We start from the raw sequence: 111,367 nt of genomic DNA, 5'->3' as shown, positions 1-111,367 counted from the left end.
CCGCCTACGTTTCTCTTTCTTACATTATAAAATTGTCAATGAGCACGAGAAAATCAAACAACCAATTCTCTCACTTCCAACCAACCGCCGCTGCCCCGCAAGGCCGCCGCCGTCTGGCGTGGGGCGGGTTATAGGCACACCAAACAAAACCGTCAACCCGATTTTCCAAGTTTTTGATGTTTCTTTCAAAATTTCTCAAAAACTAACAGCAACAGTGGATATCTAGCAGAAGAAAACAGCTAGGCATCAAAAGCTACGCATGAGTGGCCAGCCAAAATCCGTGGCTTACGAGCATTTGCACTACGTGCCGCAGCAAAGGCGGATCAACATGGCACAGAAGACTGGGAGAAAAAGCAGGCTGCACACAGCGAAGACGCATGTCCCCATTATCTTCTAGATAAACAGGAATAGCGCGCCGAACCGGCGGGAAGAGAACATCTCGAAAAGCATCACAGCGCCGGCCGCTTCGCCGAACAGCCCGTTAGCTCTTTATATCAATATTTATGGAGGGAGATAACTTGCCGATAAGAGGAATGGTACAGACGAGTGGATTCGAACCACCGACCTTCGGAGCCACAATCCGACGCTCTAACCAACTGAGCTACGTCTGCTTGGCAAGTGCGCGGAACATAGGTTTTAAAATTGAGGTTGGCAAGCCCCTATTTGAAACAATTTCAAAAATTCCACAGAACGGGGATAAGCGCTGATATATATAAAGAATTCGCGTTAGCGCTCGTGTGTTTGCAACACAAATTGCCAAGCAGACACGAGCGCTTTTTAATTTGCACCTAGATCGTAGTTTTAAAGCGGCTTCCAGCTTTTTCCATGGCCACGCGCCCTGGGCGAGTCATTTCTTCTGCCAGAGTTTTTGAGGCGTCTTGCAGTTCCTTTGCCTGTGAGGACAGAAGATCAAACTGACTGCGGACGAAGGAGGATTGCAGCTCTACAGCTTCTGCCATTGTTTTGGCCGCCATGAGCTCTCGCAGGTGCGCGAAAGTGGCGTCTGTATTTTTTTGTGCCGCATCCAGCGCCTTAAGACTGTAGGAGGACACACCTTCGCGTGTTGCCTCTACCGCCTCCTCAACTGCTTCGCCTGCATCTTCAAAACTGCCTTTGGCCTGCTCATAGGCATCGCGTGCTTGCTCTATGCCCTTTTGCCCCATTTCACGAATGGTCTCCGGGATATCTTTAAGGGCATCTGGCAAATCCATCGGCGCAGCAGACAGCGGATCTGCCTTTGCCTTAGATTCTGCTGCGGCGGTAGATGCCTTGGTCGCCTTAGTTGCCCGAGGTTTAGATTCGGCCTTTGGTGCCGTTGCTTGTGTTGTAGCCATAATCGAAATTCCTTCCTGATTTAAACACGTCAGGAACCCATTGGCGGCAGCTGCATCGCGGAATTTGGGAGGAACACGCGCTAGCAATACTGGGAGGAAACCTGCCGCCAATGACATTCCGTAGGGAGACTATAACGCGATCCATGTTGCGTTGCAACATAATATTGCATCGCAACAAGAACACCCCTATCTGAGGGCGAGTTACTCTGGTCGAAAAGCGAGCGCTTCCCGCCCTGACTATAAGAAAAGCCTGATGAGATCAGCAGCCCCGAAAACAGATGGTACCAACATCGCAAGTCTTCTCATTAATATAGGAGGCACTGCGCAACGCGCGTGCGGCGTTCGTCGCCTCGTGACGCCTTAACGGGCGGCTAATGCATCGACGCCGGTTTGTGCGTGGTGGTTTATGTTGTGGAAGGCAAGATATGCTTGGACGCTTAGCGCGGCCTTGCAAACTATATATAATGGAGTTGAAGAGTGGGGGCCCTTGCTGTTGTGCTGCGTGTTTGACTTGGCAGCCGCAAACAGCAAGGCATGAGTGAGGCGCAGGTGTCATGAGTGAATTTGTTTTTAAACGCCGTCAACGGCCAGTCCGGTTTACATGGCACACCGATGCCACCGGCGCGTTGCTGCGCGTTTCCGACGAATTCTATGAATTGTTAGGACCCCAATCGCATTTGATCCTTGGCAAGACATGGCCAGAATTGGGCGCTCTGCTGCAATTAAAGCTACCCAGCAATGCCTTAGATGCGTTGCAGAGAAACGAAGGATTTTCCGGCGTTACATTGAATTGGCCAGCATGCCATAGCCATATGCGTGTACCGCTTGATGTTTCTGTGCACCCGGTTGAAGATGAAGGGGAGTTTTTGGGATTTGCCGGTTTTGGCGTTATTCGTAGCGTAGATGCTTTTGTCGCTGCCGACTATGTCGACCCGCTTATCTGCGTTGCGGACGCCTTGCCCACCGCAGCAAAGGTGAAGGAAACCACAAAAGCCACTGCACAAACACCAGATTCCGAACAAGAACTGGAGGAAGAAGGCGCGGGGCTATTGTCCCCTGATATGCGCTCCGCTTCTGTTTCCGGTGCAGGTGCGGATTATGATCTTGATATCTCCGAGGAACTCTCCGAGCAGGTGTTTAAAGACGCCGGTCACGATACCAAGCCAGCCGAGCCAACTGAAAACAGAACGCGCCCCCCCTCCCCAGTGGCTGTCGATACCAGTGATAAAGAAAACTTCAGCACGCTCATTGCCCGTTTGCCAGATGCGCCGCAACGCAACGCGCCACGTGACCGACCCAAAAGCCTTGCGGAACTGACATCCTCTATTGTTCAACTGGTAGACCGAGGGGCTGTACCGCAAAAACCATCGCCATCCATAGCGCACCCTACCCCGCAGGGAGAGCCCACCCCACCGGATGTAACCGCAGTAGAGCAGAAAGACTATGATGAACACTCAGCAGGGGTTACTCAAAGCGGCGAGGTAGGTTTGCTGGAGCTGGACGATGATCGCCTAAGCAAGCCAGAGCGAGATGCGTTTGCCAAGATCGCGCGCGCCTTGAGTGAAGAAGACGGGACGTTGCTTTCAAACCTGACCGAGCCCAAGAAAAAGAAGAAAAAGGGGAAAAAGAAAGACAAGGAAGAGGCTACCGCTGCCCCCTTGCTCGTCTCTAACGAGAAAAAACGGGAAACGGAAGGAACCGATCAATCTGACACTGATAACTTGGCACCTGCAAAAGATGCTGCCGCTCCAGATAGTCCCAAAACCGTGCCAGCGGGGGAGGCAACGCCGACCCACGAAAGCGAGCTGCGGCAATTGCAGGCGACGCTCGACATGATAGCAGATGCACTTGTTTGGCTGGATGCGCAGGGCCGCGTGATGAACATTAACAGGCAGGCAGAAAAGCTGTTTGAATGTGCGAACGAGGATTTGCAAGGACAAATTTTTAGCTATCTGTTTGCCGAGCAAGACAAGCAGGCCGTGGAGGGTTTGTTTGAAGGGCAAAGCGGCATTGGTGTTCCATCCGTACAACGTGAAGCCCTTTTTGTGGATGCGCTGGCCGATAGCGGCACGGCAATTCCGGTGCGTGCGCAACTGATCAAGCTTCCTGATGGTGATCTTGAGGAACGGCCGTCGAGTTGTTTGTTGTTGCAAGATTGGCGGCAGGTTCATGCAAACACGCATTTGCTTAAAACCAGACTGGCGACAAGCACTCAAGAAAGCGCCCGAAAAAGTGCTTACTTGGCTGAAGTTTGTCATGAAATCCGAACTCCGATGAATGCAATTGTCGGATTTGCAGAGCTTCTTACCGGCCCCGAAAGCCAGCGCCTAAGCAAAGAGAAGCAAGAGGACTACTTGGCGGACATCCTCAACTCAAGTCGTTATGTCCTGAGCCTTGTCTGTGACTTGCTAGACTTAGAGCGGATCGAGAGCGGCAAGCTGGAGCTGCACTTTGAGGCAGTAAGCCTTGCAGACATCGCGCAAGACTGCATTGCCTTAATGCAGCATCAAGCCCAGCTCTCCCGTGTGGTTTTACGCAGTAGCATCCCCAGTGCGCTGCCAGATGTTGTGGCAGATCCACGCTGTATCAAACAGATTTTGCTCAATCTGCTATCGAACTCATTGAAGTTTACTCCTGCTGGCGGGCAAATCATTTGCTCTGTGGGCTACGGCGCGGATGGTAACCTCACCTATTCTCAGCGAGATACCGGCATTGGGATGAACGCAGAGGCGCTGGAATTGGCGTTGCAACCGTTTAAACAACTGGAGCCTTCCGCTAGTGGCGAGGGCAGTGGGCTGGGTTTGCCGCTCACAAAAGCGCTGATTGAGGCAAATCGAGCGGAATTCTCCATAGAATCGCAGGAGTCTGAGGGTACCTTGGTGCGGATGATCTTCCCGACACAGCGGGTTTTAGCGGATTAGCCTCTGAATGCGTCGTGTCAGATCCATAGAGAGACCATGCTGACACTTGCCGCGATTGAGGAAGCGAGAGAGTTACTCTCTCGATTTATGCAACCGACACCACAGTATGTTTGGCCCTTGCTTGATGCGCAGCTGGATTGCCGAGTTGTGGTAAAACACGAGAACCATGCACCGACCGGGTCTTTCAAGGTGCGCGGCGCAATTGCTTATATTCACGAACAAGCCCTCCATCAGCCACGTGGCGCTCGTTTTGTCACTGCCACGACAGGGAATCACGGGCTCGGACTTGCCTTTGCCTGTCAAAAATTTGGCTATACCGCCGCGGCGGTTATGCCTGTCGGGGCCGCACTTGGTAAAACCAGTAATTTGCAGGCGATGGGCTGTTTCGTTGTTGAGCATGGACATTCCTACCTTGAAGCAGAGGCGTATTCACAGGGCTTGGCACAAGAGCAAGGGTTTGTGCACGTGCCCAGCTTTCATCACGCCTTCGTCTGCGGCGCGGCAACCTATGTGATGGAGCTGATTGCAGCGCACCAAGAGCTTGATGCACTGTTCCTTCCGATCGGTATGGGCGCTGGAATATGTGGCGCATTGGCCGTACGCGATGCACTGGCACTTGATCTCAAAATCATCGGAGTTGCGCATAAATCCAGCTCTCTTTCACAGGGAGAGGGAGCGGGCGCCTGCCGTACGTTTGCTGATGGCATGGCATGCTCCCAGCCTAGTGGAGCGGCGTTGGCGCAAATTCGAGCAGGCTGTGATGCACTGGTATTCGTTGATGATGACGAAATTGCAGAAGCAATTCGCGTTTTGTACCGCTGCTGCCACAATCTGGCTGAAGGTGCGGGGGCAGCAGCGCTGGCCGGAGTGATGCAAACAAAGGCCAGCTGGAGAGGTAAGCAGGTGGGAATTCCACTTTGCGGGCAAAACATCGACAGAGTGCAAATGCGGACAGTTTTGAGCGGGGCGACACCTTCGCCACAATAATACCCAGCCTATCAGACAAGCTGCGAGTGCTAGTAATATTTATTTGCAAGTTCCCAAAGAAATATTGACAGTAAAACTCAGGTTTACTAAGAGAATGTAGGTCGACTTGTCTGAGTTGGACCAGCCTACAAGTTCTAATCGGAGATCACCTTATGCGTGCACTACGCGGAATTCGCACTAGTATTCTGGGAATGTGTGTTATTTGTGCCCCTGCACTTGCCAATGCAGCCGAGGTCAATATCTACTCCCACCGCTCGCCCGATCTGATCCAGCCATTGCTAGAGGCGTTTACCAAAGACACCGGTATCAAGGCAAATGTGGTTTTTGCCAAGAAAGGTTTGGCGGAACGCATTGACGCGGAAGGCGAAAACTCTCCGGCAGATTTGCTGCTGACTGTTGACATCGGCTTGCTGCAGGCGGCAGAAGATCTCGGCGTGACGCAGGAAGTGAACAGCGATGTGATTAACGGCAATATCCCAGCGAACCTGCGTGATCCTGATGGGCATTGGTTTGGCCTCACCACGCGCGCGCGCATTGTCTATGCCTCAAAAGACCGTGTTGCCCAAGATGCGATTACCTATGAAGAGTTGGCGGATCCGAAATGGAAGGGCCGATTGTGCACACGCTCTGGCCAGCATGTGTATACGATTGGCTTGATCGCCTCCATGCTGGTGCATCACGGAGAAGAAGAAACCAAAGAATGGCTTGAGGCAGTGCGCGACAATCTCGCCCGCAAGCCAACCGGTAATGACCGCGCGCAAGTGAAGTCTATTTATGCCGGTGAGTGTGATATTGCACTTGGCAACACCTACTACATGGGCAAAATGGAAACCAACGAGAAAGACCCAGAGCAAAAAGATTGGGCGGCCTCGGTTAAAGTATTGTTCCCGAATGCAGATGGGCGTGGTTCGCACGTGAATATCTCCGGTGTTGCCATGGCGAAGCATGCGCCAAACCGGGAAAACGCACTTAAGCTGATGGAATACTTGTCCTCTCCAAAAGCACAGGGCATTTACGCTGCCCAGAATTTTGAGTATCCGGTATTGGAGGGCGCGCCGGTCTCCGAGCGTGTTCAGTCTTGGGGTACTTTGAAACCAGACGCAGTTTCCATTGACAAGATTGGCTTCGAGCGCCGTAAGGCAAGTGAACTGGTCGATCAGGTTGGCTTTGATAACGGGCCGCAGTCCTAATAGTGAACACGGATATATCATCCAGCCAGGAATAGAATGCTTCATAGCCAGATGACGAAATCCTATCGCATGTTTGCAGCGCGCACTTCGGTTTTCACCGGGGAGCGCGTTGTTCGCGTCTTATCTCTTGCCATTTCCGCTATCGCGCTGGCACCGTTGCTGGCAGTCGTTTATCTCGCACTTGGGTCTTCAAGCGAGGTTTGGCCGCATATTTCCAAGTATGTCTTGCCAGAGGCGACGATCACCACACTGCTGTTAATGCTGGGCGTGGCCACTCTGACCGCTGTGGTTGGGGTGGTGTGCGCTTGGCTGGTTGCCATGTGCCGCTTTCCGGGACGGCGCCTCATGGATGTTGCTCTGCTGCTACCGTTTGCTGTTCCCACCTATATTATCGCGTTTTCCTATGTGGAGCTGATGGACTACACGGGGCCAGTGCAAACGCTGTTGCGAGATGTCTTTGGCTTCCATACCTCGCGAGACTACTGGTTCCCTGAGATCCGCTCACTCGGCGGCGCGGTTTTCGTGATGGGCTTTGTGCTCTACCCGTATGTTTATCTGGCGGCGCGTGCGAGTTTTCTAATTCAATCTGCCTGCACATTGGATGTCTCACGCACCTTAGGCGCGGGGCCATTGCGGCTGTTTTATTCTGTGGCGTTGCCGCTAGCGCGCCCGGCGATTGTGGTTGGTCTAACTCTTGCATTGCTTGAGTGTTTAAACGATATCGGCGCGGTTACATTTTTTGGCGTCAAAACACTGACTTTTGCTGTCTACGACACATGGCTGAACCGCTCTAGTCTGGCAGGTGCGGCACAAATTGCTGTTGTAATGCTGGCGCTGGTGCTCGGCCTTATGTGGTTGGAGAGTTTTGCAAGGCGCAAGCAGCGCTTCCACCAATCCACCGGTACCTATCGCAGTTTGCAGGCTTATCAGCTCACCGGTGTTTCTGCACTTGCGGCGCTTGCAGCCTGCGCGTTGCCGGTGTTACTTGGTTTTATCCTGCCTGCCGGAATGCTGCTTAGCCGCTCACTGCGCCGTTTAGACCAGCTGGCAGACCCTGCCCTATGGCAAGCTGCTGTCAATTCGCTATGGCTGGCAATCATTGCCTGTAGTTTTGCTGTGGCGATGGGCTTGATGCTCACCTACAACCGCCGCCTGCTGCCAAGTCGCGCCAATCAATGGATCGGGCGCATTGCCTCTATTGGCTATGCAATTCCCGGCACTATTCTTGCCGTTGGCATATTGCTGCCTGTCGCCGGGTTGGACAACATGATCGCCTCGTTCTCAACGCACTATTTTGGGTTCAGTACCGGTTTGTTGTTGTTGGGCTCGGGCACCGCCTTGATCTACGCTTATTGCGTGCGTTTTCTTGCTGTGGCCTATGGGCAGCTTGATGGCGGATTTGGCAAGATTACCCCGCACTATGACATGGCGGCGCGCACATTGGGCCATGGACCTATGCAAACACTTGGGAAAGTGCATGTGCCGTTGCTGCGTCCTGTTTTGCTCTCCGCCATTCTCGTGGCATTTGTGGAGTGCATGAAGGAGCTGCCTGCAACCTTGTTGTTACGCCCGTTCAATTTTGAAACGCTGTCTACCACCGTCTACAACCATGCCTCAATGGAAGCGTTTGAGGATGCGGCCCTGCCCTCGCTCGTGATCGTCGCCGTGGGCATTGTACCTGTGATCATGCTTGCCCGCACCAGCTCAGCCAGCTTTCGCAACAAAGTTCGGTATCACACTGCGGCAGCTTCCAAAACCACCTTGGGTTCTCACACGGAAGCTGCAAGGCAAACCTAGCGGGTTGCTGTGGCGAGCTTGAGCGCCAAACCAACAAATACCAGAGATGTGACTTTGTTCATCACGTTTTGCGCGGTTTGGGAAGCAAAAAGCCGTTGGCCAACATGGCCAGCAGCCAAGGCGATGCCTCCAAATACGAGTAGCGTTACCAGCATGAAGCAGGCGCCCAGTTGTAGAAACTGCGGAAGTAGCGCCCCGTGTTCAGGCGATACGAATTGCGGAAGTAGGGACAAAAAGAAAATCGCCACCTTGGGATTTGTAATGTTCATAATAACGCCACGCAGGTAGAGTGCGCGAGCGTTTACTGCCACGCTTTGCGCCTTACTGCCTTCGGCATCCAGCTGCATTGGTTTGGCCCGAAAGGCGCCAAGAGCAAGATAAAGCAAATAGGCTGCACCTACATATTTTACGAGGGAAAACGCCAGCTCCGAGCTTTTAAAGATTGCTGAGACCCCAAGTGCAACAGCGGCACTGTGAAAAATGATGCCAGTGCTCAGACCAAGCGTAACGAGTAAGCCCGCACGCCAACCAGATGTCGCTGACTGGGTCAATACGAAGATATTGTCTGGCCCCGGCGCAAGGGCTAGGACAACGGCAACAGCGAAAAAGGCACTCAAAGTCTCTAAGGGCAGCATTTTACATTCCAATTCCAGATAAAAAAGTGGCGGCCCTGAGGCCGCCGCCGCTTCACATCATGCTAGAGGCGCTGCTATTCAGCGTCAACCAGCGTGGCTTCGGTGTTGTTACGCACATCGTCCATGCTTACGCCGTCTGCAAGCTCTACCGGTTTTAATCCACCCTCGACAACATCAAACACGCCGAGATTGGTAATGATCCGGTCAACGCACTTCACACCGGTTAGCGGTAGAGCGCAGGCCTTCAGTAGCTTTTTGTCGCCGCGTTTGTTGGTGTGGTCCATCAGTACCACAACGCGTTTAACGCCAGCCACCAGATCCATGGCGCCGCCCATGCCCTTTACCATCTTGCCCGGTATCATCCAGTTAGCCAGATCCCCGTTTTCCGATACTTCCATGGCCCCCAAAATCGACAAATCGATATGACCACCGCGGATCATCGCAAAACTATCGGCTGAAGAGAAGTAGCTGGTGCGTGGCAGCTCTGTGATTGTCTGTTTGCCAGCGTTGATGAGATCCGCATCCACTTCGTCTTCCGTTGGAAACGGGCCCATACCGAGCATGCCGTTTTCCGATTGCAGGGCAACGTCCATTCCCTCGGGAATATAGTTGGCAACCAGTGTTGGAATGCCAATGCCAAGGTTAACGTAAAACCCATCTTGCAATTCGCGTGCTGCGCGGGCAGCCATTTGGTCGCGTGTCCAAGCCATATGCAGTGCCCTCCCTTAAGCGGTGCGAATGGTGCGCTGTTCGATGCGCTTTTCAAATGTGCCTTTGACGATGCGATCGACAAAAATACCTGGTGTGTGAATGTGGTCCGGATCCAAGGCGCCGATTTCGACAATCTCTTCAACTTCCACAACAGTGGTTTTGCCAGCCGTCGCCATCATCGGGTTAAAGTTACGTGCCGTTTTACGGAAAACAAGATTGCCTTCCTTATCGGCTTTCCATGCTTTCACCAACGAGACATCTGCTGTCAGCCCCGTTTCCATGATATAGGTTTCACCGCTGAATTCTTTGTGCTCTTTGCCCTCGGCAATCAACGTGCCCACACCTGTTTTGGTATAGAAGCCGGGAATGCCAGCACCGCCAGCGCGGATGCGCTCAGCCAAAGTGCCTTGCGGGTTAAACTCCAGCTCAAGATCGCCGTCCAGATACTGCTTTTCGAAGGTGGCGTTCTCGCCCACATAAGAGGAAACCATCTTCTTGATCTGCCGCGTTTGCAGCAGCAGGCCTAGGCCAAAATCGTCCACACCGGCATTATTTGATATGGCGGTGATGCCTTTTGCACCGCTGTCACGCAGCGCCACAATCAGATTTTCAGGAATACCACAGAGGCCAAAGCCACCTGCCATCACAGTCATGCCATCGAAGGTTAGTCCCTCCAAGGCCGCAGTAGCACTTTCGTATATTTTGTTCATCACTGTCTCCCAAGCCAAGATGGGCCGGGTTTCCCCCCTCGCCCTTAAACCGCCGGGTGTTCCCACACTCCCGGGAAACACCGCTGCGGCAGTCTTGTTCACGTATCTTGATAGCGGTGAATTGCCGCGGGGCCAAGCGGACTTTCCCCGCAATGCCTGCAAATTCTAAGGGGTACTACGCAGCATGCAGATAATGCGCGCATTGGCGCTCTGCCCCATGCGAAAAGCCGGGCGTCTGACCAAGACGCCCGTCCGCTTGCCTAGCCCCTTTTCGTCTGCGCGAGGCGTTGGCGTTTGGCGAGCAGGGAGGCAATGATGACACCAAGAGTTACCAAGCCGATGAGAATGGTCGATATTGCGTTGATTTGCGGGGTGACGCCCAGCCGCACTTGCGAATAAATTTTCATTGGCAAGGTGGTTGCACCGGGCCCGGTGGTGAAGCTGGCGATCACCAAATCATCCAAGGACAAAGTGAAAGCGAGCATCCAACCCGCTAGAATTCCGGGCAGAATTTGCGGAAGAGTGATGACAAAGAAGGTCTTAAAGGGCGGGCAGCCCAAATCTTGCGCCGCCTCTTCCAGCGAGCGGTCGGATCCTGCCAGACGAGCCTGCACCACCACGGCGACATAACACATGGAAAAAGACGTGTGGGCGATGGCGATTGTCCAAAAACCACGTTCTTGTCCAACAGCAACAAACAATAGCAATAGGGATAAACCAAGAATTACCTCAGGCATGACAAGAGGTGCGTAAATCATCCCTGAAAACAATGTCCGGCCGGTAAAACGCCCAAAACGCGCCAGTACCAATGCGGCAACAGTTCCAAGCACGGCAGCCAGAGAAGCGGATACCAATGCAATGCGGAATGTGACCCAAGCGGCATCCAGCAACTGCTGGTTTTGCCAAAGCTCCGCATACCACTTGGTGGAAAAACCGCCCCACACAGTCACCAATTTTGAAGCATTGAACGAGTAGATCACCAAGATCAGGATCGGCAAATACAAAAAGGCAAAACCAAGACCGAGTGAAGTTATGTTAAACCAGCTGGAGCGTTGGGTCATAGGCCAACCTCCGCGCTTTTTTGTTGTTGTCGCTGGAACAGCATGATGGGCATTATGAGTATAGCCAGCAAAACAATGGCAACAGCGGATGCCAGCGGCCAGTCACGGTTGGAGAAGAATTCGACCCACAAGGTTTTACCAATCATGAGGGTTTCGGAGCCCCCAAGGATGTCCGGTATTACAAACTCGCCAACGGCCGGGATCAACACCAAGAAGCAACCTGCCAGTATGCCGGGTTTGGCAAGAGGAAGGGTAATCGTCCAAAACGTTTTCAGCGGCGGGCACCCCAAATCCTGAGCAGCTTCCAACAAGCTGGTATCGAGTTTCTCCAGCGTTGCATAGAGCGGCAAAACCATAAAAGGCAGGTAAGAATAAACAATGCCAATATAGACAGCGATGTTGGTATTAAGGATCACAAGTGGTTCATTAATCACCCCGAGGCCCAAAAGAAACTGATTCAGCAGCCCTTCCGTTTTCAGTATTCCTATCCAAGCGTAAACGCGAATGAGAAAGCTGGTCCAAAACGGGAGGATCACCAGCATCACAAGCAAGGGCTGCATGCGCTTGGGCGCGCGGGCCATGGCATAGGCCATTGGGAAACCGATAAGCAAACAAAGCAGGGTAGCCATTCCAGCGATCCTGATACTGGAGAGATAGGCTTTCCAATAGAGCTCGTCTTCACTCAGCCAGATGTAGTTGTCGAGGGATAGCTCCTGCCAAAACGCTTGCAAGCCTTGCAAACCCGTTGCCCAATCCCATTGCGGTGCGTAGGGGGGAATTGCAAGCACTTGCCCGGACAGCGAGATTTTAAAAACCATTAGAAACGGAGCAAGGAAAAACACCAGCAACCAAAGGAAGGGAACTGCGATTACCAACCAGCGCCAGCGGCTATGCGATGTTGTAGCAACATGCTGTTCTGCCTCTAATTGAGGTGAGGCGGGCTCGTTTTCTGGCAATGCTTGCATAGTCCCCTCTCACTCAGGCTGTTAACAGCACACCGGCATCATAATCAAACGCGAGCCACACTTTATCTTCCCAAGTGATCGGGCGCTCAACGAGCCGGGTGGTGTTCGTGACGATTGTGCGGATGGTATGATCCTGCGAGACCTTTATATGATAGATAGACACATCGCCCATATAAGCGATGTCCCAAACTTCCCCTTGCAGGATGTTCTGGTTCTCGCCCTCTGGTTTTTCAAAGGAGATCCGAAGTTTTTCTGGCCGTACAGCCAAGGTGACTGATGACCCTAATTGCGGCTTCTCTCCAACCTCGACCTGTAGGGTTGTGCCAAGCTCTGCACTGTCGAGCGTGGCAACTGACGCATTCATGCCTTTGACTGTGCATTCAAAGAAATTGATATCGCCAATAAAGTCGGCAACATAGCGGGAACTGGGCTGCTCGTAGATTTCCCCCGGTGTGGCAACTTGCAGAATGTGGCCTGCGTCCATGACAGAAATGCGGTCCGCGAGGTTCATCGCCTCTTCCTGATCGTGCGTGACGATTAGGAAGGTCATGCGCAGCTCTTCTTGCAGATTCATGAGCTCTATCTGCGTTTCCTCGCGCAGCTTCTTGTCAAGCGCTGCCAGTGGTTCGTCAAGCAGCAACACTTTGGGGCGTTTGGCCAGAGAGCGCGCTAGCGCAACACGCTGTCGCTGTCCCCCGGAAAGCTGATGGGGTTTGCGGCGGGCAAACGGCTCCAGTTTCACAAGGCGCAGCATTTCGGCAACGCGGGCGCTTATTTCCCGTTTAGAAAAGGCCTCTTGCTTCAAGCCAAACGCGATATTGTCCCATACGCTCATGTGCGGAAACAGGGCGTATGACTGGAACATCATGTTGACTGGCCGCTTATGAGGCGGAACGCGGGTAATATCCTCGCCTTCGAGCAGGATACAACCACTTGTTGGCTGTTCGAAACCGGCCAACATGCGCATCATGGTGGTTTTACCACAGCCTGAACCACCAAGCAGCGCGTGAAACTCACGCTTGTAGATTTTTAGGGAGAGATTATCGACTGCAATATGGTCGCCGAATGTTTTGGTGACACTTTGGAACTCGATGAAAGGCTGGTTGGACGGTTCTTCCCACGGCGAGAACGTACGGCGTACGGGACCCAACGGTTTTTTTGCCATTCCCATCTCCCAGGATCGCAGGCGAAAGCGTTTTGTTGGAAAATAAGGGCAGAATGCTAGCAAACTGCCCTATCTTCTTTGCAATAAGTGTCCCGATTATTGACCAGTTTTCACTGTTGTCCAAGCACGGTTCATCACACGCTGAGTTTTCAGGGGTTTCGCGGTGATGGTATACAAACGCTGCATGACCTCTTCGGTGGGATAGATCGAAGCGTCTGAGGTAATTTCCTTGTCAACCAGCGGGGTCGCGTCGGCGTTCCCGTTTGCATACCAGACATAATCGGTCAGCTTTGCCGCAATCTCAGGCTGCATAATAAAATTCAAGAATGCGTGTGCAGCCTCAACGTTTTTCGCATCGGCAGGAATTGCAAACTGGTCGAACCACATTTGCGCGCCCTCAATCGGCAAAACGTAACTCACCTCCACGCCGTTATCGGCCTCTGCGGCGCGGTCACTTGCCTGCAAGATGTCCCCGGACCAGCCATAAGCGAGACAGATGTCGCCGTTTGCCAACGCATTTACGTATTCCGAATTGTGAAACTTGCGCACATAAGGGCGGATGCTTTCCAGCAATTCAGTGGCTTTCTTGATATCGCCTTTGGAATTTGAATCTGGCTCCAAGCCAAGATAGTGCAGCGCGGCGGGGAACATCTCGTCCGGCTCATCAAGCACATAGACACCGCAGCCAGAAATTTTCTTGAGCACCTCAGTATCAAACAGCAGTTTCCAGCTATCGAGCGGCGCATCTGGCAACAGGGCCTTTACTTTTTCCTCGTTTACGCCAAGGCCGGAGGTGCCCCACATATAGTTGATCGAGTAGCTGTTTTGCGGATCATAAACCTGTGTGCGGGCTTCGATGTCCTTGCGCATATGCTCCAGATTAGGCAGCTTGTCTTTGTCGAGCTTTTGGAAAACGCCGGCCTGAATTTGGCGCGCCAAGAACGTGGCGCTGGGAGCGACGACATCATAGCCGGTGTTGCCGGTCAGGAGTTTGGTTTCCAGTACTTCATTGGAATCGAACACGTCGTAATTAACAGTGATGCCCGTTTCTTCCTCAAACTGCTTCAAAACGTCGGTATCGACATAATCGGACCAGTTGTAGACGTTGACCTGTTTATCTGCCGCGCCTGCGCTGCTTGCAAGAAGCCCTGCCAAAAGTGCGACAGCCCCGCGGGCCACAATGGTTTTCTGCATTGGTTTACTCTCCATGAGGAAGCCGGATCGTACAGCATCATTGGCTGTTATCCGGTGGGTGTCACCATAGTCGATCCTCTAAGTGACGTTGAAACTATCTGGAAGCGCTGCACCTTCCAGTCACATTTTCTCTCTGCATTTCAGCTTTTGGGTTGCTAGCCCCGCCGCATTTCATTGTAAAGACTTGGCCAATAAATCTAGCGTATTTTACCCTGAGTAGCGTGGTTTTATACAGGAAACCCCGTGCTATGTTTAAGTATGTGTAGATTTGCTTGGCCGCTAACGCTTGAGAAGCGCCATGGAGAAGAGTACACCTTTTACATTCAAAAGATTGGCTCAAAATGTTGTCTGATAAGCAAATACAATCCGTGCGCGGCGTTGATGATATTGACGCGGCTCGCACGTGGCTCAAGCATCGAAACATCGCCGATATCGAGTGCATCGTGCCGGATATGGCCGGAGTAGCACGGGGCAAGATGATGCCCACGGAGAAGTTTTTTTCCTCCAGCGCGCTGACAATGCCCTCATCAATTTTTGCCCAGACGATTTCCGGGGACTACCCAGAGGACAATCGGAGTTTTCAGCACAACCCGACCGATGGCGACCTGATATTCAAACCCGATTATGCCACGCTAACCGCTGTGCCTTGGGAGAGCGACCCCACAGCACAGCTTATTCATGATGCCTTTAATAAGGATGGTAGTGCCTGCGAAGTGGCTCCGCGAAGCATCTTACGGCGAATTCTCGTCCTTTACGCAAAAGAGGGATGGAAACCGGTTATTGCACCGGAGATAGAATTTTATCTGGTGAAGCCGAACAGCGACCCTGACTACCCACTGGAGCCTCCTGTTGGCCGCTCTGGCAGGCCGGAGGTGGGGCGGCAGAGTTATTCCATTTCTGCCCTTAACGAGTTTGATGAGCTGATTGATGACATTTACGACCTTTCCGAGGCACAAGGGCTTGAGATTGATACCTTGATCCACGAGGAAGGTGCTGCGCAGATGGAGATAAACCTGCGCCACGGGGATCCGCTTGAACTGGCGGATCAGGTTTTTTTGTTCAAGCGTACGATCCGAGAGGCCGCGCTGCGGCATGATATGTACGCGACGTTTATGGCCAAGCCGATGACGTTGCAGCCCGGCTCTGCCATGCATATTCACCAGTCCGTTGTAGATGTTGTGTCGGGGCAAAATATTTTTTGCGACGCCGATGGTGGTATAAGCCCGCTATTTCGCTATTTCATTGGCGGGCACCAAACCTATATGCCCGCACTAACGCCTATTATGGCGCCTTTTGTTAATTCCTACCGCCGCTTTGCAAGAAACTCTACGGCGCCAACCAATCTCTATTGGGGGGATGACAATCGCACAGTGGCTTTCCGGATTCCCTCCTCCGATCCATCCGCACGCCGCTTGGAAAATCGCGTGCCCGGCTCTGATGCAAACCCGTATCTGGTGATCGCAGCTAGCTTGGCCGCGGGTTACCTTGGAATGAAAAACCATATTGAGCCCGACGAAGCACGGCAGACAGATTACAGCGGGATGGTTTCTGCATTACCACGTACGATGCTGCATGCAGTTGAGCTGTTTGAGTCTAACCTCGACTTGATTGAGCTATTTGGGGAACAGTTCGTAGCAACTTATCGCGCGATTAAGCTCGAGGAGTACGAAACCTTCATGTCTGTTATTAGTGCTTGGGAGCGCGAATATTTGCTAATGAACGTGTAAAATCAGATGCTTCAGCATTTTATGTATACATTATTTGCCAAGTACCTTAGTTTTATTGGCCAACCTACTAAAGGTTGAGACGCTTTACCACGGTTATTTAAAATAGGACAAATATTCAAATTCACACTAAATTACAATATTCTAAGGTATCATTACAGATTAAACTCAAGCAAGATATACTTGCAGTGCTAAAATAGTTAAAATTTTATCTTTTTTCTCCTGTCTTTTTTCCCTAATAAATGTGCCTTAGGTTTTTATGATTGCAGATAAACGGGTAGTGAATTGAACTTGCCGCTAAAAAAAAGCATGGACGCACATGTGCGCCCAAAAAAGCGGGTTTTGCTGGTAGAGGATGCAAACTTCTTTACCCGCGTCATTTCCAATGAGCTTGAGAAGTGTGGTCGCTATGAAGTTGCCACGGCGCGGTCTTTTGAAGAAGCGAAGCAATTGCTGGCCTCAGGTGCATTTGCACCCTTTATGGCGCTTGTCGACTTAACCCTGCCAGATGCGCGAAATGGCGAGATTGTTGATCTTACTGTGGCGGCTGGGCTGCCCACTGTTGTATTCTCCGGACGATTTGACGAGACGATCCGCCGGAGTATTTTAAGTAAGGGCGTTGTTGATTATGTTTTAAAGGACACCCCTTCAAGCCTGAACTATTTAAGTGATCTTGTACGCCGTATTGACCTAAACCGCTCGACGCACGTTCTGATTGTTGATGATGCGCCTGTCGATCTCAGTGTGCTGCGACAACGCCTAGAACGCTATTGCCTCAACGTTCTCATGGCTAGTACTGGCCAAGACGCTCTACAAATCCTCACGGAACGACCGGATATCCGCTTAATGCTGCTTGACCATGGACTTCCGGACATGAGTGGCTTTGATGTTTTGTCGCAAGTGCGGCGGATGCGCGGGGTACGCGACCTAGCGGTTCTTGGCATATCCGCGTCGCCAACACCTGAACTCACGGCAAAGTTTTTGAAATGCGGCGCGAGTGATTTTTTGGCAAAAGCCAGCTCCCCAGAGGAGCTCATCCTTAGAATATCGCAGAACTTAAACCAGCTCGACCGGATTCAAGAGCTGAAAGTACTGGCAAACCAAGACCCAATGACACGGTTTTACAATCGACGTTACCTCTACAGCGAGGTTGATCTCTTGCATGCGCGCTTACGTAATGAGGGCAAGTCCCTACGCTACGCGATGGTTGATATTGACCGCTTTAAAAGAGTGAACGATCAGTTTGGTCATGATGTTGGTGACTGGCTCATCCTTGAAATCGCCGAACGCATTGATGAGTTGCTCCCCAACACGGCGCTTGCGATACGCATGGGCGGCGATGAATTCTGTCTCGCACTTCCCGATACAGACCGCGAGGCTTGTAAGGCGTTATTATCAAGCTTGCGCTTGTCAATGCCGTTGTCTATTCCCGGGGCAAATGATGACAGCATGCGGCCAACTGTGAGCATCGGCGTCTCTGATGGTACCGAGGCGACTTTACGCGATGGGCTGCGCGCCGCAGATACATGTCTTTACGAAGCAAAGCGTTCGGGACGTAACAAAGTCATCATGGCATCAGAGCTTTAAGCGATTTGAATTGCAGGATTCGCCAAAGTCTTATGTTTTAGATAAACCTAATATTGGGTAATTAATCATCGCATATTTACGATCATAAATGTGTGTCGTTGAAAATATCATATAAGTTACAATAGCATAATGAAAACCAGCATTCGGCGCGCGGTACTTTTGTTTTTTAGCATTAACTAATATTCTTCTTTTTAGCAAAGGAGAACCAAGATGAAACTCAATGACAATATGCAAGGCAGTTATTCGCCGCTCTACTTTTTAAGCTCAGTTGGAGCTGGCGGCTTGGCCATTTCATTTTTTATGTACCTTATGTGGCTCACTCCTCATAAGGGATCGCCAATTCCAAGTTTTACCTCCCTACAAGCCCTGTTCGCAGGACATCAAACTGGCTTACAGATTATGGCTGTGCTTGCTCTTTTAGGGGTCGCCTATTTCGCTTTTACCCATCTGCGCCTCCTCCTGTGGAACTTAAGCCAGTTTAAAAAGTGGCGGCAATCGGCGGCGTATTCGACATTTGTCAAAAGCAATGCAGAAAGCCAAGTGATGGCGCTGCCCCTCACCTTCGCAATGACGATGAACGCCCTGTTTATTGCCGGGGCTCTGTTTGTCCCCGAACTGTGGGAACAACGCGAACTGCTCTTTCCGGTCTCATTGCTGGCATTCTCCGCAATCGGGATTTATGGCACGCGTATTTATCTGAATTTCATCTCCAGAGTGCTGGCCGAGGGTGGGTTTGACTGCGCCAAAAACAACAGCCTCGGGCAAATGGTTGCGGTGTTTGCCTTCTCGATGATTGGTGTGGGCTTTTCTGCGGTTGCTGCCATGAGCCATGTCAAGATTGTTAGCGTGCTTGGCTTTGTTGGCGCGACTTTGTTCATCACAGCCGCGATTGTTTTGGGGCTAATCAAGCTGGTTTTAGGCTTCCGTGCGATGATGGAGCACAGCGCTGCAGCAGAAACAACTCCAACCCTATGGATTCTTATCCCTCTCACCACTGTTGTCGCCATTGCCCTTTATCGTTTGAAAATGGCGCTGGCCCACAACTTCGACATGCCAGTCAGCGCAGCAGGTAGCTTCGCATTCTTCACAGCTATACTTGCGATCCAATTGCTGTTTGCCGCGCTTGGCTGGGCCGTGATGAAGCGTGTGGGCTATTACAGCCGCTGGATCTCTGGGCCGGAGCGCTCTGCTGGCGCTTACACGCTGGTGTGCCCGGGTGTCGCTCTGTTTGTTCTTGGTAATTTCTTCGTCAATATCGGCTTGGTCAAACTTGGTTTGGTCACCAGCCTGTCTTTGGCGCATTTGGCACTTTATGCGCCGCTGGTACTGTTACAGCTGATCACCGTTTGGCTATTCTTAAAGCTAAACCGAAAACTTCTGGCATCGCCAACACAAACCCGAGGTGGAAAGCCGCGGGCGGCTTGAACACCGAGATAACAAAGAAACAGGCGGAGCCTTTGCGCCGCCTGTTGCCGCTTAAAGCCCTAACAGAAAAGGCAATTGCTACCCGTTCATACCTGCGCTTGGCGCAGCCATGGCCGATTGGAAGGTGCCTCTTCAGCCCGAGTGGTAACGGGCTGAGTGTAGACCGTCACTTCATTCAGGTTTCCCGCCACAAGAGCGGGTTTCAGGCGGGGGTTATCCAGCGCAAAACTATCAATACCGCAACGCTGCATAAAACCAATTTGATCCAGAATAAACGGACCAACTGCGCGCAATTCGCCCTTAAAGCCTAAGGTTTCGCGCAGGATATGCGCCGATGAAAAACTCCGCCCATCCGCAAATGAAGGGAAATCCAAGGCGACGATTGGCAGGAGTGTGAGCACATCCTGCAGAGCGAGAGGGTCATCCCCGGCGCCTAGAATTACCCCAAGATGGCCTGTTTCCAGTGGTTCTGCAAGCGCTTCGCGTTCCAGCAAAAACCTTTGCAGAGGTATAAGAGAGTGCACTGCGGGATCTACAGCAGCTTCCGCTTCCGGCCTCTGCCAGCGGTCTTCGCTAATTGCACCATCTTTATAGACTTCACGCATTATCTCGCCCATTGTTTTATCCTTAGCCACCTTAGATACCACTGCCATCAGCCTGTTTGCCAAGGGTAGGGAAGTGAATTCCGCATTCAGTTTTGTTTTTACCTCGCCAACGGCCAGAGCGCGGGTCTTCCCCCTCCGCGACCTTGTCAGTACATGGCATGCAACCAATGGAAGGATACCCTTGCGCCACCAAAGGGTGCGGCGGCAACTTGTGCTCTTTGGCGTAGTCTAGGACCTGCTTTGCGCTCCAGTCAGCAAGCGGATTTACCTTAATCCGGCCTTCTTCGGCCTCAAACCATTGCAACTGCGCACGAGTGCTGGCCTGATGGCGCTTGCGACCGGAAATCCAGCTATCGAAGCCTTCAAGAGCCGTTGCGAGGGGAACAACCTTGCGAATGTGGCAGCAGGCGTCAGTATCCTTAATCCACAATGCGCCCATAGGGTCTTGCTGCTTCAGTACACTGACCTCTGGCTTGATTGATCGCACACCGGTGAGGCCAAGGCGCTCGATCAAGGTATCTCGATAAGTTTTCGTTTCACCGAACAATTTGCCGGTATCGATAAAAACCACCGTTACGTCTCTATCGATCTGGGCTGCCATGTGGAGGAGCACAGCGGAATCCGCACCAAAGGAGGAGACTAGCGCGGTGTTAGCACCAGCCTCACCAGCAAGAGCTGCCGCCAAGACGGTTTGCGCATCCCGATCGCCATAGCGTTCATTCAGCAGCTGTGCTCTTGCCTCAAGGTTTTGAACTGGCTGCGGGCTGAAGGATGCGCCCAAATATCTAGCTGGTTCCATAAAGCGCCTCTTTGAACGGTTCAGCCCCTAAACGGCGGTAGGCATCAATGAAGCTTTCCTCGTTAGAAGAGCGCTGTTCCAGATAGGTATCGACAACTGTTTCAACGGCCTCTGCAATCTCGTCTGCTGGAAAGCCACGGCCGATGATCTTACCAATTGCGGTATTTTCATCCGCCGAACCGCCAAGCGTAAGCTGGTAGAGCTCTTCACCTTTGCGATCGACGCCAAGAATGCCGATATGACCCACATGGTGGTGGCCACACGCATTGATGCAGCCTGAGATTTTCAGCTTTAGATCGCCGATCTGGCGCTGTTTTTGCTCGTCAGCCAAGCGTGTGGAGATTTCCTGTGCAATCGGGATAGAACGGGCGTTTGCCAAGGCGCAATAATCGAGGCCCGGGCAGGCAATCATATCAGAGATAAGGCCCGCATTTGCTGTTGCCAGACCGTGTTTTTGCAAGAGCGCAAAAACCTGAGCCACTTCGGCCAGCTTAACATGCGGTAGTACGAGGTTTTGTTCGTGTGACACACGCAGCTCGTCGTGGCTGAATTGCGCCGCCAAATCTGCTGCAACGCGCATTTGTTGCGATGTTGCATCGCCCGGCGCGCCGCCCTCCGGCTTTAGTGAGATGGTCAGGCTGGTGTAGCCCTCCACCTTGTGGGGGTGTGAGTTGCGGCTCACAAACGCTGCAAGCGCGGCGTCGCTGGCCATCGCATCTTGTAGCTGCTGCCAACCAGTTACATCCGCCTGCACGCCCTCGGGCATGGCAAAGTAGGCATCAATACGCGCAACTTCTTCTGCAGGCAGGGTAAGGACTTTGCCGCGAATGCGCGCGAACTCCGTTTCAATATCCGCTTTGAGCTCCTCAAGCCCGGTCTCATGGACGAGGATCTTAATACGCGCCTTATATTTGTTATCGCGCCGACCATAACGATTGTATACACGCAGGATCGCCTCGCTGTAGGACAGCAAGTCGGCCTCCGGCAAGAAGTCACGCACCTTGCGCCCGATCATTGGTGTTCGGCCAAGCCCGCCGCCAACAAACACAACAAACCCGGTTTCGCCCTTTTCGTTTCGGGTCAACTGGAGACCGATGTCATGCACTTGCACCGCCGCGCGATCACGCGCTGCGCCGGTGATAGCGATCTTGAACTTGCGCGGCAAGAACAAGAATTCCGGATGCAGTGAAGACCATTGGCGCAAGATTTCGGCATAGACGCGCGGATCGGCAATCTCATCAGCCGCTGCGCCAGCAAACTGATCGGTGGTCACATTGCGAATGCAGTTGCCCGAGGTTTGGATGGCATGCATCTCCACGCTTGCCAAATCCCGCAGGATGGCAGGTGTGTCACTCAGGGTTGGCCAGTTGAATTGCACGTTTTGTCGTGTGGTAAAGTGGCTGTAGCCACGGTCATATTTATCTGCAATATCGGCAAGCTTGTGCATCTGGCGCGCACTCAACGTGCCATAGGGAATGGCAACACGCAGCATGTAAGCATGTAGCTGCAGGTATAGACCATTCATCAGGCGCAGAGGCTTAAACTCATCCTCAGTCAACTCACCGCTTAAACGGCGGCGCACCTGATCTTCAAACTGGCTAACGCGCTCATCCACGAATTGCTGGTCGAATTGGTCGTAACGGTACATCTTAAAGTGCTCCTGCCGCAGCGGCGCCTGCTTGCGCTTGCTTGCCAAGGTCTTTGCGGGTGGTTGGGCCTGCTGCGCGGATCAGCTCTTTCAGCTTAACCGGAACCCAGCGGCCTGCATCCTCTTCCACATCGATTTCGTAGGCACCTACAACGACTTGTTCGTTCTCGGCCTGCTTGGCCAGCAGATGTGCGGCGTCGCTATGCTCTTGCGGCTCGTAGACCCATGCTTGGGGCAGGAAATCTGCCCAGCCGCCGCTTTGTGTCATCCATACGACTTCGCCATCCAACAGGCGATTTGCTGTAAAAACTTTCATTGGCTTCTCCTCAAGCGGCGGCGCTTTGGTACTGGCTGGATTTTTGGGTTGCGGCCCCAAATGGTTTGGCCGCTTCTATTTGGGCATGGGCAACGGCTGCACCGATAATGATCAGTGTGGGGCCGGTTACCTCTTCATTTTTTGCAAGGTCCTGCAGCTGGCTCAAACAGCCGCTGTAAACCTGCTCAGCCTGTTGGCTGGCATTTTCTACCGCCAAGACGGGCGTAAGGGCGCAAAGGCCCGCCTCTTGCAGTGTATTGGCGACTTTGGCCGCCACGCTTTTACCCATGTAGACAGCAACAGTGCTGCCAGAAAGAGCAAGGTGCCCCCAGTTCGGCAGGATTTGCCCGTGCTGGTCGTGACCGGTTGCATAAACAATGGAGGATGCCACGCCGCGCAGACTAAGAGGCAGTTTGGTAGAAGCCGCGCTGGCAGCTGCGGCGGTGATGCCCGGCACGATATCATAGGAGATGCCGGCCTCTTGTAGCGCGGCCATTTCCTCTCCGGCGCGGCCAAAGACCAGCGGATCACCGGCCTTAAGGCGAACAACGCGGCGCCCGGCGGCGGCGTGTTCAACCAGCTTTGCGCTGATCTGTTCTTGCGAATAGGCATGCGCACCTTTGCGCTTGCCAACATAGATGCGCTGCGCGTCGCGGCGCCCCATGGCAACCACAGCTTCTGGCACAAGCGCATCATATAGGATCACATCTGCCTCTTGCAGCACGCGTTGTGCGCGCAGTGTCAACAAATCCTCGGCACCGGGGCCTGCGCCCACAAGCCAGACAAAGCCTTCTTGTTGCTGTGCGCCATTCAGCAGGCGCTGCGCGGCGCTACGGGCCTTCTCCGGCTGTCCGGCCAACACATTATAAGCAACAGGACCTGAGAAAAACTGCGCCCAGAAACGGCGACGCGCGATACCACTAGGCAACAGCCTTGCCACAGTGTCGCGGAAGCTTTCGGCCAGCTGCGCTAAATCACCAGCTTGCAGCGGCAAAAGGCTCTCTATTTTCGCACGAATATGGCGGGCATATACCGGACCAACGCCGGTTGAGGTAATGGCGACGGCAACAGGCGCGCGATTAACAAGCGCGCCCACATAGAAATCACAGAGATGCGGGCGATCCACCGCATTGGCGGGCACGCCGTGGGCGCGTGCAAACTCGATCAGCTGCCCGTCGCGCTTTTCGTCGCCCGTGGCGGTGAACAGCAGGGCGGCCTCTTGGATATGCTCTGCCTGCGGCTCGACTTGTAGAAGCTGCGCGCCTGCACTGTCGATGGCTTGTTGCAGTGCCGCATCCGGCCCCGCTGCTATGGAAGGGGGCGTGATAACCAGCAGATTGGCATTGGTTTCAGACAGTAGGCGCACTTTTGCTGCTGCCTCGCCATCAAAACCGATAATAACGACTGACCTGGCTGCGACTTTCTGGAAAATCGGAAAAACATCAAGCTTGCGCTTGGAAGCGCTGCTGCTGCCAGCGGCGCGAGTGGCATTGCTGAACATCACATCCTCCTTCTACGCAAAGCAACCCGTTTAATTGTAGCGGTAGCCTACGCAGAAGCCCCTAAAGAGGCGCGGCATGTGGTTTCAAAGCTTGGCAGGGAATTAGAAAAGGATTTCAGTTGCGCGCACCGTGCCGATGCTCGAATTTGATTGCGCAGATTGCGCCTTTTTCACAATCAGTTTTCTTGGGATTGCTCGTCTTCAAAATGGCATTTCATGTTGCGTGACGTTTTTGGAGGAGAATACGGGGGCAGCAGAAAAAACTACTGCCCCGCATTGTCACCCACTGGTGGAATCGTTAGCGCCAGCGCTGCAACACAGATACGTAATTGGCAACTGCGGCGCCGCCCATATTAAACACGCCAGCCAGTTCTGCGCCATCAATCTGGATGCCATCTGCCTCGCCACACAGCTGCATCGCACTGAGCGCATGCATGGAAACGCCTGTGGCGCCAATGGGATGCCCCTTTGCCTTGAGCCCGCCAGAAGGATTGACTGGCAGACGTCCCTCTTTGTGCGTCCACCCCTCCAGAATAGCCTTAGCGCCCTGCCCTACCTCTGTCAGACCCATGGCTTCGTATTCGATCAGCTCTGCGATGGTGAAGCAATCGTGGGTTTCGACAAGATCCAGATCCCAGATGTTAAGGCTCGCCTCTTCCAGCGCTTTGCCCCATGCCATGCGGCAGCCATCAAAGCGCAGGATGTCCCGTTTGGACATCGGAAGGAAATCCTGTGCATGTGCGCGCGCGCGGAACGCCACCGCCTTTGGCGCTGACAACGCAACCGTGTTGTTGGTCAGCACCAAAGCGGCTGCCCCGTCGGACACCAGTGAGCAATCCGTACGTTTTAGCGGCCCTGCGACCCGCGGGTTTTTCTCGGATTCTTCTTGGCAGAACTCAACAGAGAACTCTTTTCGCATCTGCGCTAGGGGGTTGGTAAAGCCGTTTTTGTGCGCCTTAGCGGCGATATGCGCCAGCGCCTCCGTGTTGTCGCCATGACGCTGGAAGTATAGCTCCGCGATTTTACCAAAGACACCGGCGAACCCAGCAGGTGTGTCTCCATCCTCTGGCAAGTAGGAGGCTTTAAGCAGATTTGCGCCAATCTGAGGGCCGGGCGTTGTTGTCATCTGTTCGACACCGACAACAAGCACATGGCGGGCGGCACCACTATCGACAGAGCGCACCGCTTGGTGCACCGCAGCAGAGCCGGTGGCACACGCATTCTCTACACGGGTTGCCGGTTTAAAGCGCAGATCATCTGAGGCCTGCAGCACGAGAGACGCCGTAAAATCCTGAGCACTAAAGCCAGCATTGAAATGCCCAAGATAAATTTCATCAATGTCTTTGGCTTCCAAACCCGCATCCGCTATTGCCCGAGCGGTGACCTTGGTGATGAGCGTTTCAACGGTCTCGTCCGCGAGCTTGCCAAAGGGCGTGTGCGCCCAACCGATAATTGCTGCCATGTTTGCCTCCGTGTGCGGCAAGGGCCGCGAGCATTTTGATACCTTGGAGGATGTTTTCACCAGTTACGCTGCAATGCAATAAGACGGTAGGATAGGATCACCTGCCCAATCACCTAGGATGAACCGGGCGCTGCGCCAACGGACCCCCGCAAGACGAACTCCGGCTGCCAAACTATCTGCAGCTCCTCTATTGGCACGCCGTCCAACGCCTTCATGGCAATTTCTGCTATTTCATGCCCTGCAGCGCGTAAAGGTGATCTAGTCACTGTTAGCGCGGGCTCTAGCTCTTCCGCGCGGTTGACCGGCAGAACATCGTCATGCGCGATTATGGAAATGTCTTTCCCCACTTGCAGGCCTGCTCTACGGCACGCACGGTATGCCCCCTTGGCAGAAAACACATGGGAACACAATATAGCCGTTGGCGGATTTGGCAGAGCGAGCAAGCGCTTGGCCGCCTCGTATCCGACATCCTCCGACATCTCGCCGCGATGGATATACTCCTCCGGCGCGGTTAGTTCAGCCTCTTCCAACGCCTGTCTCCAACCGCGCTCGCGATCAACTGCAAACGAGCGGCCTCGCTCACCATTAATTATAGCAATTCTCTTATGCCCGAACTGAAGTAGAAGCTTGGCGGGCTCGTAAAAGACATTAAAATTATCAATATCGAGATAGGCGTAGTTATAGCGCGACGGCGCAGTGCCATGCACGACGAAGGGCATTCCCAGTTGTTTTAGTTGGCCGATGCGATCTTCACTCAGGTACACATTCGATAAAACGACCAAGTCAACGGAACCACGCATGGCAAAACGCTTATAGGCGTCCTCTACGCTGCCCTCTGTTGCAGAAATCATAATATCGCAATCACTTTGGGATGCTTTTTCGGAGAGGCCAGCGAGGAACTCCCAGAAATTGGGGTCAACCAGCAATGAATGGTCTGAGGGAAAAGCAATTCCTATGACTTTCGCCTTGCCGGTCGCCAAACGGCGAGCGCTAAAATTTGGGCGATAGCCAAGCTCCTCTGCCGCCGCGATTACACGTTCTCGCGTTTTTTCGGAAACATCTTTGTAGCCATTCAGGGCGCGACTCACTGTGGTTTGCGACAGGCTCAAATGCGCAGAAAGCTCTTTCAGATTCGCACGTTTTCCTGAGGATCCAACAGGTTTTCCGTTATTATTCATAGAGTTAATTCCAATAGATCCCAAACAATCAATGTGCCCACTCAGTACTATACACAAATGCCCTCAGGAGAAAATCAAAGCGCTTTGGAAATAGTGTACCACCTGTGATCTATCACGAGATATGTGACTAAAATCACATATATATCAATAGGATCATCAACGCATGCATAACGAAGAACACTATGACATAACGTAGAAAACACTGATTTCGTTAGGTCATTATGCACAGGAATGCGCACTGCACACGATAGGTGATATAAATCACGCTTGACTAACAATCTGTGTTGGAGGACTATACTTACCAAAGCGCTTTGGATAAATTCCATTGGCTTTTTGGAGGGGTCTTTGGGGATCTATTTCATTTTGTAACCTCTTCAAATTATTGGTGTTCTGGCCCAACAATTGTTGTGGGTTAGGATGTTTCGAGTTGGAGGAATCTCGATGAAAATGCGTAGCGTATTGCTGGGAACTGTTTTTGCTGCTGCTGGTGCTCTGGGGAGTGCATCTGCTGCTGAGGTTGCCGTAACCTGTGACACCGTTGGTCAGGCTCATGACCTGTGTGTTAAAGCTGTACAGGAATGGGAAGCAAAAACCGGCCACACCGCGAAGATTGTTAGTGTACCCCAATCCGCAACCGAGCGTCTGGCCCTGTACCAGCAAATCCTTGGTTCCGGCTCCAATGACATTGATGTTTTTCAGATTGACGTGATCTGGCCAGGTATTCTGGGTAGCCACCTGCTGGACCTGAAGCCTTATTCCAAAGGCGTTGAAAACGAACACTTCAAGCCAATCATCGAGAACAACACCTATAAAGGTAAGCTCGTTGCGATGCCGTTCTACACGGATGCTGGCCTGATGTTCTACCGCAAAGACCTCTTGGAAAAGTATGGCAAATCTGTACCGACCACTTGGGAAGAATTGACTGCAACTGCAAAAGACGTGCAGGCAAAAGAGCGCGCTGCTGGCAACGACAAGATGTGGGGCTTTGTTTATCAGGCAAAAGCCTATGAAGGCCTAACCTGTGATGCCATCGAGTGGATCGACAGCTTCGGTGGTGGCGACATCGTGAATGCGGAAGGCGACATCACAGTTAACAATCCGAAAGCTGCTGAAGCCTTGACGCTTGCTGCGAGCTGGGTTGGCGATATCGCCCCTGAAGGCGTTCTGAACTATATGGAAGAAGATGCCCGCGGCGTGTTCCAATCTGGCAACTCCGTATTCATGCGCAACTGGCCTTATGCGTGGTCGCTTGGTCAGGGTGCTGATTCTCCGATCAAAGGTAAAATCGGTGTAACGGCTGTGCCTAAGGGCGGCGCAGACGGTAAAGCCTCTGGTGCGCTGGGTGGCTGGCAGATGGCTGTCTCCAAGTACAGCAAGGACCCAGAAGCTGCGGCGAGCCTTGCTTTGTGGCTGACCTCGAAAGAACAGCAGAAGAACAACGCCATCGAAGGGTCTTACAACCCAACCATTACTGCGCTTTACGATGATAAAGACGTGCTGGCAGCGAACCCGTTTATGGGTGACCTGAAAGCGACCTTTACCAACGCGGTTGCTCGTCCTTCCCGCGCAACCGGCGCAAACTACAACAAAGTGTCCAACGCATTCTATAACGCTGTGCACAATGTTATCAGCGGCAAGTCCGAGGCCGACGCCTCTCTTGCTAAGCTGGAAAAAGACCTGAAGCGCATTAAGCGCAAGGCCTGGTAAGCCCAGGACACCTGGCCCTGCCCACGGGCGGGGCCTTTTTTACTTTCGGCGGCGAGGCTTGCTGCCGTTGCGCGCTACACCGATGTACACGCCACCTACGACGCCCTCGCCCTGTCCCCGCATTTTGGCTGTAGGGTTAGCTCCATGACACCCACTGACGCTGCTGTTCACAAAACAGCCCCACCGACAAGGGCGGCGCGTACTGAACGCTCCGACCTAACATCCAGCCGCCTGCGCGCTGCCTTCCTGTTTTTGCTACCGATGATGACCGTGCTCGGCGTGGTAGCCGGTTGGCCCTTGGTGCGCACGATATGGCTCGGATTCACTGACGCGAACCTTGTTGATCTCAGCGTTACCGAGTTTATCGGCATCGAGAACTACTACGCTGTTTATGACGGCGAGGCCTTTGGCTTGCTGGTAGATCCTGAATGGTGGAATGCTGTTTGGAATACGCTTTGGTTCTCCGTCATTTCTGTGAGTCTGGAGACTGCACTTGGAATGGCTGTGGCGCTGGTTTTGAACCTGCAATTCAAAGGCCGCGGATTGGTTCGGGCAGCAGTTTTGGTGCCATGGGCAATACCGACGATTGTTTCTGCGAAAATGTGGAGCTGGATGCTGCACGACCAGCTCGGGATCATCAACGAGTTGCTTATGGGTGTTGGGCTTATCGCAGAACCGATCGCATGGACAGCAAACCCTGACACGGCCATGTGGGCTGTTATCATGGTGGACGTTTGGAAGACCACTCCATTTATGGCCCTGCTCATCCTTGCTGGCTTGCAAATGCTGCCCGGCGATATTTACGAGGCTGCAAAAGTGGACGGTGTACACCCGGTAAAGGTTTTCTTTAAGGTGACGCTGCCGCTCATTCGCCCTGCGCTTGTGGTGGCTGTTGTGTTCCGTGCTCTTGATGCGCTGCGCATCTTTGACTTGATTTACGTACTGACTTCCAACTCAACTACCACGATGTCCATGTCCGTTTATGCAAGACAGCAGCTGGTAGACTTCCAAGAGGTGGGCTATGGCTCAGCGGCAGCAACCCTGTTGTTCCTTGTGATCGCGCTGATCACCACGCTGACGCTGATGGCAGGCAAGGTCAATCTTTCAGAGGATAGCAAATAATGAAACTCTCCCTGAAATCTCTCCTGTTTTACGGGCTGGTGCTTGCAATTGTCGTGGTTTCGGTGTTTCCGTTCTACTATGCAATCATCACGTCATTCCGCTCTGGTACCGAGTTGTTTAACCCCTCCGCGCTGCCCGGCGTGATCGACTTTGGCAACTACCTGTCGATCTTTAAGGAACAGCCCTTTGGCACCAACATTTTCAACTCGATCTTTGTTGCTACTGTTGTTGTGATCATTTCTCTGGTGCTGGCGGTGACAGCAGCTTATGCACTAGCGCGCATCCCCTTTCGCGGGCGCGGCCTGCTGCTCATGACGATCCTTTCGGTCTCCATGTTTCCGCAGGTTGCAATTCTTTCCGGTATGTTCGAACTCATTAAAGCCATGGGCATCTATAACAGCCTTCCGGGCCTCATTGTGCCCAACATGGTGTTGACACTGCCCTTTACAGTCTGGGTTTTGACCACGTTTATGAAAGAACTGCCAAAAGAGCTTGAAGAGGCTGCTATTGTCGATGGCGCAAGCTCGCTGGTGATCGTGCGCCGTGTATTCTTACCCCTGATGTGGCCTGCACTGGTGACAACCGGGCTGCTTGCTTTCATCAGTGCGTGGAACGAATTCCTGTTTGCCCTCACCTTCACTCTATCCAATGAAGTTCGCACGGTACCTGTGGCGATTGCACTGATGTCTGGCGCCAGCAAGTATGAACTGCCTTGGGGCAACATCATGGCCGCCTCAGTGGTCGTGACCGTCCCGATTGTGGTTCTTGTTCTTATATTCCAACGTAAAATCGTCGCGGGCCTTACCGCTGGCGCAGTTAAAGGTTAAGCCAATGTCTGTTATCGAACTAGAAAAACACGCTCAGACACAGCCGCTCAGCAAAGACAAAGACTGGTGGCGCGGTGCAGTGCTCTATCAAATCTACCCGCGCTCATTTGCCGATAGCAATGGCGATGGAATTGGCGATTTGAAAGGCATATTGAACAAGCTGCCCTACATTGCCAACCTTGGCGCCGACGCGATCTGGATTTCACCATTTATGAAATCACCGATGGACGATTTTGGCTACGATGTTTCTGACTACAGAGATGTTGATCCGATGTTCGGAAGCCTTGCAGACTTCAAAGCCGTCGTTGACAAAGCGCACGATCTGGGAATGCGCGTACTGATAGATCTTGTGATCTCGCACAGTTCGGACCAGCACCCGTGGTTTAAAGAGAGCCGAGCAAGCCGCGACAATGCTAAGGCAGACTGGTATGTTTGGGCTGATGCAAAACCGGATGGCACGCCGCCAAACAACTGGCTTTCGATCTTTGGCGGCTCAGCTTGGCAATGGGATACCGGGCGCCAGCAATATTACATGCATAACTTTTTGCGCAGCCAGCCAGACCTGAATTTCCATAACCCGGATGTACAGGATGAGCTGCTCGATGTCGCGCGTTTCTGGCTGGATATGGGTGTTGATGGCTTCCGCCTCGATACAGTGAACTTTTACGTGCACGACAAGTTGCTACGCAACAACCCGCCGAACGAAGATCTTGCTTCGCTGAGCACAGCACCGGCAAGCAACCCTTATTCTTGGCAGTATCACCTCTACGATAAGTCCCGCCCTGAGAATCTAGCCTTCTTGGAACGCTTGCGCAGTGTAACGGACGAGTATGAAAACCGCACTATGGTGGGCGAGATTGGCTCTGAAGAATTTGGACCAGAGCTGCTGCGCACCTACACCGAAGGCGAGCATCGGCTGCACATGTCCTATGTGTTTGATCTGCTTTCCAACGAACCAACCGCGGCTTATGTGCAGAAGCACGTGGCAGATCTGCAAGCCCAAATCGGGGGCGGATGGGCCTGCTGGGCGCTGTCAAACCATGATGTAAAGCGCATGGCGAGCCGCCTTGGCGCAAACAAGGACGCCAAGCAAGCCACGCCGACCCTGCTAGCTATGCTGAGCTGTTTGCGCGGCACGCCTTGTATCTATCAGGGTGAGGAGCTGGCATTTACCGAAGCCGATGTTCCCTTCGAGCTGCTGCAAGACCCGTACGGCATAGAGATGTGGCCGGAGTTTAAAGGCCGCGATGGTTGCCGTACGCCAATGGCATGGAAGAAAGACAACGCTCATGGCGGCTTTACAGAAGGCACGCCTTGGCTGCCAGTTGCGCCGGAGCATGTCGGGCAGGCGGCAGAAGCACAAGTGGGTGACGCGGCGTCGCCTTATAACCAAGTGCGCGCCTTCTTCCATTGGCGTCGCAAATTCCCTGCTCTACGGCTAGGTGAGCTGAATTTTATCGACATTGGCGCTGCTGATGTCTTGGCACTAGAGCGCAAGCACGAGGGACACGCTGTGCTTTGCCTGTTCAACTTGTCAGATGAGGCAAGGACAGTGTCTGTTGCAAGCAACCTTGCTTTGCAAGATGACACCGGTTTTAGCGCAGAGCTGCGCGATGGTGCTGTGACGCTTGAGGCGTGGCAAGCCGCATTCTTGACTAGCAAATGATGCAGGAGGCAGAACAATGGCCAGTGTAGAGCTGCAAAACATTATCAAAGACTTTGGCAGCACCCGCATCATTCAAGGTGTTGATCTGAAAATCGAAGAAGGCGAATTCATCGTCTTCGTCGGCCCCTCGGGCTGTGGCAAATCCACTTTGCTGCGCCTGGTGGCCGGGCTGGAGGACATTAGCGGCGGTGACTTGCTCATTGACGAGGAAGTCGTCAACAAAATGAGCCCGAAACAGCGACAAATCGCCATGGTGTTCCAGTCCTATGCGCTGTACCCGCATATGAGTGTGTTTGAAAACATGGCATTTGGTCTGGAGCTTGCCGGTGGTAGCAAAGAAGACATTCGCCGCAAGGTGATGGACGCGGCGCAGATCCTCGAGCTGGAAGAGCTGCTGGAACGCAAGCCCAAGCAGCTTTCTGGCGGGCAGCGGCAACGGGTGGCCATTGGCCGTGCGATTGTGCGCAATCCGAAGGTGTTCCTGTTTGACGAGCCGCTATCAAATCTGGATGCAGCGCTGCGTGTGCAGATGCGCATCGAGATCGCCAAGCTGCACCGGGATATGCAGGCAACGATGATTTACGTCACCCACGACCAGACCGAAGCGATGACCTTGGCAGACAGAATTGTGGTGATTAACAAGGGGCGCATTGAGCAAGTTGGGTCACCGCTTGAGCTGTACCATCGTCCAGCAAACAAGTTCGTCGCTGGGTTTATCGGTTCTCCGAAGATGAATTTCTTGCCTGCTGAAGTGGTTGAGTTGCTTGCTGATGGTGTGCGCGTCAAAGCACTTGATAGTGGCAGCGTTGTTGTTCCAGTGGAGGGGAGCCAACTGAGTGTTGGTGATCGTGTCAGTCTCGGCATCCGTCCCGAACACCTTGCTGTAAGTGCAACCGGCCCGCTGAGTGGTACCGTAGAAGTGATTGAAGAGCTCGGCGAGAGCCACTTCCTCTACGTGCGGATGGGCGATGGTGAGCTTATCACAGTACAGGGCAAAGGCGATGCGAAGGCAAGACGCAGTGAAAAATGCAATCTACAACCCGTAGATGCGCATTTACATTTATTTGACGCAGGAGGTGTGGCATTGCCTCTTTTACAACAACATGAGGACAAAGCTAAAGCACTAGCCTAATTTTTGCGGATTTTTTGGCAGTTTGGCTATGGAAGGGGTGATCATTCTCCCCTTCCCGACTACACATCGCCAAAGTATTATTAAGCCAACATTTAATAGCCGCTGGATTAATTATGTAACACGAAATCTAAATACAAGAAAAGCAAACGCCACCTCCCCACATCACAGCCATTTGCAAGTAAACCAGGATAAATAGGGAAATTCATAGAGATTTTTACTAAATTTGTACGCTCATATTACTAATATCATCAGGAACTCTCGCTTAATCGCCGCTTTACCACAAAAAAACACCTAAAACCCATAGAACAAGCTTGGCAAAAGTCCGTCGCGGCATTGTCGGCCCCATTATCATGCATTAAGCATGTTTTATGTGAGGGACTCCTTGGGGAATGGTTGCGGCTTAACTTATGGCGAATTCATCGACGATAGTTGTCATTGATGATCGGGCAGTAAACAGATCGATCCTGACGCGGCTGACAGCTGTGGCAGCGCCTGATTATGCAAGTATATCCTTTGCAGATCCCCTTGCCGCTCTTGATTATATGCGAACCAATCAGCCAGCATTGATTGTAACTGACTACAGCATGCCAGAGATGGACGGTGCAGAACTTACCCAAGCCGTTCGCGGTATCGAGGGATTGGACGCAATCCCAATTCTGGTTATCACAGCTTACTCTGACAGCTCTTTCAAAACTCGTGCTCTGGAAGCTGGCGCCTCTGGTTTCATTCAAAGCCCAATTGATCATAGGGTTTTTGAACTGCGCGTGCAGGAACTGCTGGCAACGCAGCTCACAACACCCCAATTGGCAGAACTCCCATGCGAGCACCCCCTTGCTGCATTGAGTAGTGACAAGCTCATAAACGATATCTCAGCGTTTGTTACTGTTGTTGACCGGCAAGGTATTGTCGCCTTCGTCAATCAACCCATGGCTGATTTTGTTGGCAAAGCGCGGGAGCAAATCATTGGCCAACCGATCGGCGAAGCCGTTTCGAAAGCGGCAAATATTCGCACCACCAGACTTGATGCCAAAGTGTTTGAAAGCCGCCGTAGCTTACCCCCCTATGAAGTGGAAGTCACTCATAGCGATGGCGAGACTTTGCACTTTCTCGTGCAGAAAAAACCCTTGCTGGACACGAACGGCCACGTGAGCCATGTGGTCACAACATCTTTTGAGATAACCGAGCGCAAGAGGCTTGAAGCGCACCTTTTGCACATGGCGCATCATGATGGTTTGACCGGTTTGCCCAATCGGACTTACCTGCGTGAACGTATTGATGAAGAAGTGCAGCGTTGTCGTCGAAATGGTGGCATGTTTGCTCTGCACTTTCTCGATCTAGACCGATTTAAGTCAATCAATGATGCGCTTGGGCACCGCACCGGCGACCAATTGCTTGAGGTTGTGGCACAGCGGCTGCTTGCTGATAAAGAAGAACCATGCGTGATTGCTCGCCTCGGTGGAGACGAGTTTGCTATTTTGCAGCCTGGCCTTGTCTGTGAAATGCAAGCGAGCAACTACGCCCATCGCGTGGTTGAACTGCTCACTGAACCGGTGTTTATTTCCGGCAAAGAACTGCGGGTAAGCGCAAGTGTTGGCGTCACGATCTACCCCAATGATGGAAGCAGCAGTGACGAGCTGCTACGTCATGCCGATTTGGCTATGTATCAAAGCAAAGCGGAGGGTGGGCGCGGCTTCCAACTCTTCGCACGGCAAATGGATGAGCAAGCACAACGAACCATCTCTCTAGAAAGCGCGCTGCACCGGGCTTTGGAAGAAGGGCAATTCGAGCTGTTCTTTCAACCGCAATACAATTTACGAAGCAGACAATTGATAGGTGCCGAAGCTCTGTTGCGCTGGAACAGGCCAGAACATGGACTGGTGAGCCCGGATATCTTTTTGGGAGCTGCGGAGGAAACCGGCCTGATTTTACCCATAAGCGAGTGGGTTATGCTTGAGGCTTGCAGACAGGCCAAACACTGGCATGAATGCGGCCTTACCCATTTGCATGTTGCAGTGAATTTATCTGCAACGCAATTTCGCCGTCAAAATGTCTGTGAGCTTGTAGAGCAAACCTTACAGCTAACGGGCCTTCCAGCACGGGCCCTTGAACTGGAAATCACCGAACAAGTGGTGATGCTCAACCCTGATTCCATTGCCCCGCAAATGGAGCGGTTGCGCGAGAACGGTTGCCGTATTCTTATCGATGACTTTGGCACAGGCTATTCCTCACTCGCCTATCTCAATCGCTTTTCAATTGATGGCCTGAAAATTGACCGCTGCTTCACACAGGACCTGCTTGCCGATAACTCCAGCAAAGCGATTGTAAATGCAATCATCGGGCTTGGGCGCACCCTTGACCTTACCGTTTTGGCTGAAGGCATTGAAACCGGTGAACAAGCTGTTTGGTTACGTCAGGCTGGTTGCGTCAATGCGCAGGGTTTTTACTATGGTCAGGGTGTGCCAAGTGAGGCATTTGTCGGCACCGCACTTGCGGCAACGTTTCCAGCGGCATAGTCGCAACTCCACCGGGGGCACCTGAAGTTTCGTGAATACGTCATTGATTCACCTCTTGCGCGCAAAGACTAGAGATATCGCGAATTATCTGCGCACCACCCAGCGAGCAACCGGCGGCGAATTGGAAATGGTGCTGAACCGGCTGCTGATCGCCCTTATTCTGTTTCTCTTCGTCCATATACAGTTAGACTACAGCGCCGAAGCTGACCGACCGATCTTCGCGCTTTTGTACTTTTTTTGCGCCTGCAGCGGTTTTCTCGCACTTGCGACCTTTCTCGACCCCTACGAGCATCATATAAGGCGGATTGCGGCGCTTGTCCTTGATCTCGGCGTATTGACCGTTACGCTTTGGTATGGTGGCGAAAAAATGCAAGTACTGTTTCCCATTTATTTATGGGTGACGATTGGTAATGGCTTTCGCTTCGGGCAACGTTATCTCCTTGCAGCTTGCCTGTTTTCCTTTTCCGGTTTTCTGGTCGTCTTGTTTAAAGCCCAATGGCTTGAGGACCATCTTTGGCTTTCTGTGGGCTTGTTGCTCTGCCTCGTGATTGTTCCACTTTACGCCATGCGCCTGATCCGCTCACTGGCGAAAGCAAAAGCGCAAGCAGAAGAGGCCAACCGTGCCAAAACTATGTTCCTCGCATCAGTTAGCCATGAACTTAAGACACCGTTGAACGCCATTGTCGGGATGGGAGATTTGCTGAATGCGAGCCACCTTGGCAAAGAGCAACAGGAAATGGTGCAGACAATCGCAGGATCTGCATCGACCTTGAGTGGTTTGATCGAGAGAATTTTAACGTACTCGAAGGCTGAAACCCACTCCCTTGATATCCAGCAGACCACCTATTGTATTCGCGAGGTTCTGCATTGCGTAGAACAGATTATCGAGCCGCAAGCGCGTGCAAAGGGTTTGCACTTTAACACCTGTGTGATTGGCGATGTACCGGATGTCGCCGTAGGCGATCCGCGACATATCACAGAGATTGTCCTCAATCTGGCAGGCAATGCACTAAAGTTTACGCCCACAGGCTTTTTGTTGATCAGCGTTACGACAAGACGTTCGCAGCGCACAGGAAAAATGGTACTAAAGTGGTGTGTGCACGATAGCGGCATCGGTATTTCTGCCAAGGTGCAAGAGAAGATTTTTGATCAATTCTCGCAAGCAGATGCAACGATTGTTGACCGGTTCGGCGGCACGGGGCTTGGCTTGGCTATCGCTAAACACACGGCCCGGGCAATGAAAGGAACTATCACTGTTCACTCTCGCCCGAAGGAGGGCAGCGTATTCTGTCTTCATGTGCCGTTACAACCAGCTCCGAGCGTTCTGTGCAACAACAAGCTGACCCATGAAACGATTTGGGTTTTGATGCCCGATCACTCCCTAAGCTACGCCATGGCTCAGTTAACGCAAAGCGGCTTCCACGTGCGTTCGATTGACAGCCCACGCGAGTTTGCCGCTCTTTGTGCAGAGCTGCAGCGAGCGCCGCGGGCCGGTACTCTCGTCGGCCAACTGCCATCTCTGGTCGCAGCATCGATCAGCGATGAGCAGGCACTGCTTTTTTCTGGAGGCGTTATTGGCATAAGTGCCTCTCGGAGCATTGACTTTTCTTTTGGCTCCAGTTTGCGGTTGCCTAGTCTTTGTCGTGCAATAGGCAGGTCGGAGAATTTGCTTGCTCTGCTCTTGTCCCCAACGCGCCCTTCGCAAGAAGCACAACACCAAGCTCAAGAAAGTCTTGCGGAGCTATCGGCGCCTTTGCATGTCTTAGTTGCCGATGACAACGCGACCAACCGGCTTGTACTAGAGCGTATGCTGATCCTACTTGGGCACAGCTGCACTTTGGTAGAGAACGGCGAGGCGGCACTTGATGCCATAGACACCGAGCAATTTGATTTGGTGATTATGGACATCAACATGCCGATTATGAATGGGCTCGATGCAATCAAAACGATTCGCCTGTTGGAACGTGGCTCGCAGCAGCGTTTACCTATCATCGCCTTGAGCGCTAATACCACGGCGGCAGGGCAAGAAGATGCGAAACTCGCAGGAGCGAATTTATGCGAGGCTAAGCCACTTACAATCAAGCGTCTTGCAGCAGCTCTTTCCTTTGTCGTACTACCGACGGGTTCCCAAGGTGAGCTCGATCATTACTCTGATGGGCGGAACGAAGCTACGGCGCAGGTTGACACTTCGGTACTCGCTCAGCTTATCGATTTGGGTGGTATCGCCTTCCTGCAGGAGCTTTATGAGGAGTTCCGCCGCGATGGCGCAAGCTTACTGCAGCAAATGGAAGCGGCGCTTGCTGCAAGAGACTTTACAGCGCTTCGGCAATATGCGCATGCCCTAAGGTCCTCCAGCGCATATCTGGGCCTCTTGCACTGTGCCCAGATATGCAACGAAATTGAAAACATGTCTGCACCGGCTCTGCGCCGAGATGGGTCGAAAAAAATGAGGGCTCTGGCTGCGCAGCACATGCAAAGCTGTACCGCGCTTGCTGAAGCATGCCAAAATAAAAGGCCCCCCTTATAAAACGCCTGCTCGCCGGTTTTGCGCCGAAACAAGCCTCGCCATTTTTCGCGTATCAGCTTCGCCAAGGTTCATGGCCGCATCTACCCAAATCGACACAATATCGATTAGTTCTTCATAGTGGACCGGATTCACGCGTTTTCCTGCTGCATAAATCGCCGCCTGCGCGTTATGCCGGCGGCCTTGTTTTTCGATAATTTCCGCAGTTGCAGCGCGCCCCCGCCCGGTGGCGACAACCTTATGCACAAGGCCCATGTCATGCAGCTCTGATGCAGAATAAAGTCTTCCGCTAGAGATGATTTCCTCAGCTTTCAGGTGCCCTATTTTTCGAGCAAGAAAGCTATAGGCGCCCATACCGGGGAAAAGGTTAAACAAGACTTCTGGTAAACCGAACTTTGCCTGCTCTTCAGCGACAATCATGTCGCAGGAAAGCGCTGTCTCAAAGCCGCCACCAAGCGCATCCCCTTGCACCAGAGCGATTGTTACGACAGGAAGATTAGAAGCAATATGGTTGCGATAGATAACATTGATGCAGGACTTGGCATATTGTGCGAGGCGATGTTTATCCTTTGCCTTGATCAACTCCATGAACAACGCTAGGTCACCACCTAGATTAAAGACTTCAGGGGCATCGGAACTGATAACTTTATATGCCACTGGCGGATTGATGCGCGGCTGGTAACTCTTGTAAAGGCGCGTGAGCGTGGCTTGCGAAGCGGCCAATTCCTCCAGTAACTGCGGCGAGAAACAGGGCCTACCCTCTGGTGTCATAGTAAGCCAAAGTGCTTTGCGGGTCGCATCATACTCCAGGTCAACCAACTGTGTGCTTGACTGCGCAAACTGTCGCTCTAGCGATACCTCACTAAGAGAGGCCAGTTCTTGTGCGCTAGATGAAATGGTTGCGGCCACTGCTGGAGTGCCCTGCAATCCGGATGCAGATCCAGTGAACTGCTCCATTGTTTTTTCGTGTAAGGCTGCGGCCTGATTGCGTGGGAACATCTTGATATCTCCTGAATGAAACTCATCAATTCAGTGAGACCCGCGAATATTCAACACGTGCAACATCAAAGAAACACGTTTTCAGACAAACTTATATTGAAAATGTTGCAGATCTCACCCCGACCCCCCAGAGGAAGATCCCCCTCATTATTGATTATTATTTATTGCAGGGTCCATACTTATTAAATTTTACAGACCGATTATCTGAGTAACAATGCACTCAAATGCTTCTTTAATTTTAAATATGAGATTGAACACTATTTGATCAAAGCAACTATTGGTTGCATTTTGTTGAATGCATAAAAATGCTTGCTAGGCTTGCTGTTCCTCCAGAAGAGTGGGAAAAGACAGCAACTTGTAAATAGCTATTAAGTCTGGTGTAGGCATGGCGAAAGTCGCGATAATTGGGGCGGGACCTGCAGGATTGTTTGCCGCCGAGTTTTTGGCGCAAAACGGTCATATTGTCAGTCTTTATGATGCCAAGCCAACGGCAGCGCGCAAATTTCTCATGGCCGGACATGGTGGGTTGAATCTCACTCACAGCGAACCGCTGCCAGCATTTTTGCAAAAGTATAGGCCACAAGCCCCCCTGCTACTTCAGGCAATAGAACAATTCACACCCCATGATTTACGGGCATGGGCCCTCGGGCTTGGGCAGGAAACTTTCGTGGGCTCGAGCGGGCGAGTGTTTCCAGAAAGCTTTAAAGCGTCGCCGCTGCTGCGTGCATGGCTGCATAGGTTAAGTGCTCTTGGTGTAACAATCCACTACAACGCACAGTGGATTGGCTTTGACAATGAAGGCTATCTGAAAATTGCGCAAAGCGAAGGCCGCGCGCCCAACACCCGCACGCAGCATATCAAGTTGGATGCAGAAGCCGTGTTGCTCGCACTTGGCGGCGCAAGTTGGCCGAAACTTGGCTCCACCGGGGCTTGGGTACCATGGCTGGAAGAAAAAGGGATCGACATTTCCCGTTTTCAACCAAGCAATTGCGGATTTGAAGCAGGCTTTTCAGCTTACTTTGCCGAGCGCTTCAAAGGTGTTCCCCTCAAGCGGATCGCACTGCGCTTCGAGCAGCAATGTATCGAAGGCGAACTTATGATTGACGGTAGTGGTGTCGAAGGTGGCGCTATCTATGCCCTCTCTGCAGCAATTCGCACCGCAATTTGTGCGAATGGCGCCGCATCAGTTCAACTCGACTTGAAACCTGACCTGTCTCAACAAGCATTGCAGAAGCGGCTTGAGCGCCCACGGGGGAAACAATCCACTACCAATTTTTTGAGGAAGTGTACCGGCCTTAGCCCCGTCGCCCTTGCCTTGTTGCGAGAGGCAGGCCCCTTGCCGACGGATGCCCAATCCATTGCGGCGCGGATTAAGACCCTTACGCTAGAGCTCTCTGCCCCTCGCGGGTTAAATCGAGCGATCTCGAGCGCTGGTGGGATCAAGTTCACCCAAGTGGACAAATCCTTTATGCTAAAAAAGCTGGCAGGTGTTTTCGTAGCAGGCGAGATGCTGGACTGGGAGGCCCCGACGGGGGGCTACTTGTTACAGGGTGTGTTTGCCACAGCGCAGGCTGCTGCACAGGGTATTAATTACTACTTAAAAGAGTATAAAAGGCAATACAGCCATTTCAGATAGCAATCATATTCGCCCCTTCTTTTTCGCCCTTGTTTTGGCCGCAATAAACGGGTAGCTTTCGCTCCGTGATATTCTCAGCCGAATGAGAGCGGAGTTTTGGTGTACTCGAGCCGGCCTCGAACGCAACAGAAGCAAAAAGCTGCTATATCACCGGGCTGTTGTTTAAGACCCGGATGAGACTACGATTACTGCCGTTTGGCCGAACGTTGACTTACCCGTTTAAATTGACTGCTCGTCCCTAACCTCGTTCGCAAGAGCGGAAACTATAACGGGTAAAGAGGACGTTCTTCCATGCGCCAAAATGGTACCCTTAAATTCTTTAATCATGATCGTGGCTTTGGTTTTGTTACCCCAGAAGACGGTGGCAAAGACATCTTCGTTCACATCACAGCATTCGAGCGCTCCGGCGTTGCTGTTCCAGCTGAAGGCGCTGCACTGACCTTCATCGCTGAAGAAGACCGTCGTGGCCGCGGTATGCAGGCTTCGCAGATCGAACTGGCATAATTGCTGGTTTTAAGGGCACCGCGAGACGGTGCCCTTTTCTTTTTATTACTATTAGATATTGAACCAATTGCCTTTGCCGGTCAGCGCTTTTAAATTATAGACTGGATACCACTTACTTATTCAGGGTTCAGTTTTGAAAGAAAACGGCAAGGCCGCTCGCACTCGCGAGCATATCGTTAAGACAGCTGTTGAATACATCAACGAGCATGGGGCTATCTTTTCACTAGAAGAGATCGCACGACATGCTGGTGTGTCCAAAGGTGGTTTGCTGTACAACTTTCCTAGCAAAGTCGCGCTTATTCGCGCAATTGTCGCGCATTTTGTTGCCGACCTAGAGGCAACTGTTGCCGAAGCAGAAGCACGCCTGTCACAAGACCCCTATCCCAACAAATTGATGCGCGCCTTACTGGTTGGTCTTTCCGAGAAGTGTCAGGAAAACGAAGGGCCACATAGCGGCATGCTTGCGGCGATTGTTGATGATCCTGATATGCTCGATCCGGTGCGTGATTTTCATTCGCGGGTTTACAATCGTATTATGGCAGAGTCCGAGCATCCTGAGCTTGCCAGATTTGCCTATATGGCGGTGGAAGGAATTCGCGCCCAACAGATCTTTCAAATCCTCCCGGTGGCAGAGGGAGAGACCGTGCATATGCTGCAATGGATGGATAGAGCTCTAAAATCTGGAGATTGGCCCGGGTTAAAAGAAGACACGGACCTCACTCTTTAAGATTGACTTTTTTGCCGTCCGTTTTAGACAGAGCGAATGCAGAAAACAGATGTCATTGTGCTTGGGGCCGGAGCCGCCGGGCTAATGTGTGCAATCGAAGCCGGTGCGCGCGGGCGCTCTGTCGTTGTAATTGACCACGCGAAAAAGCCAGCACAAAAGATCCGCATCTCGGGCGGGGGCCGTTGCAACTTTACCAACTTGCATTGTTCACCGGCTAATTTTATCGGCGAAAACCCTCGCTTCTGCGTTTCTGCATTGAAACGCTTCACTCAGCATGACTTTATAGATCTCGTCGATGCCCATGGTATAAGTTGGCACGAGAAAACCCTCGGTCAATTGTTTTGCGATAACAGTGCTCAAGAAATAATTGACATGTTGCTGGACCTTGCCCGCGGTTCGCAGGCACGCCTGATGCTTGATACCAAAATCGAGGCGATCTCACGCGATGATGATGGTTTCTTGCTTGTAACCAGCAAAGGACCATTGCGTAGCGAGAGCCTCGTGGTAGCAACAGGCGGGCCATCAATTCCCAAGATGGGGGCGACAGGATTGGGCTATGATATTGCCCGCCAATTTAATCTACGGGTGGTAGAGCCCTTTCCGGCGCTCGTACCACTCACATTTGACCAAAGCTTTCTGGCGGGAAGCAAAGAGCTAGCCGGTGTGAGCATTGATGCCACAGTTTCCTGCGGGAAAACGCAATTCCGCGAAGGCTTACTGTTTACGCACCGCGGGCTTTCCGGACCTTCAATCTTACAAATCTCTTCCTACTGGCGGGCTGGGGAGACAATAAAAGTAAACTTACTCCCCGATAGCGATCTATTTGAACTGTTACGCGACTTGCGGCAGAGCAATCCACGTAAGGAGGTAGCAGCAACGCTAAAAGAACTGTTTCCTAAAAGGCTTGGGCAATTTCTTGTTGCACAACTAAACGTAGGAGGGCGCCTTGCGGATCAGTCAGACAAGGTGCTCCGCGCCATATCTACGGGGATACATGCATGGCCCCTAAAGCCTGTTGGCAGTGAGGGCTATCGCACAGCTGAGGTGACGCGAGGCGGCGTTGATACCAATGAGCTCTCCTCAAAAACAATGGAAGCAAAGGCGATATCCGGTCTCTTCTTTATTGGTGAGGTAGTAGATATCACCGGCCATCTTGGGGGATTTAACTTCCAATGGGCGTGGTCTTCCGGTCACGCTGCCGGACAATTTGTATAAGGCCCTCAGTTTACACCCACTTAGTTTTCTGTGACAATTTCATTTGTAAAGCATATCGTCTAAACACCTAGATTAATGGGTGCTTGGGGTATTAACATGACAAGTCAGGTTTCTGCCTGCATTTTCGCGGCGCTGGGGTGTGTGCATCGTCTTTTGATTCTCAGGCTACTGTTCCGTGCGGGAAACACTGGCCTGACATGGGGAGAGCTGAAAGAGCGGACAGGGTGTGATGAGACTGATCTACAAGACCGTGTGTCCGTGTTACTTAGCGTTGGTCTGATCGCAAGGTCAATGTGTAAAGAAAACGAACGCATACACTTGCGCCGCAATCGTTTCGCCTCCTTGAAGTCCTACTTTTTTGAAACCAGCTAAAACAATCCTGCTAGTTTTTGCAATAGGCGTGACCCGTAGCAATGGAGGCTTTCCAACGCACCCTCTTGCGCGATATGTGTTGATCAAGACAGCATGACAGTTTGAAATACGTAGGATCTGCATATTAGTTTTATTAGAGTAGATCCGCACTATGCCTATTGACAGAATCCCGTCCCCAATCGTTCCCATGGCTCAACTTAATGCAAAAGAGTCAACAGATAGCCAAAACGCTGCTGCGAAGGGCAACATCAAGTCCCTTATTGAAAAATTTGATGGCAAGAGCTCTGTTTCTTCGGTCAGAGCGGAAACTTCCAAGTTCAACTCTAAAAGCGATCTTGTTCACCACAGCCAGCTAGAAATACAAGCGGAACGCGCAGAAACATTCGGCGGCATTGTGAAAGCGCATAGTTTGGATTTGCAAGCATTCTGCACGAAGGAAAATACCTGTTTGTGCATTCGCGGTGTGAACCCCTTTAGTACTGACCTTATCCGAGAAGGCTTTGGCACTAAGGATATGTCAATCAAAGCCAAAAGCTCCAACCTACCGCCTTTGAACGCTTTAATACCTGTAAAACAAGACTACGGAAAAAAGGGGGCAGATCCCGAAGCTGCCGCCGCTTTCACCCAGAAAAACTATGAGGCGCGTGAGAAAAAAACTGCAACTTTCGTAGACGCGGAAATATCCGCAAATCGGCTTGGCATGCTGGTCGAGGAAACTGGGAGATTAGAAATACACGGCACGTGGCTACAAGCTGACAGTGGTGAGGGGCTGATGATCGGGACCGACTTCATCAGCAAAGATGCCCCTGATGGGAAGCAGTTCCCATTCTGGGGGGTGAAAGACGGAGAAAGCATCAAATTATTTGAGGCCATAAAAGTAGGTGGGAGCTGGCAAAAAGGAGATCCTGTCCAAGTGATGGGAAATCGGGAGGGGCGCGCGGTCACCGCAGATTATGATTTGGCGATCAATGCGCCTCACATGAGCGATTATGACAGCCAACATACCCCCGCACTTAAAGTTGGCAGTTTTGAAGAGGCCGTCTCCCTGGGCATTCACCAAGCCGATGACACTGAAGCGCGGGCGGCATTCTACAACGTCGATGTGAGCGAGGCGCTGCGCCGTGGTTCAGAAGAATACGAGGCAGTCCCCGCGCTTGATGGACAGGATAGCAACTTCTTACAGGTCGATTATCCGGCATTGCGGCGCGCCTCACTAGAAACAATATCTTCGCATGCTTCGGCTGAAGAACTACAAGAAATCGCAGCAGACACCGCCTATGTGGATGAACTAACTCGTCTAAACATCGAGGAAAATCGAGCAAGCCTTGTGGAACAAGGCCTGCTCCCCCAAGCGGGGCCCATGCGTAGCTTGGGTATTGCATCCGATTATGAAAAGAAGCTCATACCACAGCTCAATGCCGCACTAGGGCGCGAAAAAGGGCAGGAAGTATTCCACCATGGTGCTGACTCTGGAAATCCATGGAGTGTGGAGGCGGACAACTACCCAATGACGGCGATCCTTCCTGACAGCATGCGCTTTGCAGGAGACAATATTGTTCTTATAAAAAATGCAGATGCCTTTTTGGAACTCGTTCAGCATCTTAAGAATAATGGGTATCATGTACCCATAAACCATCGCTGGAGCGAGAATGCGGAGCTTGTCAATGTTCGTTCAAAGAGCTTCATTGAAGCGAAAACGAGCTTGGAGCAGCACTTTTTGAAAGCTTAGTTTTCCTGCACGAACTCAACTTTAGCAAGTAGTGGGTCCGCCAGCAGCGATCAGAGGATCGACCGACAATGAAGGTTGGGGCGCAAAGCTGTCGTAGAACTATCAGAGCAATTGTGTCTTATCTACGTATGTCTGGCACTGGCTGAGATCAGATTCAGCGCCTATAATAAGGCCATATCCTCGGGCGAAGACCGCTTGCTAAGAATAGTCGTATTGCCCTATAGTTTTTAATGACTCTAAACTAGAGCTGTGCTATAGTTGAGTTTATGAGCCATATTTTAAATTGACGCGGGAGCGCCATCGTGCGCATACTAATGCTATGAGACTGACACAGCAGACAAATTATGCAGTGCGCGCGCTGATGTATTGTGCGGCCAATCCGGATAAGCCGAGCAAGGTTGCAGACATCGCTGCAGCGTTCACCATGTCGGAAACCCACCTTTTTAAGATCATGAAGGTGCTGGTTGACGCAGATCTGATGAAAACAATTCGCGGGCGCAACGGCGGTATCGTTCTGCCCCGGGCTGCAACCGAGATCACAGTTGGTCAGGTGGTGCGCGCGACGGAAGAGAGCTTCTTGCTGGCTGAATGCTTTGACGGCGGTAAACCCGATTGCCCCTTGGTAAACCATTGTGGCTTTAATGCTGTGCTGCATGAAGCATTAGAGGCATTTTTGGCGGTATTAGATAAGTGCACTATTGCCGATCTGGCCGAAAACCGAATGGGGCTGCGCCATTTGCTGCAAATGGATGGCTCGCAACCATTGGCCAACGCCGTGGGAAGTGCATAACTGACCGCTTGTTGCGCTTGCTTTTAAGCCCGCTGAGTAAAAACCTCAGCGGGCATTTTACTATCTGCGTCCTCGCCTAAAGGTTAAGCTGAACTTTATTGGCGCGGGAATTTCCCTTGGAACCGCTTTAAATGATGCCCGGCTTGCGGCTTTCAACGCAAGCTTATCAAAGGCGGCCTTACCGCTGCCTTTGATAATAGCTGCCTTTAAGACCCCGCCAGAACGATCAATGGTGAAAGAAAACACAACTTCACCATAGAGCTTGCTGTAACGGCGCCGCCGACTGACTTCACGCTCTAATGCATTACGTATCTTGCGTTGTACAGACCCTTTATAGTTGTCCCTTGCAGCATTGCCCGCTTGCGCGCTAACGCCGGTATTAACCTTGCTACCGCCTTGTGTCGCCCGCTTTGCTTGCCCTGCCTGGCCTTTCTTCTGGGTGAGCTTGGCGCCTTTTTTTTGTGGCGCTCTTGCTACCTTCTTAGGCTTTGGTTTAGTTACCGGCTTGACTTTGGTCTTTATCGCCTTGACCGGCTCGGCCTTTTCAGACTGCGCTACCTCAACAGGCTTAGCAGCCGTCGTGTCCTCTGGCTTCACCGGCTTCGGTTTATTGTCTTGTGCGACAGGCTTTACTGGCTTTGCCGCTTTGTGCTGCTTGGCCGCATCCAGACGAATGCCCTCAACCTGTTCTACTGGCGCCTTTAAAGGCTCTTCCAACGGCTCAGCAGCTGGCTGAATTTGCTTCAATTCAGCCTTCTTCAGTTTCTTGGGCTCTTTAAGTGGTTTCAGCTTTTTGGGAGGCGCAGTCTTTGGCTCGGATCGTTTTGCAGCGCTAATGTTTGCCTTGTTTCCAGCAACAAGATCTTCAAGAGAACCGACAACCGCGACATCCATCCCAGCGGCAGCGGCTATTTCTACCTTCTCCTCTTCCTCAACAAAGCTGAGTGACGTCCCAGCATGCAAGGCTGACGAGATGACGAACGCAATTGCCAATGACCACTTAGACAGCGACTTTACTGAGGTTTGCATCACTTTTCCCTCTTGGTCAGCAATACGACATTGTCAAACTCGTATTTACGTAATTCCGAGAGGATCTTGGCAAACTTACGCGCACTTAACTCCTTGTCTGGTACCAAACGAAGTGGTGCATCGGGCGAAATCTCTTTTTCAACCAAGAATTCTTTTAGATCTTCTACCTCAACCGGCGTATCGCCGTAGAACAGTTTGGCGCCCGATGTAACCTGCAGAGCCTCTGCAGCCCGCTCACTTTGAGGCATGTCTTGTGTAATTGCCGGCGATACTTCCTGTGCAGGATCGCGTTCCAGCGTCCCGGCGAACAAGAAGAAGATCAACATTAGAAACACAATATTGATCAGAGGTATCGTGTTCTCAACCGGCGGCTTTGTTTTCTTTGCGGCTAAACGCATGTTTGCTATCCATCGCCTGCTGGCTATTTGCCAACCAGTTTTGCATTATACCCAGCTATCCCGAGCGCTCCGAGGACATCAACCGCGTCTTGCACTGTTGCCTCTTCTTTTGGCAGCAGCGCAATAAGGCGTTCTTTGTCCGTATCTTTGGCGTCAAGGTGCGTGACAAGCTCTTCAGCGGACATCGATTTACCTGCGAACACCACCTCTTGCTTGCCAATTCGCAGCACTATAGGGCGAGAGCTTTCGCTTACCCCTGTTCCTTGCTGTGTTCCGGCGATGTTTAGCTGCTGATATTTCGAGAAAGTCGAAGCCAGCATAAAAAACATGAGCAGTAGAAAAATGACGTCAATCAGCGATGTGAGTCCGGGGGCACGGCGCGGCTTTATCTGCCTTGAAATCTGCATTGAAGCCTACGCTGCGCTAATGGCATGGGGTGCTGTAACTTCTTGAGAATGTGCCATTGCCGCATTTGCCGCGCGCTGCGGCTCCTGAGCGCGTGACCCGGCCCGAGTAAACACTGCGGTCAGCAAAACTTCCATTTCTTGCTGCTCGTTCTCAACGCGACCATCAAAGTAGCTTGTCATTACCGAAGCTGGAATTGCCACAGCAAGCCCGACGGCTGTTGTCAGCAGTGCGACCCAAATACCGCCAGCCAGAGCAGCAGGGTCAACTTGCGCGCCAGCGTCTGCCATCGCCTGAAACGCCTCGATCATCCCGATTACAGTTCCGAATAGGCCCAGAAGCGGCGCAATTTGCGCAATCATGTCGAGTGGACGCAAGTAGGCACGCATATTGGCAAGCTGAGCGCTGCATTGGCTTTCGGCCTCTTCGCGTTGTGCCGTTTCGTTAAGCTGTCCGATCTGGTGATTTTTCATCGCAGCAGACAGGCAACGGGCCAATGCACCATTGCTTCTCTGTATAGAAAGGATGGCTTTTTCCTTTTGGCCCGATGACCAAAAGGCAACTGCCCCACGCACATCCCGATGGCGACCAACATGGAGGCAGCGAAAATGCCACAACTTAGCGATTACTAATGCCAGAGCGACAATGCTGAGAAGCAATAGGATGGTAACAACGGGCCCGCCCATAGCAATGATCTCGCCTAGTGGACCCATGGATTTTGTTAGTTCGGCAAATGACATGTCTAATTTCTTTGTTAAAAGTGTTTCTTAAAGCTGCAATTCTATTTGTCCGCGATGGGAGATATCCATCGCATCCAAGCAAGCGGCATTGTTCAGCGCTTCACCAGTGCAGGCGGTCACATCATTGACGAGCAGGCTTGCAATTCCCTCGCATTTCACACCCGCAATATCGTAGGCTTGAACGCGCGTCTTTTTGTTTGGCAAGCGCCCGAGCGATACGCTTAACAAGTCAACCAGCCCCCCCTCGCGATCAAAGATTACGAGATCAAGCGAGAGATCCTCAATGCTGGTCCCCATTGTATTTTTTGCAAGAAACGACACTCTGCAGGAATCTGCAACCTGCTCATCCTTAAGCAGTTGAAGCTTAATCAGCTTTCCAGAACCGGTTGCCGCCGCTGAAGCGGGAAAACAGGCGATGAAGGCAGAGAAAATTAGTGGAGCAATAAAAAATGCAATTTTGCCTTTGCATAAACCAACAAACGACATTTGGATTATCCTGTTTGGGTAATGATTGCTGTGAGTACCGTAGGCTGGCTTGTTACTGAGGGAGAGAGGCGTAACTGGCTTGCAAACGATAGTACGGCCAGACATCTTATGCTCAATTGAGTGACGCGATAATCAATTCAGCGACATCAGGCATTGCACTTGTACTTAAATATGAATATGAAAGTCAAGTTATATTGTTTGACCCTGTGCTTTTGGAAAACGCATGCAGGGACAAGACAGCTTTGGGATTAACAGGAGATCTCCCTCATGCCAGTTGCACAACAAAGCGTTGAAACAGCTAAATTTTCTAGCGACATGCGTAAGGTTCTTAGCAGCAAGGACCTGTTTGAAGGTGAAAGAGAAATTCAGATTTCTCACAATGATGATGTCTATCGCCTAACCATAACCAAGCTGGGCAAACTGATTCTGACGAAGTAGGCTAGTGGTACTTTGGAGCCTTGAGAATCAGTCTTGATCAGGCTCCGACCCCACGATTATCCACAATGAAAAAGGCCGGGTGCTATGACCCGGCCTTTTCGTTTTAATTGCTGCACTACGTGCTTAGTTCATCGGGGTCTGAAGCTTGAAGCTCTCACCGTCAATAGAGAAGAGGCCGTAGGCGCCAGGTACATCGCCGTTCGCATCGAAGTTCAGGTCGCCAGCGGCGCCCTTGTAATCGATCTCCTTGCCAGCTTTGATCAGCTCAACAGCTTTCTTCCATTCGCCAGCGGCAACAGCTTCGCCTTTGCCATCGGAAACAGCAGAAATAGCAGCAGGAACTTTGGCTTTGTCGCCGCCAGCTTTCTCGATTGCCAGAGCAAGCACAAAGGCAGCATCGTAGGAGTTGGCAACGAAGATCGCATCCGCGCTACCGCCAGCTGCGGTGAAGGCCTTGTTGAAGCTATCGAGGCTGCTAGAGGCCTCACCCATTGGGGAGGATGCTACAAATGTGGTGAGGTTTTCTGCACCCAGTTCTTTGATAGGTGCATCAGACTTCATGCCATCACCGCCAACAAAGTTGGTGAAGAAGCCATTCTCAAGCGCTTGGCGCAAAATGGTTAGACCGGAGCCATCGCCGTAGTCAAAAATAACCAGTGTGTCGGCGCCACCGCGGGACAATTCTGCAAGGTTGGTGCGGTAAGATGCTTTGCCTTCTTCATGCGCCGCGTAACCGGAGATTTTGCCACCCTGTGTTTCAAACTCAGCTTTAAACGCACCAGCAAGACCGGATCCATAGTCGTTGTTCAAGTATGCAACGGCGACGTTCTTGGTGCCTTGTGCAACCAGCGTACGAGCCAGCGCACGGCCTTGGTAGTCATCAGAAGGTACGGTGCGGTAGACGGTGCCTTTGTCGTCCAGACCGGTGATTTCCGGGGACGTGCCAGACGGGGTGATCAAGGCAACGCCTGCAGGTGCTGCAACGGAGTTTGCAACTGCGATAACCGGGCCGGAGCAATGTGGGCCGACCAGAGCGGTCACCTGCTCTACGTTGACAAGCTTGGAGGCTGCATCCACACCGTTTTGCGGATTACATGCACTATCGCCCACAACGGTTACGATTTTCTGGCCGCCCAGAACGCCGCCCTGCTCATTCACCTGTGCGAACGCCAGCTTTGCAGCATCAATCATTGGCGGGGCCATCGCAGCGATTGGGCCAGAAATACCGCCCAACAGACCGACTTTCACATCGGCAGCAGCAGAATTTGCAACAAGTGCGGTGGAGCCAAACAGGCTTGCAGCAACAACGAGATGAGTAAGTTTCATAGTTTCCTCCTAAAAGGGTTTTAGATGCCTTGCAGGCAAGGCGTATTCACAAAGATTATCGGGAAGTTGGGTGCGCGGGCTGCGCATCCCCTCCTCTTGCTTCTTGTTATTTTCGACGCTGAGCAGATTTCTGATCCGCCTCTGGCAAGATGCCTTCGGGGCGGAAACGCAGGACCAGTTGCAGCATCAAGCCGATGATAAACACGCGCATATATTTGGCTTTGATCGCGTATTCCTCTGGCAGCTGATCGGTAACGAACTCGGACATGGACCAGATCGTCCAGACAACGACCACTCCCAAAATGGCACCGCGGTTATTGCCCGAGCCGCCAAGGATCAACATGATCCAGACAAGGAAAGTGGCGATCATCGGATCAATCGCTTCTGGTGTGATCGAACGGTAGTAGTGGGCCAGCATTGCCCCGCCCAACCCCATGATGGCCGCACCGAAGATGAACGCCTCTAGGCGACGGCGCTCGATGTTTTTACCCATGGCGTTTGCAGCCAGCTCATTATCGCGGATACCGCGCATCATGCGGCCCCAAGGCGCTTTCAACTGCTTTTCAACCAGCAGGTAAATACAGAAAAGCACAATCACGACGAGCGCAAGATAAGAGAGCTCGGAGAGTGCATAATTATCCGAGGCCAGAGGCCGTGGAATTTTGGTGACACCGCGTGCGCCGCCGGTGAGCCAGCCTTCTGACTTAATTACCAAGCGAATGATCTCAGCCACACCGATGGTGGCGATGGCCAGATAATCGGAGCGGAAGCGCAAGCATATTTTGCCGATAGGCCACGCGACGAGGCCCGCCACGAGCATGGCAGCGGCCCAGCCCACGGGCACCGGCAAATCCAGCCCGCCCAAGTGGTTAGCGCTTAGCGCGCTGGTTACCAAGGCGGAGGTGTAGGCGCCAACCGCAAAGAATCCGGCGATACCAGCATTAAACAGGCCGGTAAAGCCCCACTGGATGTTCAGCCCCAGTGCAAGAATAGCGTAAATGCCCATGAAGATTGCCATGGACATGGCGTAGATCAGGATCCCTGGAATTTCCATGCCAGCCGCCCCTTAAAGTAGTTTGCCTTTGAGCAAGCCCGTGGGCCTGACCAAAAGAATGAGAAGAAGGATGACAAAGGCCATGGCGGCTTTATACTCGCTAGGCAGAACCAGCACGGACAGCTCCTCAGCCACGCCGACGACAAGCCCGCCAAGCACCGCGCCTTCAACGCGGCCGACACCGCCAAGGATTGCCGCAGCGAACATGGGCAGCAACATTGTCCATCCCATGAGAGCCTTCAGCTCGGTGTTTAGACCGAGGAAGAAGCCCGAGGCGGCGCAAAGCGCCCCGACAATGGCCCAGGTCAGCATGGTTGTACGGCGGTTATCGACACCAGAGAGCAAGGCCAGATCCGGGTTATCCGACATGGCGCGCATGGCCTTGCCCCATTTTGTCTTTTGCAAGAACACCCAGAGCACACCAACAATGGCGAACATCGCAAGCATGGTGAAAATCTCACGATCTCGAAGGCGCAGGCCCCAATAGTTTTCGGGACGGACGAGGCCTCGGCTGTATGTTTCCGTATCCACGCCCCAGATTACCTGAATGACGGCCCGCAGCATGAGCGCGATGCCAAGCGAGGCCATCACGGTAATGATTTTTGGCCGGTCGGTTAGGTAATCATAGAAGACCTTATCGATACCAATGGCGATAAGTGCACATAGTGCCATGGCAATCGGCAGCGCCGCCCACGGGCTTATGCCAGAGGCCGTGACGACGGCAAGCGCGGCAAAGGCACCGAAAGTGGCCAGATCACCGTGCGCCAAGTGGGCGAAACGCAGGATACCAAAAACAAGGGTAATGCCGACAGCGCCGACAGCATAGATCGACCCGAGCACCAAGCCGGGGATCACGTAGAAATTCATTAGTTCAAGGAGTGTCATTTTCTCTTGCCCTGCCTATCCGCCAAGGAACATTTCTGCGACTTCGCGATCGGCCAGCAGCCCCTCGCCTGTGCCTTCGTGGCGGTTTTGCCCTGCTGCAAGCACATAGGCACGATCAGAAAATGTCAGTGCCTGCTTGGCATGTTGCTCAACAAGCAAAATGGAAACATCCGTATCTCGGACCGAGCGGGTGATTTCGAAAATCTGCTCCATGTATTTTGGAGAGAGGCCTGCTGTTGGCTCATCTAACAATAGCAATACCGGATCCAGCATCAAGGCGCGGCCCATAGCCACCATTTGGCGCTGACCGCCCGAGAGGGAACCGGCCATGGCGGAACGGCGCTCGCGCAAATCCGGAAACAGGGAGAAAACCCGGTCAAGGGCGGCGGTGAAGTCGCCTTTGCGCAAAAATGCCCCCATTTCCAGATTTTCCAACACCGTCATCTCACGGAAAACGTTGTTCACCTGAGGTACGTAGCAAACGCCATTTTGCACAATTTTATTCGGCTTCCAGCCGGTCATATCCTGCCCGGCGACGGTAATGGAGCCGCCGCGGACATTCAAAAGGCCGAACACAGCTTTCATTGCTGTCGATTTGCCAGCTCCATTGGGGCCGATGATGGAGACTATTTCCCTGCGCGCAACCTTGATATTGATGTCATGCAGGATATCAGCATCACCGTAGCCGGCGCGCACGTCTTTCATCACCAAGGTAGGTGTTGTTTTAGATGTGTTGGTCATGCCGCATCTCCTACAACTTCACCCAAATAGGCTTCCAGCACGCGTTTATCGGAGCGCACTTGGGCAAAACTACCCGCAATGAGGACAGAGCCTTCGGCCATACAAATAACGGGATCGCAGAGCTTTTCGATCATTTCCATATCGTGCTCGATCAGCATGAATGTGTAGCCGCGCTCTTTGTTGAGGATCTGGATCTTTTCTTCCAGTTTGCGCAATAGGGTCCGGTTTACTCCGGCGGCGGGCTCATCCAGCAGCACCAATTTGGCGTCTGTCATCATGGTACGGCCAAGCTCAAGCAGCTTTTTCTGGCCACCGGAAAGATTGCCAGCGCGCTCGTCTGCCACGTGGGTCAGCTCAAGGAACTCCAGAGTTTCCCAAGCTTTTTGGCGGGTTAATTCTTCCTGTGCCCGTACCTGCCCCGAGCGCAACCAATTGGCCAGCAAGTTCTCCCCCAGCTGGTTTTCCGGCACCAACATGAGGTTTTCCAGCACCGTTAACCGATGAAATTCATGGGGGATCTGAAATGTACGAACCAAACCACGGTGGAACAACTTATCTGAGCTAAGGCTTGTCACATCCTTGCCCATAAAGTGAATGGAGCCGGACGTTGGCTGGAATGCGCCGGCGATTAGATTAAAGAGCGTGGTCTTGCCTGCACCGTTTGGCCCGACGAGCCCTGTTATCGTGCCTTCTTTAACGGATAGCGAACAAGACTGAACGGCCTTGAACCCGCCGAAGCTCTTTGTCAGCTGGTCAACTTCCAGCATTTATTCTCCCCCAGATGCACCGGATGGCAAGATATATGCCATTACAAGCATCGCTCAACTGAACAATTGGCAACTAATTGCGCCAATTTGTATTAATACGCATAGAGTGAGTACATTGTGCAGCCGCCAACGATCAACCGGTTTTTGGGTCCAAAACGAGTTTTCCTTGAGAATTGGTAGTTTCTAGCTGTTTTTGCACCGATCCCGCGGAAATATTGCGCAAAAACTGTAGAGAAGTTTGACCCGCAACAGAATATTTCCAGCGCCCGCGCGCCAAATTTGGGTTATTTTCAACAAAAACACGCAGGAGATAGGAATAATGCTGCTTGTTCTTGGCAAATCACAGGGGGAGTGGCATTGCTGTGTTTGAAAGAGATAGTAAAAGGCATTGATATGACGGCTGATGAGCTTAGCGCCATAATGCACGAGAGGAACTCCGCTTCGCTGAAGCACATGCAAGAGCCCGCACCCGACAATGCCCAGCTTACTCAAATTATAGAAGCGGCGGCAACAGCGCCGGACCACGGACGGCAACACCCATTTCGGTTCTTAGTTATCAACGATGCGGGTAGAGCGAAATTGGCTGATTACTTTGAGCAAAGCGCATTGCGCCGACAACCAGATTTGACCGAGGAGCTGCGCACACGCGCAAGGCAAAAGGCCTATAATGGACCGATGCTATTAGCGATGATTGTCGCGCACCCCTTGGAACATCGCAACATACCCGATACCGACCGCCTGATCAGCGCGGGGGCCGCTTTGCAAAATGTTTTGCTGATGGCGCAAGCTCTTGGATTTGCCAGCCGTGTCACGTCTGGAGAAGCAGTGCGGGAGGCAGCCTTCGGCGAAATGCTTAGCCTAAAAAGTAATGAAGCATTCGTTTGCTTCATCTCGATAGGTAGCAGTGATAAGCAGCGTCAGAGTAAAGGCAGGCCAAACGCTAGCGATTTGATGCGCATTTGGCCTTGAACGCTGTCCCTATTTCTTCTTTGGGCGGAATGCTTTAATGAGCTCAGGATCTGTATCAACAAAGCCGGCGCCGATGAGATCCAAGCAATATGGAACTGCTGGGAAGACTGCATCCAAGCAGGTTTTGATTGCAGATGGCTTACCGGGTAGGTTGATGATCAAGCTGGCGCCACGTGTTCCGGCGGTTTGCCTAGATAAAATAGCGGTAGGGACTTCGCGCAGGGAAACTTCGCGCATCAGCTCTCCAAAGCCGGGCAACTCTTTTTCCATTACCTGCCGCATGGCTTCTGGCGTTAGATCGCGCAGGGCAGGACCTGTGCCGCCTGTGGTGAGGATCAGGTCGACCTTTTCTTCGTCGACCAGCTTCTGCAAATGGGAAACCACACTCTCAATGCCATCTGGTATTATGCGATGGATCGGTTCGTAAGGTGTTGTAACTACGGCCTCCAGATAGGCAAGGATCGCCGGCCCGCTTTTGTCTTCATAAACGCCAGCTGAGGCACGATCAGAGATGGTGACGGCAGCAATTTTCATATGTCTTTCTCCGCAGCAAACACTCAAAGCCAAGCACGGCTTGGTAGATAGAGTGTTTGATAGAGGAAAACAGCCTAGATGCCAATGCGGTCAAACAACTTGCCTGCCCGCTGCGCAGCCAGACGCGTCAGGCCGCGTGGGTAACCCATTGGCTCACGCGCTTTAATACTCTTTTTCGCCCCAAAAGTGCGAAGCAAAGCTTTTAACTCAGGCTCATGTACCAGCTTTGCTGCTTGTGAGGGCGTGAACCACTTGCGTTCGCGTTCGTCTTGCTCTGGCCACGCGCTCAGCTCCTCTGTCACTTCCAGCGGATAAAGCTCGACCTCACAAGCGATCGGAAATTTGCCGACGCGCTGCTTAAGGTAACCAAAGCTGCCCAGCGCGCGATGCCAGAGGACGCCGGCAACGCCTGCTTCCTCAAAAGCCTCGATCTCTGCGGTTTCCTGCCCAGTCTTGTTCTTCATCGGCCATCCCTTGGGGACAACCCACCGCCGCGTTTCACGCGAGGTGATGAGCAGGACTTCGGTTTTGTTCTTGCCTAGCTTGCGAAAGGGAAGCGCCGCGTATTGCCGCGCCGTGCCCAACCCTTTGGCTTCGGCCTTCGTCATTTTTTTCATATGCCGTCTCTTATGCCTTAACTGTTGTTTTCAAGAGACGAGCCCTTGGTACTTGAGCCCGATGGGTGCGAGAATTCTACTCTTCAATTTTGCTTCGGATGCGCACATTATGCACCTTGCCCGCGAATGCTTCAACCATCAAAAATCGCATAGATGTTTCTTGGAGAGATATGGGAAGCTTTCTATCTTTTACAAGTCCTCAATTTCCTTAGCATTTGATGATAGCACTGCAAGAAAGTTACGCTGTGATGGCTTTTAACATCAAAATTAAAGATGAATTTTTCTCTATTTATATCTGAATGACAATCTTCAATTTTTCGCGACGTTTTTTGTTTTGTTTGCTATTCTAGAAATATTCAAACAAAACAATGCACTCGCTGCTATTACATGGAAACTACATGCAATGAAACTTGCCGAAGCTCGTGATCTCGACCAATCCGATGCCTTTGCGACCAAACGCGCGCAATTCAAGTTGCCCGAGGGTGTTGTTTATCTAGATGGCAACTCACTAGGCGCATTGCCACGCGGCGTCGAGGAAGCTGTGCAACAGCTGGTGACCAATCAATGGGGCAAATCGCTTATCCGAGGCTGGAATGAGCATGACTGGATCGATTTGCCAGAGAAAGTCGCATCAAAACTTGCGCCGCTGCTTGGCACCAAGGCGCATTGCATCAGCTGCGGCGACAGCACATCGCTCAATGTGTTTAAAACGCTCGCAGCGGCATTATCCTTACGGCCTGCGAGGAAGATAATCCTTTCAGACACTGGTAATTTTCCGACTGATCTGTATATGGCGCAAGGACTTAGCCAACTGCTTGCACAGGGACACGAGTTAAAAACCGTTGCGCCTGAAGATGTTGCAGAAGCAATTGATGAGAGCGTGGCGGTGCTCATGCTCACGCAGGTCGATTATCGTAGTGGCAAGCTGCACCCGATGGCGGAGCTGACCCAGAAGGCACAGGCCGTAGGCGCATTGACACTTTGGGATCTCGCCCATTCAGCGGGTGCATTTCAAGTGGAGCTTGATGCGTGCAACGCGGATTTTGCCGTGGGTTGTGGCTATAAGTATCTCAATGGTGGGCCGGGCGCTCCAGCCTTTTGTTATGTTGCAGAGCGGCATCACAAAGCTCTCGCCAGCCCGCTTTCTGGCTGGATGGGCCATGCGGCCCCCTTTGCGTTTGACCATGAATACCAACCAGCAGAAGGGGTGCGGCGGCTGCGCGTTGGTACGCCACCTATCCTGGGGCTAACTGCCCTTAACAGAGCGCTAGACGTCTATGACGGCGTGGACATGCAAGAGCTGCGCAAAAAGGCGCTCGCGTTGTGCGATTTATTCATCGAAGAAGTGCAGACACGCTGCCCGCAGGTTGAGTTAGTGGGCAGTAAAAACCGGTCCGCCTATGGATCTCAGGTCTCTTTCCGGCACGAGAGCGGTTATGCAATCGTGCAAGCGCTAATAGCGGAAGGTGTTATTGGCGACTTTCGCGCGCCAAATGTGATGCGCTTTGGCTTTACGCCGCTTTACATCGGCTACGAGGACACAGTGAAGGCGGCGCAGACCTTGCAACAGGTGCTGGAAGAAGAGTTGTGGCGACAGCCAGAGTATATGACAAAAGCCAAGGTGACTTGAGCACCAAAAAAGCGCTTGGCGCAAACTGCCCGGCGCTCCAAATTTGCACGGTACTAACAGGGGAAAGGCATAAAACAAAAATAGCCGCACCTTTTCAGATACGGCATACGCGCTTTAACATGGCGCACCGGGGAGGATTCGAACCCCCGACCCCCAGATTCGTAGTCTGGTGCTCTATCCAGCTGAGCTACCGGTGCCTGTATCATTTAATAGCCTGTAACCATTTCTTGTAGAAGAATGGCGCACCGGGGAGGATTCGAACCCCCGACCCCCAGATTCGTAGTCTGGTGCTCTATCCAGCTGAGCTACCGGTGCAGGTCTATTGTTCCGTCGGGAACGGGGGCTTATGTAGCCGTAGCTTCTGCTGTTGGCAAGCGCCAAATTGAATTTTTTCTTTGTTTTTCGCGAATTGGGGAAAAGGAACCCCGATTTGTCGTCGAATGTGCACAGAGAAAATAGCACAATGGGCGACTTACTTGGCAACTGCGTTCACTGCCCACTTTTAGACTGCGGCTGGCGAGGCAACCTCAGGCAGAATGTGGTGCCGGTGCTGTCGGTCTTTACCAAATCCAATGTTCCGCCATGAGCGAGAGCGATTTCTCTGGCAATTGCAAGCCCAAGACCGGTCCCGCCCTGTTTGCCGAAGCTGTGAAAAGCTTGAAACAACGTTCTTAGGGTAGCTGCTGGAATACCGGGGCCCGTATCTGCGATAAAGAGTGCTGTTTCTGTTTCGTCTTCCTGTGCCCACACGCTCAAGCGCTTGACCACTTCCTCGCCGCCACTGCTTTGCATAGCTTGCACAGCATTGCGGCATAGATTCAAGAGGACACGGAAGAGCTGTTCAGGGTCTGCGTTCACTTCTAGGCCATTGGGAAGGTTGTTCTTAAACTGTACAGAACCGCCATGCTCCAGCTCCAAAAGCTCCGCGACATCGCGCAGGACCGCAGCGACGCAAACAATGCGCGGCTGCGGGATCGCTTCTTGAGCCTTCCCGTAATCCATAACCGCCTTTGTGTAGTTGGTTGCACGATCCAACGTACTGAGAACTTTTGGGGCGAGACGCTGCACTGTCGGGTCTGGCAGTGTTTCAAGTCGCTCGGTAAACAATTGCGCCGAGGCAAGCAGATTGCGCAAATCATGATTGATTTTTGAAACAGCAAGGCCAAGGGCGGCCATGCGCCGCTGCTGCTGCAAGGTTTGGTTGAGCGAACGCTGCAAGCGCTCCAGCTCTTGCTCTGCACAGCCGATTTCATCCTTGCGCGCGGAGGGCCTAATGATCTTGCTGGTGTTTTCCGGCTGGCGGGCGAATTCTGCCATAGATTGCGTGAGGCGGAGCATTGGCCGTAAAAACAGTGCCCGCAGCGAGAAATAAACAAGCGTGGCAGTTATGATCGATATCGCCAGAGAAAGCCAAAAGATGTTCGCGGAGAATTTTAGCATATCGGCGCGAACAGCCTTGATGGGAATAATCAGATCAACCTGCGTATTAGGATCCATGTTTACGGCGGCCTGAATACGGAGGCTGCCTGTTTGCGCACCAGTCAAAATCTTCATGCTAGAGACAATAGATTTTAGCGGCTCCAGCTCTTCAAGCTGGATTGTTTGTCGAATGGGTGCCGGCGGGTTGCCAATAGCAATAAGCCAGCGGTTGTCCCCGCGGATCAACGAAATTGCCTCGGCTTTGGTTACATCAAGCAGCTGCTGCTGCCGCACCGGACTAAGGCCCCGAGCCTCGGTGAGAAGCGTCGCCGCCACCCCGGCCACCGCAGCCTTGTCTGCCAACCATGAGTTACGAAAATTGGCGATGCTTGGCACAAAAATCAGGATTTCGGAGAGCATGACAAACAGTGCAGTTAACGCGAGCAGCTTTGCTGACAATCCACGATAGGGGTTGCGCTGGTGCGACACCTGTTGTTGCCCGGTGGCTTGGCTTTCAGCTGTGGTACCTTCGCCAATGGAAGGAGCGTTTTTATCCAGCACCTGAGCAAACTTGCCAATTGTTGCAGTCATGTTAATGCCGCTGGGTTTTGAGCGACTTATGGAGGCGCCAGTCTATCAGGTTGTGTCACACTTGCAATTGCCCCCTCGTAGTTTTACGGGGGAGACAATGGTAGGAGAGGCTAGCCCAAACGGGCAAGCAGCGCGGCGGCGCGGCGAAGCAACGGCTTCTTCGGCACATTTGCATAATATTGCAGCGCCACTCGTTTTATCAGTTCCCCATAGGTGGGGTAAGGGAAGCTATTGGAAAGTAGTGCCCCCACTTTGCTACCACGGCTCATTTCGCTGGCGAGCAGGCCAATAAGCTCCCCTGCCCCGACACCGACAGCTGAGGCGCCGCAAAGCCTGCCTTTTTTGCCTACGACGATTTGCAGCTCACCCTCGGCATGCCCGGCAGCGACAGCGCGATCATTTTGACTAAAGGGAGCGGATAGCACCTGTAACCCATCGCCCCGTGTAATTGAAGATGGCAGCATTCCGACACAAGCAAGCTCCGGCGAGGTATACAGCGCGGCAGGAACAACCATTTTCCTATGATTGACCGGCAAGCGGAAGAGAATGTTTCGCACAGCAAGGGCGGCTTGTCCTCCAGCAGCATGGGTAAACTGGTGCAGACCATTTACGTCTCCCAGCGCGAAAATACGGCGATTACTGGTCTTAAGATTGCTCGAAACTGTAATGAAGCCGTTTCGCGTTGCGACCCCAGCCTCCCGCAAACCCAGCTTATCAAGCTTTGGTTTGCGCCCTGTGGCCAACAATAGATGTGAACCAGCAATTGTTTGTACCCCTGCCTGCGTTTCCACAGTGAGCTTAACCCGCTCTTGGCAAGAGGCATCTGCGTTGTAGTGGGAATTCTTGACATGTGCGGCTGAAAGCAGATCCACGCCTTCGGCTTGCAATTGCGCCAATACCATTTCGGCATGACGCGGCTCAAAGCCGGACAGCGGCTGAGCAGACTCAATTATTGTGACTTTTGAGCCCAGACGCGCATGCGCCTGTGCCATTTCGACACCAATTGGCCCTGCACCGATAACTAGAAGATGCTTAGGGCGCTCTTGCAAAGAGAACAGGTTCTCATTGGTCAGGTATGGGGTTTGCTCCAGCCCCGGGATTGGCGGCACTGTGGCTGTCGCTCCGGTTGCGACAATGAAGCGGCGAGCTTTTACCAAGACTTGCGCCCCGTTCAGGGCCGTTGCCTGCACCAGCCGCGGGCTGATAAAGCGCGCCTCCGCACGCAGGACGCTCACGCCCAACTCTTCAAACCGCTCCTTTGAGTCATGAGGCGCTATAGCGGCAATGGCGTCTTCTACATTTTTCCGCGCCACCGCAAAATCAATCGGCCCGGAAACAAGTTGAGGAAGCAAGTCGCCTGCGCTTTGCACGGCGTTAGCACGTTCGGCAGCGGCGAGCAGGGCTTTGGAGGGAACGCAGCCGTAATTCAGACAGTCGCCGCCCATCTTACCTTTTTCAATCAATACAACTTGCCGCCCAAAGGCACTTAGGGCAGCCGCGGCTGTTAATCCGGCGGCGCCCGCACCTATAATGCATGTATCGGGACATAAGGTCGTCTGCTCAGACATTAATCGTCTTCCCCTAGTTTTGCGGAGCTGCTTTTCTGCTTACCTGATATTTTTGGAGCATTCGCAGCATGTCCCCCCTGCGCGAACCAACCCAACTGGCGCAATATGCTGGGTATCAACGCGACAACCGCAAGGGCGGTTAAAGCTATCAAAATTCGCGGTGTTATTAGGGCGCTTAGCTCGAGAGAGCAGGTTGCGGCAGCAGCACAGCCCGGATTCGCTGCCTCTTGCGCCATCACCAGGCTTTCAAGTCCCGATCCAACGAAAGCAAAGGCGAAGGTGCCAGGAATAATGCCGAGCGCAGTGGTCCATGCATATCGAAACAATGAGATAGAGAATAGCGCAGGTGCAATATTCACTAGCCAGAACGGAAAAATGGGGCACAAGCGCAAGAACAGCATGTAAGACGTGGCGTTGTGGCGAAAACCTGCCGCCATTTTGGAAAGCATGGGACCTGCCTTTTCACGCAGTTCCGCCCCGAGCGAACTTTTTGCAATGACAAACACCGCAATCGCCCCGAGTGTCGCAGCTCCCACAGTTATCGCACCGCCAATGAACCAGCCAAACAGAAAACCTGAGGCGATGGTGAGCACCGCACCACCGGGTATGGATAATGCGGTTGCAAGAATATAGAACGCAGCATAGGACAGCAGCACGAGAACCGGATAGCTCGCATAGATGTTTAGTAGGCCTTCACGATGCATGATAAGCGCGGAAACCGAGACCTGCCTGTGCCATCCCTGCGAAAACGCCAGTCCCATCAACACGACAAGCACAACAAGCGGCAACCACCGCTGCAGACGGCGCTTTCTATTGAGGCTGGGTTGACCCGTGTTATTTTTGCCCTGCGTCATCGAGTTTGGCGTCTTTCTCAGGTTAGATTTTCATTTAAGGGCCTAAGGCACGAATCCTACAATGGGCGCCTGCCTTACCCTTCTAAATTAGCGGAAACTGCTTGTTTATGGGGGTGATATCTTCTCACAACTCAATCACAGGTTCGTGGGTTTTGAGTTACTGAGCCCTGTATCTTTTGGGGAAAGACGATGAATCGCGGTAAATTCGCGTTGCGCCGGCACAAAAGCGAAAAGAATCGCAAAATTGAGTCAGTTTAGCGGGCGCAGAACATTGACTTGCCCCGCCGCGCCTAATATAAGCGCGCTCGACTAGGAGTGCCAACAAACCTGCGGCCACGCGCCGCCATGATGGTTTAACCCGGGTTTGGCTAGGCAGATCCGCCCACTATTTAACTGCGGGGTTTTTACCCTGCGCATAGGTTAGAAAAATGAAGCGTACTTACCAACCGAGCCGTCTTGTTCGCAAGCGTCGTCACGGCTTCCGCGCCCGCATGGCAACCAAAAATGGCCGCCAAGTTCTTGCACGTCGTCGTGCCAAGGGCCGTAAGCGCCTGAGTGCCTAATTCTCTAGGGTGCGCGGCGGCTCAATCCGTAGCCTTTACAAAAAGTCAACGAAACCGCCGCACTCCAATGAAAACATTAAAAAAGCGCTCCGAGTTTCTAGCCGTTGCAAAAGGCGGTAGAACACCTCGGCGCGCTTTTTTGTTGCAAGCCTGCAAGACCCGTGAAGATGGCGCCCCGCGTATGGGCTACACTGTTACGAAGAAAACAGGCAACTCGGTGGAGCGAAGCCGTATCAAACGCCGCTTGCGTAGCGCTGTCGCCAAACTGGAAGATGGCGCGGGACTTCTTGGTGCTGATTATGTATTGATCGGCCGCAGAGCTGCCCTTTCCCAGCCCTTTGACGAACTGTTGCGCGACCTGCGTGGTAGCCTGAAGCAGGCCTTTAGCGCCAAAAGCCGCGAGCGCTCCTTTGGCAGCTCCAAGGGCAAAGGGCGAAAAAAGCCGCAGGGTGATCGGGGAAATTGTTCACCACCTATTGAAAAATCTGCTAAAGAGCAGACCTATTCACCACACGTTTCAAAGATGAGTGATCCAGTCGATGAACGATAATCGCAACATGATTTTGGCGGTCGTGCTTTCCGGCCTTGTGCTGCTGGGTTGGCAATTTTTTGTCGGTCAGCCACAGCTGGAAGCCCAACTAGCCAACCAACAACAGGCGCAGAGCAATGTTCCAGCCGCGCCGTCGCAGCCTGATGGAGCGCAGTCCACCTCTGCAGGGGCGGTAAGTGCGCCGGGCACTGCAAGCAATGACAAGGTGCTGAGCCGCGACGCTGCGCTTGATTTGAGTGCGCGTGTTGCTATCGAGACGCCACGGGTCAACGGTTCGATCAATCTGGTTGGTGCACGCCTTGATGACTTGCACCTGAAAGATTACCGACAAACACTGGCAGCTGATTCCGATACTGTCATCCTGCTGTCGCCAAAACAGAGCCCGGAGCCATACTATGCCGATCTTGGCTGGGTCGCGGGCGCTGGCGCTGGCATCAAAGTTCCGGCTGAAGACAGCATCTGGAGCCTTGCACAAGGCGACAAGCTGACCCCTACCTCCCCGGTGACACTTGCATGGGACAATGGTGAGGGCCTTACGTTCAAGCGTACGATCACTGTTGATGAGAACTATATGTTCTCCGTTACCCAAGCTGTTGAGAACACCAGTGGCAAGGACGTAACGCTTTACCCTTACGGGCTGGTGGTCCGCAAGGGCGAACCGCAGACCTCTGGCTACTTTGTCTTGCACGAGGGCATGATCGGTGTTCTTGGTGAGGACGGCCTGCAAGAAGTGGACTACTCCACCTTGATTGAAGAGGGCTCTAAGAAATACGCCAAGGCCTCTGAAGGCTGGCTTGGTATTACCGACAAGTATTGGGCGACAGCGCTGGTGCCAGCAGCTGGCGCGGAATACGAAGGCCGTTTCCTCTATAGCCCTGCGAGCACCAACTTCCAAGCAGATTACCTCGGTTCAGCGACGAAGATTGCAGCTGGCAGCACTGCAGAAGTAAGCTCCAAGCTGTTTGCAGGGGCAAAAGAGTCCAATCTGATTGATGCCTACGAAGCTGCAGACAACATCAAAAACTTCGAGTTGATGATTGACTGGGGTTGGTTCTACTTCCTGACCAAGCCTATGTTCTGGCTCATCGATCTGCTTTATTCCATCGTTGGCAACTTCGGTATCGCGATTTTGTTGGTGACCGTGCTTGTGAAAGCTGTGTTCTTCCCGCTGGCGAACAAATCATACGTCTCAATGAGTAAGATGAAGCTGGTGCAGCCGAAAATGCAGGACATCCGCGAAAAGTACAAGGATGACCGCGCCAAGCAGCAACAAGCAATGATGGAGCTGTACAAGACCGAGAAGATCAACCCGATGGCTGGCTGTTTGCCGATGCTCATCCAGATTCCCGTGTTCTTTTCGCTCTACAAGGTTCTGTTCGTCACCATCGAGATGCGCCATGCGCCGTTCTTTGGCTGGATTCAGGATTTGTCCGCGCCGGATCCAACCAACCTGTTCACGCTGTTTGGCATGATCCCGTGGGATCCACCTGCACTTCTGATGCTCGGCATCTGGCCGCTCATCATGGGTGTGACCATGTTCTTGCAGATGAAGATGAACCCAGCCCCAGCTGAGCCTGCGCAACAGATGATCTTCAACTGGATGCCCGTGATGTTCACCTTCATGCTCGCATCCTTCCCAGCGGGTCTGGTGATCTATTGGGCATGGAACAACTCACTGTCCATCGCGCAGCAGAGCATCATCATGAAGCGCCAAGGTGTGAAGCTGGAGCTGTTTGATAATCTCAAATCCATGTTCTCACGCAAAGCCAAAGAAGACGGCGAGAAAAGCTAGCACTGCCTCTCTAGTAATCCATTGGCCCTCGCAGCAGCTGTTGCGGGGGCTTTTTCATGCCATAAATGCAAGTGCACTCTGGATAGCCCTTGGCGCAAAGCGCATATGCGGCTAAAAAGCCATTATGACCGACGAGACAGAATTCAGCCCAGAACAAATTGAGCAAGGCCGCCTGATGTTTGCGCGCCCTTGGGATTTTATCACCAGTGTTGCCGAAGTTAAAAAACTTCCGCCGCTTGGTAAGCTAGAAGTCGCTTTTTGTGGCCGTTCGAATGTGGGCAAATCCAGCCTGATCAACGCGCTCACCGGCCGCAAAGGGCTGGCGCGCACCTCCAACACGCCGGGCCGTACGCAGATGCTCAATTTCTTCGGCGAGGTTGATGCACCGATCGATATTGTCGACATGCCGGGTTATGGCTATGCGGAGGCACCGAAAAACATGGTGGATGCATGGACCTCGCTGGTGTTTGACTATCTCCGCGGTAGAGCTACCTTGCGCCGGGTTTTTGCACTCGTGGATAGTCGTCACGGGATTAAAAAAAACGACCTTGAGGCCTACGCGATTTTAGACAAGGCTGCCGTTCCCTATCAGGTGGTGCTAACGAAAGCTGACAAGATCAAGCCCGGCCAATTGGCGCGCATGAAGGAAGCGACACTGGATGCATTGAAAAAGCGCCCAGCGGCACACCCTGTGGTGCTTGCAACCTCCTCAGAAAAGGGTGTCGGCATGGACGAGGTGCGGGCCACCATGTTGCAGCTGGCCGAGCAAGGCTAAAGGTTTTTGAGGCGAGGCCAGCTGGTCTCGCCTTTTTTTGTTTTGCGCGAGGATACTTGCAAATCTTGCGAGGCATTTGCCGCAAAACAACAATTGTTCTGCGCGTTGAACTCGCGCTATAAATTGCCAACGCAGTTTCTCACGGGGCGATGCTAAAGCCCTGACACAGACATTTTTGGATAAGACGCCAATGAGTTCTACAGATTCCACCAATCGCGCCCACGTTATCGCACAGGCCCTGCCCTATATGCAGCGCTATGATGATCGTACTGTTGTGGTGAAATACGGCGGCAATGCAATGGGAGACGCTTCACTCTCGCAAGCCTTTGCCCGCGACATCACGCTGCTGCGCCAGTCTGGCGTGCATCCTGTTGTGGTGCATGGCGGGGGGCCGCAGATTGGCGCTATGCTCGACCGGTTGCAGATCAAGAGCGAGTTCAAAGGCGGCTTGCGCGTTACCGATCAAAAAACAGTAGAAGTGGTCGAGATGGTGCTCGCAGGCTCCATCAATAAAAACATCGTTCAACACATTAACGCAGAAGGTGGACGTGCCATTGGCCTGTGCGGCAAGGATGGCGGGATGGTTACAGCTCGCAAATTGCACCGCACCCACCGCAACCCCGATTCAAATATTGAGCAGGTTCTGGATCTGGGCTTCGTAGGAGAGCCTGAAGCAGTGAACCCAACCGTACTGCGCATGATTTTGGAAAAGGACCTTATTCCTGTGGTGGCTCCGGTTGCGCCGGGACTGGATGGCGCTACCTACAACATCAACGCAGACACATTTGCCGGGGCCATTGCGGGCTCGCTGAACGCGAAGCGCCTGTTGTTCCTTACCGACGTTCCTGGTGTTCTGGACAAAAACGGCAAACTGATAAAACAACTCACAGTAGCTGAAGCTCGTGCCCTGATCATTGATGGTACGATCTCGGGCGGGATGATCCCCAAGGTGGAGACCTGCATCGAAGCGCTGGAGCGGGGTGTCGAGGGCGTGGTGATTGTCGATGGCAAGGTGCCACATTCGGTGCTGCTGGAGCTGTTTACAGATCACGGTGCCGGTACGCTGATTGTGCGCTAAGCCCCTCCCCTTCAGTGATAGCAATGCTGTATTTTTGTCGTCTCATCTCTATATAAGGGGGTGAGACGATTTTTTTCCAAGAACAACGAGGTCATCTTGCCAGAACTTGCCAAGAAATTTGCGGATGTAAACACTTGGGTGTTTGATCTGGACAACACGCTTTATCCAGCGGATTCTCAAGTTTTTGGCCAGATTGCCGAGAAGATCGCCCAGTATGTGCAAGAGATTACTGGCAAGGACAGCGCAGAGGCGCACAAGATTCAGCATGGTTACTATTTGGAATACGGTACCACCCTTAATGGCTTAATGCTGAAGCATGATGTGGACCCTGAGCACTATCTGGAATTTGTGCATGATATCGACCACTCCACCTTGCAGCACAATGGGAGGCTGAAGCAAGCGCTGGAGCAATTGCCCGGGCGACGGTTTATCCTGACTAACGGCACAAGGAAGCACGCGCAGAATATTACAGAACGGCTTGGCATTAGCGGGCTGTTTGATGGCGTCTTTGGTATTAGCGAAGCGCAATACATCCCCAAGCCCAAGGAAGAAACCTACCAGATGTTTCTTGACAGCCATAATATCGATCCGGCTGGCGCGGCGATGTTTGAGGATCTACCAAAGAACCTCGTCGTTCCTAAGAAGCTTGGTATGGAAACCGTATTGGTCTTACCGGAAAGCTCCGGCGGCGGCCCGCAAGCATTTGCGCAGATCGCTGGTGAGCACGCGGCGCATGTGGATCACTTCACATCAAATCTTGACGGATTCTTGGAGGACCTGATGCTGGGAGACAGCGCCACAGATGAGCCAGCGGAGTCACTCCGCTGACCTCTACAAAAGTAGGAGCTAGTCTGCTGGTACTGGAACCGTTCTGTCGGCAAATTGCAACGCCTCAATATTTTTCAGCGTGTCAGTGCCATCACGCCCCAGCTTGTTATCACGGACTGTCAGACGTTCACCCGCCGCAGTTAGTGAATACTCAGCAAAGTTGCCAGAAAAATATGTGGTATCGTGCCCTGCCCCACCATCAAATTCGTTGTCACCAGCGTTGCCCCAGAAACGGTTGTCATAGGCATTACCGATAATCTTCGCTGGATTATCGCCGTGCAGGCGCACATAGGCCAAGCGGGAAGCCTTGTAACTATATGGAAAACCACCATCTTCCCGCAGAGAGAAAGTGCCGGAGAAACTCTCGGGTAACTCAGCAATATAGGTTAAAAAGGGTTGGAAAAACCCGTTGATGATCGCCAGCCCCTTCGGGTCATTAGCCGCCAACTCTTCCCGGTTTGTTGCCAACGGGTAGGCGCCAAAGTGGGTTGTACCTGCTGGAACTTCTCCTCTCATGTCCTGCCCCTCATAAAGGGTCGGGTTGCGCTTCCACAAATCTAGATAAACATCATAGACCGCAGCAAAATACTCGTTGTTGTGATTTTCCGGCTCGTCTTCCGGCCACCCTTGAAAACCGCGAGCTGTTGCAGCATCTGATGCAGCTTCAATCTGCTTTTGAAAGTCAGGCAATGCCGGTTTGATACCGTAGTCATGAACGAAGTGGAGAATTTCTTCAAATGAAGCATCGCGTGTGCGGTGCTCTAGGTAGTCTACTGTGCCTTCAACCGGGGTTTCATTTGCCCGCAGATCCTGAATTCCGCCAAAATCATTGCGGCGCATGAACTCTTCAAATTCTGGCGTATTGAAGGATGCCTCTGTGTTTAAAAACACCATCGCTCCTTTGGTGTTGGCGATTGTATTTGCGACGTTCGTCTTATCTTTTCCGAAGCGAGAGTTTGGTGCATCGCGCAGAATATGCTCCAATACACTGCGACCTTTCACAATTTGCGCCTCTGTCCAATTCTTTTGCGCGAGGATATGGATCGGCTTGCCATTGGGTGCAATTACCTTGGTGTAATTCACAAAGGCTCCGCGATAGGCAGGAGGAACTTGCTCAGGCAAAGCAACTACGCCCGATGGACTTGCGCTGGTATCGATATCATCAGGAAAAACCTGAGAGCCATCGGAATGCTCAAAACTCGAAAACACGGAGAGGGCAAAGAGGACAAAACTGGTAGCTGCAATTGCCATTATTGTTGCTAGCGCTGCAACTAATTTGATAGGGCGCATAAATTAGTTCTTCTTGTCGGTTTCAATAGCATGTGATGCGAATTTAAATAATGTACGTTAAAGTTGAAATTGTGGCAGAGCTAAGCACTTTGTCCTGCTGTTGCACTGAGTAACTTTAGTTCGCGGCCTTGGCCGATGGGTTTGAGTCGCGTCAAAAGCTCGCATGGGGATTTTTGCCCTAAAAAAATACCGTGGACATCTAGACTTTTTCCCTCAGGGCTTTATTGAGGATTATTCAAGATAATAATCAGGCTCACCAAAGAGCTGGTAAGGATCGTCAGACATGGTTTCATTGCGCGCGCTACACGCATTTTCTTTGCTCGCCAAACATGGGCGAGCCGCCCGAGCGGCTGAAGACTTGGGGGTTACACCCTCCGCGTTGACACATTTGCTGCGTTCGCTGGAAAGCGAGCTCGGCGCAGCGCTGGTTATTCGAGATGGTCGTGGATTAGCCTTAACAGAAGAGGGACAACGGCTTTCCTCCAATTTAGGCACTTCGTTTGATCAAATTGAACATGCAGTGGAAGCATTCCGACGAAGAAGCCGAACGGAGTTGAGGATTTCAACCCTCTCAACTGTCGCAACACGATGGCTAATTCCACGCTTGCCAGATTTTCAGGCGAAGCACCCTGATATCGAGCTACTGATATCAACCAGTATGAGACTGGTGGATCTTGATCGAGAATCTTACGATTGCGCCATTCGCCTTGGGAATGGAGCTTGGCCGCATGTGGAGCGCCACAAGCTTTGGGAAGAAGATCTGGTGGTCGCCTTTGCACCGCAGCTTTGCGAAGGCAAGCAGCCAGATGTTTCCATGCTGAGAGAGATGAAGCTGCTGCATACCTCGTCCCGCAGGGAAGATTGGCCGACATGGCTGGATCGGGCGAACTACGAGCACCCGGACAAAGGGGCTGGCGCGATGTTTGAAAGCCGTAACATGGCAATTCAGGCCGCTGTTGCCGGTATGGGCGCAATCGCTATCGACACGCACTTTGTCGAGCAGGAGGTTGCTGCCGGTCATCTGATGGTGCCCGAGTGGCCAAAGTTTACTCTTGATACCGGGTACTGGTTTGTGCGCAATTCAAACAGGCCGCTCACTCGGCCGGTTGCTGCATTCCGCGATTGGCTGATTGAGCAGGCAGAGGCTGAAGCCGTTAGTGATCGGCCAGAAGAAGCCTAGCATCGCCGAACACTCGAAGAACTATGTTGTTGGGGCCAAAACTGTGCGCGCAGTTTTGGTCCTTTTTTCATTTATAGGAAACTAACAGTCTGCTGCGCTAGGCCGCAGGGCTCAGCGGTTTGTTGAGCTTGTCTTGGTTGACAGGGCATTAAAGTATCGCGTAGGCAAAGAGCACTTATTTTGGTTTTCTTTTCTAACCCGAGGCCAGCCGATACCATGCTGCAAACCGAACTTGCTGCCCTAGAGGCCACCATCAACGCTGCTTTTGACGCACGCGATGATATTACCACTGAAACCACCGGCGATGTGCGCGACGCTGTTGTGAAGACGCTGGACTTACTCGACAAGGGCATTTTGCGTGTTGCCGAGCGTAAGAACAACGACTGGAACGTGAACCAGTGGGCGAAAAAGGCCGTGCTGCTTTCCTTCCGTCTGAACCCAATGGAAATCATCAAGGGTGGCCCTGATGGCGCAACTTGGTGGGACAAGGTTCCTTCAAAATTCCTTGGCTGGGGTGCTGAAGAATTCACCGAAGCCGGTTTCCGCGCCGTGCCGGGCGCAGTTGTGCGCAAGTCTGCCTTTATTGGCAAATCAGCTGTGTTGATGCCGTCCTTTATAAACCTTGGTGCGTTTGTTGACGAAGGTACCATGGTGGATACATGGGTGACTGTTGGCTCTTGTGCGCAGATTGGTAAAAACGTGCATTTGTCTGGCGGTGTGGGCATTGGCGGCGTGTTGGAGCCGTTGCAGGCTGATCCGGTTATCATTGAAGACAACTGCTTCATCGGTGCCCGTTCTGAAGTTGTTGAGGGTGTGATTGTTCGTGAAGGCGCTGTGCTTTCCATGGGCGTATTTATTTCCGCAACGACCAAAATTATTGATCGCACCACAGGCGAAGTATTTGTTGGCGAAGTGCCTGCCTATTCTGTCGTTGTTCCGGGCAGCTTGCCGGGCAAACCTCTGCCAGACGGCACGCCGGGGCCAAGCCTTTCCTGCGCGGTAATCGTAAAGCGTGTTGATGCGCAGACCCGCTCAAAGACTTCGGTCAACGATCTGTTGCGTGACTGATCAGGATTTGGTCATCAAATCGCGATTAAGCCGGGGTTTACCCGGCTTTTTATTTGCCATGACATGGTGCATGGCTATAGTGCCGGAGCATATAACAAGGCCGCTTCCCATGACCTCACCTCGTGACATCTTTGAAATTTCATTGCCACTCAATCCGCAGGATTGGCATGGTTACACCAGCGAGCAAGTTTGGGCGAGCGCGGTTGGGGATGGGCGCTACAAACTGGAAAACACGCCATTTTTCGCGCACGGCCTTGCGCTTGGCGATGTTGTTCGGGCGCGCAAGTCCAAAGGGAAACTATTGTTTGAGGCCGTGATGACACCCTCAGGACACGCAACCTACCGGATTATTATCGAGGACGAGGCCTCACCAGAGGAAGTCAACCAGTTTTGGGGGCGTTTGGACGCGCTTGGCTGCACCTGCGAAGATATTGAAGGTGATCTGCCACTGTTCAGCATCGATGTACCACCGGGGATCGACCTTGATACAGTTAGGGCACGCCTGCAAGAGGGCGAAGACTATGGTGTCTGGTCCTTTGAAGAGGCGTGCTGCCCGGCTTAATTATGGGTCGCTTTAAACCGGAAACCCGAGTGACTGCAGATCCTTGCGCACTTGCGCGGCAGATTTAAATTGCAGAGCGCCCATGCCAACGCTGCGGGCTCCTTCCACATTGGCGGCACTATCATCAATAAAGATCAACTCTTGCGGGCTGAGTTTATTGCGCTCTAACAGCCGCTCATAGATCCCTGCTTCCGGCTTAAGCAATTTCTCATCGGCGGAGACCACCGTGTCGAGGAAAGATTCCCGCAGGAAGGGGAAAATACTTAGGGCAAGATCGAATTTTTCTCGTGAAAAGTTGGTGATGGCGTACACCTCTATGCCTTTGTCGCGCAATTCTTGTAGCAGTTCGACAGTTTCGTCGATAGCGCCGCCCAGCATTTCCTCCCAGCGATCGCTGTAGGCGCGAATGAGAGGCTCATGCTCTGGATAGAGGGCGATACGCTCTTTAAGCGCTTCATCCCATTTTCGGCCACGGTCCTGCTCCAAATTCCACTCCATCGGGCAGACGGTGCTGAGGAACCAATCGCGCTGCGTGTCGTCGGGAATGAGCTTGCGGTAAAGGTTTTCAGGATCCCAACGGATCAGAACGTTTCCAATATCGAAAACAACTTTTTTATATTCATGTTTCATCGAATAATCTTACCCATGAGTGCCAAGTGACAACATTAGACTATACGACTAACTTTCAAGGGAAATGTGACGAATTTGCAGCAGTGGCGCTAATTGAACTGCGGCTATTCTGCTTTCTACTGCCGTAGTGTCGCATTTTCTTTTCACTACTTGACAAAAAAAGTAGAAGTTGGCTCTGTTAATGCACCCCGTATTTTTTTAGTTCATTATCGGAAATAGCATGGAACCCTCCCTACAAGGCGATGCGCACAGCCGTGCACAAAGCAATCATTATCTCACAGATTCGCTAGCTTCCCTGTTTTTAAAAACCGCATTGCCAATCGTGTTCATTATGCTCGTCAATGGCGCATTTACTGTTGTTGATGGCATTTTCGTCGGGACTTTGGTTAGCGCTGATGCGCTTAGTGCCGTAACCTCTGTCTTTCCTCTATTTATGGTAGTTGTCGCCATTTCAACCATGGTTGCATCCGGTATGGCGAGCATCATGGCCCGCCGACTTGGCGCTGGCGACAAAGCAGGTGCAGAACAGATTCTAGCGCAGGCCTATTTGCTAAGTGTGGTTGTCTGCGCTGTATTGATTGCCACTTACCTGCTGTTTGGCGGTGGGGCGATCACCTTATTGAGCGATGATAACCCGCACATCCTGACAATGGCGGAGGCCTATATCCGAATTGTGTTCTTGACTAGTCCGCTAACCTTTTTCCTGTCCATGCAAGGGGATAGTCTGCGCTCTGAAGGGCATGTTGAGGCGATGAGCCTGATGATGCTGGCGGCAATTGTGCTAAACGGGGTTTTCAACTACGTGCTGATCGCGCACCTGCATTTGGGCGTTGCTGGCTCCGCTTACGGTACCGCGCTTGCACAAACAGCGAGTATTGCCGCTGTGCTTTGGTATCGGGCGAGCGGGCGAGCCAAGCTTCCTGCTCTGCCAAATGGCTTTGCCCAGATTGGCAAGGACTGGAAGGCAATGCTTATGCTGGGAGTGCCCTCTTCCTTTGGCAACTTGGGCGTCAGCTTTCAGGCCGCAACGTTTCTCCTATCTATCAACTTCATCGTCGCTGACAGTGCATTGTCGGTTACCGCCTACGGGATCGTGTCGCGCCTGTTTGCGTTTTTCTTTCTGCCGCTGCTTGGGCTTGCCTTGGCCTCGCAGTCAATAATTGGCAATAATTACGGGGCAAAAGAGTTTGCTCGTTCCAACACTGCGCTGAAGATTGCCTTGAATGTCGCATTTGTCTACTGCATTGGCGCGCAGATTTTATTTGTTGTTTTCGCGGCAGAACTTGCTGGCATGTTTGTCAAGGATCAGGCGGTGATTGACGAAGCCGCGCATATCATCCCAATCATGACAGCGGCCCTGTCACTGACCGGGATCAGCTTCATCCTTTCCAGCTATTTCCAAGCGCTCGGCGACGCAGTGAAGGCAACTGTTGTTTCCTTGTCAAAGTTTTTTGTCTTTGGCCCGATTATGCTGCTTGTTTTGCCGCACTATCTTGGCCTTGACGGGGTCTGGTGGTCTATGGCGGGCGGCGAAATACTCACTGCGCTGACCTGCCTCGTTGTGCTTTGGCTAAATGCGAAGCGTACCGGCGCGCGCCTTGGTATGTTTCTCCCTGCATCATAGAAACTGCTGTACATATCACAGGAAGCAACGCAAAGTAGCTCTCTTGCATTCTAGCTATGTTTACGGTGATTAGATGAGTTGTGATAATGGTGGCGGTATGACTGAGGCGCATTGGCTGGTTACGCCTTACTTCTTTGATGAATATGACATTGATTTGGCCGGCGCGGTTCCTGACGGTGCATCGGCAGTATTTAACAGCCCTGCACATATCACAGACCGGCGCGCGGTCTCACTTGCGGTAAGGCAGCAACCGATTGCCCAATTTGTAAAGAAGACGAGCGCTGCGGGCAGACTTCCGGTTTCGATAGCGGGCGACTGCCTGTCAACGCTTGGTGTGATGGCTGGTTTACAGGCCGCGGGTCATGATCCGGTGCTTGTTTGGCTCGATGCTCACGCAGATTACAATGTACCAGAGACCTCACCCAGCGGTTTTCTGGGCGGCATGCCGCTAGCGATGATGGTGGGTCGCGGAGATCTTAGTCATGGAGAAAGCGTTGGTCTGACACCCGTCCAACAGAAAGATGTTTGGCTGGTCGGGGCACGGGATCTCGATCCGCCTGAAGCTGAAGCGTTAAAGGCCTCGCAGATCCGGCAGATCGGTGTAGAGGAACTGGCGCAGCTCAAGCTGGAGCGACCAGTGTACCTGCATATCGACAATGATGTTGTTTGCCCTGAAGATACGCCTGCGAACAACTACACGTCGCCGGGCGGACTTCGCCTTACAGAAACTCTTGAAGCCTGTCAGCGGTTTGCCTCGCAGAATGACGTTGTCGCACTTTCCCTAAGCGGATGGAATGGCAAGCTGGACGGCGCTGCGAAAACACGCAGGAATTGCCAAATGCTGATGGGCGGGGTCGCTCAAACAATTATCGATACAAGTGCATAAACAGAAAAGGCCGCCTGAATGAAGCAGGCGGCCTTGTTTCATTTTGACTGGCTTTTAGCTCTTGGCTAGAGCGCCTCGCAGATTTCGCGGGTTTGCGCGGCGATCATTGCCTCTTCGTTTGTCGGGATTGCCATCACTTTAACCTTAGAGGACGAGGCAGAAATTGTGATCGCTTCGCTCGCCCGGCGATCATTGGCTGCTTCATCCAACTCTATACCGAGGAACTCCAGCCCCTTGCAGACCCCTGCCCGAGTTTTCGCCGAGTTTTCGCCAATACCGCCAGTGAAGATAAGCGCATCAATGCCGCCCATGCAGGCAACAAGGCCACCCAACTCCCGCTTGATGCGGTTATCGTAGTATTCCAAAGCCTGCTTGGCCTTTGGATCATTACTGTTTTCCAGCTCACGCATGTCCTGCGAAATTTCGGAGAGCCCAAGCATGCCGGATTCTTTGTAGAGCACATGCGCCACTTCATCGACGCTCATGTCCTTCTCCTGCATCATGTAAAGCAATATGCCGGGGTCAATGGTACCGCAGCGTGTGCCCATCGCCAAACCATCAAGTGCCGTAAAGCCCATGGTTGTGGTTATGCATTTGCCATTTTCGATTGCGGTCATGGAAGCGCCATTGCCAAGGTGCGCCACAACAACTTTCTTATCTGCAATTTCTGGCGCTACATTGTGCAGTTCGCGGGAAATGTAGAGATAAGACTGGCCATGCATGCCATAGCGCCGATAGCCGTTCTTATAGTAGCTGAGCGGCAAGGCGTAAGCTTCGTTGTTGAAGTTCTGGCTACGGTGAAATGCGGTATCAAAGCACAGCACCTGCGGCTTGCCTTCAAACGCTGCACCGGCACCGGCAACCCCTGCCAAGTTGTGTGGGTTATGGAGCGGCGCCATGGAGCTGATGGCTTCAACTTCTGCCAGAACTTCCGGCGTTACCAGCTGTGGCTCTGACATATTTGGCCCACCGTGGACCACGCGGTGTCCAATGGCATCAACCTCCAGATTGGGATCAAATGCCTTAAGCGCTTCCAACAATACACCGAGCGCGGAATTGTGGTTTTTGGCCTCATCATCGGTCATGGCGCGGTCGACAATCTTGTCGCCTTCCGCTGTTTTCGCCTTGATCCAAGCTTTGGCACCCAGTCCATCAATCTGGCCGGACAAAACAGATGCTTCGCCTTTGAAAAGCTGGAACTTGATAGAAGATGAACCAGCGTTCAGAACGAGGATTGTTTCAATGCTCATGCTTATTCAGCCGCCTTCTTCAGTTCTTCGCCATTAAAAGCGACACCATTGGTTTTAAAGTAGTCAAACAGACTTGCCAAAGCACAAGAGACAAGGCGCGCCCGATCACTATCTGCACGGCTGGTCAGGATGACCGGCACACGTGCACCGACGACTAGTCCTGCAGTTTCGGCGTGGGACACAAAGGTCAACTCTTTTGCGACCATGTTCCCTGCTTCAAGATTTGGCACGATAAGCACTTCTGCGCGACCTGCAACATGGGATTCAATGCCCTTGGTCCGTGCCGCTTCCAGATCAATCGCGTTATCCATCGCCAGAGGACCATCGACAATACCGCCTTTAATCTGGCCACGGTCTGCCATCTTTGAAAGAACCGCCGCATCAATTGTCGACGGGATAGCCGGATTGACGGTTTCCAACGCAGATAGGATACCGACCTTAGGTGGCTCCATACCGATGGAGCGTGCCACATTGATAGCGTTCTGCGTGATATCAACCTTGGTCACCAAATCTGGCGCGATGTTAATTGCGGCATCAGAAATGATCACAGGGGTGTTACGACCAGGTACATCCATCACGAATGCGTGTGAGATGCGGCGTTTGGTGCGCAGTCCACCTTCACGTTTAACAACGTGGCGCAGCAAGTCGTCTGTATGCAGGTGCCCCTTCATGACCGAACGAACACGACCTTCATGCACAAGTGCGACAGCGCGGGCAGCGGATTCGTTTTCGTCTTCACAATCGATCAGCTCAAAGCTGGAGATATCGGCACCGATTTTTTCTGCTGCAGCGTGAATGCGAGCCGCAGGCCCACACAGGATTGGAACAATCAGACCAGCTTCCGCCGCCAAAACAGTGCCACCAAGTGAATTGGAATCATCCGGGCATACAACCGAAGTCGGGATCGCGGGCAGCTGTTTCGCCAAAGAAACCAAACGCTCGAAGTGCTGGTGGCGCTTCATTAGCAAGCTTGGCAGTTTTTCTGGGTCATAGGTGATGACATCGGTGGGGGCGATGACGAGTGCCTCCCCTTCTGCAACTAGAGTGCCGTCATCCAGCTTTACCGTAGTTTCCAGACGTACGCGGTTTTCCGGTAGTTTTTCTTTGACGGTGACAGTGACATCCAGAACCTGATCGACCTTGGCTTTACTATGGAATTTCAAGGTTTGATCGCGGTAAACTGTGCCAGGACCTGGAAGTACATTGCCAACAACGGCGGAAATCAAGGTCGCGCCCCACATGAAGGGGGCAGATGCGCCCTCATTCTTGCTTTCGCCTTGCCATTGGGCGTTTGGCAAGTGAAGCGGGTTAATGTTGCCTGATGCGTGGGCAAAGACAAAGAGATCGTTTGCAGTACAAATGCGCGAACGGGTCGCAGTATCTCCGACCTTAATCTGATCGTAGGTGCGGTTAGTTGCCATAGGGGCCTCTTTCAAATTTTTATCGATCCTTGGCGCCGCGTTCAATCGGCTGGCAGCATATGGGAGGATAGCTGCGTACAGGGTGTCACATGGGCACGACAGGAGCATGATAGCCACGCGGCCCAGACCCTGCCTTCAAGATGATTAGTGCGCCACAACACTGGCTGCGCCATTGATCCTGATCACATATACCTGATTTAATTTGAGAGGGAAGGGAGCTGCGCGATTATGACACACATCGCGCAACCCATTGAAAAATAAGGTAAACAAAGAATATTCAAGACTATTCAACCAAGCCTTGAAAAAAACACATAGCAGCTGCGCGTATTTGAAATATCTCACCGCGTTTTATTGCTTAAGTATTCAGCCTAGGAACCAGACAACGCGGTTGCGCAATTGCCGTTATATTCTGGACATGGTACTTGGCGCCCCTTAGCAAAGAACACTTCGCTAAGCTCGAACTTAGAGATGTCGGTTAGGCTTTTAAAATAGGTCGAGAAGGTCGGAAAGTGGGTGGCAACACTCCTGCCAACAATAATAAACTCCGCTGGCTGTAGCAATTCGTCCGGGACATCAATTTCGCTTTGAAATTTCGCCGTGGTCCAACCCTCACTCAATTTTGTCTTCTTGCCAGGATCATAGCGCCTACTCCAAACGATTTCCGGTTCTTTCGCATCATTCACCTGAACAACGGCCATATCGACGGCAACTGTAGTAAGTGGGAACGGTTCAAGGATTTGCTCAGTGGCCTCGAAAACATCAGCCAGATTGGCGCTAACGTCCTTTTCGCGACCAACCAAATCTACTGCCGAGGCTACAGCATTTGAAAGCTTGCGATCAAATGTCAAAGCCCGATCGAGCTCAAACACACCAATAATGAGCATTATAAGTATTGGGCAAATGAGCGCGAACTCGATCGCGGCGACTGCTCGAGTACACTTGAAGAAAAGCTTAAGCACAATCTTTACCCCGATATTTAGAATGGCTCGTTACGAAAAACGGCAGCAGAGGTGATAACCAAGCTTCCAGAGCTATCTGCTGAAAACAACTCCACAAACTTTTTCGTCAGCATTTGCTTTCGGTAGCTCACTCGCAGCAACATAATCGTGGCACTACCACCCACATTAAATGCCGTGTCCTCAGGTGTCCAAGAGCCGGTTTCCGGATCATATTTTGGGGGTGGCACATCACCGATCTTCGAAAACGAATCATAGGGCTGCACCGAGATAACAAGATCTTCCTGAGAGCCCTTGCGACAGAACATATGTACCGATTTCTCGCAGAAATAAGCCCGCAGATCCTCTTTAGTAGAGCCCACTGCCTGCCCTGTTCTGACAAGCCGTGCTGTTTCATGGGTTGCATGGTCTAGCATCTGGTTTGAAAACAGGAGGAGACCAACCTCTAAAATGCCAACGATCAGCAAAAAGAAGACAGGGGCCACAAGGGCAAACTCAACCGCTGTAACGCCTCTATTATCCTTAGCAAACCTGAGTCTAATTGATGGAAGTTTGCCCTGACTTTTACCCATGTTCCCCTCGTTATTTGCTATTGCCCTGCAACAGCTGCACTATCGCGCGCCAGAATACTGCTCAGTGTCTGACCTAGAAACTCAGTGTCATCGCCCAATTGCACTGTTGGTTGACAGATTGGTTCACACGAGTAGGAGCTGCGATTGGTATTACGTTGCACCATAACCACTTGCTCTGTCGGATTGCTGACAACAATTTCCTCATCAACAATTGGCTCTGAGCGTTCGTTAAGAATAATTAGATTGGTGCGCCCATTGGCCTTGCCAGTGATAATGACAGTAGAACCATCATGAATTGTGACCTCTGCAATCATCGGATTGCCGATAATGACAGTTTTTGCGGGCTCTTCCGTTCTAAAGACTTTTGCCTGATCCGTCTGAACAGCCACCTCCGCGGCGGTCGCCAGGCTGGAGCTAATTGCAACAATCACAGAAACAGCAACACATATTTGTTTTGCAGCAGCACCAAAAGACATGCTGGACTTCCTTTAAAATAGACAGAATTGTCCAACTATATTTCAGATAACATCCTAAGAAATGACTAAGTTTTTATACAAGATATTTGGTTTGTGCGATAGCCCAATAAAGACATTTTGAATCAAATAATTACTAGAACGGTAGCCATGCATTGTGCTTATCACAGGGTTCTATGGAGCTAAGCGACGAATCGATGTCACCTCGCCGAATTCGTGAGCGCCAATTCGTTTGATCGCCGCATCAAGCGGCTCGTAAGCTACTGTCATGGTGTGGCCATTGGCATGCAGCAAGGTGTTCGCATCTATGATGATGGCCACATGACCTCGCCAAAACACAAGGTCGCCCCGGCTAATGGCAGTGTTATTGATCTCTGTCGCGAGCAATCTTCCTGCTGTTTGCTCCTGCATGTCTGCGTCGCGAAGCAACGCATGCCCACCAGACGCTGCCGCGAGCTGAACCAGTCCAGAGCAATCAACACCGGATGAAGAGCGCCCCCCCCAACGATACGGAGTATTCACAAACCGCTCGGCCACTGCGACCCAATCGACCTCAAAATAATCTAGTTCGACAATGTGATCAGCAATCACAAAACTACCGTCAATGAGACGTGCATAACGCGTACCTCGGGTTTCTTGATAGCCGGTAATGGTGAGAGGGCTGCCAGTATGCAATGTGCGTAAGAGTTTGTTTTTAAGGTCAGGTCCGTCATAGCAGAAGCTACGCAGTGCACTTAACTTATGGGTAGCGGTATGTAGCACATCCAGCGCCTCAGAGCGCAACCAGCCGACATAGCCGTCTTTAATGGCGCGGATATAACTCCATCCACTGTCTAGTTCGGCATAAACTTCGACCTTCTCCCCAAAAAGAAGCTGCGTATCGATACCAGTTTGGTGTTCTGGTGTTGGCTTGAGGTCGACGAGCTCCTCGGCGATTTGTCTCAACTGTGCTGGAGCAATCGGTAAACATGCGGAACCAAACTGGTCAACTAACACATTTGCTGATGCGAGTGTTGTACGCCGATCTGCCTGCATGCCTTGGCCCTTTTGAAAACTGTGTTGCTTAGCGAGGAAGTTCCCTCGCCTTTTCTAGCACCAGTTCAGAGAGGTTTTCCAGATAGGTTGCGCCTTGGACCGTACGTTTTATTAGTACATTACGTTTGTCCGCGGCATCGCGCCTGCGAGCAATTAGCTTTTGCGCGCTTAAAGCGTCCAAAGCGCGCGTGATGGCGGGTTTTGCCACATTCATCGTCTCCGCAAGGCCTTTAACCGTATGAGGCGGCGGCGTGAGATAAACACTTAACAGTATTGTTAGCTGTCGGGCACTAAGGTCTTGCGATTGATTACGAACCAAGGCCAATGACACTTGGTGCCAAAGGTGCAAGGCCTGTGCGCCTCGCATTTCTAGAGGCATATTTGTTTTCCGTATCCCTTGTAAAACGGGCGGTTTTTTCATGCGGCCTCACTTATTCCTAGTGAGGCCGCCAGTCGTTTACTTGTAGATGGTTTTAAGCATATCGAAAAGAGCGCGTATGGCTTGCGCCTCCCCGCCTTGAGGCTTGAAAGATTTCTGGATGGGGGTCCAACCAAACAGATCAAAGTGCGCCCAGCTTTTAGAATTTTTGACGAAGTTTTGCAGGAACAGCGCTGCGGTAATTGACCCAGCGAAACCGGCTCCACTCGTGTTCACATTAGCGATGTCTGCCACTTTAGATTTAATGTAGGATTTGTAAGGTGCCCACAACGGCATGCGCCACAGCGGATCTTCACTAGCCTCAGAAGCGAGCGCTATGCTCTCTGCCAACTCTTCATCATCAGTATAGAATGGCGGCAAGTCTGGGCCCAAAGCGACACGGGCGGCACCTGTTAAAGTTGCCATATCAAGCAACAAATCCGGTGCGTCCTCATCTGCCAATGCAAGCGCATCGGCTAACACCAATCGGCCCTCGGCATCCGTATTGCCGATTTCCACGCTCACGCCGTTTCTTGCTACATAAATATCAGAGGGGCGGAAAGCGGAACCGGAAACCGCATTCTCAACAGCCGGAATTACAACACGGAGGCGTATGGGCAATTTGGCAAGCATAATCATCGCCGCAAGGCCCAGCACATTCGCCGCGCCGCCCATGTCCTTTTTCATTAGCACCATGCCAGCAGCTGGTTTTATATCCAACCCACCACTATCAAACACCACGCCCTTACCAACGAGAGTTAGCGTTTTGTGGCTTGTGTCGCCCCAATGGGCATCAACCATTATTGGTTTGCGGTCACTACCATTTCCGACGGCATGCACAAGTGGAAACTCGCGCTCCAGCTCTTCGCCGTGGTAAGTTTTAACCTGCCCGCCATTTTCCTGAAACAATGCACATGCTGCCTCGGCAAGCTCTTTGGGACCGAGCTCATTTGCCGGTGTATTGATTAGATCTCTTGCAAGAAACGAACCTGCCAAGACAGGTTCAAGGGCTGTGAGGGTTTCTGGCGCGACGGCAAGCTGACTTTTAGCTGGCTGTTTGGTAAAGCGGTCATAGCGATAGCTTGCCAGAGCAAAACCGAGCGCAACAGCAGGTTCTTGCTCTGTATTGCCTTGAAGGGCCAACGCTTTTGTTAATGTAAGACCGGCTAACCGGGCGCCGACTTGCATATCCGTTTCACCGGCAGCTCGACGAACAACAACAACCGGGCCCGACTGAGTCGGGATTAGCAGTTCGTTTAACTCAGCTGCCGACTTGCATTGCATCTCTACCCAATCTTCCGCCTGCAGAGCTTCTAGGCGTGCTGAAAGGGTTTCCTCCTCTTCAACGAAAACGGGTAGTATAGGTAGACTCTGCGTTAATTCGACGAGTGAAACTTGCACAAGAAACTCCTTTCGCGGGGCGCGCGTTGCCGATGCGCATTCGTTAGCTTCAGGTTGTTTTATGCTTCATCACAGCGAATGCAAGAGGACACTGTGTTTATTCCGTCAAAGCACGGGCCACACTGCTTAAGCGGCACCTCACACAGGCTTTGGGGTTAACACTCTGTTAGGGTTAACAAGTTATTGCTTAGTAAGTTTTTACAATAGGAGCACGGCAATGTCTGACATGTGGCACAATTGCGCACATATCATGCGCCCAGTCTACAAGCTTAAACTAGGTGCGATGCTAATTGGTGGTGCACTTGTTTTAGCCTCCTGTGCTTCAACGTCAAATCAATCGCCCGCCAACTCTTCTGAACGTACTGCCGCGAAGATCACCACGAACATGCGCGCAGGATCAGAAGAACTTAACTCCACACTTGCTTTTTGGGGTGAGGCATACCGCAAAGACCCGAAACAGGCGACGACTGTGCTTAACTACTCAGCAGCGCTACGCGTCAACGGTCAAGGCGCGCAAGCTGAGACTATTTTACGTCGCGCGGTAATCTCAGATCAAAAAAACTCTATGATCGCCGCTGCCTATGGCAAGGTGTTGGCGGAAAATGGCAAGCTTAACGAAGCCATGGCGGCAATAGATGCGGCACTTGACCCCGGCAACCCTGACTGGAAGCTACTTTCTGCAAAAGGGGCTGTACTCGATCAGTTAGGGCATGGCGATGCGGCGCGCGCCAGTTATCAGCAAGCACTTAAAATATCGCCTAACGAGCCAACAGTCCTGAATAACCTTGGCCTCTCCTACCTATTGTCTGGCGATGTTAAAAAGGCGGAAAGCGTGCTGCGTAAGGCCATAGAAGATGGTATTGGCAACACACGAATCCGCCAAAATCTCGCGTTGGCTATGGGACTACAAGGGCGCTACGATGATGCCATTGCGCTGGCTCGTGCTGAGTTGGACCCTGCTCAAGCCGAACGTAACATTGCCTACTTGCAAAGTATGTTGGGGCAAGGCTGAGAAGCTCAGTAGAATAGATCAGTCTTGCTACATATTTTCAGCGACCTGCATCATTGCCGGACCGAGAATAACAGCAAGTAGCACGGGTAGGAAAAAGACAATCATCGGCACAGTGAGCTTTGGCGGCAGTGCTGCGGCTTTTTTTTCCGCCTCCTGCATGCGTTGTAGGCGTCCTTCGTCCGCAAGAACGCGAAGCGCCTGCCCTACAGGTGTACCGTAACGCTCTGACTGGATGAGCGCAGTCACGGTGTCCTTAATCTGGGATAGACCTGTTCTTGTCGCAAAATTCATATAGGCCGTTGTTCGGTCATCCAAAAAAGACAATTCCGCATTGGTGAGGCTTAACTCTTCTGCAAGAGCGGGTGATTGTACGCCAATTTCTTCGGCGACCTTTTTAAATGCTCCCTCAATCGAAATCCCAGACTCGACACAAATGAGCATCAAGTCCATTGCGTCAGGCCACGCTCGTCTCAAACCAATTTGCCTGTTGGTAATTTTATTTGAGATAAAGATATTCGGCGAGAAAAAACCAAGAATCGTGATACCGAAGACAATCAACCAATTTTGAGTTGCCGGAAAGGTTCCCGCTAACACGAAAAACAAGTACAGCGCCGCAACAGCAGCTAGAACCAAAGGCATAACCAAACGCATAAACAAGTAAGTGTATAGTGGGCCTTGCCCTCTATACCCAGCCTGACGCAGCTTATTCGCTGTCGTTTCATCAGCCAACAAGTTGCGAAGATTATATTTTTCGACGAAGTCTCGAAGACCGTCTTTGGGTTTATTCTGCAAAGAGACGCGGGTTTGTTCTTTTTCTGCAGCTAGGCGCGCACGCTCACGCTGACGAATTTGCTCGCGCTCTGTTGCTACCGCCTTCATGCGATTTTTCAGGTCGTCGCGATCAAGTAACGGCATGGCAAGCGTATAGATCGTCCCTGTGACCGCAAGGACTGTTAAAATAGCGATCAGGCCTTGTTGGCTGGCAATATCTGCAAGTGTCATTGCCTACCTCTTAAATCTCAAAGTTGATCATGCTGCGCATAATCAAAATCCCTAGCGACATCCAGAATGCGCAGATGCCGAGAATAATATTGCCAGTCGTTTCGGTAAACAAAAGCATAATGTAGTCTGGAGACAAGAAATAAACTGCGGTCGCCACGAGAATTGGCAGGGAACCAATAATCGCCGCCGAAGATTTTGCCTCCTGACTCACAGCCTGTACCTTGCCCTTCATTGCCTTACGATCGCGCAGCACCTTGGACAAGTTACCCAGCGCCTCGGATAATGAACCACCCGATTCCGATTGGATAGAAATAACAATCGCAAAAAAATTGGCCTCTGCTAACGGGACACGCTTTGGAAGCGATTGAATTGCTTCTGATAGCGAAACACCCATTTGCTGTGTCTCAATAATCTTACGAAACTCCGTTTTAACCGGTTCATTTGCCTCGCGTACAATTATCGAAATACAATCATTCAACGGCAGACCGGACTTTACGCCACGTACGATAATTTCTACCGCGCCGGGAAACTCCTCAAGAAATTTGTTAAACCGCTTCTTACGCAAATAGCCAACGACCCAACGGGGCATACCCAAGAAGCCAACAAATGCTAGGCCAATACTGAGCCAAAGCCCTGCACCAAGGACCATGCCAACGGCAAACCCCACAACAGACAGCCCGATAGAAACGAAAAGGAAATACTGCCTGCTCCAAGTAAGACCCGCTTGCGCAATCCAATCAGCAAAAGAAGGTTTATTGTTCTTCTGCTTTTGCTTCTCCTCCATATTGCGCAATTGGTCTTGAATGTTCTTTTTTCGGGTGTTTTGCGAGGCGCGTTGCGTAATTTCTTCCGCATGTTCTTCGCGTTTTACGGCGAGTTTCATACGTTGAGATTTTCGCGCGCCGCTGCTCAAAAGCGGAATAAGGAGCGCATAGATCACACCTGCTACACAAAAACCTACGAGAACCATCAGGAGTGTTTCGCGGCTAAACTCCATAGCTTAAGCCCCTCCCAGCTCAGCGGCGTCCAATGCTTTTGCTAGACGCTCTTCCTCACCATAGTAACGAGCGCGATCCCAGAAGGCCGGCCGGCCAATACCGTTGGCGCGGTGTTTACCGATAATCTTGCCCTGCGCATCTTCGCCGATGATGTCGTAGACAAACAGATCCTGCGTGGTGATCACATCCCCTTCCATGCCCACGACCTCTGTGATGTGGGTAATCCGGCGAGAGCCATCACGCAGACGAGCGGCCTGCACGATAACGTCCACTGAGCCGACAATAATTTCGCGCACGGTTCGTGCTGGCAAAGAGAACCCGCCCATTGCGATCATCGCTTCCATACGCTTCAAGCACTCGCGCGGTGAGTTGGAGTGGATTGTACCCATTGAGCCATCGTGACCAGTGTTCATAGCCTGTAAAAGGTCGAACACCTCAGGGCCACGTACCTCACCCACGATAATTCGTTCAGGGCGCATACGCAGACAGTTTTTAACCAGATCACGCATGGTGATCTCGCCTTCCCCTTCAAGGTTAGGCGGTCTTGTCTCCAAGCGTACCACGTGAGGCTGCTGCAATTGCAATTCCGCACTGTCTTCGCAGGTAATGATACGCTCATCCGTATCGATGTATCGGGTCAAGCAGTTCAACAGCGTGGTCTTACCGGAACCAGTACCGCCTGAAATGACAGTGTTACAACGAACGCGGCCAATAATCTCTAGAATCTCGGCACCTTCAGGGGAGATTGACTTGAAATTGACCAGCTGCTGAAGAGTCAGCTTGTCCTTTTTAAACTTACGAATTGTAAGTGCGGGACCATCCAGCGACAATGGCGGGGCGATCACATTGACACGCGAACCATCAGGCAGACGCGCATCACAGATCGGACTGGATTCATCAACACGGCGACCCACTTGCGACACGATACGCTGACAAATGTTCATCAACTGTTTGTTGTCGCGGAAGTGGACTCCGGTTTCCTCAACCTTACCGCTGGTTTCGATATAAACTGTATCGGCACCATTGACCATGATATCGGCGATGTCATCTCGCGCAAGCAGCGGTTCCAATGGCCCATAGCCAAGAACATCGTTACAAATGTCCTCAAGCAGTTCTTCTTGAGCCGAAATCGACATGGCGATGTTTTTTAATGCTATGATATCATTCACAACATCGCGGATTTCATCGCGCGCGTCATCTCGTTCTAGCTTCGAAAGCTGAGAAAGATCGATAGATTCAACAAGCGCATTAAAGATTTGCGCCTTGGTCGCGTAATACTCCTCACTTCTGCGCCCCTGCGCTTTGGCAGGTGCCTTCTCTTGCACCTGTGGCTTTGGCACTGCCGCTACCACTTGAGCAGATGCGGCAGGACTTGGCGGCGGTGGCGGGGGAGCTGCTGCTGCCGCGGGCGGCGCAGGGCGAGCTGACGCTGCCGAAGTTGGCGGTTTTGCGGCCGCTGCCGCACCACTTCCTCGTCTACCAAACATCGCTTAATCCCCCAAGCTCAATTACTTTTTCTTCAATTTGCCAAGCAGCGCGCCAATCCCGGACTTCTTCTCGAGTTTTGCAGTGGTGCGCCCCATAGCGTACATCGCCAGCTCTTCAAATGTCCGCGTTGCACCGCCCTTGGGTTCAACATCTGCAACCATTTGCCCATTGGTTGATGCGGAGCCGAATAGATGGGCGTCGAATGCAAACTGTGCCGCGACTGGTGTTTCAAGTGCGCCGCTAAACTCTTCAGACTTGATCTCCGGACGCTTGGCAACGCCAACCTTGTTCAAAACCAGAAGAGGCTTTTGGTCATTAGGGCGAAGCTCGGCCAACGCATCTGTCAAGTTCTTTGCATTGCGCAGGTTTGCCAAGTCCGGCTCTGCAACAATAACCACCTCGTCAGCTGCTGCTATAGTACGGCGTGTCCATTCGTTCCAGGCGTGTGGTATATCCAGCACAACAACTGGTGAAGATTCCTTCATGACTTCAACCAGGGGCAAAAATTGATCAGCGTGATAGTCATAGGCTTTATCAAGTATTGCAGGCGCTGCTAACAGCCGAACCCGATCAGAGCATTTCGCCAGCAAACGATCAACGTAAGTTTTTTCCAACTCTTCATCGGTATTGATTGCATCCCAAACAGTTTGCAGGGGATCTTGGTTGAAATCCAAACCGGCTGTTCCAAACGGCAAATCCAGATCGACAATCGCAACATCATTTTCAAGAGACCGAGAAATGGCCCAAGACAGATTATGGGCAACAGTTGAGGCACCGCTTCCGCCTTTCGCCCCTAAAACTGCGATGGTGCGGCCTATCGGCTCAGCATCCGGACTTGCAAAAAAACGTGCGAATGTCGTGATCAATTTCTGAATTGATAATGGACCTACGAGGTATTCACTGACACCTTCGTCGATCAATGCACGATACAAATCGACATCATTGATGGAGCCAATGACCATCACTCGAGTACCCGGATCGCAAACTTCTGCCAGCTGCCCAAGCTGCTCAAAAAGCGTTGTCCCGGTTTCCAAAGTCTCGACAACCAGAAGATTGGGTGTCGCAGCTGTTGCGTAGTACTCTACCGCCGCGAGGATCCCACCGCCATACACATTGGTATGCGTCCGGCTCATACGGCGATCTCGCGCGGCAGCTTCAAGAATGTCTGCTTGCTCTTTGGTCTCGCAGAATGCCTGAATGGAGATTCGTGGCAGCGAAACCGTTTGCAGATCCACCCCTGCGCCTGGAGCTATTTCTTGCTGTAAGAGCTCGGAGCTCATGTTTTCGAGTGCTTGCGACATGTTTTGCCCTTAGCTCATTACAATCCAGCGCCAGTGCTGGAGTCTTTTAGGCTGTACGCCGAGTTTGTAGCTTCACCAGCACGGTGACGGCCCATAACAACATTACGCCGCGTAGCGTCGGACGGTGTCATCGCGCGCGGGCGAAGCAAATCCGCCGGATTATCTACCATTGCCGCTAGGTTGGCTTGTGTGGAACATCCAAAATTTTCGAAGTTTGTATTTTGGGTGTTTGACCGGATGTTTTCTGGCCACTGCCCGCACTCGTGAACTGTTGCCTTCACTTTAGCAAAAGCAAGACGAATCGGCGCGGAGGCAGCAGGATCAGTTACCGGATAGGTCCGAGTTACGATCCGCCCGGACTGCACTCCGCCTGATTTCAGTGCTGCCTTGATTTGCGGTGTGACAGCCCGAACGGCGGAGTGGTTCGCCGCTCCTGCAGGTGTTAACACTTCTACAAATCCATTACCTTCACTCACTGCCTGTTGGCCAAATGCCATAATCGCCATACCCAATCGCTTATCGATTGTGCGGAGGGAACTGGACAGTGGAATGTCGAAATTCTCGGCGGCCTCGGCGATTACGATTGGATGCTTCTCTTTTGGGTTAAAGTCAGCTGTGGTCACAAAGCTTTTGGAAGACGTGTTGTTGCACGCTGCAAGGCCCAACAAAACGATCAGGCAAACCATACTCCGCGAAATGCTATTGCTCATTTTCATTTGCCCAAACCTCTATTCGTAGATATAGCCGACTTCACCATGGTAGCTGCCCTTAACCGGCTTGTTCTGTTTGGAATAAACGCGATTGAGATGATCCATGAAGATGCTTGCTGAGTCGGATGGGATCATGAGGTTGTCGGTAGGCTTTGAAAGGTCAGCCTGAGCAACCGGGCGAACGATATAAGGGGTTACAAAAATCACCAGCTCAGTGAGTTTCGACCTAAAGTCCCTACTTTTAAAGAGCTGCCCAAGAATTGGAATATCGCTAAGCCCCGGCGTGCTTTCCATGCCTTGAGAGTAATCCTCTTTCAGCAATCCAGCCATTACCAGCGTACCACCTGAGGGAAGCTCCACCGTTGATTCCGCCCTGCGAACTTTTAGTCCTTGAATAGTGATGATACCATTTGACAATGCGCCATCCTGCGTTAACTCACTAACCTCTGTTTTAATGCGCATATTGATGCGACCGCCCGATAGAACAACGGGCACAAAGTCCAGCACGACACCAAACTGCTTGAAGTCATAGGACGCTTTGCCATCGTCCCAACCTACCACCATTGGGAATTCGCCGCCCGCAAGGAAGCTCGCTGTCTCACCAGACACGGCTACAAGGTTAGGTTCAGCAAGCATTTTGACCACACCATCTCGCTGAAGCGCATTTACTTCTGTGCGCAATGTGGCGTTGCCCATCACCATGTTCGCAAGACCGTTTGTGGCATTGGCAATGTTCGAATTCACATTGAAGCCGGGCCGACTGTTGAAACCAAATGTACTGCCACCGGCCGTCAATGTGCCTCCAAACTTTACTCCAAGTTGCTTGATGATATCGCGGTTTACTTCCGCGACAGTCACCCGCAGTTGCACTTGCTGCTTTTCAGCGATTTGAACGCTATCAAGAAGCTGGTTTGGGTCTTCAACAAACTTCAAGGCGATGTCTCGGGCACGCTGTGCCTCATCTGCATTAAGCGCCGTTCCTGAAAGAATGATATTTTTGCGGTATGTTTCCACATCGATCGCAGAGTTTGGCAACAGCCGCTTAATAAGCGCTTCAAGGTCGGTGGTGTCCACGACAACATTAACGTTAAAAGACGCCAGTTGCTTTCCCCCATCGCCGAAGAGAACGAGATTGGTATGCCCCATATTGTTACCGAACAGGAATATCCTGTTTTTGGTACGCACAACAGCATCAACAACCTCTGGTCGACCGATAAGAATGTCTTTCACATCCTTGTCAATCTCAAGAATAACTGAAGTGCCAAGTGGCACCCGCAGATCCTGTGTTGCGACATCTCCTTTAGTCGAAACATGAATTGTTTGCGGCGTCTTAGCTGCAACTGGCGCAACAACACTCGTGCCAACGACCATCAAAGCAACAGCTGCAATGAGCGACTTCAAGGTGAGAAACCGGTAGTTTATCATTTTCGTCTCCACCTGCTAGTTTCCAGCTGAAGTTGTGGCCGATTGCGCGGTGCGGCCATAACGAATGAAGGTTATCGTGTTCGTCGTCTTTTTCTCGCGTTTGAGAGAAAGCCGCGGCGCGTTATCTGCGGAATCGGCTACACTACGCAGGGCGAGAGTTATGGTCCCACGCTCTTGTGCTAGTGCGATTACTTCTGTCTCTTCCGGCTTCAACTCAAGTGTAGCCGTTCGATTTGGAATAACCGATCCGCTTTCCTGCTGCCCTTGTGTTGTTGTATCGATTGCAAGCACACGGATATTCTCGAGAATAATCTCAGTTAGCAGTTCGTCCGTTTCCTCAGAATTGTGAGTTAAAAGCACGTCCACTTTATCACCTGGAAGAATAAACCCGCCTGCTGTCGTGATCGGTTTAACCGACACACCAAGCGCGCGTTTCCCCTTTGGAAGCAGAGCAGAGAGATAGCCACCGTCTGAGCTTACCAAGCGCTGCTCGCGGATAGGATCACCAGCGAACATGGTGAAGCGGACCAGACTACCCTCAAGATCTTCCATTGCTTCAGGACTTTGAGATTTTACAATAAGGGATGGACCAACAAACTGTTTTGGCCACTCCTGCCATTCCATGTCATCAGGCCCAAGCGGTTTTCCCAGGTTCAAATCAACTGCCGCGATCAGAACCTCCTCGATTTCCTGTTTAGGACCTTCTTTAACTATGACCTGTGGCTCAGGCTCTGGTGTACTCACAATAAGTACAGCAGCAAGCACACCTGCCACCAAAGCACCAACTAAAACGAGCATCCGCGCGTTGCGCATAACTGACCTCAATACGAAAAGGTACAAATTCTTAAGCTAAACTAACCCTCAAAAAGTCAAGGCATGGTTAATTTTGCATAATAATATTTGATTGTTTTTAGTGAACTCACTGGTTGCGCAAGCTTAGTTTGCACATAACACACTTTTGATTCTTGCATTTTTAGGGTTTTAAAGAAGAAGAAAGGGCATAACCCAATCACTTTTTTGGAATACTATAACGGCAGCAATGGCAATTGTTATACCATAGGGCACACCTGTTTTTTTATCATGCAGACGTAGCAACCACTCGTAACGAAGTGGCGCAGGGAGATAAGGCACTTTGCGAAACCCAAGGATGACCAACGTCAAGCCTCCACCATAAAACGCCATTAAAATCAAGAAGGTAACAACGTCGACCGTTGTCCCTAGCCAAAGCGCAATGGCAGCGGCAAACTTTGCATCTCCGCCACCCATCACCCCAAAATAGAACAGAACGAACCCAAGCAATAAAACACCCAGCGCGAAACCGACGCGAAGCGCGAGATCATCAAGCGGCAGGCCCGCCAACAAAGCCGCGGGTATAAAGCAAGCGACCATAGCCAACACAAGCTTGTTTGGAATGCGCATGGTGAATAAATCAAAAAAAGCTGCGGAGAGCGCCAGCAATGGGAAACTCCAGAAGACCAGCTTGCTTAACAATTTTTCACCCCATAAATTTTTAGTTAAATCCTTCTATTCCTAGAGTTGTACCGCGTTTCTCCCAAAAAAGCTTGGTAAAAACTAGTAGGAAGCTTGAGAATCAACCAAATTCTTAAGGGGCAGACCTTGCCTGTAAGCGGAGATTTGATTTGCGATGTAGTCACTCAGGGCTTCTGGATTGCTTTCAGCCGCTGTATGCGGTGTCATTATCAGGTTGGGAGCGGACCAAAGCGGACTGGTTTGCGGGAGTGGTTCCTGTTCAAACACGTCAATGCTGGCACCAACAAGTTGCCCGCTTTGCAACGCGGCAGCAACGTCGGCCTCGACCTGTGTCCCACCTCGGCCAGCATTGATGTATATGGGCCCACCGAGAGCCCCATCTTGTGCCAAGGCACCTAAGACCTGCGTGTCGACCAAGTGCCGTGTTTGCTGGGTCAATGGCAATAGATTAACGAGTACATCCGTCTGCGATAGAAACGGCTGCAGTTGATCTGGGCCGACATACTCTGTCGAAAGCAATCCCCTTTTGCGACTGCGAGACCAACCGTGCACTTGAAATCCGAGAGCGCAAAGCGCTTTTGCGGAAGCAGAACCAAGCTCGCCTAGCCCCATGATACCCACCCGCAGGTGCCTTGCCGCGGGATGGGAACGTGGCAGCCACTGATTGCCCGCTTGCGCTCTTAGATAGTGCAGTTGCTGGCGCTGATGCAGAAGCACTTGCAGCACGACCCACTCGGTCATGCGGGTAGTCAGATCCTCATCGACTATGCGAACAATAGGCAGATTAGGTAGGCCTTCCACATCAAGCAGATGATCAACACCAGCACCGAGCGAGAAAATAACCTCTAGATTTTTACAGGCGGTGAAAACATCGGGATCAGGCTTCCATGCCAGAAGGAACCTACAGGCCTCATAATCGACATTAGCATCACCAAACACGTTCGCATCGGTATCTGGAAAGCGCGATTGCATGCGCTGAGCCCATGCATCGGCAAGACCATTGCTGGCGGAAACGATAATCGACATAAGGCGCCTCTATTATTTCTTTTCTAGCAGCTCTTTCTCATGTTCTTCTAGCAGATTTGATGATGCCAATGCACCACCCTCCCCCTGATTTTCAGGGGTATTTGCAGGAACGCCCATGTCCAACGCCGCGATCTTCTTGGCGCGAGACGAGATTTTGGAAAGAGATACTTCCAGCTGAGCCCTATCCTTCTGGGCAGCTGAAAAATGGTTTTGCAACTTGGATGCGCGCTCTTCCAGCCTTGCCACGTCCTCGATTAGCTTTACTACCTCCACCTGAATCGTATGCGCATGCTCTTGTAAGTTTGCATCCCGCAGCACAGAGCGGATCACCTGTATGGCCAGCATCAGCAGCGAGGGTGATACGATTACCACGCCTTGGCGCAGCGCCCGTTGCACCAACTCGGGGAAGCGCTCATGCAGCAATGCAAATAGGCTTTCTGAGGGAACGAACATCAAGGCTGTGTCTTGAGTTTCGCCCGGCAACAAGTATTTTTGCGAGATGTCGGAGACGTGCTTGAGCATATGGCGGCGGAACTCTGCATCCGCTAAGCGCTGTTCTTCGCGCGTGCTTGCACGTTGCACCAACTGGCTGGCTTCAAGCGGAAACTTTGCATCCACCACCAATGCAGGCGCATTTGAAGGCATGTTGATAAGAGTATCTGGCCGCGTCCCATTAGAAAGAGTGCCTTGGAAGCTGTAGGAAGAGGGAGGCAGGGCATCTGCGATAATGGCCTCCATTTGCCGTTGACCATAAGCGCCACGTGCCTGCTTGTTGGATAGCAATGCGCGTAAGTCGCCCACTTGGCTGGCCAAGTCACCCATGGTTTTGCGCGTGGTATCAAGTACGGCAAGGCGCTCGGCAAGATTGCGTAGGTTTTCTTGCGTGTGCTTGCTGCCCTCTAACAACGATGTGCCCAGGTTCCTCCCCATTCCATCGATACGATCATTCATCACCCGCACCAAGTCGGCCTGACGGGTGCCGAAGACTTCTGCCATGGTTTGCATGCGGCCAGAAATTTCGGATTGCGATTGCAATAAGGATTGCAACAGGGCTTCCTGATTATCCTCTTGCCCCCAGCTGTCTTCCAGCGCTTTTTGCAAGGCTCTATTGCGAAATAAACTCCACAAGCAGCCGAGCGCGAGCGCAAATAGAGCAGCAACGAGCAGCCAAAGCAGCTGCGCGGGGGAGACACCAAGATCAGGCAGAGGAAGAGTAGATGCATCGTTCATGAAACAAAGATAGAACGATTCTGCCGCTATCGTTAGCCACAAAAAACGCTAGGCGCCTTCTTTCAACAGCGCTCGTAGCGGCCTTAAAGACGCACCTGTCTGCAACAACTATAGTGGCTAGCGACCGCCGCCAGCTTCCAAAACTGTGCCAACACAGTAGGACGCCTCTTCCGAGACCAGCCACATGATAGCTGTGGCAATCTCTTCAGGCTCGGCCACTCGGCGCAGGGGCACGCTAGGTGCGAGCGTATTGATGCGGTCCGGATCTCCAGTCAGCGCGTGTAGGTCGGTTCTGGTCAAGCCTGGGCGGACGCAATTCACCCGAATGCCTTTGGGCGCGACTTCTTTCGCCAACCCGTTGGTAAAGGCTTCCACTGCTCCTTTGCTAGCAGCATACTCAACGCCTGCGTTTGCTGCGCCGTTTTTAGCAGCAACAGAGCTGACGGTGACAATGGCTCCCTTTCCATTCTTGAATAGAAATGGCAGCGCGGCGCGGGCCGAAAGGATAGTGCCAAGGACATTAATATCTAACACCTCGCGAATGCGCTGGGGTTCCATTTGGTGAAGATCGCTGTTTACACCCATAATGCCCGCGCAGGTTACCAGCGCAGTCACCGGGCCGATTTGGGAAGCTCTTGCAAACAAGGCTTGTAGTTGTTCCTGGTCTCGAACATCCGTTTTGAGGGCGATTGCGGTGTGGCCCTGCTGTTGCAGCTCCGCGACCAGTTCTTGTGCGGCTTGCTCACCGCCTTGGTAAGTTATGGCAATAGCGAAACCACTTTTGGCAGCAAGACGGGCGGTGGCAGCACCAATGCCGCGGTTGCCCCCTGTGATAACGATGACGGGTTGTTGTTGCATGGGTTTTAACGCTTCTGGCTGATGTGATCGGGTCTTAGCGCAGTTTTTTGGTCTTTTGCTTGGTTTCCTGCGTTAGTTAGTATTGAAGTAATGCCCCTTCTTTGTCTATGAGGAAGGCAAAGAGAATTTCCGCCGCAGCTGTGACTGCCTAAGCCGGACAACAAAAATGGTAACTATGGAAACCTTTGATATCTGTTTGATGACCGAGGCCTGCTTGCGCCAAAAGTGTGAGCCGATCACAGAAGTCACTGATGAAATTCGCGCCTTGGCTGACAAGATGCTCGCGACGATGTATGCCGCGCCGGGCATTGGCCTTGCCGCTTCACAAGTTGGCGTCATGAAACGCATCTTCGTACTTGATGTCGCAGAGCGCGAAGAGGGCTTGGAAGACGGCGAAGAGAAAAAAGAGCCCATGGTGTTCATCAATCCCGAGATTGTATGGTCCAGTGATGAGAAGAACATCTACCAAGAAGGCTGCCTTTCTATTCCCGGGATATACGAGGAAGTGGAGCGCCCAACAAAAGTGCGCGTCAAGTATCTTGACCGTGATGGGGCTGTGCAAGAGATTGAAGCAGACGGCCTGCTATCTACCTGCATTCAGCATGAAATGGATCACCTTGATGGGGTGCTGTTTATCGACTACCTCTCTAGGCTGAAGCGTGATCGCATCACCAAAAAAGTGAAAAAATCCGTTAAAGCGGGCTCTTAAGGCCGCCTATCTTCCTGTGCAGTTGGCGCGGATAGATCGCGCCCGCCCCTCCCCTTCTCTTTCGCAAGGCCACATCTATGTCCCTTTCTATTGTCTTTATGGGTACACCTGATTTCTCCGTTCCAACACTGATGGAAATTGTCGGGCAAGGCTGGGATGTGGTGGCCTGCTACACGCAGCCGCCACGCAAGGCCGGGCGAGGTATGGAGCTGAAAAAATCGCCCGTGCATGAAGCCGCGGAAAGCCTCGGTATTCCGGTTTATACGCCGCACTCTCTCAAAGGAGCTGACGAGCAAGAGATTTTCCGCTCGCATGGCGCGGATGTGGCTGTTGTTGTCGCCTATGGCCAGTTGCTGCCCACGGAAATCCTAGAGGCTCCTGTTTACGGCTGCCTGAATGGCCACGCCTCGCTTTTGCCTCGCTGGCGCGGCGCTGCGCCGATCAATCGCGCGATTATGGCAGGGGACAGCGAAAGCGGCATCCAGGTGATGAAGATGGATGCAGGGCTGGACACTGGCCCGGTATGCATGTCAGAGACCGTGATTATTGGTGAAAACACCACCGCGGGTGAGCTCCATGACCAGCTGTCACAATTGGGCGGTGATCTGATGGTGCGCGCGCTAGCGGCTTTGTCTCGCGGCGGCCTTGCAGAGACAACACAAGCCAGAGAAGGCGTGACCTACGCCAAGAAGCTGCGTAAGGATGAAACAAAGATTGATTTCAGCCGCCCCGCGCTGGAAGTGCACAATCACATTCGCGGCCTCTCCCCGTTCCCTGGCGCGTGGTGCGAAATGCCGCTTTCTGGCAAGCAAGAGCGCGTGAAAGTGCTTCGCTCTGCGCTATGCAGTCAAATGCAAGGCGATGCCGGTACAGTGATGAAAGCCGAAGATGGTGAACTCATCATTGCCTGCGGCGATGGGGCGGTGCGTTTTCTGGCGGTGCAACGTGCTGGCAAAAAGCCCGCAGAGTGCGCTGAGTTCTTGCGCGGAGCCAAACTGGAAGCAGGCGCGCAGCTGGGCTAAACTCAACCTTTGATGCTTGGGAGAGACATTATGGCTGAAATGGAAGAGCCACGTTTCCTTAAAGATCCAGAGATCCGCATTCGTCCGTTTGTGCAAGGAGATGCTGAGGCTGTGGGCACACTGGTTCGCGATGTTTTCGAACGAGATATGGAAGCACAACTGGTGCATGATTTGCGCCGCTGCAAGGCCATGGTGCTTGAACTGGTAGCAGAAGATGCGGCCGGAGAACTGGTGGGGCACATCGCCTTTTCGCGCATGACAGGTTGTCAGGTTGGTCATCCTTTGCAGATTAGCTGTTTGGCGCCGGTCTCCGTTGCCAAACAGCGGCAAATGCAGGGCATTGGGGCTGCACTTATCCAAAGCGGTCTGGACCAGCTGCAGGGCCTAGGCGAGGACGTGGTTACCGTGCTTGGTGCGCCGGAGTATTACACCCGCTTCGGCTTTGACAGCGAGCTGGCGAAAAAGTATCAAGGCCCCTACAGTGGCAAGGTCTATATGGCTGTGGCCTTCACCCGCGAAGCGCAGCTAGAAAATGCTTGTCAGGTGACTTACGCCACGCCGTTTCAAGCCCTTGGCTAGGTCGCGATAAACAGACAAGACAACAAAGCAGATGCCCCGCTACAAAATTACCGTTGAATATGATGGCCGCCCCTTTGTGGGCTGGCAACGGCAGGATAATGGCCCGACCGCACAAGGGGTGCTTGAGCGGGCCATCAAGGCATTTTCCGGCGAACAGGTTACCATTGGCGGTGCCGGTCGGACGGATTCTGGCGTGCATGCCACCGGACAGGTCGCACATTTTGATCTTACAAAAGAGTGGCCTGTTCAAACGGTCAAGAACGCGATCAATTTCCACGCACTCCCCGATCCCGTGGCGGTTCGCGCCTGCGAGGTGGCAGGCATCGGCTTTGATGCGCGCTTTTCCGCCATCCGCCGCCACTATCGCTACCGGATCGTCAATCGCCCCGAGCCACTAACTTTCGACAATGGCATCGCATGGCATGTGAAACCGCCGCTGGATGCGGAGGCTATGAATGAGGCGGCGCAGGTGTTTCTCGGCCACCATGATTTCACCACTTTCCGCCATACGCGCTGTCAGGCGAAAAGCCCGATGAAAACAATGGAAACGATGCGGGTTTACCGGCAAGAGGAGAGCGTGTTTTTGGAGTGCTCTTCACGCTCGTTCTTGCACAACCAAGTGCGTTCCATGGTGGGCACGCTCAAGCTCGTTGGCGAGGGGCGTTGGAACAAAGCTGATGTGAAAGCAGCGCTAGAGGCAAAAGACCGCAAGGCCTGTGGGCCTGTGGCGGTTGCAGAGGGGCTCTATCTGACGAGGGTGGACTACCGTTCACCTGAGGAAGATGCAAGGCTCTACCAAGAGTATTTGGAGAGCCTTGCGTAAAATGCAAACGCCGCGACCAGCGGCGTTTTCCACTTGCCTGCCTACATTTTTCTAGTCGCTTTTACTGGCACTATCTGCGCTTTGGGCCTGTTCGGCTTCAGGGTAACTCACCGCGCGGCGATAAAGATGCCAAGTTGTGTGCCCCAGCACCGGTAGGGAAAAAACCAAGCCTAGGAAGAATGGTGCCATAGAGATCAAAAGCTCCAGCGTAATCGCAAGGCCCCACAGGATCATCACGGTAGGGCTGGCCAGCACCACTTTCACACTGGTTATCATAGCTGTGACGAAATCGTAGTCCTTCTCCAAGAGCATTGGAAAGGAGACCACTGTGATTGAAAACAGAATCAGCGAGAAGATCGCACCAACGATATGGCCAACGGCTAGAAAGATCAGCCCTTGCTGGGTTGAAACTACGGTTTGAACAAAGTCACCAAGTGTCGCGAATCCTTGGAAGCCTAGGAACAGAGCCACCAACAGGCGGATCTCGAACATCCACATGAGCAGGATGAACATTACCACGAAGGCCATCCAAGCCAGTTCGCCGCGGTGCTGTGCCCAAATCACGCCCAGCACACTCCCCCATTTAATGGGTTCACCTTTTTCCAAGCGCCGCGATACTTCATAGAGCCCAACGGCGATAAAGGGACCGATCATCCAGAAACCCACAGCAAGTGGGTAGCTCAAATAACCATGGCCAGTCAGAATTGACGTGCCGACAACAATGTTGCCGCCCACTGCAAAAACAAGCCCAAAAAACAGACCGATTAGCGGCGCACGTTTAAAATCTCGCATGCCTGCTTCAAGCGCATCGACGATATCGGCGCTGGTTATGCGGTTCACTTTCGGGGGTGCGAGCCGTTGTTGTTCCGAGGAAGCTCTCGCACCATTGGCATCATCCAACGTGATTCCGTTGTCGCTCATGGTATCCTCCCAAGTTTTCTCCCGCAGCCAGAGTGCAGGGAAAATACCTAGTTGACCAGAGTGTTAGATCGTTTTTTTATGACCGGGTACGAGGAACAACGCTAAGCACCTTGATATATCAATGCAATTTCCAATTATAAAATCTGAGGGAAGTCTATAGTATTAGGTGAGTCAGGCCTAAATCAATCACCAGAGATAGTAAAAAACCCAGTAACGCCAGCCCGATCGCACTTGCTATGTTTACTTCTGCAACCACTCTCGCCAGTGCGTAGCGGTAGTAGCCCATCCAACCAGTGGCCAACAAAGACAGCATTACCAACGGGCCAAGGCCAAGAAAGCCAACAAGATAAAGCACATGCAGGAACGTGAAGGGGAAGACGACAAGTAACGTCGCCCAATTGTTGATCGCTATATACGAGGCATAACGGGTTCTCATTGAGAGCGTTTCGGCCAAAACAGCTACCAACAGCGGGAATGTGACCATCTCAACTCCCAGCGAGAGCATTGCCTTGAGAATATGCGGTTGCAACGAAAACCCGACAACTTCCTCCGGCTTGCCAACGGGCAACTCCTGCAGGGTTATCATGCGGTCTGTCGCGACTGAAACGAGCACGAAGGGGACGAGCAATGCTGCAACCCAAAACGAGCGCCAGAAGGCTGCCGGGCTATGATCAAAGCAGTGTAGGCCCTCCTTGTCACCTTTCGCCAACATCCATGCGCCTTTAAGCGCCCACTCGATTTCTAACAGGCTTGGCTTGGCCATAGGAACATGTCTTTCATCTTGGATCGAAAGGCTAGCGCGGGCAGCAAAGGACTGCCGCCCACTACCTGAAAGCAGGCTAGTTTGCAGCCGCGAAGTAATCTTGCAAAAAGCGCTGATAGATTATGGCGAGCTGATCCAGATCAGCGACCGCTACCTGTTCATCTACCTTGTGCATGGTTTTTCCGACCAGGCCAAACTCCACCACCGGGCAGTAATTCTTGATGAAACGTGCATCAGATGTTCCACCATTTGTTGAAAGCGCAGGTGTGCGGCCAGTTACTGCCGCGACCGATTGGCTTAGCGCTTCAATCAAAGTGGCATCATGTGTTAGAAAGCTGTCGGAGCTATCTGGCTTGAACGAGAGCTTGACCGTCACCTCATCAGGGCTTGCCTTAGTAACAACAGTTTCAATTTTCGCCTTCAGAGTATCAATGTTCCAAATATCGTTAAAGCGAATGTTAAATCCGGCCTTCACCCTTGCAGGGATGATATTGGTGGCGGCGTTGCCAACATCGATAGTGGTGACTTCCAGATTGGAAGGCTGAAAGCGCTCATTGCCTTCATCAAGCTTGGTCTCAGTCAAGGCACTCACGATCTTCGCCATGGCTGGTACTGGGTTGCAGGCCAAATGCTGGTAGGCCACATGGCCTTGTACGCCTTCAACTTCGATAAAACCTGAGAGCGAGCCGCGGCGACCGACTTTAATCGCATCGCCAAGAGCATCCGGGTTGGTTGGCTCTCCCACGATGCAAGCATCGAAGGTGTGGCCTCGCTGCTTGGCCCACTCCAGCAGCTTCACCGTGCCGTTAATGGCAGGGCCTTCTTCATCGCCGGTGATAAGGAAAGAGATGGTGCCAGCTGGGGTCCCGCCGACTTCTTCAAGATAGCGCAGCACTGCGGCTGTGAACGAGGCGACACCACCTTTCATATCCGCTGTGCCGCGGCCATGAATCATCCCATCGGCGATTTGACCCGAGAATGGTGGGTGCCGCCAATCTGTCTCCTCCCCCACGGGTACGACATCTGTATGGCCTGCAAAAACGAAGTGCGGACTGCCTGAGCCGATGGTCGCAAACAGGTTTTCAACGTCCGGCGTTCCCTGTTCGCTGAAAACCGGACGCTCTACGGTAAATCCGGCGGTGACCAAGTAGGCTTCCAGCGTTTCCAGAGCGCCAGCTTCGCTTGGTGTCACAGAAGGGCAGCGGATGAGATCCTGACAGATCTTTGTTGCAAGGGAGAGTTGCTCGGTCATTGTGTTTAGATCTTCCGATGGTTCGGTTTTTTTAGTTTCTTGAGTTGGCGCAGGGCCCAAAGCGATTTAACGTTTTCTGGCCGGGCATAATACCCAAAACCAAAATAAGCAGGAAGTTGAGATAAGGGACGAAGCTTAAAACAGCGAAGAAACCTGAATAGCCATTATCGTGCAAGCGCTTGACGTTAATCGCCAATTCGCACCACTTGCTGATGAGCAGCATTATCGGCAACAATGGGTTTGACTCTAGAATGGCAACAAGAACCTGCTCCACTGTTACTTCTTCTGGCAGAATATCGAAAACGCCAATTGTTGCTGTATTGAACGCAAGGAACATGACGCAGAACATCAACAGGTAGGCCAGCCAAAAGACAAGACGCGAGATACGTCCAGCCGGGCTAAAGAAAAGCCAAAAAATGCCTGTTCTGGATGTTTGCTGCTGCATATTCGTCCCACCACCAAAATTTTCTGCCTAGCATCTACGCAGTTTCTACGGCGGATTCAAGGGGCGCGGCACATAGAAACGCCTCCGCCCCAGCTTTCCCTAGGGAGCCTCTTAGGCTTGTTCAAAGCTCTGCAGCACATTCAGACAGTTTTCGCCAAGCACATCGACAGCGTAGCCACCCTCCATCACAAACAACGTGGGTAATTGCTGTTGGCGCAACATAGCCCCAATCTGCAAGAAATGCTCTGATTGCAAGCGAAACTGCGAGATCGGATCATGTTCGTACGTGTCCATTCCCAGTGACACGATCAGAGCATCTGGCCGAAATTCTTGCAAGCGCTGCAATGCAACCTCAAGGGCCTCTTGCCACTGCGGCCATTCTGTTCCGTGTGGCAATGGCAAGTTGTGGTTATACCCCACGCCCTTGCAAACCCCTTGTTCGTTCGCATGCCCAAGGAAATAAGGAAATTCTTGCTTTGGGTCTGCATGTAAGGAAATGAACTGGACATCCGCGCGCTCATAGAAAATATCCTGCGTGCCGTTGCCATGGTGGTAGTCAATATCCAACACACTTACTCTTGCGGCGCCATGATCACGCAAATATTGCGCGGCTATCGCGGCATTGTTTAAGAAACAGTAGCCGCCAAACATATCCCGATGGGCGTGGTGACCGGGAGGACGGCAAAGCGCGAAAGCACTGGATGCACCATCGTGCAGCAGTTTTGCGCCGCTTAGTGCCGTAAATGCACTGGCTTTAGCGGCAGCCCATGTATTGGCGCCAATGGGCGTGCCGGCATCGAAAGAGTAGAACCCAAGTTTACCGTCAAGGTGATCTGGCACCACATCGCGGCGCAGGCGGCCCACGGGCCAGACAAACGGGAAGGCCTCAGCCTCCGCGCGACCTTCTTGTAAACACTGCTGCCAAGCGTCTTCAAGAAACTCGACATAAGCGGCATCATGAACGCGCAGGATTGGCTCTAGGGAAAACTCCTGCGGCTCACAGATCGGCCCCAGCGCGCGCTGTTTCACAGCCTGTAGCACGGTTTTGGCTCGTTGCGGGACTTCGTTAGCCGGGCGCAACTGCCCATCGGATATTTCGTGTGCCGGATCGTGGCCAAGTTGCAGCTGCGAAAAGATCGTCTGCATAAGTCCCCCATATGTTTTGCAGTTTTGCGCAGCAGATCAATTAAAGCGATACTCTGTCAACTGACGATACTCAGCATTTGGTCGAAGTAATGTGTCAATGAAGTCTTTGTGGTTCGGGCTGTCCGGCCATGCTTGCGGCTCAAGGCAAAGGCCCGCCCTTGGGCCATAGCTGCGGCCGCCATGGCCCTTTGGGGCGACATTCATTGCACTGGCGTCGTATACCTGCAGGCCCGGCTCTGTCGACCACGTTTCCATTTTCACCCCTGAGGCTTCGCTTAGCAAAACGGCTGATAACTCCGGCTTTACCAGTCTCTGGGTACGTAGGCAGAAGTTATGGTCGAGTGGGGGTACATCTGCATCTGCCAGACTGCGCAGTGAGCGGAAGTCAAAGGCCGTGCCAGCGACGTCTCGGATTTCGCCCGTGGGGATCTTGTCTTCATCAACCGGCAAATAGCAGCGAGCGGGGATCTGCAGCTTGTGGCGGGAGATATCAGTTGATCCATCTAGATTGAAATAGCTGTGGTGACATAAGTTTACGATGGTGGGTTGGGTTGTCCGGGCGGTAAACTCCATCTGCAGACGATCTTCCCGCGTCAGTCGATATTGGCATTGAACATCGACCGTACCGGGATAGCCTTGATCCCCTGCTAATGACTGAAGTGACAAAGTCACCGCGTCCGCACTCACCTCTTCAACAGTCCAGAGACGCTTGGCAAATCCCTGTGTTCCCCCATGCAAGTGGTGCTTATTGCCTTCGTTGCAATCCAGCTGGAATTGTTCGCCATCAATGCTGATATGCCCATTGCCGATGCGATTGCAACTCCTGCCAATTGTACTGCCAAAATTTGGAGAGTGCTCGACATACTGGGCGAGTGTTGAGAGGCCAAGGGTCATGTGTTCACCGGCCAGCTGCAATGCTTGCAAAGTAGCGCCCCATGTCAAGATCGAGGCCTCAAGCTGCCCCGCGCGCAGCGTTATTTGATGCACCTCGCCAATGCTTGGGTAACTTCCGAAACTCTTTATGCTCATTAGCCGCAGACTCCAAGTGTTTTGTCCATAGTATAGCACTGCGCGGCGGTTTGTTACGAGAGGTGCTAGGCAGAAGCCGTAACCAAGGTTCTCAATTGGCAAACAATGCTATTAAAGCCTTGCAACTTACGGAGTATCAACGCGGGTTAATGACCAAGCGCCCCATGGTGACAGAAAGATCGCCAAGCGCATTTAAGGTAGGCATGCCAATGAGGACGACGTTCAAATCTTCGTCTTTCAATATCATCGCCTCTTGGTTGAGTGCCTCCAAAGTACCTATTTGCAAGTTCTGCAGATTAGCGCGCGCGGCCAGTGTACGCCCCGACGCTGTTGACACCGGATACTGAAAGTCGCTTTCAGAAAGCTGAATACCTGCGCGAAGGGCAACCGACCTTGGGATAGTCAATCGGCTTGCGCCAGTATCAATCAGAGCCTGAGCGCGGGAACCATTGAGTAGCACGCCAACAACGAACTGTTCATTGGCATTAGCAGAAATGTGTAAAGGGCGGGCTTGTTTTTTACTCTGTTTCTGGGCGAGCTCGGGAGCCGTTTCCTTGGTAAATTTTTCTAGTGAAGGTGCAATGAATACCACCGCAACAATGCAAAGCGCGGCAATGTAAAGATATAAGCGCATTCGTGCCTACCTAGCCCCCGAAGATGCGTGGCTTGCAAGGGCCACGCTATTAATCTAGGCATAGTTTGCCAAGCGTGCTAGCCAGTTGCAACCCTAAGCATAGTGGGAAACCTCACTTTAGACGAGGTCAATGGTTGCCGCGAGCGCGGCTATGTCCTGCTTGCTTGGCGCACTTGATTGAGCACCGGTTTTTGTACACGCCAGCCCGCCAGCGGCACTGGCGTACTTCATTGCCGAGGCAAATGACCTCCCAGCGTCTAGCGCCGCTGCGAATGCGCCAACAAATGCGTCTCCAGCACCAGTGGTATCAACAGCCTTCACATTTGGGCTGGAAACGCGCATGAAACGCTCACCATCGTGCGCAACGGCCCCTTTAGCTCCTAACGTTATTACAAGCTTTTTGCCGCTTGCCGCGAGGAACGCCGCAAAATCTTCAAGTGCTTCGGGGGCCTTTAACGCTGCTGCCAACTCTTGCGCTTCCGTTTCATTCGCAACGACAATATCTGCAAGCTCCAGAAGCTGCGGCGCGGCGTCAACGCGGAATGGCGCTGTGTTTAATAGCGTTCTGGCACCCGCTGCCTTTGCTTTGCGCATAGCATCGGCCACAGCCACGCCGGGGACTTCCATTTGTACGACGAGCGTATCTGACAGGACCATTGATTTTGGTAGCCAGCGAGCATCCACCTGAGCATTAACACCGCTCGCTACGATTATTTGGTTTTCAGCGTTTTCATCAACGCCGATCAACGCAAGGCCGGTTGCACCATCAAGATGGTGAACACAATCAAGGTTTACTTCAGCTTGTTGCATATTGGAAAGCGCCGCTGCGGAGAAGGGGTCGGACCCCACCGCACCGACCATTGCCACCTTTGCCCCAGCACGAGCGGCAGCAAGTGCTTGGTTGGCTCCCTTGCCACCGGGAAAATGCTCGTGACTGGGCCCTGAAACAGTCTCACCCGGGCTTGGCAGACGCTTCACTGGTACAACAAGGTCGAGATTTATTGACCCAAAAACCACAATCATAAGCACAGTCCTTTTATATATCGGATTTATTAAATATATATCCCGAATAATGACCAACAAAACAGTTGTGTATGTATTGCGCAATTTGCAGATGCATTTATCAACTGATTTAGTGTCACAGTTGAACTGGCTTACTCATCAAAAAAACCCGCCAGATCTGGCTGACGGGTCTTTTGCAAGCGCTACAGCTGCTGTATCAAACTACTTGGTGCCATACATACGGTCGCCGGCATCACCAAGGCCGGGCAGGATGTAGCTTTTTTCGTTTAGCTCGCGATCGATAGATGCGGTGAAGATCGGCACATCTGGATGCGCTTCAGAAAAGCGTTTGATGCCCTCTGGTGCGGCCAACAAGCAGACAAAGACCATGTTCGTTGCGCCGCGTTTTTTCAATCGCTCAACGGCTGCGATTGCGGAATTTGCTGTTGCCAACATAGGATCAACAACAATTGTCAAGCGCTCATCGAGCGCCGCAGGGGCCTTAAAGTAGTACTCTACCGCCTCAAGCGTTTTGGGATCACGGTAGAGGCCGATATGAGCGACGCGAGCGGATGGCACCAGCTCCAGCATCCCTTCCAAAAGACCGTTACCGGCGCGCAGGATCGAAGCGAATACCAGCTTTTTGCCTGCCAAAACAGGCGCATCCATTTCTTCAAGTGGCGTTTCGATGCTGGTGGTTGTCATCTTCAGGTCGCGGGTCACTTCGTAACACAGCAGGTGCGAAATCTCGCGCAGAAGGCGACGGAAATCCTGCGTCGGCGTCTCCTTCATTCGCATGTGAGAGAGCTTATGCTGGACCAGTGGGTGGTCGATGACGGTGACTGCGGACATCGTTTTCTCTTTCCTTGTTTGCTGCGCGCGTTCGTGCTGTTGTCTGAGAAATCTTGAAAAGCCTCAGCTCCCAGCAAATTGAGGCGCTTGTGCCTCAGGCATACTCAATTGTCTATAGCACAGGTGCTAAATAGTGGTGCCATCTGAGCTAATCTTGGGAAAATCCGCTCTTAAATCGCTGCTCTTACAGTAGTTTTCTCCTTGCACGGCAAGATAGAGGCCAAATGCCACACAAGTCAGCGGCAGCTCTTCGGCAGACGTGCCAGTGCTGCGGCGAATCTTCTGCGCGATATGAGCGAGTAAAGAGTGCGCGGCAGCGCGTGCAGCGATAACGACATCGGCGTCAATAGGTAAAGGCTGGGAAGAGGGCGAAAAGCGCAATACCCCTGCGCGAGAAAGCGCCTTAACCAGGTTTATGTCTGCAACTGCACCGAGGTCGTCAAATTCCAAAGTTTGTGCGCCCGACCATGCGAGCACCTCAATAATGGCGGAGGTGGCCCACAGCATCGCCGCATGTATGGGAACAAGAGAGGCATCTTGATCGACAGGCGCGAGCGCTGCAAGTGGCCAGCAATCGCCAAGTACTACGCCAGTGTGTTCGGGACGTCTCTGCCAAATCGCGCCCAGGCCGTCTTGAAGAGCATCAAAGATGCGCGCCGCTGTTAAAGGAGTATCTTCGAGCTGCAAGTTCGCAAGCAAGTTACCGGGACGTACAGCGCTTTCTTTTTCAAACAGATCAGAGCGCAAGGTCAGCGCCTCGCCAATGCGCCTTAGCAAGGCAGCGCGGGCTTCTAGTCCAACAACCACATTGTTCGCAGTGCCTTGTAGCCCCTCTCGCAGCTCGTCCGTTTCCATAGCAAACAAAATGGCGGCATCAGCGCGCAATGGATCTGCAGGATCTTCCGAAAAGGCACCAGAGGCAAACATGTTGAGTATTGCCGCGGCAAGGCCTTCGCGCCCACTCAGAGTTTCGCCAGTTACCGGATCCAGATAGCGCCAACCCTCTCCCGGAGAACCGCCAAGAAGAGCGATAAGGGTTGCGACATCAGCCGCAGCGCGTTGCATGTCCTGTAAATCTGCAAAACGCCGCGCACCGGCAAGAATACCCCAGCGGTCGACACCTCCCGCTTCTAAGAGACGCCACGGTGTATAAGGTAGTATTGCTCCTGCCTCGTTTGCCTCAACCAGCTGCCTTTCAACCATCGCAGCCAAGGGGTCCAGAGCTGTACTGTCAATTTGCAATCCATCAATAGTGTCGCCAGAGACAAGTTCGAAGACCGCTTGGCAGCGCTGCATGATCGCGCCCAGAGAGAGAAGGTGAATGGCGGCAGATGGCTTTACAGATTGGCCGGCGCTATCGATCATAGTAAAACTGTTTCTTGCTGGATTGATCTTGCTTGTTTGTCGCACAAGCTGGAGCAAAAAAAAAGCGCGGGCGAGCCGCGCTTTCCAACTTTACTCACCTCAACAGGTAGGTAGGTCCGCAATAGCTGCATCGAGCTTGGCCATTAAGTCTGCCTTGGTTTGTGCATCACAAAATGCGGCTTCAATAGAATTCCGCGTCATCTGTGCTTCAACATCCAGCGTCCAGCCGAATTGCTTTGCTGTGTTGACGTATTCCTTACCCAATGTGGTACGGAAGAACGGTGGATCATCAGAGGAAACGGTCACCTTGACCCCCGCGGCGCGGAGTTTTTCAATGGGGTGGAAGCGCAGATGCTCATAAACACCAAGAGAGATGTTTGAGCCAGGGCAGCACTCAAGCGTAATGCCCTCTTCAACCAAGCGCTCTACAAGGGCGCCGTCTTCGATAGCTCGAACGCCATGGCCGATACGGCTGACCTTAAAGAAGTCCAGCGCATCACGCACGCTTTCAGGGCCGCCAAATTCGCCAGCATGCGCGGTAAGACCGAGGCCAGCCTCGCGCGCAATATCGAAGGCCTTGGCAAAGTTCGATGGATGCCCTTGGCGCTCGTCTCCGGCAAAACCGAAACCAGTCATCAGCGGGTGTGGTGTCTCAACAGCCGCCTTTGCCGCGCGTTCCACTGAATCTACACCAAAATGGCGAACACCAGTGGCGATAAGACGGCCTTCGACGCCGGTGGCTTGTCGTGCACGCAAAATGCCTTCGCCCAAAGCATCCAGATAGGCACGGTAGCTCAACCCTGCCAGATTTGCATGATCTGGCGAAATGAAGACTTCACCGTAAATAGCACCTTCAGCTGCGAGAAAACGGAAATAGGTTTCTGCGAGCAGGGCGTAATCTTCTTCTGTTTTGAAAAGTGCTGCTGCGTCGTCGTACTGCTTGAGGAAGGTGGTGAAATCCGTCCAGTTGTACTCGCCATTCTCGTCAAACAGACGAGAGACATCCTCATTGTACTTGGCGGCCTGCTGGCGCACGAGATCTGGCAGCGCTGCCCCTTCAATATGGGCGTGCAGCTCGGCGCGTGGGATCAATCCTGGGTTTTCTAACATATTCAAATACCGTTATTGCTTGTTATTCTGCGTTACTTAGTTTTGCAAAAAGGCCGGGGAGATGGGCCCCGGCCAAACTGCTGCATTCTTAGAGGAAACTCGTTCCGTGCTCGCCGGTTTCAATGCCAAGATGGCTTGCGATACTCTCGCCAATGTCTGCAAAGGTTGGCCGTCTTCCGATTGAGAAGCCCGCTCTGCCTTTGACCATTGCGAGGATTGGCACAAACTCGCGGGTGTGATCGGTGCCTTGCCATGTGGGGTCGCAGCCGTGATCGGCCGTTAGCAGGAGCAGGTCGCCTTCTTGCAGCTTCTCGATCATTTCCGGCAGGCGGCGGTCAAAGTGCTCCAGCGCCGCAGCATAGCCAGGCACGTCGCGCCGATGACCGAAGAGCATGTCAAAATCGACAAAGTTCGCAAAGACAAGATCGCCATCGCGCGCACGGTCCATTGCTTCCAGCGTTTTGTCAAAGAGCTGGTCGTTCCCCGCCCCTTTCAGGAGCTGTGTGATGCCTTGGTGGGCGTAGATATCGGAAATCTTACCAACTGCGATGACTTCGCGACCTGCCTGCTCCAAGCGGTCCAACACGGTTGGCGCCGGTGGCAACACCGAGTAGTCGCGACGGTTGGCCGTGCGCTCGAAGCCGTCGGTCTCGTTGCCAATAAACGGGCGAGCGATGACGCGGCCGATATTGTAAGGATCGATGATCTCGCGCACGCTCTCGCAGAGCTTTAACAGGCGTTCGAGCCCAAAGGTTTCTTCATGTGCCGCGATCTGGAAAACGCTGTCGGCGGACGTGTAGAAAATCGGTTTTCCGGTTTTCACATGTTCGGCGCCGAATTCTTCGATGACCTGTGTGCCAGAGCCATGGGCGAGACAGAGCGCATCATCAAAATCGGATGCTGCATATATTTTGTCCAACAACTCTTTGGGGAAGCAAGGCACTTCGTTAGGGAAGTAGCCCCAATCAAATGTGACTGGTACGCCCGCAATTTCCCAATGACCGGAGGGGGTATCCTTGCCATTGGAGACTTCGGCGGCAAAACCCCAGATGCCCTCTGGCGAATCCTGCCTGTTAAGGCCTGCCGTGTTTTTGCCCGTAGCGGCTTTCGCTGCGGCACTGAGGCCTAAACGATCCATATTGGGAAGAGTAAGTGGGCCTTGACGCAAGCCCTCTTTATCGCCATTGCCAGCTTGGCAGGCGGCGGCAATGTGGCCGAGCGTATCGGAGCCGACATCGCCGAACTTGTCAGCATCATCCGCTGCACCAATGCCGAAACTATCAAGTACACACAGTATTGCGCGTGGCATTTCTTTTATCCTTAAACCTAGTGTCTGCCGCCTTATTGGCTAGCGGATAGGCGCTTGCTGAGCGGCAGACAGGCTTTCCTTCAGTTTAAACCGTTGGCGCGATGCGATCGCGTACAGCTGGGTACTCTGCGACATCGGCAGCATCACCAATGACGTATGCCGCCTTCAAGGCGACAGTTGCCCGCGCGACTTGATCTTCGTCGCGGGCATGCACGATGGCAATCGGGTTGTCGCTGTCGACGGTAGTGCCTACACCTGCAATATGTGTCAGGCCAACGGCAGGATCTACCGCATCTTCTGGCTTAACGCGTCCGCCGCCCAGCTCGACCACTGCAACACCCACTTGGCGGGCGTTCACACGGGTGACCATGCCAGGAGTATCGGCGTAGATCGGCACTTCCATCGGGGCTTTTTCAAGGTAAAGCTCCGGCTTTTCCATGAAATCAGCAGGGCCACCCAGCTGATGCACCATTTTACCAAACAGCTCAGCAGCTTTGCCGCTCTGCAAGGCTTTGGTCATGGCGTCACATCCAGCCTCTGCGCTTGCGGCAAGACCGGCGTTGGCAAGTGCTTCCCCGCCTTGCGCAACGGTAATGTCCCACAAGCGGCTGTCAATGTGCGTGCCCTTTAAGAAGTCAACGGCATTTTGTACTTCAACCGCATTACCAGCTGCAGAGGCGAGTG

At 52.4% G+C, this 111,367-nt stretch carries 106 protein-coding genes and 3 tRNA genes (1 of these 109 running past the window's edge); 41 read left to right on the top strand and 68 right to left on the bottom strand.

The features are described 5' to 3' along the window. Positions 1-226, top strand: a 226-nt coding sequence (locus AYK82_RS18175; RefSeq protein WP_208976384.1) for a hypothetical protein, incomplete at its 5' end; no start/stop codon positions are given. A gap of 308 nt (positions 227-534) precedes the next feature. Here the strand turns inward: AYK82_RS18175 and AYK82_RS04915 are convergent. Together AYK82_RS04915 and AYK82_RS04910 are read right to left on the bottom strand one after the other, a co-directional pair. Beyond that, a tRNA-His gene (locus AYK82_RS04915) sits at positions 535-611 on the bottom strand. A 177-nt stretch (positions 612-788) separates the two neighbouring features. Then, positions 789-1,334 carry a phasin family protein gene (locus AYK82_RS04910; protein WP_068311978.1) on the bottom strand — a complete coding sequence of 182 codons (546 nt, stop codon included), beginning with the start codon at positions 1,332-1,334 and terminating at the stop codon, positions 789-791. A 554-nt stretch (positions 1,335-1,888) separates the two neighbouring features. Here AYK82_RS04910 and AYK82_RS04905 point away from each other — a divergent pair. The 4 genes from AYK82_RS04905 (at position 1,889) to AYK82_RS04890 (ending at position 8,229) form a co-directional block, all read left to right on the top strand. After that, positions 1,889-4,255: a PAS domain-containing sensor histidine kinase gene (locus AYK82_RS04905; RefSeq protein ID WP_068311975.1), complete on the top strand. Its 2,367-nt coding sequence runs from the start codon at positions 1,889-1,891 to the stop codon at positions 4,253-4,255. A gap of 36 nt (positions 4,256-4,291) precedes the next feature. Then, positions 4,292-5,242 (top strand): threonine dehydratase, encoded by a 951-nt coding sequence (locus AYK82_RS04900; protein WP_068311972.1) that lies wholly within the window; start codon positions 4,292-4,294, stop codon positions 5,240-5,242. Positions 5,243-5,394: 152 nt separating this feature from the next. After that, positions 5,395-6,432, top strand: coding sequence for a Fe(3+) ABC transporter substrate-binding protein (locus tag AYK82_RS04895; protein ID WP_068311969.1), 1,038 nt, complete (start codon positions 5,395-5,397; stop codon positions 6,430-6,432). 36 nt (positions 6,433-6,468) lie between these two features. Then, positions 6,469-8,229 carry an ABC transporter permease gene (locus tag AYK82_RS04890; RefSeq protein ID WP_208976383.1) on the top strand — a complete coding sequence of 587 codons (1,761 nt, stop codon included), beginning with the start codon at positions 6,469-6,471 and terminating at the stop codon, positions 8,227-8,229. On the opposite strand, the gene AYK82_RS04885 is transcribed toward AYK82_RS04890, so the two are convergent. From AYK82_RS04885 to AYK82_RS04855, 7 genes are all read right to left on the bottom strand, one after another. Further along, complete coding sequence (locus AYK82_RS04885) at positions 8,226-8,864, bottom strand: LysE family translocator (RefSeq protein ID WP_068311966.1); 639 nt, start codon at positions 8,862-8,864, stop codon at positions 8,226-8,228. The genes AYK82_RS04890 and AYK82_RS04885 overlap by 4 nt on opposite strands. Before the next feature lie 74 nt (positions 8,865-8,938). Next, positions 8,939-9,574, bottom strand: a complete 636-nt coding sequence (locus tag AYK82_RS04880; protein WP_068311963.1) for a CoA transferase subunit B — start codon at positions 9,572-9,574, stop codon at positions 8,939-8,941. Between the two features lie 15 nt (positions 9,575-9,589). Continuing rightward, a complete protein-coding gene (locus AYK82_RS04875) occupies positions 9,590-10,285 on the bottom strand; it encodes a CoA transferase subunit A (RefSeq protein ID WP_068311960.1) in 696 nt (231 codons plus the stop codon). Between the two features lie 260 nt (positions 10,286-10,545). Next, positions 10,546-11,346 (bottom strand): ABC transporter permease, encoded by an 801-nt coding sequence (locus tag AYK82_RS04870; RefSeq protein ID WP_068311957.1) that lies wholly within the window; start codon positions 11,344-11,346, stop codon positions 10,546-10,548. After that, positions 11,343-12,311 (bottom strand): ABC transporter permease subunit, encoded by a 969-nt coding sequence (locus AYK82_RS04865; protein ID WP_082733742.1) that lies wholly within the window; start codon positions 12,309-12,311, stop codon positions 11,343-11,345. Before AYK82_RS04865 ends, AYK82_RS04870 begins: the two co-directional genes overlap by 4 nt. Positions 12,312-12,324: 13 nt before the next feature. Beyond that, entirely contained in the window at positions 12,325-13,476 is a 1,152-nt protein-coding gene (locus tag AYK82_RS04860; protein WP_082733741.1) for an ABC transporter ATP-binding protein, read from the bottom strand. Positions 13,477-13,572: 96 nt separating this feature from the next. Beyond that, a complete protein-coding gene (locus AYK82_RS04855; RefSeq protein ID WP_068311951.1) occupies positions 13,573-14,670 on the bottom strand; it encodes a polyamine ABC transporter substrate-binding protein in 1,098 nt (365 codons plus the stop codon). A gap of 341 nt (positions 14,671-15,011) precedes the next feature. Between AYK82_RS04855 and AYK82_RS04850 the strand changes: the two genes are divergently transcribed. From AYK82_RS04850 to AYK82_RS04840, 3 genes are all read left to right on the top strand, one after another. Further along, positions 15,012-16,397, top strand: a complete 1,386-nt coding sequence (locus tag AYK82_RS04850) for a glutamine synthetase family protein (RefSeq protein WP_068311948.1) — start codon at positions 15,012-15,014, stop codon at positions 16,395-16,397. A gap of 318 nt (positions 16,398-16,715) precedes the next feature. Further along, entirely contained in the window at positions 16,716-17,981 is a 1,266-nt protein-coding gene (locus tag AYK82_RS04845; RefSeq protein WP_208976382.1) for a diguanylate cyclase, read from the top strand. Between the two features lie 210 nt (positions 17,982-18,191). Next, positions 18,192-19,406, top strand: coding sequence for a TsoY family (seleno)protein (locus AYK82_RS04840; RefSeq protein ID WP_068311945.1), 1,215 nt, complete (start codon positions 18,192-18,194; stop codon positions 19,404-19,406). A gap of 86 nt (positions 19,407-19,492) precedes the next feature. On the opposite strand, the gene AYK82_RS04835 is transcribed toward AYK82_RS04840, so the two are convergent. From AYK82_RS04835 to AYK82_RS04805, 7 genes are all read right to left on the bottom strand, one after another. Next, positions 19,493-20,023: a DUF934 domain-containing protein gene (locus tag AYK82_RS04835; RefSeq protein WP_172795185.1), complete on the bottom strand. Its 531-nt coding sequence runs from the start codon at positions 20,021-20,023 to the stop codon at positions 19,493-19,495. Positions 20,024-20,042: 19 nt separating this feature from the next. Then, a complete protein-coding gene (locus AYK82_RS04830) occupies positions 20,043-20,810 on the bottom strand; it encodes a phosphoadenylyl-sulfate reductase (protein WP_068311942.1) in 768 nt (255 codons plus the stop codon). Continuing rightward, entirely contained in the window at positions 20,797-22,458 is a 1,662-nt protein-coding gene (locus tag AYK82_RS04825; RefSeq protein ID WP_068311939.1) for a nitrite/sulfite reductase, read from the bottom strand. Before AYK82_RS04825 ends, AYK82_RS04830 begins: the two co-directional genes overlap by 14 nt. A gap of 1 nt (position 22,459) precedes the next feature. Beyond that, the gene (locus AYK82_RS04820) at positions 22,460-22,774 is read right to left on the bottom strand and encodes a DUF2849 domain-containing protein (RefSeq protein ID WP_068311936.1); all 315 of its coding nucleotides are present in this window, start codon (positions 22,772-22,774) and stop codon (positions 22,460-22,462) included. Between the two features lie 10 nt (positions 22,775-22,784). After that, positions 22,785-24,275: a siroheme synthase CysG gene (gene cysG, locus AYK82_RS04815; RefSeq protein ID WP_068311933.1), complete on the bottom strand. Its 1,491-nt coding sequence runs from the start codon at positions 24,273-24,275 to the stop codon at positions 22,785-22,787. A 298-nt stretch (positions 24,276-24,573) separates the two neighbouring features. After that, positions 24,574-25,737 carry an acetyl-CoA acetyltransferase gene (locus tag AYK82_RS04810; protein ID WP_068311930.1) on the bottom strand — a complete coding sequence of 388 codons (1,164 nt, stop codon included), beginning with the start codon at positions 25,735-25,737 and terminating at the stop codon, positions 24,574-24,576. A gap of 113 nt (positions 25,738-25,850) precedes the next feature. Then, positions 25,851-26,915 carry a LacI family DNA-binding transcriptional regulator gene (locus tag AYK82_RS04805; RefSeq protein ID WP_068311927.1) on the bottom strand — a complete coding sequence of 355 codons (1,065 nt, stop codon included), beginning with the start codon at positions 26,913-26,915 and terminating at the stop codon, positions 25,851-25,853. Between the two features lie 441 nt (positions 26,916-27,356). Between AYK82_RS04805 and AYK82_RS04800 the strand changes: the two genes are divergently transcribed. The 7 genes from AYK82_RS04800 (at position 27,357) to AYK82_RS04770 (ending at position 38,409) form a co-directional block, all read left to right on the top strand. Beyond that, positions 27,357-28,622, top strand: coding sequence for an ABC transporter substrate-binding protein (locus AYK82_RS04800; protein WP_082733739.1), 1,266 nt, complete (start codon positions 27,357-27,359; stop codon positions 28,620-28,622). Positions 28,623-28,766: 144 nt separating this feature from the next. Then, complete coding sequence (locus AYK82_RS04795) at positions 28,767-29,744, top strand: carbohydrate ABC transporter permease (protein WP_068311924.1); 978 nt, start codon at positions 28,767-28,769, stop codon at positions 29,742-29,744. After that, positions 29,744-30,571: a carbohydrate ABC transporter permease gene (locus AYK82_RS04790; RefSeq protein WP_068311921.1), complete on the top strand. Its 828-nt coding sequence runs from the start codon at positions 29,744-29,746 to the stop codon at positions 30,569-30,571. Before AYK82_RS04795 ends, AYK82_RS04790 begins: the two co-directional genes overlap by 1 nt. Before the next feature lie 4 nt (positions 30,572-30,575). Continuing rightward, positions 30,576-32,237, top strand: a complete 1,662-nt coding sequence (locus tag AYK82_RS04785; protein ID WP_068311918.1) for an alpha-glucosidase — start codon at positions 30,576-30,578, stop codon at positions 32,235-32,237. A gap of 16 nt (positions 32,238-32,253) precedes the next feature. Continuing rightward, positions 32,254-33,369, top strand: a complete 1,116-nt coding sequence (locus tag AYK82_RS04780; protein ID WP_068311915.1) for an ABC transporter ATP-binding protein — start codon at positions 32,254-32,256, stop codon at positions 33,367-33,369. Between the two features lie 407 nt (positions 33,370-33,776). Continuing rightward, complete coding sequence (locus AYK82_RS04775) at positions 33,777-35,882, top strand: putative bifunctional diguanylate cyclase/phosphodiesterase (protein ID WP_068311912.1); 2,106 nt, start codon at positions 33,777-33,779, stop codon at positions 35,880-35,882. Between the two features lie 31 nt (positions 35,883-35,913). After that, on the top strand, positions 35,914-38,409 hold the full coding sequence (locus AYK82_RS04770; RefSeq protein ID WP_156453255.1) for an ATP-binding protein: 2,496 nt from the start codon (positions 35,914-35,916) through the stop codon (positions 38,407-38,409). Here the strand turns inward: AYK82_RS04770 and AYK82_RS04765 are convergent. Then, positions 38,404-39,405 carry a crotonase/enoyl-CoA hydratase family protein gene (locus AYK82_RS04765; protein ID WP_208976381.1) on the bottom strand — a complete coding sequence of 334 codons (1,002 nt, stop codon included), beginning with the start codon at positions 39,403-39,405 and terminating at the stop codon, positions 38,404-38,406. The two genes, AYK82_RS04770 and AYK82_RS04765, sit on opposite strands and share 6 nt — an antisense overlap. Before the next feature lie 385 nt (positions 39,406-39,790). Between AYK82_RS04765 and AYK82_RS04760 the strand changes: the two genes are divergently transcribed. The 7 genes from AYK82_RS04760 (at position 39,791) to rirA (ending at position 46,378) form a co-directional block, all read left to right on the top strand. After that, positions 39,791-41,041 carry a BaiN/RdsA family NAD(P)/FAD-dependent oxidoreductase gene (locus tag AYK82_RS04760; RefSeq protein ID WP_068311907.1) on the top strand — a complete coding sequence of 417 codons (1,251 nt, stop codon included), beginning with the start codon at positions 39,791-39,793 and terminating at the stop codon, positions 41,039-41,041. 291 nt (positions 41,042-41,332) lie between these two features. After that, positions 41,333-41,545, top strand: a complete 213-nt coding sequence (locus AYK82_RS04755) for a cold-shock protein (RefSeq protein ID WP_068311904.1) — start codon at positions 41,333-41,335, stop codon at positions 41,543-41,545. A gap of 133 nt (positions 41,546-41,678) precedes the next feature. Beyond that, positions 41,679-42,272, top strand: a complete 594-nt coding sequence (locus tag AYK82_RS04750; protein ID WP_082733738.1) for a TetR/AcrR family transcriptional regulator — start codon at positions 41,679-41,681, stop codon at positions 42,270-42,272. A 36-nt stretch (positions 42,273-42,308) separates the two neighbouring features. Next, positions 42,309-43,487 (top strand): BaiN/RdsA family NAD(P)/FAD-dependent oxidoreductase, encoded by a 1,179-nt coding sequence (locus AYK82_RS04745; RefSeq protein WP_068311902.1) that lies wholly within the window; start codon positions 42,309-42,311, stop codon positions 43,485-43,487. Positions 43,488-43,583: 96 nt separating this feature from the next. Continuing rightward, entirely contained in the window at positions 43,584-43,859 is a 276-nt protein-coding gene (locus tag AYK82_RS04740; protein ID WP_068311900.1) for a hypothetical protein, read from the top strand. Between the two features lie 151 nt (positions 43,860-44,010). After that, positions 44,011-45,588: an anthrax toxin-like adenylyl cyclase domain-containing protein gene (locus AYK82_RS04735; RefSeq protein ID WP_082733737.1), complete on the top strand. Its 1,578-nt coding sequence runs from the start codon at positions 44,011-44,013 to the stop codon at positions 45,586-45,588. A 319-nt stretch (positions 45,589-45,907) separates the two neighbouring features. Continuing rightward, on the top strand, positions 45,908-46,378 hold the full coding sequence (rirA, locus tag AYK82_RS04730) for an iron-responsive transcriptional regulator RirA (RefSeq protein ID WP_068311896.1): 471 nt from the start codon (positions 45,908-45,910) through the stop codon (positions 46,376-46,378). Between the two features lie 60 nt (positions 46,379-46,438). Here the strand turns inward: rirA and AYK82_RS04725 are convergent, their stop codons facing one another. The 5 genes from AYK82_RS04725 to AYK82_RS04705 are packed head-to-tail and all read right to left on the bottom strand — an operon-like array spanning position 46,439 to position 49,436. Next, positions 46,439-47,407 carry a TonB family protein gene (locus AYK82_RS04725; protein ID WP_068311892.1) on the bottom strand — a complete coding sequence of 323 codons (969 nt, stop codon included), beginning with the start codon at positions 47,405-47,407 and terminating at the stop codon, positions 46,439-46,441. Beyond that, positions 47,407-47,805 carry an ExbD/TolR family protein gene (locus AYK82_RS04720; RefSeq protein WP_068311887.1) on the bottom strand — a complete coding sequence of 133 codons (399 nt, stop codon included), beginning with the start codon at positions 47,803-47,805 and terminating at the stop codon, positions 47,407-47,409. The genes AYK82_RS04725 and AYK82_RS04720 overlap by 1 nt, the downstream gene beginning before the upstream one ends. Positions 47,806-47,828: 23 nt before the next feature. Continuing rightward, positions 47,829-48,212 (bottom strand): ExbD/TolR family protein, encoded by a 384-nt coding sequence (locus AYK82_RS04715; protein WP_068311884.1) that lies wholly within the window; start codon positions 48,210-48,212, stop codon positions 47,829-47,831. A 6-nt stretch (positions 48,213-48,218) separates the two neighbouring features. Then, positions 48,219-48,950, bottom strand: a complete 732-nt coding sequence (locus tag AYK82_RS04710) for a MotA/TolQ/ExbB proton channel family protein (RefSeq protein ID WP_082733736.1) — start codon at positions 48,948-48,950, stop codon at positions 48,219-48,221. Positions 48,951-48,977: 27 nt separating this feature from the next. Next, positions 48,978-49,436 carry a hypothetical protein gene (locus tag AYK82_RS04705; protein WP_068311881.1) on the bottom strand — a complete coding sequence of 153 codons (459 nt, stop codon included), beginning with the start codon at positions 49,434-49,436 and terminating at the stop codon, positions 48,978-48,980. Between the two features lie 267 nt (positions 49,437-49,703). Here AYK82_RS04705 and hemP point away from each other — a divergent pair, with 267 nt between their 5' ends. Continuing rightward, entirely contained in the window at positions 49,704-49,874 is a 171-nt protein-coding gene (gene hemP / locus AYK82_RS17700) for a hemin uptake protein HemP (RefSeq protein WP_082733735.1), read from the top strand. Between the two features lie 123 nt (positions 49,875-49,997). Here hemP and AYK82_RS04700 read toward each other — a convergent pair whose 3' ends face one another. From AYK82_RS04700 to AYK82_RS04680, 5 genes are all read right to left on the bottom strand, one after another. Next, positions 49,998-51,200 (bottom strand): ABC transporter substrate-binding protein, encoded by a 1,203-nt coding sequence (locus AYK82_RS04700; RefSeq protein WP_068311878.1) that lies wholly within the window; start codon positions 51,198-51,200, stop codon positions 49,998-50,000. 106 nt (positions 51,201-51,306) lie between these two features. Beyond that, the gene (locus AYK82_RS04695; protein WP_068311874.1) at positions 51,307-52,254 is read right to left on the bottom strand and encodes a branched-chain amino acid ABC transporter permease; all 948 of its coding nucleotides are present in this window, start codon (positions 52,252-52,254) and stop codon (positions 51,307-51,309) included. Positions 52,255-52,266: 12 nt separating this feature from the next. After that, complete coding sequence (locus AYK82_RS04690) at positions 52,267-53,139, bottom strand: branched-chain amino acid ABC transporter permease (RefSeq protein WP_068311871.1); 873 nt, start codon at positions 53,137-53,139, stop codon at positions 52,267-52,269. Positions 53,140-53,154: 15 nt separating this feature from the next. After that, on the bottom strand, positions 53,155-53,880 hold the full coding sequence (locus AYK82_RS04685) for an ABC transporter ATP-binding protein (RefSeq protein WP_068311868.1): 726 nt from the start codon (positions 53,878-53,880) through the stop codon (positions 53,155-53,157). Beyond that, positions 53,877-54,647 carry an ABC transporter ATP-binding protein gene (locus AYK82_RS04680; protein WP_068311866.1) on the bottom strand — a complete coding sequence of 257 codons (771 nt, stop codon included), beginning with the start codon at positions 54,645-54,647 and terminating at the stop codon, positions 53,877-53,879. The genes AYK82_RS04685 and AYK82_RS04680 overlap by 4 nt, the downstream gene beginning before the upstream one ends. A gap of 393 nt (positions 54,648-55,040) precedes the next feature. Between AYK82_RS04680 and AYK82_RS04675 the strand changes: the two genes are divergently transcribed. Further along, complete coding sequence (locus AYK82_RS04675) at positions 55,041-55,616, top strand: nitroreductase family protein (RefSeq protein WP_156453254.1); 576 nt, start codon at positions 55,041-55,043, stop codon at positions 55,614-55,616. A 9-nt stretch (positions 55,617-55,625) separates the two neighbouring features. Here the strand turns inward: AYK82_RS04675 and mog are convergent, their stop codons facing one another. Further along, the gene (gene mog, locus AYK82_RS04670; protein ID WP_068311860.1) at positions 55,626-56,150 is read right to left on the bottom strand and encodes a molybdopterin adenylyltransferase; all 525 of its coding nucleotides are present in this window, start codon (positions 56,148-56,150) and stop codon (positions 55,626-55,628) included. 74 nt (positions 56,151-56,224) lie between these two features. Further along, positions 56,225-56,767, bottom strand: coding sequence for an NUDIX hydrolase (locus tag AYK82_RS04665; protein WP_156453253.1), 543 nt, complete (start codon positions 56,765-56,767; stop codon positions 56,225-56,227). A gap of 403 nt (positions 56,768-57,170) precedes the next feature. Between AYK82_RS04665 and kynU the strand changes: the two genes are divergently transcribed. Beyond that, positions 57,171-58,397, top strand: a complete 1,227-nt coding sequence (kynU, locus tag AYK82_RS04660; protein WP_068311857.1) for a kynureninase — start codon at positions 57,171-57,173, stop codon at positions 58,395-58,397. 120 nt (positions 58,398-58,517) lie between these two features. On the opposite strand, the gene AYK82_RS04655 is transcribed toward kynU, so the two are convergent. The 5 genes from AYK82_RS04655 to AYK82_RS04635 form a co-directional block, all read right to left on the bottom strand. Then, positions 58,518-58,594, bottom strand: a tRNA-Arg gene (locus tag AYK82_RS04655). Between the two features lie 41 nt (positions 58,595-58,635). Beyond that, positions 58,636-58,712 (bottom strand) — tRNA-Arg (locus tag AYK82_RS04650). A gap of 174 nt (positions 58,713-58,886) precedes the next feature. Next, complete coding sequence (locus AYK82_RS04645) at positions 58,887-60,407, bottom strand: sensor histidine kinase (protein WP_082733734.1); 1,521 nt, start codon at positions 60,405-60,407, stop codon at positions 58,887-58,889. Positions 60,408-60,517: 110 nt separating this feature from the next. Then, positions 60,518-61,975 (bottom strand): dihydrolipoyl dehydrogenase family protein, encoded by a 1,458-nt coding sequence (locus AYK82_RS04640; RefSeq protein WP_068311854.1) that lies wholly within the window; start codon positions 61,973-61,975, stop codon positions 60,518-60,520. Continuing rightward, a complete protein-coding gene (locus AYK82_RS04635; RefSeq protein WP_082733733.1) occupies positions 61,975-62,829 on the bottom strand; it encodes a TVP38/TMEM64 family protein in 855 nt (284 codons plus the stop codon). Before AYK82_RS04635 ends, AYK82_RS04640 begins: the two co-directional genes overlap by 1 nt. A 428-nt stretch (positions 62,830-63,257) precedes the next feature. Between AYK82_RS04635 and rpmH the strand changes: the two genes are divergently transcribed. The 6 genes from rpmH to AYK82_RS04605 all read left to right on the top strand — a co-directional run bounded on the left by rpmH (position 63,258) and on the right by AYK82_RS04605 (position 68,415). Beyond that, positions 63,258-63,392, top strand: coding sequence for a 50S ribosomal protein L34 (gene rpmH, locus AYK82_RS04630; protein WP_068311851.1), 135 nt, complete (start codon positions 63,258-63,260; stop codon positions 63,390-63,392). A 67-nt stretch (positions 63,393-63,459) separates the two neighbouring features. Beyond that, complete coding sequence (gene rnpA, locus AYK82_RS04625; protein ID WP_082733732.1) at positions 63,460-63,942, top strand: ribonuclease P protein component; 483 nt, start codon at positions 63,460-63,462, stop codon at positions 63,940-63,942. Further along, positions 63,932-65,734, top strand: a complete 1,803-nt coding sequence (yidC, locus tag AYK82_RS04620) for a membrane protein insertase YidC (protein ID WP_068311848.1) — start codon at positions 63,932-63,934, stop codon at positions 65,732-65,734. Before rnpA ends, yidC begins: the two co-directional genes overlap by 11 nt. A gap of 124 nt (positions 65,735-65,858) precedes the next feature. After that, positions 65,859-66,509 carry a ribosome biogenesis GTP-binding protein YihA/YsxC gene (gene yihA, locus AYK82_RS04615; RefSeq protein ID WP_068311845.1) on the top strand — a complete coding sequence of 217 codons (651 nt, stop codon included), beginning with the start codon at positions 65,859-65,861 and terminating at the stop codon, positions 66,507-66,509. Between the two features lie 190 nt (positions 66,510-66,699). Next, positions 66,700-67,587 (top strand): acetylglutamate kinase, encoded by an 888-nt coding sequence (gene argB, locus AYK82_RS04610; RefSeq protein ID WP_172795184.1) that lies wholly within the window; start codon positions 66,700-66,702, stop codon positions 67,585-67,587. A 96-nt stretch (positions 67,588-67,683) separates the two neighbouring features. Further along, the gene (locus tag AYK82_RS04605; RefSeq protein WP_068312058.1) at positions 67,684-68,415 is read left to right on the top strand and encodes a pyrimidine 5'-nucleotidase; all 732 of its coding nucleotides are present in this window, start codon (positions 67,684-67,686) and stop codon (positions 68,413-68,415) included. Between the two features lie 18 nt (positions 68,416-68,433). Here the strand turns inward: AYK82_RS04605 and AYK82_RS04600 are convergent, their stop codons facing one another. Next, on the bottom strand, positions 68,434-69,666 hold the full coding sequence (locus tag AYK82_RS04600; RefSeq protein ID WP_156453252.1) for a calcium-binding protein: 1,233 nt from the start codon (positions 69,664-69,666) through the stop codon (positions 68,434-68,436). A 322-nt stretch (positions 69,667-69,988) separates the two neighbouring features. Between AYK82_RS04600 and AYK82_RS04595 the strand changes: the two genes are divergently transcribed. From AYK82_RS04595 to AYK82_RS04585, 3 genes are all read left to right on the top strand, one after another. After that, positions 69,989-70,885 (top strand): LysR substrate-binding domain-containing protein, encoded by an 897-nt coding sequence (locus AYK82_RS04595; RefSeq protein ID WP_068311839.1) that lies wholly within the window; start codon positions 69,989-69,991, stop codon positions 70,883-70,885. Between the two features lie 216 nt (positions 70,886-71,101). Continuing rightward, the gene (gene dapD, locus AYK82_RS04590) at positions 71,102-71,953 is read left to right on the top strand and encodes a 2,3,4,5-tetrahydropyridine-2,6-dicarboxylate N-succinyltransferase (RefSeq protein ID WP_068311836.1); all 852 of its coding nucleotides are present in this window, start codon (positions 71,102-71,104) and stop codon (positions 71,951-71,953) included. A 109-nt stretch (positions 71,954-72,062) separates the two neighbouring features. Next, positions 72,063-72,515 (top strand): DUF4265 domain-containing protein, encoded by a 453-nt coding sequence (locus tag AYK82_RS04585; protein WP_068311833.1) that lies wholly within the window; start codon positions 72,063-72,065, stop codon positions 72,513-72,515. 12 nt (positions 72,516-72,527) lie between these two features. On the opposite strand, the gene AYK82_RS04580 is transcribed toward AYK82_RS04585, so the two are convergent. Then, entirely contained in the window at positions 72,528-73,145 is a 618-nt protein-coding gene (locus tag AYK82_RS04580; RefSeq protein WP_068311830.1) for an HAD family hydrolase, read from the bottom strand. Positions 73,146-73,365: 220 nt separating this feature from the next. On the opposite strand from AYK82_RS04580, the gene AYK82_RS04575 reads away from it, so the two are divergent. Further along, a complete protein-coding gene (locus AYK82_RS04575; protein ID WP_068311827.1) occupies positions 73,366-74,769 on the top strand; it encodes an MATE family efflux transporter in 1,404 nt (467 codons plus the stop codon). A gap of 73 nt (positions 74,770-74,842) precedes the next feature. Next, positions 74,843-75,655, top strand: coding sequence for an arginase family protein (locus AYK82_RS04570; protein ID WP_082733730.1), 813 nt, complete (start codon positions 74,843-74,845; stop codon positions 75,653-75,655). Between the two features lie 65 nt (positions 75,656-75,720). Here AYK82_RS04570 and AYK82_RS04565 read toward each other — a convergent pair whose 3' ends face one another. From AYK82_RS04565 to AYK82_RS04530, 8 genes are all read right to left on the bottom strand, one after another. After that, a complete protein-coding gene (locus AYK82_RS04565; RefSeq protein WP_068311821.1) occupies positions 75,721-76,905 on the bottom strand; it encodes an acetate/propionate family kinase in 1,185 nt (394 codons plus the stop codon). A 2-nt stretch (positions 76,906-76,907) separates the two neighbouring features. After that, positions 76,908-78,326 carry a bifunctional enoyl-CoA hydratase/phosphate acetyltransferase gene (locus AYK82_RS04560; RefSeq protein WP_068311818.1) on the bottom strand — a complete coding sequence of 473 codons (1,419 nt, stop codon included), beginning with the start codon at positions 78,324-78,326 and terminating at the stop codon, positions 76,908-76,910. Positions 78,327-78,694: 368 nt separating this feature from the next. Then, on the bottom strand, positions 78,695-79,285 hold the full coding sequence (locus AYK82_RS04555) for a TadE/TadG family type IV pilus assembly protein (RefSeq protein WP_172795183.1): 591 nt from the start codon (positions 79,283-79,285) through the stop codon (positions 78,695-78,697). A gap of 17 nt (positions 79,286-79,302) precedes the next feature. Beyond that, positions 79,303-79,854, bottom strand: coding sequence for a TadE/TadG family type IV pilus assembly protein (locus tag AYK82_RS04550; RefSeq protein WP_068311811.1), 552 nt, complete (start codon positions 79,852-79,854; stop codon positions 79,303-79,305). 17 nt (positions 79,855-79,871) lie between these two features. Then, the gene (locus AYK82_RS04545) at positions 79,872-80,330 is read right to left on the bottom strand and encodes a pilus assembly protein N-terminal domain-containing protein (protein ID WP_068311809.1); all 459 of its coding nucleotides are present in this window, start codon (positions 80,328-80,330) and stop codon (positions 79,872-79,874) included. 171 nt (positions 80,331-80,501) lie between these two features. Next, complete coding sequence (locus AYK82_RS04540; RefSeq protein WP_068311807.1) at positions 80,502-81,362, bottom strand: C40 family peptidase; 861 nt, start codon at positions 81,360-81,362, stop codon at positions 80,502-80,504. A 28-nt stretch (positions 81,363-81,390) separates the two neighbouring features. Further along, complete coding sequence (locus AYK82_RS04535) at positions 81,391-81,741, bottom strand: MarR family transcriptional regulator (RefSeq protein WP_068311805.1); 351 nt, start codon at positions 81,739-81,741, stop codon at positions 81,391-81,393. A 78-nt stretch (positions 81,742-81,819) separates the two neighbouring features. After that, positions 81,820-83,181 carry a leucyl aminopeptidase family protein gene (locus AYK82_RS04530; protein WP_068311803.1) on the bottom strand — a complete coding sequence of 454 codons (1,362 nt, stop codon included), beginning with the start codon at positions 83,179-83,181 and terminating at the stop codon, positions 81,820-81,822. 217 nt (positions 83,182-83,398) lie between these two features. Between AYK82_RS04530 and AYK82_RS04525 the strand changes: the two genes are divergently transcribed. Next, positions 83,399-84,193 carry a tetratricopeptide repeat protein gene (locus tag AYK82_RS04525; protein ID WP_208976379.1) on the top strand — a complete coding sequence of 265 codons (795 nt, stop codon included), beginning with the start codon at positions 83,399-83,401 and terminating at the stop codon, positions 84,191-84,193. Positions 84,194-84,220: 27 nt separating this feature from the next. Here the strand turns inward: AYK82_RS04525 and AYK82_RS04520 are convergent, their stop codons facing one another. The 11 genes from AYK82_RS04520 to AYK82_RS04470 all read right to left on the bottom strand — a co-directional run bounded on the left by AYK82_RS04520 (position 84,221) and on the right by AYK82_RS04470 (position 95,722). After that, positions 84,221-85,195 carry a type II secretion system F family protein gene (locus AYK82_RS04520; protein WP_068311801.1) on the bottom strand — a complete coding sequence of 325 codons (975 nt, stop codon included), beginning with the start codon at positions 85,193-85,195 and terminating at the stop codon, positions 84,221-84,223. A 10-nt stretch (positions 85,196-85,205) separates the two neighbouring features. Next, on the bottom strand, positions 85,206-86,192 hold the full coding sequence (locus AYK82_RS04515) for a type II secretion system F family protein (protein WP_068311799.1): 987 nt from the start codon (positions 86,190-86,192) through the stop codon (positions 85,206-85,208). Between the two features lie 3 nt (positions 86,193-86,195). After that, complete coding sequence (locus AYK82_RS04510; RefSeq protein WP_068311797.1) at positions 86,196-87,680, bottom strand: TadA family conjugal transfer-associated ATPase; 1,485 nt, start codon at positions 87,678-87,680, stop codon at positions 86,196-86,198. 21 nt (positions 87,681-87,701) lie between these two features. Continuing rightward, positions 87,702-88,982, bottom strand: coding sequence for a CpaE/TadZ family protein (locus AYK82_RS04505; protein WP_082733729.1), 1,281 nt, complete (start codon positions 88,980-88,982; stop codon positions 87,702-87,704). Between the two features lie 17 nt (positions 88,983-88,999). Then, on the bottom strand, positions 89,000-89,692 hold the full coding sequence (locus tag AYK82_RS04500) for a CpaD family pilus assembly protein (protein ID WP_208976378.1): 693 nt from the start codon (positions 89,690-89,692) through the stop codon (positions 89,000-89,002). 18 nt (positions 89,693-89,710) lie between these two features. Then, positions 89,711-91,117, bottom strand: coding sequence for a type II and III secretion system protein family protein (locus tag AYK82_RS04495; protein WP_208976377.1), 1,407 nt, complete (start codon positions 91,115-91,117; stop codon positions 89,711-89,713). A 15-nt stretch (positions 91,118-91,132) separates the two neighbouring features. Further along, positions 91,133-91,930 carry a Flp pilus assembly protein CpaB gene (gene cpaB / locus AYK82_RS04490; RefSeq protein ID WP_068311794.1) on the bottom strand — a complete coding sequence of 266 codons (798 nt, stop codon included), beginning with the start codon at positions 91,928-91,930 and terminating at the stop codon, positions 91,133-91,135. A gap of 168 nt (positions 91,931-92,098) precedes the next feature. Further along, positions 92,099-92,608, bottom strand: a complete 510-nt coding sequence (locus AYK82_RS04485; RefSeq protein WP_068311791.1) for an A24 family peptidase — start codon at positions 92,606-92,608, stop codon at positions 92,099-92,101. 81 nt (positions 92,609-92,689) lie between these two features. After that, positions 92,690-93,634: a 2-hydroxyacid dehydrogenase gene (locus AYK82_RS04480; protein WP_068311788.1), complete on the bottom strand. Its 945-nt coding sequence runs from the start codon at positions 93,632-93,634 to the stop codon at positions 92,690-92,692. 12 nt (positions 93,635-93,646) lie between these two features. After that, entirely contained in the window at positions 93,647-94,864 is a 1,218-nt protein-coding gene (locus AYK82_RS04475; protein WP_068311785.1) for a DNA recombination protein RmuC, read from the bottom strand. 117 nt (positions 94,865-94,981) lie between these two features. After that, on the bottom strand, positions 94,982-95,722 hold the full coding sequence (locus AYK82_RS04470; RefSeq protein ID WP_068311782.1) for an SDR family NAD(P)-dependent oxidoreductase: 741 nt from the start codon (positions 95,720-95,722) through the stop codon (positions 94,982-94,984). A 175-nt stretch (positions 95,723-95,897) separates the two neighbouring features. Between AYK82_RS04470 and def the strand changes: the two genes are divergently transcribed. From def to truA, 4 genes are all read left to right on the top strand, one after another. After that, positions 95,898-96,431 (top strand): peptide deformylase, encoded by a 534-nt coding sequence (gene def / locus AYK82_RS04465; protein ID WP_068311772.1) that lies wholly within the window; start codon positions 95,898-95,900, stop codon positions 96,429-96,431. Between the two features lie 77 nt (positions 96,432-96,508). Then, positions 96,509-97,453, top strand: a complete 945-nt coding sequence (gene fmt, locus AYK82_RS04460; RefSeq protein WP_068311769.1) for a methionyl-tRNA formyltransferase — start codon at positions 96,509-96,511, stop codon at positions 97,451-97,453. Positions 97,454-97,483: 30 nt separating this feature from the next. Then, a complete protein-coding gene (locus tag AYK82_RS04455; RefSeq protein WP_172795182.1) occupies positions 97,484-98,032 on the top strand; it encodes a GNAT family N-acetyltransferase in 549 nt (182 codons plus the stop codon). A 31-nt stretch (positions 98,033-98,063) separates the two neighbouring features. Next, a complete protein-coding gene (truA, locus tag AYK82_RS04450; RefSeq protein WP_068311766.1) occupies positions 98,064-98,855 on the top strand; it encodes a tRNA pseudouridine(38-40) synthase TruA in 792 nt (263 codons plus the stop codon). Between the two features lie 51 nt (positions 98,856-98,906). On the opposite strand, the gene AYK82_RS04445 is transcribed toward truA, so the two are convergent. The 13 genes from AYK82_RS04445 to deoA all read right to left on the bottom strand — a co-directional run. Next, positions 98,907-99,776, bottom strand: a complete 870-nt coding sequence (locus AYK82_RS04445) for a DUF2189 domain-containing protein (RefSeq protein ID WP_068311763.1) — start codon at positions 99,774-99,776, stop codon at positions 98,907-98,909. Positions 99,777-99,930: 154 nt separating this feature from the next. Next, positions 99,931-100,539 carry a hypothetical protein gene (locus tag AYK82_RS04440; RefSeq protein ID WP_068311760.1) on the bottom strand — a complete coding sequence of 203 codons (609 nt, stop codon included), beginning with the start codon at positions 100,537-100,539 and terminating at the stop codon, positions 99,931-99,933. 76 nt (positions 100,540-100,615) lie between these two features. Continuing rightward, entirely contained in the window at positions 100,616-101,791 is a 1,176-nt protein-coding gene (gene dapE, locus AYK82_RS04435) for a succinyl-diaminopimelate desuccinylase (RefSeq protein WP_068311757.1), read from the bottom strand. A 31-nt stretch (positions 101,792-101,822) separates the two neighbouring features. Next, positions 101,823-102,236, bottom strand: coding sequence for a DUF805 domain-containing protein (locus AYK82_RS04430; protein WP_082733726.1), 414 nt, complete (start codon positions 102,234-102,236; stop codon positions 101,823-101,825). Between the two features lie 111 nt (positions 102,237-102,347). Next, the gene (locus AYK82_RS04425; RefSeq protein ID WP_068311754.1) at positions 102,348-103,382 is read right to left on the bottom strand and encodes a histone deacetylase family protein; all 1,035 of its coding nucleotides are present in this window, start codon (positions 103,380-103,382) and stop codon (positions 102,348-102,350) included. A 36-nt stretch (positions 103,383-103,418) separates the two neighbouring features. Further along, a complete protein-coding gene (locus AYK82_RS04420; RefSeq protein ID WP_068311751.1) occupies positions 103,419-104,411 on the bottom strand; it encodes an aldose epimerase family protein in 993 nt (330 codons plus the stop codon). Positions 104,412-104,547: 136 nt separating this feature from the next. Continuing rightward, on the bottom strand, positions 104,548-105,045 hold the full coding sequence (locus tag AYK82_RS04415) for a retropepsin-like aspartic protease family protein (RefSeq protein WP_068311748.1): 498 nt from the start codon (positions 105,043-105,045) through the stop codon (positions 104,548-104,550). A 117-nt stretch (positions 105,046-105,162) separates the two neighbouring features. Beyond that, positions 105,163-106,068 (bottom strand): ribokinase, encoded by a 906-nt coding sequence (locus tag AYK82_RS04410; protein WP_068311745.1) that lies wholly within the window; start codon positions 106,066-106,068, stop codon positions 105,163-105,165. Positions 106,069-106,269: 201 nt separating this feature from the next. After that, positions 106,270-106,899: a uracil phosphoribosyltransferase gene (upp, locus tag AYK82_RS04405; RefSeq protein ID WP_068311742.1), complete on the bottom strand. Its 630-nt coding sequence runs from the start codon at positions 106,897-106,899 to the stop codon at positions 106,270-106,272. 126 nt (positions 106,900-107,025) lie between these two features. Next, on the bottom strand, positions 107,026-108,264 hold the full coding sequence (locus tag AYK82_RS04400) for a DUF1688 family protein (protein WP_068311739.1): 1,239 nt from the start codon (positions 108,262-108,264) through the stop codon (positions 107,026-107,028). A 99-nt stretch (positions 108,265-108,363) separates the two neighbouring features. After that, positions 108,364-109,374: an adenosine deaminase gene (locus AYK82_RS04395; protein ID WP_068311736.1), complete on the bottom strand. Its 1,011-nt coding sequence runs from the start codon at positions 109,372-109,374 to the stop codon at positions 108,364-108,366. 88 nt (positions 109,375-109,462) lie between these two features. Continuing rightward, the gene (locus tag AYK82_RS04390) at positions 109,463-110,683 is read right to left on the bottom strand and encodes a phosphopentomutase (RefSeq protein WP_068311734.1); all 1,221 of its coding nucleotides are present in this window, start codon (positions 110,681-110,683) and stop codon (positions 109,463-109,465) included. A gap of 85 nt (positions 110,684-110,768) precedes the next feature. Next, positions 110,769-111,367: the 3' end of a thymidine phosphorylase gene (gene deoA, locus AYK82_RS04385; protein ID WP_068311732.1), read on the bottom strand. The gene runs 724 nt beyond the window's last position; 599 of the gene's 1,323 nt are visible here — the last part of the coding sequence; its start codon lies off the right edge, out of view; its stop codon occupies positions 110,769-110,771.

This window comes from Polycladidibacter hongkongensis, assembly GCF_001561995.1.
Lineage (GTDB): Bacteria > Pseudomonadota > Alphaproteobacteria > Rhizobiales > Stappiaceae > Pseudovibrio > Pseudovibrio hongkongensis.
Note: the sequence above shows the minus strand (reverse complement) of the source record. Positions and strands in the feature narration are given on the sequence as shown.

Coding starts and splice junctions, on each gene's coding strand:
- AYK82_RS04910 (WP_068311978.1), bottom strand. CDS start 1,334: ATGGCTACAACACAAGCAACGGCACCAAAGGCCGAATCTAAACCTCGG.
- AYK82_RS04905 (WP_068311975.1), top strand. CDS start 1,889: ATGAGTGAATTTGTTTTTAAACGCCGTCAACGGCCAGTCCGGTTTACA.
- AYK82_RS04900 (WP_068311972.1), top strand. CDS start 4,292: ATGCTGACACTTGCCGCGATTGAGGAAGCGAGAGAGTTACTCTCTCGA.
- AYK82_RS04895 (WP_068311969.1), top strand. CDS start 5,395: ATGCGTGCACTACGCGGAATTCGCACTAGTATTCTGGGAATGTGTGTT.
- AYK82_RS04890 (WP_208976383.1), top strand. CDS start 6,469: ATGCTTCATAGCCAGATGACGAAATCCTATCGCATGTTTGCAGCGCGC.
- AYK82_RS04885 (WP_068311966.1), bottom strand. CDS start 8,864: ATGCTGCCCTTAGAGACTTTGAGTGCCTTTTTCGCTGTTGCCGTTGTC.
- AYK82_RS04880 (WP_068311963.1), bottom strand. CDS start 9,574: ATGGCTTGGACACGCGACCAAATGGCTGCCCGCGCAGCACGCGAATTG.
- AYK82_RS04875 (WP_068311960.1), bottom strand. CDS start 10,285: ATGAACAAAATATACGAAAGTGCTACTGCGGCCTTGGAGGGACTAACC.
- AYK82_RS04870 (WP_068311957.1), bottom strand. CDS start 11,346: ATGACCCAACGCTCCAGCTGGTTTAACATAACTTCACTCGGTCTTGGT.
- AYK82_RS04865 (WP_082733742.1), bottom strand. CDS start 12,311: ATGCAAGCATTGCCAGAAAACGAGCCCGCCTCACCTCAATTAGAGGCA.
- AYK82_RS04860 (WP_082733741.1), bottom strand. CDS start 13,476: ATGGCAAAAAAACCGTTGGGTCCCGTACGCCGTACGTTCTCGCCGTGG.
- AYK82_RS04855 (WP_068311951.1), bottom strand. CDS start 14,670: ATGCAGAAAACCATTGTGGCCCGCGGGGCTGTCGCACTTTTGGCAGGG.
- AYK82_RS04850 (WP_068311948.1), top strand. CDS start 15,012: ATGTTGTCTGATAAGCAAATACAATCCGTGCGCGGCGTTGATGATATT.
- AYK82_RS04840 (WP_068311945.1), top strand. CDS start 18,192: ATGAAACTCAATGACAATATGCAAGGCAGTTATTCGCCGCTCTACTTT.
- AYK82_RS04835 (WP_172795185.1), bottom strand. CDS start 20,023: ATGGGCGAGATAATGCGTGAAGTCTATAAAGATGGTGCAATTAGCGAA.
- AYK82_RS04830 (WP_068311942.1), bottom strand. CDS start 20,810: ATGGAACCAGCTAGATATTTGGGCGCATCCTTCAGCCCGCAGCCAGTT.
- AYK82_RS04825 (WP_068311939.1), bottom strand. CDS start 22,458: ATGTACCGTTACGACCAATTCGACCAGCAATTCGTGGATGAGCGCGTT.
- AYK82_RS04820 (WP_068311936.1), bottom strand. CDS start 22,774: ATGAAAGTTTTTACAGCAAATCGCCTGTTGGATGGCGAAGTCGTATGG.
- cysG (WP_068311933.1), bottom strand. CDS start 24,275: ATGTTCAGCAATGCCACTCGCGCCGCTGGCAGCAGCAGCGCTTCCAAG.
- AYK82_RS04810 (WP_068311930.1), bottom strand. CDS start 25,737: ATGGCAGCAATTATCGGTTGGGCGCACACGCCCTTTGGCAAGCTCGCG.
- AYK82_RS04805 (WP_068311927.1), bottom strand. CDS start 26,915: ATGAATAATAACGGAAAACCTGTTGGATCCTCAGGAAAACGTGCGAAT.
- AYK82_RS04800 (WP_082733739.1), top strand. CDS start 27,357: ATGAAAATGCGTAGCGTATTGCTGGGAACTGTTTTTGCTGCTGCTGGT.
- AYK82_RS04795 (WP_068311924.1), top strand. CDS start 28,767: ATGACACCCACTGACGCTGCTGTTCACAAAACAGCCCCACCGACAAGG.
- AYK82_RS04790 (WP_068311921.1), top strand. CDS start 29,744: ATGAAACTCTCCCTGAAATCTCTCCTGTTTTACGGGCTGGTGCTTGCA.
- AYK82_RS04785 (WP_068311918.1), top strand. CDS start 30,576: ATGTCTGTTATCGAACTAGAAAAACACGCTCAGACACAGCCGCTCAGC.
- AYK82_RS04780 (WP_068311915.1), top strand. CDS start 32,254: ATGGCCAGTGTAGAGCTGCAAAACATTATCAAAGACTTTGGCAGCACC.
- AYK82_RS04775 (WP_068311912.1), top strand. CDS start 33,777: ATGGCGAATTCATCGACGATAGTTGTCATTGATGATCGGGCAGTAAAC.
- AYK82_RS04765 (WP_208976381.1), bottom strand. CDS start 39,405: ATGTTCCCACGCAATCAGGCCGCAGCCTTACACGAAAAAACAATGGAG.
- AYK82_RS04760 (WP_068311907.1), top strand. CDS start 39,791: ATGGCGAAAGTCGCGATAATTGGGGCGGGACCTGCAGGATTGTTTGCC.
- AYK82_RS04755 (WP_068311904.1), top strand. CDS start 41,333: ATGCGCCAAAATGGTACCCTTAAATTCTTTAATCATGATCGTGGCTTT.
- AYK82_RS04745 (WP_068311902.1), top strand. CDS start 42,309: ATGCAGAAAACAGATGTCATTGTGCTTGGGGCCGGAGCCGCCGGGCTA.
- AYK82_RS04740 (WP_068311900.1), top strand. CDS start 43,584: ATGACAAGTCAGGTTTCTGCCTGCATTTTCGCGGCGCTGGGGTGTGTG.
- AYK82_RS04735 (WP_082733737.1), top strand. CDS start 44,011: ATGCCTATTGACAGAATCCCGTCCCCAATCGTTCCCATGGCTCAACTT.
- rirA (WP_068311896.1), top strand. CDS start 45,908: ATGAGACTGACACAGCAGACAAATTATGCAGTGCGCGCGCTGATGTAT.
- AYK82_RS04725 (WP_068311892.1), bottom strand. CDS start 47,407: ATGCAAACCTCAGTAAAGTCGCTGTCTAAGTGGTCATTGGCAATTGCG.
- AYK82_RS04720 (WP_068311887.1), bottom strand. CDS start 47,805: ATGCGTTTAGCCGCAAAGAAAACAAAGCCGCCGGTTGAGAACACGATA.
- AYK82_RS04715 (WP_068311884.1), bottom strand. CDS start 48,212: ATGCAGATTTCAAGGCAGATAAAGCCGCGCCGTGCCCCCGGACTCACA.
- AYK82_RS04710 (WP_082733736.1), bottom strand. CDS start 48,950: ATGTCATTTGCCGAACTAACAAAATCCATGGGTCCACTAGGCGAGATC.
- AYK82_RS04705 (WP_068311881.1), bottom strand. CDS start 49,436: ATGTCGTTTGTTGGTTTATGCAAAGGCAAAATTGCATTTTTTATTGCT.
- hemP (WP_082733735.1), top strand. CDS start 49,704: ATGCCAGTTGCACAACAAAGCGTTGAAACAGCTAAATTTTCTAGCGAC.
- AYK82_RS04700 (WP_068311878.1), bottom strand. CDS start 51,200: ATGAAACTTACTCATCTCGTTGTTGCTGCAAGCCTGTTTGGCTCCACC.
- AYK82_RS04695 (WP_068311874.1), bottom strand. CDS start 52,254: ATGGAAATTCCAGGGATCCTGATCTACGCCATGTCCATGGCAATCTTC.
- AYK82_RS04690 (WP_068311871.1), bottom strand. CDS start 53,139: ATGACACTCCTTGAACTAATGAATTTCTACGTGATCCCCGGCTTGGTG.
- AYK82_RS04685 (WP_068311868.1), bottom strand. CDS start 53,880: ATGACCAACACATCTAAAACAACACCTACCTTGGTGATGAAAGACGTG.
- AYK82_RS04680 (WP_068311866.1), bottom strand. CDS start 54,647: ATGCTGGAAGTTGACCAGCTGACAAAGAGCTTCGGCGGGTTCAAGGCC.
- AYK82_RS04675 (WP_156453254.1), top strand. CDS start 55,041: ATGACGGCTGATGAGCTTAGCGCCATAATGCACGAGAGGAACTCCGCT.
- mog (WP_068311860.1), bottom strand. CDS start 56,150: ATGAAAATTGCTGCCGTCACCATCTCTGATCGTGCCTCAGCTGGCGTT.
- AYK82_RS04665 (WP_156453253.1), bottom strand. CDS start 56,767: ATGAAAAAAATGACGAAGGCCGAAGCCAAAGGGTTGGGCACGGCGCGG.
- kynU (WP_068311857.1), top strand. CDS start 57,171: ATGAAACTTGCCGAAGCTCGTGATCTCGACCAATCCGATGCCTTTGCG.
- AYK82_RS04645 (WP_082733734.1), bottom strand. CDS start 60,407: ATGACTGCAACAATTGGCAAGTTTGCTCAGGTGCTGGATAAAAACGCT.
- AYK82_RS04640 (WP_068311854.1), bottom strand. CDS start 61,975: ATGTCTGAGCAGACGACCTTATGTCCCGATACATGCATTATAGGTGCG.
- AYK82_RS04635 (WP_082733733.1), bottom strand. CDS start 62,829: ATGACGCAGGGCAAAAATAACACGGGTCAACCCAGCCTCAATAGAAAG.
- rpmH (WP_068311851.1), top strand. CDS start 63,258: ATGAAGCGTACTTACCAACCGAGCCGTCTTGTTCGCAAGCGTCGTCAC.
- rnpA (WP_082733732.1), top strand. CDS start 63,460: ATGAAAACATTAAAAAAGCGCTCCGAGTTTCTAGCCGTTGCAAAAGGC.
- yidC (WP_068311848.1), top strand. CDS start 63,932: ATGAACGATAATCGCAACATGATTTTGGCGGTCGTGCTTTCCGGCCTT.
- yihA (WP_068311845.1), top strand. CDS start 65,859: ATGACCGACGAGACAGAATTCAGCCCAGAACAAATTGAGCAAGGCCGC.
- argB (WP_172795184.1), top strand. CDS start 66,700: ATGAGTTCTACAGATTCCACCAATCGCGCCCACGTTATCGCACAGGCC.
- AYK82_RS04600 (WP_156453252.1), bottom strand. CDS start 69,666: ATGGCAATTGCAGCTACCAGTTTTGTCCTCTTTGCCCTCTCCGTGTTT.
- AYK82_RS04595 (WP_068311839.1), top strand. CDS start 69,989: ATGGTTTCATTGCGCGCGCTACACGCATTTTCTTTGCTCGCCAAACAT.
- dapD (WP_068311836.1), top strand. CDS start 71,102: ATGCTGCAAACCGAACTTGCTGCCCTAGAGGCCACCATCAACGCTGCT.
- AYK82_RS04585 (WP_068311833.1), top strand. CDS start 72,063: ATGACCTCACCTCGTGACATCTTTGAAATTTCATTGCCACTCAATCCG.
- AYK82_RS04580 (WP_068311830.1), bottom strand. CDS start 73,145: ATGAAACATGAATATAAAAAAGTTGTTTTCGATATTGGAAACGTTCTG.
- AYK82_RS04575 (WP_068311827.1), top strand. CDS start 73,366: ATGGAACCCTCCCTACAAGGCGATGCGCACAGCCGTGCACAAAGCAAT.
- AYK82_RS04570 (WP_082733730.1), top strand. CDS start 74,843: ATGAGTTGTGATAATGGTGGCGGTATGACTGAGGCGCATTGGCTGGTT.
- AYK82_RS04565 (WP_068311821.1), bottom strand. CDS start 76,905: ATGAGCATTGAAACAATCCTCGTTCTGAACGCTGGTTCATCTTCTATC.
- AYK82_RS04560 (WP_068311818.1), bottom strand. CDS start 78,326: ATGGCAACTAACCGCACCTACGATCAGATTAAGGTCGGAGATACTGCG.
- AYK82_RS04550 (WP_068311811.1), bottom strand. CDS start 79,854: ATGGGTAAAAGTCAGGGCAAACTTCCATCAATTAGACTCAGGTTTGCT.
- AYK82_RS04545 (WP_068311809.1), bottom strand. CDS start 80,330: ATGTCTTTTGGTGCTGCTGCAAAACAAATATGTGTTGCTGTTTCTGTG.
- AYK82_RS04540 (WP_068311807.1), bottom strand. CDS start 81,362: ATGCAGGCAGATCGGCGTACAACACTCGCATCAGCAAATGTGTTAGTT.
- AYK82_RS04535 (WP_068311805.1), bottom strand. CDS start 81,741: ATGCCTCTAGAAATGCGAGGCGCACAGGCCTTGCACCTTTGGCACCAA.
- AYK82_RS04525 (WP_208976379.1), top strand. CDS start 83,399: ATGTCTGACATGTGGCACAATTGCGCACATATCATGCGCCCAGTCTAC.
- AYK82_RS04520 (WP_068311801.1), bottom strand. CDS start 85,195: ATGACACTTGCAGATATTGCCAGCCAACAAGGCCTGATCGCTATTTTA.
- AYK82_RS04515 (WP_068311799.1), bottom strand. CDS start 86,192: ATGGAGTTTAGCCGCGAAACACTCCTGATGGTTCTCGTAGGTTTTTGT.
- AYK82_RS04510 (WP_068311797.1), bottom strand. CDS start 87,680: ATGTTTGGTAGACGAGGAAGTGGTGCGGCAGCGGCCGCAAAACCGCCA.
- AYK82_RS04505 (WP_082733729.1), bottom strand. CDS start 88,982: ATGTCGCAAGCACTCGAAAACATGAGCTCCGAGCTCTTACAGCAAGAA.
- AYK82_RS04500 (WP_208976378.1), bottom strand. CDS start 89,692: ATGAGCAATAGCATTTCGCGGAGTATGGTTTGCCTGATCGTTTTGTTG.
- AYK82_RS04495 (WP_208976377.1), bottom strand. CDS start 91,117: ATGATAAACTACCGGTTTCTCACCTTGAAGTCGCTCATTGCAGCTGTT.
- cpaB (WP_068311794.1), bottom strand. CDS start 91,930: ATGCGCAACGCGCGGATGCTCGTTTTAGTTGGTGCTTTGGTGGCAGGT.
- AYK82_RS04480 (WP_068311788.1), bottom strand. CDS start 93,634: ATGTCGATTATCGTTTCCGCCAGCAATGGTCTTGCCGATGCATGGGCT.
- AYK82_RS04475 (WP_068311785.1), bottom strand. CDS start 94,864: ATGAACGATGCATCTACTCTTCCTCTGCCTGATCTTGGTGTCTCCCCC.
- AYK82_RS04470 (WP_068311782.1), bottom strand. CDS start 95,722: ATGCAACAACAACCCGTCATCGTTATCACAGGGGGCAACCGCGGCATT.
- def (WP_068311772.1), top strand. CDS start 95,898: ATGGAAACCTTTGATATCTGTTTGATGACCGAGGCCTGCTTGCGCCAA.
- fmt (WP_068311769.1), top strand. CDS start 96,509: ATGTCCCTTTCTATTGTCTTTATGGGTACACCTGATTTCTCCGTTCCA.
- AYK82_RS04455 (WP_172795182.1), top strand. CDS start 97,484: ATGGCTGAAATGGAAGAGCCACGTTTCCTTAAAGATCCAGAGATCCGC.
- truA (WP_068311766.1), top strand. CDS start 98,064: ATGCCCCGCTACAAAATTACCGTTGAATATGATGGCCGCCCCTTTGTG.
- AYK82_RS04445 (WP_068311763.1), bottom strand. CDS start 99,776: ATGAGCGACAACGGAATCACGTTGGATGATGCCAATGGTGCGAGAGCT.
- AYK82_RS04440 (WP_068311760.1), bottom strand. CDS start 100,539: ATGGCCAAGCCAAGCCTGTTAGAAATCGAGTGGGCGCTTAAAGGCGCA.
- dapE (WP_068311757.1), bottom strand. CDS start 101,791: ATGACCGAGCAACTCTCCCTTGCAACAAAGATCTGTCAGGATCTCATC.
- AYK82_RS04430 (WP_082733726.1), bottom strand. CDS start 102,236: ATGCAGCAGCAAACATCCAGAACAGGCATTTTTTGGCTTTTCTTTAGC.
- AYK82_RS04425 (WP_068311754.1), bottom strand. CDS start 103,382: ATGCAGACGATCTTTTCGCAGCTGCAACTTGGCCACGATCCGGCACAC.
- AYK82_RS04420 (WP_068311751.1), bottom strand. CDS start 104,411: ATGAGCATAAAGAGTTTCGGAAGTTACCCAAGCATTGGCGAGGTGCAT.
- AYK82_RS04415 (WP_068311748.1), bottom strand. CDS start 105,045: ATGCGCTTATATCTTTACATTGCCGCGCTTTGCATTGTTGCGGTGGTA.
- AYK82_RS04410 (WP_068311745.1), bottom strand. CDS start 106,068: ATGATTGTGGTTTTTGGGTCAATAAATCTCGACCTTGTTGTACCAGTG.
- upp (WP_068311742.1), bottom strand. CDS start 106,899: ATGTCCGCAGTCACCGTCATCGACCACCCACTGGTCCAGCATAAGCTC.
- AYK82_RS04400 (WP_068311739.1), bottom strand. CDS start 108,264: ATGATCGATAGCGCCGGCCAATCTGTAAAGCCATCTGCCGCCATTCAC.
- AYK82_RS04395 (WP_068311736.1), bottom strand. CDS start 109,374: ATGTTAGAAAACCCAGGATTGATCCCACGCGCCGAGCTGCACGCCCAT.
- AYK82_RS04390 (WP_068311734.1), bottom strand. CDS start 110,683: ATGCCACGCGCAATACTGTGTGTACTTGATAGTTTCGGCATTGGTGCA.